This window comes from Flavobacterium sp., assembly GCF_027483985.1.
Classification (GTDB): Bacteria; Bacteroidota; Bacteroidia; order Flavobacteriales; family Flavobacteriaceae; genus Flavobacterium.
Map to the genome: position 1 here is coordinate 115,343 of NZ_JAIXTJ010000024.1, position 115,343 is coordinate 230,685.

At 32.0% G+C, this 115,343-nt stretch carries 122 protein-coding genes and 7 tRNA genes (2 of these 129 running past the window's edge); 46 read left to right on the forward strand and 83 right to left on the reverse strand.

The window, feature by feature from the left end:
• Together Q0050_RS06220 and Q0050_RS06225 are read right to left on the reverse strand one after the other, a co-directional pair.
• Window positions 1-146: the 5' end (the start) of a 3-hydroxyacyl-CoA dehydrogenase/enoyl-CoA hydratase family protein gene (locus tag Q0050_RS06220; RefSeq protein ID WP_298393386.1), read on the reverse strand. 2,245 nt of this gene lie to the left of the window's left edge; 146 of the gene's 2,391 nt are visible here — the first part of the coding sequence; it begins with the start codon at window positions 144-146; its stop codon lies beyond the left edge, outside the window.
• Between the two features lie 152 nt (window positions 147-298).
• Window positions 299-730 carry a MarR family transcriptional regulator gene (locus tag Q0050_RS06225; RefSeq protein ID WP_298393755.1) on the reverse strand — a complete coding sequence of 144 codons (432 nt, stop codon included), beginning with the start codon at window positions 728-730 and terminating at the stop codon, window positions 299-301.
• Window positions 731-936: 206 nt separating this feature from the next.
• Here Q0050_RS06225 and Q0050_RS06230 point away from each other — a divergent pair, with 206 nt between their 5' ends.
• From Q0050_RS06230 to Q0050_RS06240, 3 genes are read left to right on the forward strand one after another with little or no spacing between them, the layout of a single operon-like run.
• On the forward strand, window positions 937-2,688 hold the full coding sequence (locus tag Q0050_RS06230; RefSeq protein ID WP_298393388.1) for an HSP90 family protein: 1,752 nt from the start codon (window positions 937-939) through the stop codon (window positions 2,686-2,688).
• Window positions 2,689-2,690: 2 nt separating this feature from the next.
• Window positions 2,691-3,782, forward strand: a complete 1,092-nt coding sequence (locus Q0050_RS06235) for a hypothetical protein (RefSeq protein WP_298393389.1) — start codon at window positions 2,691-2,693, stop codon at window positions 3,780-3,782.
• A gap of 12 nt (window positions 3,783-3,794) precedes the next feature.
• Entirely contained in the window at window positions 3,795-4,607 is an 813-nt protein-coding gene (locus Q0050_RS06240; RefSeq protein WP_298393391.1) for a hypothetical protein, read from the forward strand.
• A gap of 205 nt (window positions 4,608-4,812) precedes the next feature.
• Here the strand turns inward: Q0050_RS06240 and Q0050_RS06245 are convergent, their stop codons facing one another.
• From Q0050_RS06245 to Q0050_RS06420, 36 genes are all read right to left on the reverse strand, one after another.
• A complete protein-coding gene (locus Q0050_RS06245) occupies window positions 4,813-5,601 on the reverse strand; it encodes a PhzF family phenazine biosynthesis protein (protein WP_298393393.1) in 789 nt (262 codons plus the stop codon).
• Between the two features lie 156 nt (window positions 5,602-5,757).
• The gene (locus Q0050_RS06250) at window positions 5,758-6,363 is read right to left on the reverse strand and encodes a hypothetical protein (protein ID WP_298393396.1); all 606 of its coding nucleotides are present in this window, start codon (window positions 6,361-6,363) and stop codon (window positions 5,758-5,760) included.
• 189 nt (window positions 6,364-6,552) lie between these two features.
• Entirely contained in the window at window positions 6,553-7,071 is a 519-nt protein-coding gene (locus Q0050_RS06255) for a hypothetical protein (protein WP_298393397.1), read from the reverse strand.
• Between the two features lie 141 nt (window positions 7,072-7,212).
• Window positions 7,213-7,701, reverse strand: coding sequence for a hypothetical protein (locus Q0050_RS06260; RefSeq protein WP_298393399.1), 489 nt, complete (start codon window positions 7,699-7,701; stop codon window positions 7,213-7,215).
• Between the two features lie 181 nt (window positions 7,702-7,882).
• Window positions 7,883-8,458 carry a hypothetical protein gene (locus Q0050_RS06265; protein WP_298393401.1) on the reverse strand — a complete coding sequence of 192 codons (576 nt, stop codon included), beginning with the start codon at window positions 8,456-8,458 and terminating at the stop codon, window positions 7,883-7,885.
• A 272-nt stretch (window positions 8,459-8,730) separates the two neighbouring features.
• The gene (locus tag Q0050_RS06270; RefSeq protein ID WP_298393403.1) at window positions 8,731-9,252 is read right to left on the reverse strand and encodes a GNAT family N-acetyltransferase; all 522 of its coding nucleotides are present in this window, start codon (window positions 9,250-9,252) and stop codon (window positions 8,731-8,733) included.
• Window positions 9,253-9,324: 72 nt separating this feature from the next.
• Window positions 9,325-9,897 (reverse strand): DUF1349 domain-containing protein, encoded by a 573-nt coding sequence (locus Q0050_RS06275; protein ID WP_086455203.1) that lies wholly within the window; start codon window positions 9,895-9,897, stop codon window positions 9,325-9,327.
• 55 nt (window positions 9,898-9,952) lie between these two features.
• Complete coding sequence (locus tag Q0050_RS06280; protein WP_298393408.1) at window positions 9,953-10,741, reverse strand: PhzF family phenazine biosynthesis protein; 789 nt, start codon at window positions 10,739-10,741, stop codon at window positions 9,953-9,955.
• A gap of 77 nt (window positions 10,742-10,818) precedes the next feature.
• Window positions 10,819-11,427 (reverse strand): short chain dehydrogenase, encoded by a 609-nt coding sequence (locus Q0050_RS06285; RefSeq protein ID WP_298393410.1) that lies wholly within the window; start codon window positions 11,425-11,427, stop codon window positions 10,819-10,821.
• Window positions 11,428-11,503: 76 nt separating this feature from the next.
• Window positions 11,504-12,079: a Crp/Fnr family transcriptional regulator gene (locus Q0050_RS06290; protein WP_298393412.1), complete on the reverse strand. Its 576-nt coding sequence runs from the start codon at window positions 12,077-12,079 to the stop codon at window positions 11,504-11,506.
• Window positions 12,080-12,255: 176 nt separating this feature from the next.
• Window positions 12,256-12,906 (reverse strand): hypothetical protein, encoded by a 651-nt coding sequence (locus Q0050_RS06295; RefSeq protein WP_298393413.1) that lies wholly within the window; start codon window positions 12,904-12,906, stop codon window positions 12,256-12,258.
• A gap of 309 nt (window positions 12,907-13,215) precedes the next feature.
• On the reverse strand, window positions 13,216-14,103 hold the full coding sequence (locus Q0050_RS06300; protein ID WP_298393415.1) for a hypothetical protein: 888 nt from the start codon (window positions 14,101-14,103) through the stop codon (window positions 13,216-13,218).
• A 175-nt stretch (window positions 14,104-14,278) separates the two neighbouring features.
• On the reverse strand, window positions 14,279-14,848 hold the full coding sequence (locus tag Q0050_RS06305; protein WP_298393417.1) for a DUF1572 domain-containing protein: 570 nt from the start codon (window positions 14,846-14,848) through the stop codon (window positions 14,279-14,281).
• Window positions 14,849-15,082: 234 nt separating this feature from the next.
• Window positions 15,083-15,232, reverse strand: a complete 150-nt coding sequence (locus Q0050_RS06310) for a hypothetical protein (RefSeq protein WP_367277158.1) — start codon at window positions 15,230-15,232, stop codon at window positions 15,083-15,085.
• Window positions 15,233-15,408: 176 nt separating this feature from the next.
• Entirely contained in the window at window positions 15,409-16,176 is a 768-nt protein-coding gene (locus tag Q0050_RS06315) for an MBL fold metallo-hydrolase (RefSeq protein ID WP_298393419.1), read from the reverse strand.
• 74 nt (window positions 16,177-16,250) lie between these two features.
• Complete coding sequence (locus tag Q0050_RS06320) at window positions 16,251-16,823, reverse strand: Crp/Fnr family transcriptional regulator (protein WP_298393420.1); 573 nt, start codon at window positions 16,821-16,823, stop codon at window positions 16,251-16,253.
• A 178-nt stretch (window positions 16,824-17,001) separates the two neighbouring features.
• Window positions 17,002-18,234: a PD-(D/E)XK nuclease family protein gene (locus Q0050_RS06325; protein ID WP_298393421.1), complete on the reverse strand. Its 1,233-nt coding sequence runs from the start codon at window positions 18,232-18,234 to the stop codon at window positions 17,002-17,004.
• 165 nt (window positions 18,235-18,399) lie between these two features.
• Window positions 18,400-18,906 carry a CbrC family protein gene (locus Q0050_RS06330; RefSeq protein WP_298393422.1) on the reverse strand — a complete coding sequence of 169 codons (507 nt, stop codon included), beginning with the start codon at window positions 18,904-18,906 and terminating at the stop codon, window positions 18,400-18,402.
• Between the two features lie 36 nt (window positions 18,907-18,942).
• Window positions 18,943-19,980, reverse strand: coding sequence for a WG repeat-containing protein (locus Q0050_RS06335; protein WP_298393423.1), 1,038 nt, complete (start codon window positions 19,978-19,980; stop codon window positions 18,943-18,945).
• Window positions 19,981-20,031: 51 nt separating this feature from the next.
• On the reverse strand, window positions 20,032-21,099 hold the full coding sequence (locus Q0050_RS06340) for a tetratricopeptide repeat protein (protein WP_298393425.1): 1,068 nt from the start codon (window positions 21,097-21,099) through the stop codon (window positions 20,032-20,034).
• Between the two features lie 181 nt (window positions 21,100-21,280).
• Window positions 21,281-21,673 carry a hypothetical protein gene (locus Q0050_RS06345; RefSeq protein ID WP_298393427.1) on the reverse strand — a complete coding sequence of 131 codons (393 nt, stop codon included), beginning with the start codon at window positions 21,671-21,673 and terminating at the stop codon, window positions 21,281-21,283.
• A 219-nt stretch (window positions 21,674-21,892) separates the two neighbouring features.
• Window positions 21,893-22,462, reverse strand: a complete 570-nt coding sequence (locus tag Q0050_RS06350; RefSeq protein ID WP_298393429.1) for a hypothetical protein — start codon at window positions 22,460-22,462, stop codon at window positions 21,893-21,895.
• A gap of 182 nt (window positions 22,463-22,644) precedes the next feature.
• Window positions 22,645-23,367 (reverse strand): SMI1/KNR4 family protein, encoded by a 723-nt coding sequence (locus Q0050_RS06355; RefSeq protein WP_298393431.1) that lies wholly within the window; start codon window positions 23,365-23,367, stop codon window positions 22,645-22,647.
• Between the two features lie 204 nt (window positions 23,368-23,571).
• Complete coding sequence (locus Q0050_RS06360) at window positions 23,572-24,051, reverse strand: OmpA family protein (protein ID WP_298393433.1); 480 nt, start codon at window positions 24,049-24,051, stop codon at window positions 23,572-23,574.
• A gap of 116 nt (window positions 24,052-24,167) precedes the next feature.
• On the reverse strand, window positions 24,168-24,527 hold the full coding sequence (locus Q0050_RS06365; RefSeq protein ID WP_298393435.1) for a phytanoyl-CoA dioxygenase family protein: 360 nt from the start codon (window positions 24,525-24,527) through the stop codon (window positions 24,168-24,170).
• A gap of 184 nt (window positions 24,528-24,711) precedes the next feature.
• Window positions 24,712-25,134: a hypothetical protein gene (locus Q0050_RS06370; RefSeq protein ID WP_298393437.1), complete on the reverse strand. Its 423-nt coding sequence runs from the start codon at window positions 25,132-25,134 to the stop codon at window positions 24,712-24,714.
• Window positions 25,135-25,305: 171 nt separating this feature from the next.
• Window positions 25,306-26,649, reverse strand: a complete 1,344-nt coding sequence (locus tag Q0050_RS06375) for a hypothetical protein (RefSeq protein ID WP_298393439.1) — start codon at window positions 26,647-26,649, stop codon at window positions 25,306-25,308.
• Window positions 26,650-26,804: 155 nt separating this feature from the next.
• Window positions 26,805-27,353 carry a DUF4738 domain-containing protein gene (locus tag Q0050_RS06380; RefSeq protein ID WP_298393441.1) on the reverse strand — a complete coding sequence of 183 codons (549 nt, stop codon included), beginning with the start codon at window positions 27,351-27,353 and terminating at the stop codon, window positions 26,805-26,807.
• A 187-nt stretch (window positions 27,354-27,540) separates the two neighbouring features.
• Window positions 27,541-28,221 carry a hypothetical protein gene (locus Q0050_RS06385; RefSeq protein WP_298393443.1) on the reverse strand — a complete coding sequence of 227 codons (681 nt, stop codon included), beginning with the start codon at window positions 28,219-28,221 and terminating at the stop codon, window positions 27,541-27,543.
• Window positions 28,222-28,479: 258 nt separating this feature from the next.
• Window positions 28,480-28,854 (reverse strand): hypothetical protein, encoded by a 375-nt coding sequence (locus Q0050_RS06390; protein ID WP_298393444.1) that lies wholly within the window; start codon window positions 28,852-28,854, stop codon window positions 28,480-28,482.
• A 157-nt stretch (window positions 28,855-29,011) separates the two neighbouring features.
• Window positions 29,012-29,827 (reverse strand): hypothetical protein, encoded by an 816-nt coding sequence (locus Q0050_RS06395; RefSeq protein ID WP_298393447.1) that lies wholly within the window; start codon window positions 29,825-29,827, stop codon window positions 29,012-29,014.
• Window positions 29,828-30,024: 197 nt separating this feature from the next.
• Window positions 30,025-30,426 carry a hypothetical protein gene (locus Q0050_RS06400; RefSeq protein WP_298393448.1) on the reverse strand — a complete coding sequence of 134 codons (402 nt, stop codon included), beginning with the start codon at window positions 30,424-30,426 and terminating at the stop codon, window positions 30,025-30,027.
• A 131-nt stretch (window positions 30,427-30,557) separates the two neighbouring features.
• Window positions 30,558-30,995: a hypothetical protein gene (locus Q0050_RS06405; protein WP_298393450.1), complete on the reverse strand. Its 438-nt coding sequence runs from the start codon at window positions 30,993-30,995 to the stop codon at window positions 30,558-30,560.
• Between the two features lie 86 nt (window positions 30,996-31,081).
• A complete protein-coding gene (locus tag Q0050_RS06410) occupies window positions 31,082-32,095 on the reverse strand; it encodes a WYL domain-containing protein (RefSeq protein WP_298393452.1) in 1,014 nt (337 codons plus the stop codon).
• A gap of 76 nt (window positions 32,096-32,171) precedes the next feature.
• Window positions 32,172-32,693: a GNAT family N-acetyltransferase gene (locus Q0050_RS06415; protein WP_298393454.1), complete on the reverse strand. Its 522-nt coding sequence runs from the start codon at window positions 32,691-32,693 to the stop codon at window positions 32,172-32,174.
• Between the two features lie 26 nt (window positions 32,694-32,719).
• Window positions 32,720-33,331: a hypothetical protein gene (locus Q0050_RS06420; RefSeq protein ID WP_298393456.1), complete on the reverse strand. Its 612-nt coding sequence runs from the start codon at window positions 33,329-33,331 to the stop codon at window positions 32,720-32,722.
• Window positions 33,332-33,724: 393 nt separating this feature from the next.
• Between Q0050_RS06420 and Q0050_RS06425 the strand changes: the two genes are divergently transcribed.
• From Q0050_RS06425 to Q0050_RS06435, 3 genes are all read left to right on the forward strand, one after another.
• Entirely contained in the window at window positions 33,725-35,146 is a 1,422-nt protein-coding gene (locus tag Q0050_RS06425; protein ID WP_298393458.1) for an RtcB family protein, read from the forward strand.
• A 291-nt stretch (window positions 35,147-35,437) separates the two neighbouring features.
• Window positions 35,438-36,238 (forward strand): TatD family hydrolase, encoded by an 801-nt coding sequence (locus Q0050_RS06430; protein WP_298393460.1) that lies wholly within the window; start codon window positions 35,438-35,440, stop codon window positions 36,236-36,238.
• A gap of 269 nt (window positions 36,239-36,507) precedes the next feature.
• Window positions 36,508-38,013 (forward strand): phage tail sheath C-terminal domain-containing protein, encoded by a 1,506-nt coding sequence (locus Q0050_RS06435; RefSeq protein WP_298393462.1) that lies wholly within the window; start codon window positions 36,508-36,510, stop codon window positions 38,011-38,013.
• 72 nt (window positions 38,014-38,085) lie between these two features.
• Here Q0050_RS06435 and Q0050_RS06440 read toward each other — a convergent pair whose 3' ends face one another.
• Together Q0050_RS06440 and Q0050_RS06445 are read right to left on the reverse strand one after the other, a co-directional pair.
• A complete protein-coding gene (locus tag Q0050_RS06440; RefSeq protein ID WP_298393464.1) occupies window positions 38,086-38,853 on the reverse strand; it encodes an SDR family oxidoreductase in 768 nt (255 codons plus the stop codon).
• Between the two features lie 92 nt (window positions 38,854-38,945).
• Window positions 38,946-39,944 carry an AraC family transcriptional regulator gene (locus Q0050_RS06445; RefSeq protein ID WP_298393466.1) on the reverse strand — a complete coding sequence of 333 codons (999 nt, stop codon included), beginning with the start codon at window positions 39,942-39,944 and terminating at the stop codon, window positions 38,946-38,948.
• An 890-nt stretch (window positions 39,945-40,834) separates the two neighbouring features.
• Here Q0050_RS06445 and Q0050_RS06450 point away from each other — a divergent pair.
• The 10 genes from Q0050_RS06450 (at window position 40,835) to Q0050_RS06495 (ending at window position 45,370) form a co-directional block, all read left to right on the forward strand.
• Entirely contained in the window at window positions 40,835-40,981 is a 147-nt protein-coding gene (locus Q0050_RS06450) for a hypothetical protein (protein ID WP_298393468.1), read from the forward strand.
• Window positions 40,982-41,047: 66 nt separating this feature from the next.
• Window positions 41,048-41,119: transfer RNA gene (locus Q0050_RS06455), tRNA-Asn, on the forward strand.
• Between the two features lie 24 nt (window positions 41,120-41,143).
• A tRNA-Asp gene (locus Q0050_RS06460) sits at window positions 41,144-41,214 on the forward strand.
• Between the two features lie 195 nt (window positions 41,215-41,409).
• Window positions 41,410-41,480 (forward strand) — tRNA-His (locus Q0050_RS06465).
• Between the two features lie 10 nt (window positions 41,481-41,490).
• Window positions 41,491-41,562 (forward strand) — tRNA-Pro (locus Q0050_RS06470).
• A gap of 6 nt (window positions 41,563-41,568) precedes the next feature.
• Window positions 41,569-41,641, forward strand: a tRNA-Leu gene (locus Q0050_RS06475).
• A 133-nt stretch (window positions 41,642-41,774) separates the two neighbouring features.
• A complete protein-coding gene (locus tag Q0050_RS06480) occupies window positions 41,775-42,785 on the forward strand; it encodes an RNA ligase, Rnl2 family (RefSeq protein ID WP_298393470.1) in 1,011 nt (336 codons plus the stop codon).
• Window positions 42,786-43,084: 299 nt separating this feature from the next.
• Window positions 43,085-43,150: transfer RNA gene (locus Q0050_RS06485), tRNA-OTHER, on the forward strand.
• A gap of 516 nt (window positions 43,151-43,666) precedes the next feature.
• Window positions 43,667-44,764, forward strand: coding sequence for a slipin family protein (locus Q0050_RS06490; RefSeq protein ID WP_298393472.1), 1,098 nt, complete (start codon window positions 43,667-43,669; stop codon window positions 44,762-44,764).
• A 60-nt stretch (window positions 44,765-44,824) separates the two neighbouring features.
• Window positions 44,825-45,370: a 3'-5' exonuclease gene (locus Q0050_RS06495; protein ID WP_298393474.1), complete on the forward strand. Its 546-nt coding sequence runs from the start codon at window positions 44,825-44,827 to the stop codon at window positions 45,368-45,370.
• A 405-nt stretch (window positions 45,371-45,775) separates the two neighbouring features.
• Here the strand turns inward: Q0050_RS06495 and Q0050_RS06500 are convergent, their stop codons facing one another.
• The 18 genes from Q0050_RS06500 to Q0050_RS06585 all read right to left on the reverse strand — a co-directional run bounded on the left by Q0050_RS06500 (window position 45,776) and on the right by Q0050_RS06585 (window position 62,485).
• Window positions 45,776-46,576, reverse strand: coding sequence for a DUF1963 domain-containing protein (locus Q0050_RS06500; protein ID WP_298393476.1), 801 nt, complete (start codon window positions 46,574-46,576; stop codon window positions 45,776-45,778).
• Window positions 46,577-46,707: 131 nt separating this feature from the next.
• On the reverse strand, window positions 46,708-47,067 hold the full coding sequence (locus tag Q0050_RS06505; RefSeq protein WP_298393478.1) for a hypothetical protein: 360 nt from the start codon (window positions 47,065-47,067) through the stop codon (window positions 46,708-46,710).
• 146 nt (window positions 47,068-47,213) lie between these two features.
• Window positions 47,214-49,379: an erythromycin esterase family protein gene (locus tag Q0050_RS06510; RefSeq protein WP_298393480.1), complete on the reverse strand. Its 2,166-nt coding sequence runs from the start codon at window positions 49,377-49,379 to the stop codon at window positions 47,214-47,216.
• 189 nt (window positions 49,380-49,568) lie between these two features.
• A complete protein-coding gene (locus Q0050_RS06515; protein WP_298393482.1) occupies window positions 49,569-50,123 on the reverse strand; it encodes a hypothetical protein in 555 nt (184 codons plus the stop codon).
• Window positions 50,124-50,324: 201 nt separating this feature from the next.
• Complete coding sequence (locus Q0050_RS06520) at window positions 50,325-51,464, reverse strand: endonuclease (protein ID WP_298393484.1); 1,140 nt, start codon at window positions 51,462-51,464, stop codon at window positions 50,325-50,327.
• Between the two features lie 1,093 nt (window positions 51,465-52,557).
• The gene (locus Q0050_RS06525) at window positions 52,558-53,625 is read right to left on the reverse strand and encodes a serine hydrolase (protein WP_298393485.1); all 1,068 of its coding nucleotides are present in this window, start codon (window positions 53,623-53,625) and stop codon (window positions 52,558-52,560) included.
• 298 nt (window positions 53,626-53,923) lie between these two features.
• Window positions 53,924-54,598 (reverse strand): hypothetical protein, encoded by a 675-nt coding sequence (locus tag Q0050_RS06530; RefSeq protein ID WP_298393487.1) that lies wholly within the window; start codon window positions 54,596-54,598, stop codon window positions 53,924-53,926.
• A gap of 21 nt (window positions 54,599-54,619) precedes the next feature.
• Window positions 54,620-55,144: a hypothetical protein gene (locus Q0050_RS06535; protein WP_298393489.1), complete on the reverse strand. Its 525-nt coding sequence runs from the start codon at window positions 55,142-55,144 to the stop codon at window positions 54,620-54,622.
• Window positions 55,145-55,311: 167 nt separating this feature from the next.
• Complete coding sequence (locus Q0050_RS06540; RefSeq protein WP_298393491.1) at window positions 55,312-55,872, reverse strand: hypothetical protein; 561 nt, start codon at window positions 55,870-55,872, stop codon at window positions 55,312-55,314.
• 184 nt (window positions 55,873-56,056) lie between these two features.
• Complete coding sequence (locus Q0050_RS06545; protein WP_298393493.1) at window positions 56,057-56,584, reverse strand: hypothetical protein; 528 nt, start codon at window positions 56,582-56,584, stop codon at window positions 56,057-56,059.
• Between the two features lie 353 nt (window positions 56,585-56,937).
• Complete coding sequence (locus Q0050_RS06550) at window positions 56,938-57,390, reverse strand: hypothetical protein (protein WP_298393495.1); 453 nt, start codon at window positions 57,388-57,390, stop codon at window positions 56,938-56,940.
• A gap of 112 nt (window positions 57,391-57,502) precedes the next feature.
• Complete coding sequence (locus tag Q0050_RS06555; RefSeq protein WP_298393497.1) at window positions 57,503-58,342, reverse strand: alpha/beta hydrolase fold domain-containing protein; 840 nt, start codon at window positions 58,340-58,342, stop codon at window positions 57,503-57,505.
• Between the two features lie 354 nt (window positions 58,343-58,696).
• Window positions 58,697-58,855 (reverse strand): hypothetical protein, encoded by a 159-nt coding sequence (locus Q0050_RS06560; protein ID WP_298393499.1) that lies wholly within the window; start codon window positions 58,853-58,855, stop codon window positions 58,697-58,699.
• Between the two features lie 91 nt (window positions 58,856-58,946).
• Window positions 58,947-59,783, reverse strand: a complete 837-nt coding sequence (locus tag Q0050_RS06565) for a hypothetical protein (RefSeq protein ID WP_298393501.1) — start codon at window positions 59,781-59,783, stop codon at window positions 58,947-58,949.
• Window positions 59,784-59,901: 118 nt separating this feature from the next.
• Entirely contained in the window at window positions 59,902-60,528 is a 627-nt protein-coding gene (locus Q0050_RS06570) for a hypothetical protein (RefSeq protein WP_298393504.1), read from the reverse strand.
• Window positions 60,529-60,601: 73 nt separating this feature from the next.
• A complete protein-coding gene (locus Q0050_RS06575) occupies window positions 60,602-61,051 on the reverse strand; it encodes a protease complex subunit PrcB family protein (RefSeq protein WP_298393506.1) in 450 nt (149 codons plus the stop codon).
• A gap of 124 nt (window positions 61,052-61,175) precedes the next feature.
• The gene (locus Q0050_RS06580) at window positions 61,176-61,841 is read right to left on the reverse strand and encodes a hypothetical protein (RefSeq protein WP_298393508.1); all 666 of its coding nucleotides are present in this window, start codon (window positions 61,839-61,841) and stop codon (window positions 61,176-61,178) included.
• Between the two features lie 134 nt (window positions 61,842-61,975).
• On the reverse strand, window positions 61,976-62,485 hold the full coding sequence (locus Q0050_RS06585) for a DUF6438 domain-containing protein (RefSeq protein ID WP_298393510.1): 510 nt from the start codon (window positions 62,483-62,485) through the stop codon (window positions 61,976-61,978).
• Window positions 62,486-62,956: 471 nt separating this feature from the next.
• Between Q0050_RS06585 and Q0050_RS06590 the strand changes: the two genes are divergently transcribed.
• A complete protein-coding gene (locus Q0050_RS06590) occupies window positions 62,957-64,249 on the forward strand; it encodes a hypothetical protein (RefSeq protein ID WP_298393512.1) in 1,293 nt (430 codons plus the stop codon).
• 76 nt (window positions 64,250-64,325) lie between these two features.
• Here the strand turns inward: Q0050_RS06590 and Q0050_RS06595 are convergent, their stop codons facing one another.
• From Q0050_RS06595 to Q0050_RS06630, 8 genes are all read right to left on the reverse strand, one after another.
• Window positions 64,326-65,042, reverse strand: a complete 717-nt coding sequence (locus tag Q0050_RS06595) for a hypothetical protein (protein WP_298393514.1) — start codon at window positions 65,040-65,042, stop codon at window positions 64,326-64,328.
• Between the two features lie 5 nt (window positions 65,043-65,047).
• Entirely contained in the window at window positions 65,048-65,893 is an 846-nt protein-coding gene (locus tag Q0050_RS06600; RefSeq protein ID WP_298393516.1) for a DUF5829 family protein, read from the reverse strand.
• Window positions 65,894-65,925: 32 nt separating this feature from the next.
• The gene (locus Q0050_RS06605; protein WP_298393517.1) at window positions 65,926-66,408 is read right to left on the reverse strand and encodes a hypothetical protein; all 483 of its coding nucleotides are present in this window, start codon (window positions 66,406-66,408) and stop codon (window positions 65,926-65,928) included.
• A gap of 21 nt (window positions 66,409-66,429) precedes the next feature.
• Window positions 66,430-67,107 (reverse strand): hypothetical protein, encoded by a 678-nt coding sequence (locus Q0050_RS06610; RefSeq protein ID WP_298393518.1) that lies wholly within the window; start codon window positions 67,105-67,107, stop codon window positions 66,430-66,432.
• Between the two features lie 4 nt (window positions 67,108-67,111).
• Complete coding sequence (locus tag Q0050_RS06615) at window positions 67,112-68,260, reverse strand: hypothetical protein (protein ID WP_298393520.1); 1,149 nt, start codon at window positions 68,258-68,260, stop codon at window positions 67,112-67,114.
• Window positions 68,261-68,287: 27 nt separating this feature from the next.
• Window positions 68,288-68,872, reverse strand: a complete 585-nt coding sequence (locus Q0050_RS06620) for a DUF4082 domain-containing protein (RefSeq protein WP_298393522.1) — start codon at window positions 68,870-68,872, stop codon at window positions 68,288-68,290.
• Between the two features lie 122 nt (window positions 68,873-68,994).
• Window positions 68,995-69,714, reverse strand: a complete 720-nt coding sequence (locus Q0050_RS06625; protein WP_298393524.1) for a phage tail protein — start codon at window positions 69,712-69,714, stop codon at window positions 68,995-68,997.
• A 7-nt stretch (window positions 69,715-69,721) separates the two neighbouring features.
• Window positions 69,722-70,186 (reverse strand): T9SS type A sorting domain-containing protein, encoded by a 465-nt coding sequence (locus Q0050_RS06630; protein ID WP_298393526.1) that lies wholly within the window; start codon window positions 70,184-70,186, stop codon window positions 69,722-69,724.
• A 135-nt stretch (window positions 70,187-70,321) separates the two neighbouring features.
• Here Q0050_RS06630 and Q0050_RS06635 point away from each other — a divergent pair, with 135 nt between their 5' ends.
• Window positions 70,322-71,020, forward strand: a complete 699-nt coding sequence (locus Q0050_RS06635; protein WP_298393527.1) for a LytTR family DNA-binding domain-containing protein — start codon at window positions 70,322-70,324, stop codon at window positions 71,018-71,020.
• On the forward strand, window positions 71,017-72,903 hold the full coding sequence (locus tag Q0050_RS06640; RefSeq protein WP_298393529.1) for a HAMP domain-containing sensor histidine kinase: 1,887 nt from the start codon (window positions 71,017-71,019) through the stop codon (window positions 72,901-72,903). The genes Q0050_RS06635 and Q0050_RS06640 overlap by 4 nt, the downstream gene beginning before the upstream one ends.
• Window positions 72,904-73,112: 209 nt before the next feature.
• Here Q0050_RS06640 and Q0050_RS06645 read toward each other — a convergent pair whose 3' ends face one another.
• Window positions 73,113-74,891 carry a long-chain fatty acid--CoA ligase gene (locus Q0050_RS06645; protein WP_298393531.1) on the reverse strand — a complete coding sequence of 593 codons (1,779 nt, stop codon included), beginning with the start codon at window positions 74,889-74,891 and terminating at the stop codon, window positions 73,113-73,115.
• 107 nt (window positions 74,892-74,998) lie between these two features.
• On the opposite strand from Q0050_RS06645, the gene Q0050_RS06650 reads away from it, so the two are divergent.
• From Q0050_RS06650 to Q0050_RS06715, 14 genes are all read left to right on the forward strand, one after another.
• Window positions 74,999-76,918, forward strand: a complete 1,920-nt coding sequence (locus Q0050_RS06650) for an LTA synthase family protein (protein ID WP_298393533.1) — start codon at window positions 74,999-75,001, stop codon at window positions 76,916-76,918.
• 1 nt (window position 76,919) lies between these two features.
• A complete protein-coding gene (locus Q0050_RS06655; protein ID WP_298393535.1) occupies window positions 76,920-77,507 on the forward strand; it encodes a dual specificity protein phosphatase family protein in 588 nt (195 codons plus the stop codon).
• Between the two features lie 277 nt (window positions 77,508-77,784).
• The gene (locus tag Q0050_RS06660; protein ID WP_298393537.1) at window positions 77,785-78,141 is read left to right on the forward strand and encodes a cupin domain-containing protein; all 357 of its coding nucleotides are present in this window, start codon (window positions 77,785-77,787) and stop codon (window positions 78,139-78,141) included.
• Between the two features lie 48 nt (window positions 78,142-78,189).
• Window positions 78,190-78,762, forward strand: coding sequence for an AraC family transcriptional regulator (locus Q0050_RS06665; protein ID WP_298393539.1), 573 nt, complete (start codon window positions 78,190-78,192; stop codon window positions 78,760-78,762).
• Window positions 78,763-78,938: 176 nt separating this feature from the next.
• Complete coding sequence (locus tag Q0050_RS06670; protein WP_298393541.1) at window positions 78,939-79,163, forward strand: hypothetical protein; 225 nt, start codon at window positions 78,939-78,941, stop codon at window positions 79,161-79,163.
• 117 nt (window positions 79,164-79,280) lie between these two features.
• Window positions 79,281-80,315 carry a pesticidal protein Cry7Aa gene (locus Q0050_RS06675; RefSeq protein WP_298393542.1) on the forward strand — a complete coding sequence of 345 codons (1,035 nt, stop codon included), beginning with the start codon at window positions 79,281-79,283 and terminating at the stop codon, window positions 80,313-80,315.
• Window positions 80,305-82,689 (forward strand): glycosyltransferase, encoded by a 2,385-nt coding sequence (locus Q0050_RS06680; RefSeq protein ID WP_298393544.1) that lies wholly within the window; start codon window positions 80,305-80,307, stop codon window positions 82,687-82,689. The genes Q0050_RS06675 and Q0050_RS06680 overlap by 11 nt, the downstream gene beginning before the upstream one ends.
• Before the next feature lie 107 nt (window positions 82,690-82,796).
• Window positions 82,797-83,456 (forward strand): BON domain-containing protein, encoded by a 660-nt coding sequence (locus Q0050_RS06685; RefSeq protein ID WP_298393546.1) that lies wholly within the window; start codon window positions 82,797-82,799, stop codon window positions 83,454-83,456.
• A 7-nt stretch (window positions 83,457-83,463) separates the two neighbouring features.
• Window positions 83,464-83,946, forward strand: coding sequence for a universal stress protein (locus Q0050_RS06690; RefSeq protein ID WP_298393548.1), 483 nt, complete (start codon window positions 83,464-83,466; stop codon window positions 83,944-83,946).
• 111 nt (window positions 83,947-84,057) lie between these two features.
• Window positions 84,058-84,210, forward strand: coding sequence for a lmo0937 family membrane protein (locus Q0050_RS06695; protein ID WP_298393550.1), 153 nt, complete (start codon window positions 84,058-84,060; stop codon window positions 84,208-84,210).
• A 41-nt stretch (window positions 84,211-84,251) separates the two neighbouring features.
• Entirely contained in the window at window positions 84,252-84,887 is a 636-nt protein-coding gene (locus Q0050_RS06700; RefSeq protein WP_298393552.1) for a porin family protein, read from the forward strand.
• A gap of 26 nt (window positions 84,888-84,913) precedes the next feature.
• On the forward strand, window positions 84,914-85,252 hold the full coding sequence (locus Q0050_RS06705; RefSeq protein ID WP_298393554.1) for a YtxH domain-containing protein: 339 nt from the start codon (window positions 84,914-84,916) through the stop codon (window positions 85,250-85,252).
• A 68-nt stretch (window positions 85,253-85,320) separates the two neighbouring features.
• Window positions 85,321-85,776, forward strand: coding sequence for a hypothetical protein (locus tag Q0050_RS06710; protein ID WP_298393556.1), 456 nt, complete (start codon window positions 85,321-85,323; stop codon window positions 85,774-85,776).
• A gap of 5 nt (window positions 85,777-85,781) precedes the next feature.
• A complete protein-coding gene (locus Q0050_RS06715) occupies window positions 85,782-86,210 on the forward strand; it encodes a hypothetical protein (RefSeq protein ID WP_298393558.1) in 429 nt (142 codons plus the stop codon).
• Between the two features lie 57 nt (window positions 86,211-86,267).
• On the opposite strand, the gene Q0050_RS06720 is transcribed toward Q0050_RS06715, so the two are convergent.
• From Q0050_RS06720 to purL, 10 genes are all read right to left on the reverse strand, one after another.
• On the reverse strand, window positions 86,268-87,041 hold the full coding sequence (locus Q0050_RS06720) for a DUF3667 domain-containing protein (protein WP_298393559.1): 774 nt from the start codon (window positions 87,039-87,041) through the stop codon (window positions 86,268-86,270).
• A gap of 136 nt (window positions 87,042-87,177) precedes the next feature.
• Window positions 87,178-88,134, reverse strand: coding sequence for a hypothetical protein (locus Q0050_RS06725; protein WP_298393560.1), 957 nt, complete (start codon window positions 88,132-88,134; stop codon window positions 87,178-87,180).
• A gap of 98 nt (window positions 88,135-88,232) precedes the next feature.
• Window positions 88,233-88,691, reverse strand: a complete 459-nt coding sequence (locus tag Q0050_RS06730) for a hypothetical protein (RefSeq protein WP_298393561.1) — start codon at window positions 88,689-88,691, stop codon at window positions 88,233-88,235.
• Window positions 88,692-88,979: 288 nt separating this feature from the next.
• Window positions 88,980-89,204 carry a hypothetical protein gene (locus Q0050_RS06735; RefSeq protein WP_298393562.1) on the reverse strand — a complete coding sequence of 75 codons (225 nt, stop codon included), beginning with the start codon at window positions 89,202-89,204 and terminating at the stop codon, window positions 88,980-88,982.
• A gap of 278 nt (window positions 89,205-89,482) precedes the next feature.
• Window positions 89,483-90,256: a hypothetical protein gene (locus Q0050_RS06740; RefSeq protein WP_298393563.1), complete on the reverse strand. Its 774-nt coding sequence runs from the start codon at window positions 90,254-90,256 to the stop codon at window positions 89,483-89,485.
• Between the two features lie 217 nt (window positions 90,257-90,473).
• Window positions 90,474-91,130 carry a hypothetical protein gene (locus Q0050_RS06745; protein ID WP_298393565.1) on the reverse strand — a complete coding sequence of 219 codons (657 nt, stop codon included), beginning with the start codon at window positions 91,128-91,130 and terminating at the stop codon, window positions 90,474-90,476.
• A 144-nt stretch (window positions 91,131-91,274) separates the two neighbouring features.
• On the reverse strand, window positions 91,275-91,922 hold the full coding sequence (locus tag Q0050_RS06750) for a hypothetical protein (protein WP_298393567.1): 648 nt from the start codon (window positions 91,920-91,922) through the stop codon (window positions 91,275-91,277).
• Between the two features lie 136 nt (window positions 91,923-92,058).
• Window positions 92,059-92,679 (reverse strand): hypothetical protein, encoded by a 621-nt coding sequence (locus Q0050_RS06755; protein WP_298393569.1) that lies wholly within the window; start codon window positions 92,677-92,679, stop codon window positions 92,059-92,061.
• 169 nt (window positions 92,680-92,848) lie between these two features.
• On the reverse strand, window positions 92,849-93,178 hold the full coding sequence (locus Q0050_RS06760; RefSeq protein WP_298393571.1) for a hypothetical protein: 330 nt from the start codon (window positions 93,176-93,178) through the stop codon (window positions 92,849-92,851).
• A gap of 255 nt (window positions 93,179-93,433) precedes the next feature.
• Complete coding sequence (gene purL / locus Q0050_RS06765) at window positions 93,434-97,141, reverse strand: phosphoribosylformylglycinamidine synthase (RefSeq protein WP_298393572.1); 3,708 nt, start codon at window positions 97,139-97,141, stop codon at window positions 93,434-93,436.
• A 187-nt stretch (window positions 97,142-97,328) separates the two neighbouring features.
• Between purL and Q0050_RS06770 the strand changes: the two genes are divergently transcribed.
• The gene (locus Q0050_RS06770) at window positions 97,329-99,839 is read left to right on the forward strand and encodes a T9SS type A sorting domain-containing protein (RefSeq protein WP_298393573.1); all 2,511 of its coding nucleotides are present in this window, start codon (window positions 97,329-97,331) and stop codon (window positions 99,837-99,839) included.
• A 6-nt stretch (window positions 99,840-99,845) separates the two neighbouring features.
• Here Q0050_RS06770 and Q0050_RS06775 read toward each other — a convergent pair whose 3' ends face one another.
• Entirely contained in the window at window positions 99,846-101,432 is a 1,587-nt protein-coding gene (locus Q0050_RS06775; RefSeq protein WP_298393574.1) for a hypothetical protein, read from the reverse strand.
• Between the two features lie 145 nt (window positions 101,433-101,577).
• Between Q0050_RS06775 and Q0050_RS06780 the strand changes: the two genes are divergently transcribed.
• From Q0050_RS06780 to Q0050_RS06795, 4 genes are all read left to right on the forward strand, one after another.
• A complete protein-coding gene (locus tag Q0050_RS06780; RefSeq protein ID WP_298393575.1) occupies window positions 101,578-102,006 on the forward strand; it encodes a hotdog fold thioesterase in 429 nt (142 codons plus the stop codon).
• On the forward strand, window positions 102,003-103,061 hold the full coding sequence (locus Q0050_RS06785; protein WP_298393577.1) for an isochorismate synthase: 1,059 nt from the start codon (window positions 102,003-102,005) through the stop codon (window positions 103,059-103,061). The genes Q0050_RS06780 and Q0050_RS06785 overlap by 4 nt, the downstream gene beginning before the upstream one ends.
• A gap of 48 nt (window positions 103,062-103,109) precedes the next feature.
• Complete coding sequence (gene bshB1 / locus Q0050_RS06790) at window positions 103,110-103,826, forward strand: bacillithiol biosynthesis deacetylase BshB1 (RefSeq protein ID WP_298393579.1); 717 nt, start codon at window positions 103,110-103,112, stop codon at window positions 103,824-103,826.
• Between the two features lie 60 nt (window positions 103,827-103,886).
• A tRNA-His gene (locus tag Q0050_RS06795) sits at window positions 103,887-103,960 on the forward strand.
• A 183-nt stretch (window positions 103,961-104,143) separates the two neighbouring features.
• Here Q0050_RS06795 and lpxD read toward each other — a convergent pair.
• Window positions 104,144-105,133, reverse strand: coding sequence for a UDP-3-O-(3-hydroxymyristoyl)glucosamine N-acyltransferase (gene lpxD / locus Q0050_RS06800; protein WP_298393580.1), 990 nt, complete (start codon window positions 105,131-105,133; stop codon window positions 104,144-104,146).
• A 119-nt stretch (window positions 105,134-105,252) separates the two neighbouring features.
• Here lpxD and Q0050_RS06805 point away from each other — a divergent pair, with 119 nt between their 5' ends.
• Entirely contained in the window at window positions 105,253-105,714 is a 462-nt protein-coding gene (locus Q0050_RS06805) for a hypothetical protein (protein ID WP_298393581.1), read from the forward strand.
• Between the two features lie 39 nt (window positions 105,715-105,753).
• Here the strand turns inward: Q0050_RS06805 and Q0050_RS06810 are convergent, their stop codons facing one another.
• Both Q0050_RS06810 and Q0050_RS06815 read right to left on the reverse strand, forming a co-directional pair.
• Entirely contained in the window at window positions 105,754-106,785 is a 1,032-nt protein-coding gene (locus Q0050_RS06810; RefSeq protein WP_298393582.1) for a M28 family metallopeptidase, read from the reverse strand.
• A gap of 2 nt (window positions 106,786-106,787) precedes the next feature.
• On the reverse strand, window positions 106,788-107,912 hold the full coding sequence (locus Q0050_RS06815) for a DUF3667 domain-containing protein (protein ID WP_298393584.1): 1,125 nt from the start codon (window positions 107,910-107,912) through the stop codon (window positions 106,788-106,790).
• Between the two features lie 108 nt (window positions 107,913-108,020).
• On the opposite strand from Q0050_RS06815, the gene Q0050_RS06820 reads away from it, so the two are divergent.
• From Q0050_RS06820 to Q0050_RS06845, 6 genes are all read left to right on the forward strand, one after another.
• The gene (locus tag Q0050_RS06820) at window positions 108,021-108,479 is read left to right on the forward strand and encodes a DUF1801 domain-containing protein (RefSeq protein WP_298393586.1); all 459 of its coding nucleotides are present in this window, start codon (window positions 108,021-108,023) and stop codon (window positions 108,477-108,479) included.
• Complete coding sequence (locus Q0050_RS06825; protein ID WP_298393588.1) at window positions 108,479-109,111, forward strand: Crp/Fnr family transcriptional regulator; 633 nt, start codon at window positions 108,479-108,481, stop codon at window positions 109,109-109,111. Before Q0050_RS06820 ends, Q0050_RS06825 begins: the two co-directional genes overlap by 1 nt.
• Before the next feature lie 61 nt (window positions 109,112-109,172).
• Entirely contained in the window at window positions 109,173-109,976 is an 804-nt protein-coding gene (locus Q0050_RS06830) for a sulfite exporter TauE/SafE family protein (protein ID WP_298393589.1), read from the forward strand.
• Window positions 109,977-110,068: 92 nt separating this feature from the next.
• Window positions 110,069-111,493, forward strand: a complete 1,425-nt coding sequence (locus Q0050_RS06835) for a rhodanese-like domain-containing protein (RefSeq protein WP_298393591.1) — start codon at window positions 110,069-110,071, stop codon at window positions 111,491-111,493.
• Window positions 111,494-111,611: 118 nt separating this feature from the next.
• The gene (locus Q0050_RS06840) at window positions 111,612-111,797 is read left to right on the forward strand and encodes a hypothetical protein (protein WP_298393593.1); all 186 of its coding nucleotides are present in this window, start codon (window positions 111,612-111,614) and stop codon (window positions 111,795-111,797) included.
• A gap of 472 nt (window positions 111,798-112,269) precedes the next feature.
• Complete coding sequence (locus Q0050_RS06845; RefSeq protein ID WP_298393759.1) at window positions 112,270-113,715, forward strand: amino acid permease; 1,446 nt, start codon at window positions 112,270-112,272, stop codon at window positions 113,713-113,715.
• A gap of 143 nt (window positions 113,716-113,858) precedes the next feature.
• On the opposite strand, the gene Q0050_RS06850 is transcribed toward Q0050_RS06845, so the two are convergent.
• The gene (locus Q0050_RS06850) at window positions 113,859-114,470 is read right to left on the reverse strand and encodes an RDD family protein (RefSeq protein WP_298393595.1); all 612 of its coding nucleotides are present in this window, start codon (window positions 114,468-114,470) and stop codon (window positions 113,859-113,861) included.
• A gap of 117 nt (window positions 114,471-114,587) precedes the next feature.
• On the opposite strand from Q0050_RS06850, the gene Q0050_RS06855 reads away from it, so the two are divergent.
• Window positions 114,588-115,016 (forward strand): hypothetical protein, encoded by a 429-nt coding sequence (locus Q0050_RS06855; protein ID WP_298393597.1) that lies wholly within the window; start codon window positions 114,588-114,590, stop codon window positions 115,014-115,016.
• 41 nt (window positions 115,017-115,057) lie between these two features.
• Here Q0050_RS06855 and Q0050_RS06860 read toward each other — a convergent pair whose 3' ends face one another.
• On the reverse strand, window positions 115,058-115,343 hold the 3' portion of the coding sequence (locus Q0050_RS06860) for a hypothetical protein (RefSeq protein WP_298393599.1). 269 nt of this gene lie beyond the right edge of the window; the window shows 286 of its 555 coding nt (coding positions 270-555); its start codon lies off the right edge, out of view — the gene reads right to left on this strand; it ends in the stop codon at window positions 115,058-115,060.

Below are 115,343 nucleotides of genomic sequence, written 5' to 3' on the forward strand. Positions count from 1 at the left end.
CCTTTTTTTTCTTCGATTTCAGTTAATGCATTCGGCACGATGTCTAAAAGCAGTACTTCTAATCCGATGTTAGCAAAATGACAAGCAATACCGGAACCCATAATTCCAGAACCTACTACGGCCACTTTTTTGATTGTTCGTTTCATTTTTTATTAGATGAAAGAAGAAAGACCGCTGCGCTGCAAGAGGCAAGACTAACTTTCTTCAAGTTATTATTATTTTATTGTTTTTTTGAAGCAAGAGCCAAGACTCTTTTATGCAAATGGTTTTCTTTATTCTTGTTTCTTTTCTCTATTTTCTAAAAAATCTTCTTCTCTGTTATCAAATCATTTATCACATCGGCTACTTCCATAAAATGGTTTAGTTTCTCTTGTGTGATGTTTTGTTTTACTACTTCATTGAATTTTAGTACGGTAGCTTTTGATTGTTCCCGCATTTGTTTTCCTAAATCGGTTAAGTATATTAAAACACCTCTGCCATCATCTGGATTTTTTTTTCTTATGATTAAGCCTTTTTCTTCTAATGTTTTTAAGGTTCTGGTAAGCGATGTAGCTTCCATTCCCATTCGGTTGCTTATGTATGTTGATGGTGTTCCTTCTTCTTTGTCGATGCTTAATAAAGCAAACCCTATTGCCATTGATCCATCAAACTTTGATGCTTCTTCGTTATACATTCTTGAAACCGCTTGCCAAGTAGCTCTTAGCACATAATCTATAGTTTTTTCTTTCATCATTTTTTACTATATCGTTTTAGTTTCGGTTTCAAATATACAAATTATTTATTATGCACGCATAGTATTTGTGTTAAATTTTATGCACGCATAGTATTTTTCTAAACGTTTATTCTATTAAATCACTTATTTTTCTTGGTGGTAAAACATATTTTATTATTTTTAACACTTGTTGTTTTTCTTCGCACCAATACAATTAATATTATATGGATAAATCAATTTTTCAAGTTAATCTTACAGGAATTCTTAAAATATTATCAGATAGTTTGTACAGCAGTAAAGATGTTTTCATCAGAGAGCTGATTCAAAATTCGGTTGATGCGATTAAGTTTCGAACACTGAAAGAAAATTTTACACCTAGTATTACTGTTTCTTTTTATGAAGATGTTTCTGGTCGTGGTTTAGTTTTTTCAGATAATGGTATCGGTTTGACTTTTGACGAGGTTAATGAGTTTTTGTCAAAGATTGGTTCCAGTTCGAAAGCTAATTTGTTAGAAAACAGAAATGATTTTATAGGTCAGTTTGGCATTGGACTTTTGTCGTGTTTTATGGTTAGCGATGAAATTGTGGTCATTTCCAAATCATTAAAAGCAGATGAAACCGTGAAATGGACTGGTTATATTGACGGTACCTATAAAACAGAAGTTACAGATAATCAAAGTGAAGTTGGAACGAAAGTAATTCTTAAAATTAAAGACAGTATCGACTTTGATTATGAAAAGCTAACCGATTTATTGACTACTTATGGTGCTTTTGTTGGTTATCCTATTGAGGTTGAATGTAATGGCAAAAAGCAACAAAGTATTTCGAAGACCTTTCCTTGGGTATTAAATAATAACGATAGTATCCTTCATTATGGTAAGGAATTTTTTGATGAAGCGTTTACCAATTATTTTTTAATTGAAACAAGCGACAAGAAGAATAAAGGTATCGCTTATATTATTCCGCATTCGTTGCATCACGGTACAACTCAGAGCAATCGTATTTATATAAAGAATATGTTTATTACGGACAAGGCCGATGCTTTGGTTCCAGAATGGGCCTTTTTTGTGCGAGTTGTGCTGAATTCAGAAAGTTTAGCTCCAACAGCTTCACGCGAAGAAATTTATGACAATGACGAATTGCAACGCGTTAAAGAAGCTTTAGGTAAAGGAATCAAAAACTATTTGATTTCCTTGAGTACGAATAATCCAGCAGCTCTGCAGACTATCATAAGGCATCACAATGTGGCTTTGAAATCGTTGTGTTTGAATGATAAAAGTTTTCTTAAGTTTATTTATAAATGGTTTAAATTTGAAACCAATCAAGGTGATTTGAGTTTGGATGAAATACGCAATCAAAGTCACGAAATCCTTTATATAAGTTCGATTGATGGTTACCGACAATTGTTGCCTATAGCTACTTCTAGTAATGTGATGTTAGTGAATTCGGGTTATATTTATGACGTTGAAGTTTTGAATAGCATTGCTAAATTTGATAAAGAGCGCGTTTATCAAGAAATTACGGTAGAGTATTTTGGGAATATCTTAAAAGATTTAGAACTCGACGAATACCAACAATTTGAAGACAAAATCGATGGTTTGCAGTTTTTATTAAAAGAGTATAAATGTCGGGTAGAAGTAAAGCGTTTTCAACCCAATACCATTCCGGCATTGTTTTATATGGATAAAGACCAAGTTTCTGGAAAGGACATTGAAAATATCAAAGAAGCGAGTGATGACTTTTGGTCGTCTTTATCAGAAAGCGTTTTTGACACCCAAGAGTTTGAATCTAAATTGTATTTGAATATTGAAAATCAAGTCGTGCAAAAATTACTTGCTGGTGTTGATGCTTCTTCTGAAAAAATCATTTTGGAAATGCTTTATGGCAATTCTTTGATGATGGGACATTATCCTATTTCGAGTAAAGAATTGCAAATGATGAATCAAAATATTATTACTATTATCAATAAATTATAACTATGACGGTAGAAGATCAAGTATATGAAGTGTATGATGTGTTAGAAAAGTTAGATTCTAAATACACCTTAAAGAATAAAGATATTGCTTTTGAGTGCATTCAAAAAGCGATTAGTTTGAAGAATAAAGAATTGGAATTTGATGCGCGTCACGAATATTTATCGCAATTGGTCTTTATGAACTTTCACGATGAAGCTATTGCCTTGTATCCTTGGTTTTTGAATTATAAAAAGAATAACTACATTGATTTTTACCGCTATCATAGTTTGGTTTGGAGTTTTAAATGGGTTGTGGGTAGAATTGGTTCTTATGGTAAGATTTCTCGTAAGCAAATTGATACCTTATTTGAGCAATTCGAACAAGAGGTTTTGGAATTTGGTGCCGGAAAGAAAATCATTTCTTATTTCAAGTTGACGTTGCATACTTATATGGGTAATCTTGAGGAAGCCGAAGTACACTATAAAGCCTACAAACGTTCTAGAGCTGTTTCGAGTATTGACGATTGTTATGCTTGTCAGATTAATAATGTGATTGATTTTAGTTTGCAAAAGCGTGATTACAAAAAAGTTATTCGCGATAGTAAAGACTTGGTTTATAAAAAATACAGCTGTGATAGCGTTCCGAAAACTACTTATCCTAAGATTTGTATGGCTTATATGATGTTGGGCAATTCGCTTAAAGCAGAAGAATTTTATCAATTATCGGTTAAAGATCTTCGAATGACGCAACCACAAATTCCAAATGTGGGTTATTTGATGTATTATTTGGCTAAGAATAAAATGTATGTTCAAGCTAAAAAATTATTGGATAAGCAATTGAAATACAGTTTTGAAACCAATGCTGATTTGTATAAGTTGCGTTTTTGCATTGGCTGTTATTTCTTATTTAAAAATGCTGCGGCTGATGGTATTGAATTCTTTAAATTGAATGTAGATGAATCTTTTGGATTGGAAGCCACTAAAAAAGGTTATCAAGTCATTGAATTAAGAGATTGGTATAAAGTTCAAGTTGAAGCGTACATCAAATTATTGGATACTCGAAACGAAAACCGCTTTTATCAAGAGTATTTTGATTATTTAGCGGAAGCGTTGTAATTTGTCTTAAGTATGAAATTTATTCGCAATCGTTCTATTATTATTAAATCGGTTTTGGCTGCTTCGGTGGTTTTGGTGGTTAAGAATTTTGTTTTTAAAAGCCTTTCTATTTATGGACAAGATTTTCACGATTTGATTGAACTGTCTGATATTACTATAGTTTTTACAGGAGCTTTTTTTGTTTTCGGATTGTTGTTGGCCGCAACGATGTCTGATTTTAAGGAAAGCGAAAAGATTCCCGGTGAAGTTGCCTCCAATTTAGAAGCTATAAAAGATTGGATTTATTTGGCATTCAAAGCACCACGAACCGGAAGTGCTGAATTGTGTAGCGAACCTTTGAATCAAACTTTTTTAAGAAACGAACTGCTTTCTATCACTGATGGAATTGTGGCTTGGATTTATTCAAAAGAGAAAGATTCGAATGTGATTTTTCCTTTGATTCGTCATTCTAATGAAATAGCCTATTATTTTGCTGAGCGTGGTGTTGACAAAGAAGCTATAAAAGGTATTCAAGAAAATACTAATGCTATGCGTAAGCAGTTGACGCGTGCGTATTCGATTTCTCGTAACAATTTTATTAAACCTGCTTATACCTTGTTGCAAAGTATCTTATTTATTGTGATGGCGCTTTTGTTGATTACTAAATTCAAGTCGCCTGCTGCTGATTATTTTGTGACCTTTTCGATTACGTTTTTGTTTTGCTATCTGTATTTGTTGATAGTAGGATTGGACGATCCGTTTGATGTTGCTGCAGGCGAAATAGATGTTGATTTAAAACCTATTGATCGTTTTAGACAGCGCTTGGTATCTGATTTTTTGGTTTAGTGCTGTTAGAAAACATTTAGCTTAGGGTACCACAACCATACCGTTGCTATGGAGTATCTATGGAGTATCTATACAGTATCTATATAGTATCTGTACTTATTGACCCGTCCTAAAATAACAATACAGATTAATAAATATATCCTATTATAGTTATACAAATATAATTCTTAATCCTAAAGTTCCTTTTCTTTAGTTTTTTTGGTTTTTACTCTAGCCATAGGTTTCCGATGGAGTAGGTTTTGGCTTGACCGCTTATTATAACTCGATTTTCTTTGTTGGTACATTTAAGAGTTCCGGTGCGTTCTGAAATTTGCATTGCGTTTAGTTCGTTTTTGTTAAGGCGATTTGCCCAGAATGGGATTAAAGAGCAATGTGCAGAACCTGTGACTGGATCTTCTAAAATAGAGGCTTGTGGCGTAAAGAACCTTGAAACAAAATCGCAGTTGTTGCCTCTTGCCGTGACGATCACGCCACCAGTATTGAGGTTGATTTCGTCAAAGAATTGGCGGTTGATTGTGATGTTTTTGATATCTTCTTCTGAATCATATAATAAGACATAGTCTCTTGATTTTAGTACTTCTTTGGGTTGGATGTTTAGTGCTTTGGCGATATTGTGAGGTAAGGTGCTTTCGAGTGGCATTCTTGACGGGAAGTCTAAGTTGTAGTAATCATTTTCTATCGTTACAATTAGTTCGCCGCTTAGGGTTTCAAAAATTATGGTGTCTTTTTGATAGTTTAGGATTGTTTTTAGGCAGTGCGCTGTGGCCAGTGTTGCGTGTCCGCATAAGTCCATTTCGGTTTCTGGTGTGAACCATCTTAGGTGAATTTTATCTCCTTTATCTACGAAAAAGGCTGTTTCTGCCACGGCATTTTCTTGGGTTATTTTTAGCAAAATATCGTCTGGTAGCCATTGGTTTAGTGGCACAATGCAAGCTGGATTTCCTCCGAAAATTTTGTTTGTAAAAGCGTCAATTTGGTATAATTCTAGTTTCATTTTGGTATTGCGGTTTTAAGGAACTTAGTGGCTGTTTTGGATTTTGGTTCTAAGTTTGCACGAATGTAGGTAAATTGTAATTTATAACTAATGGGTTTGAAATAGTAATGATACTGCTAATGGTGACGAATTGTTGTTGGCAGTCGTACTTCTTTTCTACCTTATAATTACAATTTTGTCAATTATTTTTTTTCGTTTTGTTTTATTAATAAAATTGATAAATGGAACCATAAATAAGATGCTAAATATCAATATCACGTATTTTGAGCCAAGAAAGGAAATTTGTAACACTAAACTTAAAATTATATTTGCCTTCTCCGGTATTACATCATAATTACCCTTTTCAATTTCTAATGCAAAATAGAGGGATAATAAAAACAAGGCAAACAAGACCGACATAGCGATTAAAGGTCTTTTTCCAGTTTTTAATTTTGAAGGTTCTTCAATTATATGTTTGGAGTTTTTGATGTTTATTTTAAGGAAATCAAAAATTTCATTTTTACTATTTTCATCTTTTATTCTTATGGTTTCCGTTGAATTTTTTCCAAACAAGATTTCAATATCATCTTTATTTTTTTCTAAAATTATTTCTTTTATGTACGCTAATGGAATACCAATTAAATTTGAGATTTGTGCTTTTCCATTTTTCAATTCAAAAATTACGGTATTAATATCTTCTTCTTTTGGATTTCCTCTATATATCGTATTATTGACAAATGCTATAATTCGGTCATTTCCTTTAATTTTATTTTCCCAAATCATTTAGTTAATTTCTAGTGCTGCTTTTTTTATAATTACTACTGACTCTTAGCGGTTTGATATTGTTGGTGATGTGCAAAACTTTTGATTATAAATATAAACAAAATTTAGTTTCAAAAATCACAACTTCTGATAAAAACCAAACCCTGCAATTTCTTATACGGCTGTTAGCAGCTGTGTCAACAGACATTTTTAATATTGACTAATTCTTAATTCCATATCATTTACTTTAACATACATTAAAAAATTAATTAAGTCAGAAATGCAATCTATATCACCATCAAGTAAATTGTCTGCTATGTTTTCATTCTTTAACTTAAGTATATTAAGTTTAGAAATTAACCAATCAATTTCATCATTAGTAATTAAATCAAAGTCATCATCATCATCCCATCCTTTGCCTTCATTGTAATTTTTTATAAATTGCGGTAAAGAATTATAATCATAATTATTTATAAATTCGTTACTAATTGAAGAATAGTATCCTTTCCACAAACTGAAAAAATAAATTTCTCTTTCACCTTGAAAAGTTTCAATGATTGTTTTGCCGTTTTCTGTTTTATCAATATTAAGGTAAAATTTAACATTTTTGTCATTTGTATAAAATCTAAAACCAAGTTCATACAAAAGTTCGAACTCTGAATAGTGATCAAGATTTAAATCAAGTATTTTCATAAATTTAATGTCGATTAGTGAGGCTTCTGAAGGCATATCTGCTCACGTGTTACCGCTTCTCGTCGGTTGCGAACTTCGGAACCGATTATTTTCTGTTAAAGATGAAAATTCTTGTGAAACTTAAACGTGAACTTACCACAAAGTCGCAATTGCGCCAAATATCTGTTGGCAGTAGGTTTATTTTAAAAATGTTTCCAATATCTCTAAATCTCTTTTCCTTAAATAATTATAAAGGACATAATCGCTATCTCCAAGCTTTAAGTTTTCTCTTCTATGATGATAACTCGTGATTGTTGCTACTTGTCTTTCATTATGGAAGTCTTGTAAAAATGTTACTGTAATATAAACATTCTGTTTTCCACTTTTAGGAACACTCGCTACTGTCGGAGGATCATCACTTCCTGCCACTTTTACAACACTTTTGTCTGTTATAAAGTCATTTACACTTTTTGTAAAAGACTTGAGATTAACTTTTTTTCCAGTATTTTCATTTAAAAAAAACACATTTCCTGTTGAGTCAATTTTCATAAACTGTTTCAATTCACCATCTTCATTTTTTGACCATTTAAAAATTGTTACAGTATAAATTTTCTTCTGATTCTGTGAATGGACTATAGCTGATGTAAGCAATAAAAATAGGAGAAATGAGTAATGTTTGAGTTTCATATATGATTTTTTAAGTGAACGTCCGTTAAAATTGCTGCCAACGTTTTTCGACATCAAGAAGTGTCGATGAACCAAGACCAAGCCTTCACAAATATAAACAAAACTTTAAATTTAAAACCTTTCTAATTTATCATAAATCCTTTGCTTCGTAATTACTTGATATGGCTGTTGACAGCAGTAATTATTGAATTGCATCGGAAAATTTTGGTCTTCTTTCTTTTTTCAAAATCACATTTTCTATTTTCTGTTGGATGTTTTTGTTTATTTTATCTTCTGGGTTTATCAACATCGCTTTTTCAATAATTTCTTTGGCTTCTTCATCAAATTCTGCAACAAGTAAATTCATTGCGTGATTTCCAAGTAAAGCAAAATTTTCAGGGCTAATTTCAACTGATAATTTTGAATATTCAATAGCTTTTTCTAATTGATTTAAATGCATACAAACTAATGAAGCTTCTTGTGGAAGTATATGATTGTGATTTTCATATTTCATTGACATTTCTATAAATTCTAAAGATTTTTCATAATTTCTTAATCTCTGATAAATTTTTCCAATAAAAAATAAAGATTGCCAACTTTCGGGATAAATCTCTAAGGCTTTTTCAAAATTATAAACTGCTTTTTTCGCCCTTAATTTTTCGAAAAAACCTAGGCTTTTTGGTCTGTAACCATCAAGTAAAATTAATCCTTTTTGTAAGGAACATCCCTTGTTATAGTAATTATTAAATTCTGAAATTTGGTTTTCTGTTAAGTTCATTTTTCTTATTATTACTGCCAATGTTCCCGCGCTACAAGCAGTTTGGGACTAAATTAAGCCCATTATTCAGATTAGCCAAATCTTCCAAATACAAAACCAATTTCAAATTATGCCTGAAACCCAAATTGCTTGTAGCGTGTGTTGGTGGCAGTTTTTATTTTTGTATTCCTGTCTTTTTGTATTGGGAAATGTAGTAAAACTGTTTTCAACATTTTCAATTGTCAAGAATGGATTAAATAAAACTGTAAACAAATAAATGAGAAGTTATTTTCTTATTTATAGTTTACGTCAATTTGAAATAAGCTTACTGTTGCGTTGTCATAATGTGCTGGAAGTCCTTCAGTGGTTTTAAGTTTCAGTAAACCTAAAAACTCAAAGCCACATTTTGTGTAGTGATTAATTAATCCTGAATTATCGCCAACTGTATCCATTCTTATGAATTGTTTTTGATTTTCTTTGGCATAATTCTTTGCCCATTCTACAATTTTACCGACTAAATTTTGTCCGCGAAAATCAGGATTTGTTGCAATGCGATGAATATAAACTGATGGGTCTTCATTTTTCTCTTCCCAAATTTGTGGATCATTAAATGTTGTCGCCCACACACAAGCAATTTTACCTTCTGAAACAATTTTCCATTGTCTGTTTTCTGAAATTTCGGTTTCAACAAGTTGTCTATCAAATTCTGGCCAATGGTTGATAAATCTCGTCTTTTGAAAATCGGTCGCGATTTTGTATAAACGAAAAATTTCGTCTGTGTCGTTACTGTTACTATTTTGTATTTGAAAGTTCATTTTTGATTTTGAATTATTAGGGCAAATAACCTAATTTAATAGATGATTGCCTATGTTTACTTTGTGACTGTTTTAATTACCATCTCTAAAGTTTTTAACACTTTCGTTGGATATGGTAATAAAATCCAATTTTCCTTCGCATTTATCTCCTAAAGGTGCTTGTATTCCAAATCCAACTTTTACAGTGGAAGAAAGGTCTAATCCAAAACAACGAACAAATCGCCATTGTTGACCATTGACTGAATAATGAAGTCCCCAAAAATCACCTTTACGAGTTATACGCAACCAACATTTATTGGATGGGAGTAATTCACCATTGGCGTCATCCGACCAATTATCTGTGATTACAGAAACCACATTGTACATTGTGTCAACGCCTAGTTCAACTGCTAATTTTATCCATCGGGTTTCCGTTTCTCTCACCATCAAGAAAGCTGCGTCGTAGCTAAAGTTTCCTTTTGTTTCAACTTCCGCTTTGATGGTAAAATCACCAGTTTTTTCGGTATAAAAAAAAGAAGCATCATCAATTATAGCTTCTTTGTATTTGCAAATGAAATCAGTTTTAGCATTTGCTACAAGACGAAATCCGGAGTCAGTATCACTTATCTTGCAAGCATTCAAACTGTTGTTAAAAGTATTTTTCATATATTTTATTTGATTTTTTTTCTTTGATGGTTATATCTTTTTGCAATAATTTTTATTATTCTATCCAAAAATTCCCAACGGAATAGGTTTTTGCTGTTCCGCTAATAATAACTCGGTCACCTTTGTCTTCACAATATAGTTTTCCCATTCGTTCCGAAACTTGTTGCCCATAGAGTACTTTTTTATCAAGTCTTTTTGACCAAAATGGCACTAAAGAACAATGAGCAGAACCTGTTACAGGATCTTCTAAAATGGAGGCTTGTGGTGTGAAAAAACGAGAAACAAAATCACAGTCATCTCCAATTGCGGTTACAATTACTCCGCCTGGATCAAGGTTGATTTGGTCAAACAATTGTCGGTCAATTTTAATATTTCTAATTGCTGTTTCGTTTTCATATACCAAAACATAGTCTCTTGATTTTAAAATTTCCCTAGGTTGGATATTTAAAGATTTTGAAATTGTCTCGGGTAAAGTATCTGCAATAGGCATTCTTGATGGGAAGTCCATTTTGTATAGTCCATCTTCAACTTTAACAATTAAGTCGCCACTTAATGTTTCGAAAACAATTTCATCTTTTTTGTAGTCTAAAATTAACTTTAAGCAGTGAGCTGTTGCAAGTGTGGCGTGACCGCACAAATCCATTTCAATTTCTGGCGTAAACCATCGTAAATGGATTTTTTCTCCTTTATCTACAAAAAAAGCGGTTTCTGCAACGGCATTTTCTTTAGTTATTTTCAACAAAATGTCGTCTGATAACCAATTGTCAAGAGGCACCACACAAGCAGGATTTCCACCAAAAATGGTATCTGTAAATGCGTCAATTTGGTAAAGTTTTAATTCCATTTTTCTTTTTATTTTATAATAAACAGCATATAGTCAATTTCTTTTTTGAAAAGACTATATGCTGTAATTTTTGTTAATTATGCATCAACAAGTATCACTTGACCAGTAATAAATCCATCAACCGAGCGCTCAAAAGCTTTACCAACCAATGCACTTGGTACAGGTTGAAATCCTCGCATCATATCGCCATAAACATCCCAAGCTTCTGCTAAAACTGTTGGATTTACTGAATTTACACGAATACCTCTTGGCATTTCGAAGGCTACACATTTTACAAAGGTATCAATGGCACCACTTGTAGTTGCATCTGCAATAGCAAAAGGAATAGGTTTTAAGTTTAGAATACCTGTAATAAGCGTAAAGGAACCTTTATCAGCAATATATTCCTGACCAATTCTAACAATATTGATTTGCCCCATCATTTTACTCATTACTGTAGTCATCCATTGCGTTTCAGTCATTTCCTCGAAGGTTGCATATTCACATACGCCAACTGTATTCACAACTGCATCAAAGTGACCAACTTCCTTGAATAATTTTCTCAAAGATTCTTCACTGGTAATGTCAACTTGGTAGTCGTAACCGTCATTTGAACGACCAGCTGTAATCACTTTGTGTTTTCCTAAACCTGTAAGTGCTGCTTTTCCCATTTTCCCATTAGCACCTATTAAAATTACTGTTTTCATCTATTTAATTATTTTTAATTTGAAGTGCAAAATTACACTCCTGCCGTACTAAGCACGTAGGACATTTGTCTAAAAATTAAATCGATGCTCTTATTCTACTTAAATGTCTTTGAGTAATTCCAAGATAGGAAGCTACGTAGTGAAGTGGAATTTGTTGCACAAATTGTGGATGGTTGTGTATCAAATCTACATATCGTTTTTGGGCGTTGGATTTTTGATGATTAAATATCCATTTTTCGAGTTCAACATATTCTTTTTCAGCAATTATTTTTAAAAAATTCAACCATTTATTGTTTGATTCCGCAAGGTTTTCTAATTCTTTTTTTGAAATTGAAATTATTTCAGAATCGGTTAAAGCTTGTAAATTTTCTTCTGATTTATTCTGTGTAATAAATGAAGAATAAGCCACTAATAACGAATTAGGAAAGGTAAAGCAATAGGTTATTTCTTCATCATTATTAGAATAATAGAACGAACGGAAAATGCCAAAATTCACGAATGAAAGCTTAGTACAGATTTCATCTTGTTTAATGAAAAAATCTCCTTTTTTTATCGTAGAAATAGTCGCTAAACTTATAAATTCACTTATTTCACTATCTGTGAATAAATTGTATTGTTTTAAGTAGTCAACTATTGATTTTTTTTCGAACATTTATTTTAATCGTCGTTTTTGTTAAAATTGTCACCAACGTTTTGCGGCTTCAAGAAGTGGCGATGAACCAAAACCAAGTCTTTACAAATATAAACAAAGCTTTAAATTAATAACCTTTTCCATTTCTGATAAATCCCGTGCCTCGCCATTTCTTGAAACCGCTGTTACCAGCAGGTTTAATTTATTTTTGCTACTTTTAAAGTTGAAGGAATATAGGTTTTCAAATCTTTAGTTTCATAGCTTATTTCGATAGTTCCGCCGCCTGATTCTCCATCTTCATCTGTTAATCCTCTAAAAGCTATTAAATAATTTCCATTTTTATTTATGCTAATTTCTGTTTCGTTTCTACCTGAAATATGTGAGAAATTTTTAATTTTAGCTTTAATTTCGGCATCTAATTTTTTAGTTTCAGTTTCAGTTAGTTTTTCAAAACCATTTCCTAAATCAATTATTTTATTATCTTTTATTTGTAATTTTTGATGTTCAACACAACCACCTGTTCCGCAAGTTTCCCAATACAATGAAATAATGTTATTTTCAAAGCTAGTAATTTCTTTAAGATATTCTATTTCACCTCCATCGTCCGTAGTTAAAGAATAAGTCATATTTTCAGAAATTTTATTTATTATTTCGTCAGAATATTTGGCAAATTCTTTTGAGTACTCACTTTTTTTCAAAGTGTCAGTAATTTGTACAATAGTTAATTTTTCTTCTACAATTGAATCTTTTTTAGTTTCTGTTGCAATTTCAGTTTTTTTCTCGTTTTCAGTATTTTTACAAGACACAATTGACATTGCTAATAAGCTACAAATAATAATTTTTTTCATTTTAAATTAAGTTTTCTGGTTTATATTTTGGTTTCTATTTCTACGATTTTTTCAAAACCTACTGCCAACTTATATATAGGCGCGTCAAACAAATATTTACAATTATTTGTAAGCGTTTGTAATTAATTGTAAATATATTGAAAAACTTATAGTTCAAATTACGGTTTTCCTCATTTTATAAAAAAAAGCTAAAAATTAGTTTTAAGTTTTAGCTTTTTGATGGTTTTTATGGGATTTTGTAGGTTAATTTTTTTGTACCACGCGATGGGATTCGGGTGGCAGTGTAGGAATGCGTGGTCGCAAACGTTTTTATTTTGACTTCTCAAATAGTATTTGTAAATCCTCTTTTACGTTTGAAAATTTAAAATATTTTGGTTCGTGAAGTATCGAGTTAAGGTAAATTTCTTGTGAGTCAGATTTGCTTTTTAATTGTGAAGTTGCGTTAAATTGAGCGATAACAATTAAATATAAATTTCCAATATTTACATCGCTATATGATTTTTTTTCTTCATAGCCAATCCAATCAAAATCTTCAAAGTCAAGGTCTGTATAATAAAAATATTTTTTTCCATTAAAAGTCGGAAGCTTATCTGAATACTCTAAAATCTTATCATTTTTTTTTAACATCTGAAGAACTTTAAAACGTCCACCAATTAGAGCATCCATCATATTAAAATAAAAGATTGACTTTTCTGTTCGATTTTTAAATCCGAGTTTTTCAACATCAATATCAATTTTACTTAAATCAGTGTCATTGAATAGAAATGCTATTCCTCTATGAATTCGATAGTAATAATTATCCAATAACCATCTCTCGTCAATATTTTGAGCTAATATCTCGTTTGCTACTTCTAGATTTGGTCTTTTCGTTTTTGTTTTGCTTACCAAATTATAATGAATTTCTCGGATAACGAACCATAAATACAATTCTTCATTATCAGGTCGTTTGAGGTATTTATTTGTCAAAATAGTTTTTTCACCTTTTCCAACTTCTATTAATGCATCAGATATATGATTTAGTATGGGAGTCCTTAAAGAATCTATTGATTTTGCAAATTCTGGACCTTTAGCATTTGTATTTTTGGAATATAATTCACTAATCAAAATTAAATTTTTTAAATCCTTCGGATCAAGTTTTACTTGTGCAAAGTTGATTAGTGTTGAGAGTGTAATAAATGATGTTATTAATACTTTCATAGTTCGTTTTTTATTTCGTCTCTTTATTTCCAATTTTTCTGCTGACGGTTTTCGGCTTGGCGATGTGGCGGATTTTTAGCACAAATGTTCAATAGAATTACTGATGTTGAACCTTGCGCAAATGTTTCATAGAAGCACTTCAGCCGCCATAATGCCAAACCGATGTTGGTTGCAGTTATTTTTTTTCGTTTATATATTCGTCTGTAAAATGTTGTTTATGTTTCGGTTTTGCAAATTTGTCTGCGTTATATTCTTTCGAGTTTCCTTTTGGGATAGAAAGAGAAGTCCAATTTTCGTTACACAATAGTTTTCCGATAAACACAATTTGTCCAACGTGATATGGATAATGTGCCAATTGTCTATTTATAGCTTCTGTTATCGTGTGTCCTTGATTTCGTATAAATATTTCCTTTGTCAAATCGTTTTCTGTCAACGGATTTATTGCGTTAAATAAACACGTCCAACCTTCATTCCATTTTTCTAAAAGTTCAGTTCTGTCCGCAATATCGTTGTCAAATTCGGCATCTCTTTGTCGCCATTCTTTTTCGCCGTCTGTTGTCAAAAAATCTGTCCAACGAGAAAGCATATTTCCCCATAAATGTTTTACGATTGTCGCAATACTATTACTTTCTTCATTTAGTTGTCTAAAAAGTTGTTCGTCTGAAAGTTGCAAAAATGTTTTTTCTCCGAGTATTTTGTAATACTCAAATTGTTTTTTTGCACTGTCTAAAAAATCATTTTTCATATCAATTTTATGTCGTTAGTTCTCTTTGCGTTTCGGTTCTGTATAATTGCCACCAATTTATATAAAGGCACGTCAAACAAATATTTACAATTATTTGTAAGCGTTTGTAATTAATTGTAAATATATTGAAAAACTTATAGTCCAAATTACGGTTTTCCTCATTTTATAAAAAAAAGCTAAAAATTAGTTCTAACTTTTAGCTTTTTATCGGGTTTTTTTATGGGATTTTGTAGATTAATTTATTTTTTTACCACGCGATGGGATTCGGTTGGCAGCTGTGAATTTTATCGCCTTTATCAAAAAAATTGCTGTTTCTGCAACGGCATTTTCTTTAGTTATTTTCAACAAAATGTCGTCTGATAACCAATTGTCAAGAGGCACCACACAAGCAGGATTTCCACCAAAAATGGTATCTGTAAATGCGTCTATTTGGTAAAGTTATTATTCCATTTTCTTTTATTTTTTTCTTTTGTATTCAAATTTTCAACTCAATATTTATAGATTAAAGTTGTTTATAAAAATAACTAAAAATGGATATGATTAGATGGTATTAGTCTGTATCAATACACCATACTTTCTCCATCATTCGGAATATCAACCTTATCAGAAAGTCCTATTTTTGAAACTTCTGCTTCTAATTGTTTTCTTGTTGTTGGACAGTGATTTACGGCTTCTAAATGATTTGCGATTACTTTATTTGGTGCATTTTTTACGAATTTTAAAATGTCGTCCATTCGCATTAATAAAGGTTGAAAAATATCTAATTGCGCCGTTCCACTAGCTACTACAGCTATTTCAGGTTTTAATTGTGTCAAAACTTTGTGAACATCATCAGTATAAATGGTATCGGCACTTAAATAAATTGATTTTTCATTCGGTAATTCTATATAAAAGCCCATTACATTTCCCATTGGCTTAGCAACAAATCCGTACCCGTGAACTGCTGGGATGCCTTGAATTTTTCCACCTAAAAAAAGTGTGGTTACCCAATAGTCTACAGTTTGGGAAACGTTTAACCCTTTTTTTCTTAATGTTGCTTCGTCTTTTATACTACAAATTACAGGAATTTGTTTGGTTCGAAGAAAATGCTCCGCTTCTTTATCCAAATGGTCTGGATGTAAATGCGTAATTAAACAATGTGTAGTTTTTTCAACTATATCCATTGCATTGCTTGGTAAATCTACAATAGGATTTCGTTGTGGCTTGAAACGGAAAAGGGTAAAAGTTGGTCCGGCTGTTCCTTTTTTTCCGAGCATTGGATCAACTAATATAAAATTAGCTCCAGTTTCTATAACTAAAGTGGCGTTTCTTAAATGATGTACTTTCATTATTTACTAGTTTTAAATTGAAAGTACAAAGTTGCTCTATACAAAAATAGATTCCATTGATTGAAATCAATAAATTAAATTCTTTTTCTAATTCTGCTTAATGTTTCTGGTGTAATTCCCAAATAGGAAGCAATATGGTATTGTGGGATTTCAAGTAACCAATCGGGCTTGTTTTTCATAATATCGAGATACAATTCTTCTGCAGTATTGACAAAATGGTTAAATTCTTCTGTTTCTTTATTAACCACAATTCTTTGGAAAATAGTTTCAATAAATAGTTTGCCGCATTGATATTGGTCGGTAAAAGTCAGGAATTTTTCTTTAGATAAAACCCTCAAATCTACATCGGTCAAACATTCTTGATGTTTTTTTGTTGCTGTAGAATGTGTAAATGAGGAAAAATCGGTTATAAAGCTTGAATTGGTATAAAAATTAATATTCTTTTCCTTGTCGTTAGTAGCATAATATTCCCGAATAATGCCTTGGTCTAAAAAACGAAGTTCATTTTCTACAGTTCCGTTTTCTAAAATAACTTCTCCTTTTTTATATGATTTAGTTACAAAAGTATTTACAAATTCTTCTAAACCTTCTTTATTAAAAGGAAATTCATTGCTAAAAAATAAAGATAATTTGTCTGCTTCTGTCATTATTAATTTTATAGTTGTTTCTGCGGTTCGGCAAAATTGTCAGCAACGTTTCGGCGCTACTAGCAGTTTGAAACTAAATTAAGCTCTATTTTCGGAATTGCCAAATCTTCCAAACACAAAACTAGCTTCAAATTACGCCTAAAACCCAAATTGCTTGTTACGTTTGTTGGAAGTAGGCTTACTTTGAAGCACTAATTTTCTCTTTAACAATTCGTATTAAATTTTCTAATTCTAAATATCCATCGTTAAATGAAGTATATTTCCAGCCATACCACCAAGGTTCTTCAACTTTTAAATTCTCACTTTCAATTATAGATTCTAGAAATTCTTTTATTTCTGGTTCAAATTTTTCACTCGCAAAATGTCTACCAAATCCAAAATATATTGCTCTATAATTATGTTCTATCAATATTGAAAAAACTTTGCCTTCGAATTCTAAAGTAACGCCAGTTTTGATAAAAGAATCTTTTGATTGATTGAATTTTACGTACTCGGTAAATTCAAAATGTTCGTCCAAATTCTTTTTCCAATCTTCAAATAGTTTCTTCTTTGTAACTTTTGCTAATTCTTCAAGTTGTTCTTTTAAGTTACTGATTTCGCTTATTTTTCGTTCAACAACTTCTATGTTTTCTGCATTATCTGCATTTAAATTTAATTCTGTTGTTAAAAATTTTTGTAGTTCTGCGTTCATTTTTGAATATATTTCTTTTTTATTAAAAAAATGTTTTAAATGATCTATATATTGTATAACTGCACTTTTAATTAATTCTTCTTTTGGAGATAATGTTCCTAAATAACTTTCTAACCAAGGAAGAATTTTTGATTTATAGGATAATTTTGAATAACGCTTATTAAAGTTTACTAATGAATATTCATTTCCCCAGGTTTGTTCTGAATGATTGTCTCTTTCCGTTCTTGTTAAATAAATAACAAAAATTTGTTCAACGCTAAAACCTATTGATTTACATTTATTAATATATCGACCAATTTGATGTTCTTGTTCAACTGCATTATGTATTTTGTTTTCAATAATAATTGCATATTTATTATTTTCTTTAATAAGACCATCAATTCTCAATTTTTCATATGTAAGTATTGGTTTTTTTATAATACTTACGTCAAATGTGAAGTTGTTACTTTCATCATTATTTATGAAATTTATAAAATTTATTAAAGCTGGTTGATGCTGTAATAATCTGATTAAAAACTTACTATGTGCATTTTCGTTAGTTGATAAGTCGTCAAGTAAATTAAGTCGGTAAGGTAATTTATTAATTTCACTATCATAAACAAAAGAAAATTTATCTAACAAATTTATTGAATGTGAGAACTTTGTTTTCACATTCATTTTTTTCCAATTCTGATATGAATTGTTTAATTTTAATAACTCAATAATATTATTTTCAATCATTTACGTTCGATTTTTCCAAAGTTTGCAAACAACGTTTCCACGCTTGGCGTCAGTTGCGGACTTCGGAACCGATTATTTTCTATCAAAGATAAAATTTCTTGCGAGAAATAAACTAGCATTTACTACAAAGTTCGTAATCTTTGGAAAGGGTTGTTAGCGGTAGTGCTAATCATCAAAATAAATTCTGTGTTTGTCACAATGTAAACATTGAAATACATAACCATCCAGCTCTTCTTTTTTGAGGCTATTTACAACTTCATCAACATCGAATCCATTGTCTTCAATGTCTTCGATTAAGTCATCTATAATTGGTTTAACTAATTCAGGTTTTGCATAGCCAATAAATGCGCACAAGTCATTGCAATGTGCTAACCAATTTTCTTGTTGAATTGCATAAAATCCTGGAGTTCGTTGTGAAACCTCAGTAATTGCAGATTCGTTTTCGACATCATCTACGCTCGAAGAATCTTGAAATTCTCCGTCAAATTTTTCAGATGCTTTTCCATTTTTGATGCACCAAGGACAAATATCTTCGATTTCTTCTTCAGCATAAAATGGACCATCATAACGATATTCGCGTTTCTCTCCACAACATTCACAAATTATATTTTCATTAACTATAATATCCAGTTTGTAGGCATTTGGACTATACTTAAATTCTGGCAATTCCATATTTTATTGAAATTTTGTTATTAATATTCTGTTTTTTTATTCCATTTCTTTTATTTTTCCTTTTTTATCAATTAGAAATCTTGTGCTTTCGAAATCTTCATTTTCAATTTCGGCGAAAGCTGTTCCGTAACTAAAATCTTCTACGTAATCAAATTCAAATGGTATGATTAGGTCTCCTTTTTTATTGATAAATCCCCATTTTTCGTTGCATTTCACGGCACATAATCCGTCCTTGAAATTTCTTGTTTCATCATAAATCGCTTCGATTTTAAAATCTCCTTTTTTGTCAATAAATCCCCATTTTTCCTCACCTTTATTTAAAATTTTTACGCTTGCTAGTTTTTCAGAAAATTCATTTGCGTATATAAATTGTGGTTTTATTGCTAATTCTCCTTTCAAGTTTATATAGCCGTACTTTTTAATAATTTGAACCGCTGCAAGACCTTCAGAAAAATCTCCAGCATCTTTAAATCTCGGTTCAAATATAATTTTTCCAGTTGTTAAATCTTTAAAACCAATATTTGTAAATTTGACTAAGTCTCCTTCATGTTTGATAGCTGCAACATTATCTTTTAACTTAAGCGAATGAAATCTATCAATTTCATCGTGAAATCTATTAAAACCAGTCTCCATTCCAGATTTAAATAGTATTTTCCACAAACCGTTCGTTTTAATCATCTCGACACAACCTTGACTCACTATCCATTTATCATATAGTTTTATAGGATAATCGTAGTGAACTTTTGATATGAAAGTAGCATTTTCAATGTTTGAAATTTTGATTCCTTTTATGATTTTATTAAACTCTTGTTCGCCAACTTCTACTTTTGCAATTTCTAATATTGAAATTGTAAATTCTTTACTGCTTAATTTAGTTAATTGGTCAAGTGAATCAAGATTAAACTTTTTTAAAAATAGATCGGTTTCACCAAACTCATCCATTTTTTTTGCAATTTCTATAACTTTTTGATAAAATATTTCAATATCTTCTTCATACAAAAGGCTGTATACTTTTTCAAAATTTTTTGAATAAAAGGCTTTTAAATATTCAATAAATACTGTTTCTATTTCCATATTTTTTTAAAATTGTGGCCAACGTTCCGCCTTTGTTTTGAAGAAGAATTTTTACTTGTTGTTTGTCCATTTATATTCTTTAGACCAATTATAAAATTTGTCTAATTCAGTTTTATCATTTTTAATCCAGTTTTTTATGTATTCATCATCGGACGAAGCAAAAACAATATATGCAAATGGTTCTAGTAAATTATTTTTTTTCAATTCTACAAAATAGGGTGCAAAATTTTCCCAATAGAATCCATAATTTGTTTTTTTAGTTTCAGATAAAGAAGCACAAATTGTTTCCATTTTTCGGATAAAATTTTCTACTTCTGTTTTATCTTTATTTTTATCGTCAAAATCTAAAGCAGCAGACATTGACAAAATCATATTTGTTGCATTAAAATTATTTTCCTTTATTTTTTCATTTTTGTCATCACCATCTAAGTCTTTTGGATCGATATTTACACTTATTGCATTTTCACCGGTTTTTTTGACACCTTGCATTAATAATTCTTTTAAACTTGCAAGATTTTCTTTAGACCGATTTGTTTGGGGTTCGATAATCAAAAATCTGCAAAAGGCTAGAATTGCTGGTATTCTGTTTCCTTTAGCTTTTTCAAGTCTACCAAGTCCGTTGTTGGAGCTTGCATGTTTAGGGTTTTTTAAAAGTGCATTTTGGAAACATTTAATTGCTTCGTCATTCTTTTTTACGCTTGCGTAAGTAACTCCTTTATTATAGTATAACTGATAATAATCGGGAAATTTACTAATACCTTCCGAATAGATTTCAAGTGATTTATCAGTTTTATTTTGCCCATCAAGTGCATTTCCGTAGGTAACATAGATTGTTTTGAGTATGTTATCATTGGGATTTGATTCGATAAGTGATTTACATATCGTTATTGTCTTATCATATTCTTTCAAGGACAACAGTGAAAAAGCTTTTTCTGATAATGCGAAAACATTATTTTTATCTAGTTCTAAGGCTTTGTCATATTTATTTATTGCACCTTCAAAGTCTCCTTTATCGTGATATGGAATTCCTTCTTCAACTAATTTTTCTGCCTCCTCTTTATTTTGAGCGAAACAAAATGGAACGCACCATAGTAGTGCCATTAAGATCACTTTCTTCATTGGTTTATTTTTTTTAGTTTAATAATTTTTGTTACTAATTCTGACAACGTTCTGGTTCTTGGCGAGGTTGCGAGTTTCATTATTTATTTGTTTGTAGCTAAGATATAATTTCTTGCGAAATGTTATTGTTTTCTTGCCACAAAATTTGTAATTGAGAGAAACGGCTTTTATTGGATGGTCGTTACCGCTTTATTAAAATTCCTTCACTTTCGGTTTTCTGTAAATCTTTTGTATATGTTTTTCTGTATAATAAATTTGCATCTTTTGAAGTTATTTCAAAAACTGTTGCGCCTAAATTTTTATAACCATTAAAAAATTTATCGACAATTGAATCACCAGCTTTGTCTTGTTCGTTACTAAAATCATCAGTTCTTTTCAAAATCTTATCATTACAAACTAACAAAGTCTTTTCTGAACTTAAAGTTAGAATCTCGAATTTTCCTTTAGCGAAACTTCCGCTTGGCAATCTTTTAGTATATTGTTTGTTCTTAAAATTGAAAATATATTCAGTACCGTCTGCCGAATTTGTCAGATATTCGCCAATGAGTTTGGAGTTTGATTTACAACTTATCACAAAAAAAACTAATAAGTACGAGCGTTAAATTTTTCATAGTTGGTATTTTAGAAATTTTGAGATTGCTTTTAGCTAACGTGTCACGGTTTTATAAAGTAGCGATTAATCTTGACCAAGGCTTTCACAAATATAACTAAAACTTTATATGCAGAATTTTTTCATTTTTTAATAAATGCCGTGTTTTACCATTTCTTGAACTTTATGTTAGTCTTTTCGGCTTTATAATTTCACTTTTATTTTCTTGAAATCTCCGTTTTCAACTTCCTTCCACTTATCTTCTCCAATTAAATAATATTTTCCTTTTTCTTTACTAATCCGATTATCAAAATCTTTGTCTTCAGATATGAAAGCACTTGTTTGTCCAATTTCGTTCCAATTACCATTATTAAAAGACCAAACGGAAATATTATTCCACCAACCTTGATTAGTTCGCGAAAAAACTATTATTTCATTTGCCTTATCATTATTTAAATCAATAGTTTTAGCAACAACAATTCCTAAACTGTGATCAAAACTTATTTTTGGAATATTTTTTTGGAATTCAATATTTATTTTGCAATTATTTTTTTCGCATTCAATTTCATTTGTATCATTATTCCATTTATAATTCACAAATGCGGTGTCATAAACTTTGTCATTATTATAATCTCCAACAAAATACTTTTTATTCTCCCTTTCAATTTTGTTTTGAACAAGTTTTTCTATTGCTGAGTTTTTCGAAATACTTTTTTTTGTTTTAGTTTCACAACCAAAAGCTACTAAAAGCAAAATTAAAAATAGGACTTTCATATTTATGTATTTCGTTTCTTTAACGTTCTGCTATTCTGACGACTAGCGTTCCGCTAGTAGGCGACGAACGGGCTAAGTAAAAAACAAATTTTCGGATAATCACTATTTTTCCAAGTACAAAACCATTTTTTCATTAATCCTAATTCCCGACTATTGCTTATTAGCTGTTAGGCACTAGCTATTTACTTCTTTCCACCGAATAATCTTGATAGAAAACCTTGTTTCACTCGTTTCTCAACTATCCAAATTGGTTCATCACTCGGTCTTATGATTTTTGTGTGCGGTCCTGATTTACCCCATGGAAATCCTGTTTTAATAGGTTGATTATTCAAGTCCGCCACTAAAAACATTTCTGGCAGTTCAACTTGTCCGTTTTCAAAGTCATAATCCTTTTCGTTTTTTTCCATTATTCCGACTTTTTCACTCCAAATATCCATTACGGTTTTTTCGTGAATAATATCCAAGTTGGATTGATTTCCTTTTTGTCCGAACTCGTCAACGTGACTTATGAACTCCGTTATATTTTCAGAGTGTTTTACGACGACTGATGGGTCGTGACAGACATAATAAACTGAATTCCAATTTCCCTTAGAGTCAATATCTAAAATCCAAAAATTCCCAAACCCATCTCCTGCAAGTTGTATTGATTTGGGAAACATTTCTTCAAATCCAAAATGACCAAATGCATCAAAACGTACTTCTTCAAGTCCATAAAACTCAAAACCTTTACTGAATCTTAATAATTCTTCGATTTCATTCGGTAAGTTTTTTTTTGGAAGCTGATTTTTCAGGTTTTCTATTTCACTGTCGGTCATTCCGTCCAGCAATTCAACCTTATACAAATCTCCGTCTTCCGATTCGTATTGGTTAGAAAGGATTGATTCTAATTGTCGTTTCGGTGTCATTTCTGTTCGTGTTGGTTTTTAGCTTATGCCTAACTTGAATATAAGCGCTACTAATTTAGCTTAACTTAGTTTATTTACTTTTTATTGTGCTACTACTCTTAATTATTTCTATCAAAGATAAAATTTCTTGTGCTATTTAATGTTGATTTATAGTAAAATGGTTGAAGTGGTTTATCTTTTTCTTTTGTTTTTGGTACGATGTAACTACCGTTTTTCGATTTTGATAGTTACTCTTCTGTTGGCGTAGCGGATATCTTGTAGTTTGTTGGAGCTTGCTATTTTTCGCGTTTCTGGTTTTGATTCTCCGAAGAAGTTTATTTTTATTTGCTCTGGTTTGAAACCGTTTTTTATTAAAAAGTCTGCTACTGCTTGAACTCTTTTTTGTGATAGTTGGGTATTGTAATAGGAAGTACCGACATCATCAGTATGTCCTTCGAGCTGGACTACTAGATTTGGTGCGTCGGTTCTTTGAAGTTCTTGAAGAACATAAGTTGCTAAAAAGTCACTATTTTCTGTTGTTAGTTCCCATTGGTCGGTTGGATAATATAGGGTATAGCTTGGTGCGTATGGTTCGGGTTGCGTTTTTTTCTCTTCTTGAGCTTGGGTAAATGTACTATTAACTACTAGTAGGAGTAAGGTTAGGTGAGCGATTATTTTATTCGGAAGTTGGTTGTTTTTATTCATTGGACAGTATCGTTAAATTCTAAATATCAGTATATAATAAAAGAAAGTTTTAAAAAAATCACTGTAAAGTTAGCAACGCCTTGCTATTTTCAAGGAGTATGCAAAACTGAATCATTTCAGTTTAGGTTAACTTTTGTTTTTTCGCTCCATTCTAAATTGTTTGGCAAGTTTTGATTGCTAAATTCGATATGTATCACGCGTCGTCTTTCGTTATTTGTTGTTTTATTTGAGGCGTGAAAAAGTAAAGGCTTCATTATCATAATACCACCTTTTTCGACTTCGCATATCGTTTCTGTTTCGTTATTACTTGCGTATTGTTCGGTTCTGATTATTCCTTTTTTATGTGAATTATTTAGCACTTTTAGCGCTCCGTTTTCTTTCGTCGTGTGGTCAATATGGATTCTAATGGTAAAATTTTGTTCTAAAATTTCGATTGGTGATTGCAAGCGTAAACTTGTTTTTGATGGCGATTTCATAGTAACTATAATTAGTAGTTGTGGACTTATTTTTGTAGTGTTGGACTATAATTTGAAAGTTTGTTGAGGTTGTGGGTTTTTAATGGTAGCCATTCACAAATATATCCAATTTAACTTAAGAGGTATGCTTTTTAAAATAAACTAAACCGCAAGTGCGTTGCAAGGCGTTTAGTGCTGGTTAAAATTAAAAAATCCCTTGCCGATAATTTATTACTTCATTAATAGAATTTAGTTCCATAATCATATGTGTATTATTGCAAATACTTAAAAAACGTAGTTTATAAATCCCATTTTTTTCTTCAAATCCGTAAAGAACAAGTTTCGGTTGACAATCAGGTATAAATTTATTGGGGTTAATTTTAATTGAAGACTTTTTAACTATTATTTGCTTGTTACAATTTGTTTTTTCTTGAATTTCATTCTTGAACCTTCTTAGATTATTGTAAATAAAAATTGTGTCATTATTTTCATGACAAATTTGAAACCATTTTATAAATTCTTTATTTTTCAAACAAGCGATTAATTTCTCAGTTCTCACCAACTTAGTTTGAGCAATTGAGCTACTAAAAGTAAAAATGAGAATCAATAGTAAGTTTATTTTCTTCATATATATAAGATTACCGAGTTGTACTGGATTATAGCTTTCCACTGCTTTATAAATTGACGGTTAACCAAGCCCAAACCTATACAAATATAGAAAATTTTAAGTAGTGCACTTTTTGGTGTTCAAAAATTTTGGCTGCAACTATTTTTTGGAATTGTTACTTGTGTGTTCGTTTTAAAGTTCTGCGGTTCTATAATATTCTATTTCTTCGTTTGGGAAGTAGTTGTTTTTGAAATTATTAAACTTGCTTTTGTTTTCAAAAACATCTATTCTCATTGGTACATCCAGCAATGCATCTGGTTTAAGAAATAATAAAATTAAACGGCAGTTTCCTTTGTTGTTGTAATGACATTCAAAAACTAATTTATTATTCTTGTCATAGTATCTTTTTATTGCTAGTGATTTATCTAATTTAGTAAGGTCTTTTTTTGAATAATATTCTATACCAATTAGTAAGTCCTCTTGGTTTTTTATTTTCCTAATTTTATCTGTTAAAGTACCATTTTCGTATAGGTAATAAGTTTGCTTTAAATAGTTCTTATTACTTTGTTCGCTTACGACTAAAGTATAATTTTGATACTTCTGTTTTAAATTTTTTGAAACGATTTCAATATCCTCGTTTTTATCCAAATAATATTCGATACTTACCTTTTTGTTATCAAAAAATTCGATTTCCTTGATTTGATTTTTAGCATATTTTAATCTAGTATATTTGGCTACTTTTTGGATATTGTTTTCACTTATTTCAGTACCTATTTCAGTTAAATATGCTGCCTTTTTAGTGCTATCGGTTGCAGTATATTTTGTTATGAAATCATTTGTCGGTATCAATTCAGCGTTCTCGTAATAGCTGATATCTTGATTGATAAAATATTTTTCTTTTAGTTTGTTGAATTCATTAAAATTAAACGTTTCAATGGGCTGTCGCTCCAAGTCTATATAATCATCATCTTTAAAGACTGAATATGTTTTCCTTAAAAAATCACACACAAGAATACTGATACCTTTTTTATTGTAAAGAATTTTGTAACGTTCTTTTTCGACTTTGTTATTAATGAAGCCCTCAAAAGCAATAATTTGGTTTTTGTTATTAAAAACCGTTCGCTCGCTAGTGTTTTTATTTAGTGAATTTGGAACTGGACCGTTTTTTATTACAAAATTTTCATAGGTTTCTGTAGTTACAATTTTAAAAGAATCTACCTTTTTAACCATTTTAAAAATAAAGGAACATTCGGGATATTTCTTTTTTGTGAGTTCTTTATCTTCGTTGTCCTCAAGGTAATATTCTAGTATACTAACTAAGGAAGTAGCTGCACGATTTATTCTATATTCAATTTTTTTTATTTCATCATTTATAAAAAATATTTTTTTGTGTAAGGCTATTAAAGTGTCGGCTTGCGTTTTATGGAGCGTAGCATTGGCTAAAGTCAAATACTCTATTTTTTCCTTATTTTGTCCGTTTGATGGAACGAAAGTAAATAAAACGACCGCTAAGAATAAAAATTTAAACTGTTTCATTAGGTATTGTTCTTTTTGGTTTGTACCAACACGAATTTGTTATTAGCTAACCGCAAGCATTCACAAATATAAACAATACTTTAAATTAAAATCCTTCCAATTTCTGATAAATCCTTTGTCACGTTATTTTTTGTAACGGCTGTTGTGGGCTGCTTTTATTCTTCGCTTTCTTTCGGTATACTAAACTCTAATGATTTAGTTTTGAAATTAAAATAATTATTAAAATCAAAAGAATTGTCTGTTTCTGGTTCAGTAAGTACACCTAAAAATTCGATTCCATTTTCATCAATCTTATTAAACCAATAATTGTGAAATATTGCAATGTCTAAAAATTCTTTTCCAAACGATTTTGTAAATTGTTCTTTTCTGAATATAGTATCGATTATGATATTTTCATTTTGCTTTATTGTTAAAATAATTTCGGCATTTCGATATTTTTCTATAAACATCTTGTCTGAACTCCAAGATTTGTGGACTACATAACTATCTAAATCTTTACGTTTAATAGATATATTAATTTGTTTATTAACTATTAACGTATCAAATATTTCGGTCCCTTTTTTAATTGGATAAAGTTTTTCAGTACCAATTTCTGCAACTTTATGTAATGAATTGATCTGTTTTATTGTTTCCGAATTCTTTTCAGTTTTTGAATTACAGGATATAAAAAGTAATGTAATTACGAAGATTTGTAGTTTTTTCATTAAGTTCGGTCTAAAGTTGCCTAAAACGTTTTGATGCTTCTGACAGTTGCTTAATTTGGTCAATGACAACATCAAATATAACGAATAATTGAAAACTAAAGTTGTTTTGCAAGAATAAAGATTTTCACAGAAGTTTTATAAATAAATCGCAAACCAAGCTATTTATATAAAGCAATATTAGCGATAGTTATCTAAGCTTAAGTTTTTTCTTTAACGTTTCATATCCACCCCAAAAAATTGATGGTTCAAAATAAAAATATTTTTCTGAATTGAATGTAATTTCATTTACCGCATTCAGCGTGCTTATAAAATTTTTCTCTTTTAAATGTTTTAACTCATTTTCGTATTCAACAATATAATTAATCTCAAATGGTTTTAGCTTTCTTTTACGTTTCTTATGTATTAGCGAGTACTTGTTTTTTTCCTTCCGTATAACAATTGAATCATTATTATTTCCAAAACAACCAGCATATTTAAATCTAATCTTAATATTTTCACCAGTTTTCATAGATTCAAAGACCAGTTTTTTTTTGATAGTATCTTGCAGTTTATCTACACAAAGATTCAATTGAAAGTCGCGGTATTTATCACCTTTATCGATAATGAATTCTCTTCTAATCTCTTCATCAAACAAGTTTTTATAAACTACAGAATATTTAGCTGGCTCGAGAATTTCAAAATACCCAATCTCGTCAATGACATCAGTTTTATATAAACTATCATTTTTAAAAATTTTATAATATTCGAATATCAAACTGACCGGTCTGTCTTCATTTTTACAGCTTACAAAGTTTATTCCAACATATTTTTGGCCAAAGATATGTTGGGAGATAATGAAAAGGTATGATATGAATATAATTTTCTTCATAATTATAGATAACGTTCCGCGGCTTCATGAAGTGGCGATGAACCAAAACCAAGCCTTTACAAATATAAACAATACTTTAAATTAAAATCCTTCCAATTTCTGATAAATCCCGTGCCTTGCCATTTCTTGAAACCGCTTTTAACTGCTGGTTTTTTTATGAGGTTTTTTATTTTATTAATTTAAAACTTGCATTCTTTCCTCTTTTTTGTTTTCTGTTCAACTTGAGTAAAATTTGCCTAATCAGTAATTATATTTTTTTTAATCGCCAAACCATTCTGTTATTTTTGATAAAAATAGGATAACACAAAAAATAAATAAACAAAGGGTTAATATGATAGGTTTCAAATCTAAATTTTCTTTATTTGTTTTTGAGTAGTAAATTGATATTAAAATCCACGCTAAAAATGAAAATACAGAACCAGTAAAAGAAAATAATATTGGATATGCATAATATTCATAAAAGGTAAAGTTCTTTGGATCATTTACACTTGAAATCGGTAAATGTCCTAAAACTATTCCAGCGTGAAAATAGAATCCCAATAATGAGACAATAAAAGATAATGGAAATATTCCAAGAAAATAAATTAAATTTTTTAGAATTTTATTTGAATTCAAAATTTCTAATGTAGTCATTTTAGTCAGTTTTTTTGGGGTAAACTTTCAGTTAACGTTTCGCAGCTACAAGAAGTTGCGTACTTCATTCACTGTCAATTACAAATATAACCAAAACTTTGATTCGCCAAAATGTTTTCTGATAAAGACCAAGCCTAGCAATTTCTTGTAACTGCTGTTAGTAGCCGTTATTTTTAATTTTATTGTAGTTTTCTATTTTCAAATAGATCATTTTAGTTTTACTTTTTGGATATTGATTTAAAGCAAATTTGTAATGCCAATTTTTATTGATACTGATGTATTTTTCAAACATTTTCAAAAAAGCATCATCATTAAAATATGCAATTCCAATAAAGGAATCTTGTCCAAAACTTTTAATTAATTCAACATCATTTTTGTTTTTAAATGAACTTAAAGCTCGTAATAATTTTTTGGATTTATTTTTTACTATATTTTCTCTAATGATTTTATAATATTCTTCAGAATTTGGTAGCCACAAATACAGTTCATCTACTAAATCCACATTTAGATTTTCTTGATTAAATAATATTTTAAAAAATTTTTCTTTATTATTTTCTTTCTGTTCTTTTAGGCTCTGTTTGTGTGAAAAAATTGTAGAGTTAAAAATATAACTTGGTAATAAAATACTTTCTCTTAAACATTCTGTTCTAAACACAATACTATCATTTGAGTTTATATGTTTTTCAAATAATTCAAATGCAATTTCTTCGTTTTTGTTAATTAGTATATCAATAGCAATTGCTTTAACGTAAGGATTTTTATAATTTTCAATTAGTAACTCAAGTTCATTAATTGTTGCTTTGTTTTCCAACTTTTTAGAAATTACTCCAGGTAATGTATCAAATGTATAAAAACGAGTGTAATCTTTTAAAGGTTCTACAATTTTAATAATATTAGGAGAAATTTCATTTTTGCAACTTATTGTCAAAAATGAAATTAAAATTATTGAGTATATTTTAATAAAGTACCTCATTAAGTTCTTTTTTTAAGCGTCTTGGGATAATGGCTACTAACTAGTATATAGCCGCTATGGAATAAAGTTAACAAATTAGCCAATATCGTTTAATTGCTACTTATATTTTATCAAAGATAAAATTTCTTGCCAGAACTAATTGTGTGTTTATTAAAAATTTGATATCCTGCTCAACGTTTTTTAGCTGTTTGTTTTTTTCAATAAATTGGTGGTCGAAATTTTTTTATTTCAAATATTGGATTTCCATTTTCAATTTCGATTCGTAAGCTTCTATTTTTGTATTCAATTTCTAGAAATTTGCCTCTAATGCCAATACTCTTCATTTTAGATTTTGTTGCGTGTCTTTTTCCTAGAATATTTTTTGCATCTACTTTCCATATAATTTTATCGTTTTGCAATGCCAAAACGGTTTGGGTTTCATTATCTAAATAAAAAGTAATTTGTCCAACATATTCTAAACCTTCAACCACTGTAAAGTTTTTAGGCATAGAAACACTATCCTGACTAAAGGCTATCTGAGAAATGAGTAAGAAAATAAAAACTAACTTTGAAAAATTCTTAGGTAAAGCCATAGGTTTGATTGCCGATAAACACTTCATTTTTTTGCTTTTAAAAAATCGCCAATAAAGACTAGCAGCAAATTATAATTATAGCTACTGTAAGTCATTTGATTCGTTTGGCTGTTAAAGATAGAAAAATATCTTCCTTGAAATGAAATTAACATCAGGTTTTAAACTTGACAAATCTTCTTCCAAACTTCTTTTTTCTTTTTTAGACTTTCTGGCGTTGCATACAACTCGTCTTTTTCAATTCTAATTTCGAGTCCGTTAATTGTTACAATCTCTATTGCTCCAATGTTTCTGATCGAACAACAAGCTTCTTCGGTCCAATCGTCTTCCCAAATTTTCGATAGTATGAAATGCGCTGCAATGCCTTGGCTTTGGCTATCAAGAATGGCTATTAATTCTGGTGCAGCTATTTTTCCGATTTCAATTATTCTGCTTGCCGTGGTTCCTTTTAGCCTTGGTGACGTTGTTTTGGTCAAAACTATGTAAGCGTCTTTGTTGTCGAGTTTTTGAATCAAAGTCTCTACTTCTTTATTTTGAGCATAACTCATACTACTTGCAATCAAGAACAAGATTAAGACTATTTTTAAAAAGTTTTTCATTTTTTAGCGTTTTTTTAGGTTGATGTTTTATGTACTGTGGTGCTCTTTTTCAATTCACTATAAAAGAGTGCAGCGGTTTCTGTTTTTTAAGGTTCGTATCGTTTTAGACTTTTTTCGATAATGTTTTTCATTCGATTGCGAAGACCTTCGGGTTTCAGAACTTCTAGACCGTTTCCAAAACCTAAGAACAGTCGTTCTGCCTCGTAGTTTAGCATCAAAAAAAGGTGAATGATAATGCTTCCGTCGTCGTTGGTTTTGATGAGGCGTTGGGTTTGATGCATGGGTTTTGTTAGTACATAAGGTGCGTTAGTTGGGTCGATCCAAAGTTCGATTTTTTTGGGTTGTAAACCTGTATTTACCGTAACTCCAACCACATTTTTATAAAATTTTTCGGCTTCAAAATGTTCGTCAATAAATGGTGTTTGAAAATCGTAGTCAATGGAACTAATGCGGTCTAATGCCAAGTTAGAAATCGGCGCTTTCGGTCTTTTTTTGCCCACTAAAAACCAGCGATTATTGAATTCTTTTAAAATAAAAGCGTGAAACAAAAACGTATTTTCATCACGAGAAGTGAAGGATTTATAGGTGATTTTTAAAACCACTTTTTTGATGATGGCTTGGTACAGTTCGTCTAAGAAATGCAATCCTTTGAGGTTTTCGTTTTTGTCTAAATGAATCACTGGTTGTGTATGCGATTTCTCTGCATAAATTTTGTCTTCTAACCTCTGTAAAATATCCGATACATCGTTGAATAGGGAAAAATCTTTGAACTGTTTGAGCATCGATACCGTTTCAGACAACACATTAATATCGGTTTCTGTTAGCGGAATATCCGTAATTGTGAATTCCTCATCTTCATATTTATAATACTTTTTATCATAGACCACAATAGGTGCGTTGTAGCCCAATTTCTCACTTCGCATCAACTGAATGTCTAATTGAATGGTACGCTTACTTACCGGATTTTCTTTGCCTTCATATTCAAATAAAGCCTCGCTCACGGCATCGATTAAATCGTCCAGCGTCCAAGTTCGGTAACGGTTTTGTAGGCATTTATCAATGGTTTTGTAGCGGATTAGGGCGTTTTTGTTTTGGGCCATTTTGTTCTGTTTTCAGTTTTCAGTTTTCAGTTGTTTGTTGTTTATGGTTTATTGTTTGTTGTTTATTGTTTTTGGTTTATTTTAGAGTTAGTTTCATCATTAGGTCGGTTTGTTCTTCTGATCCTAATTTGAATAGGTGTTTGTTGAATACTTCGAAACCATTTTTTTTGTAAAAACTTAATGCTCTGTGGTTTTCTTCCCAAACGCCAAGCCAGATGTAGGCTACCTTTTTTGATTTGGCTATTTCATGTGCTTTTTCAAACAATAGTTGTCCGATATTTTGTCCGTGGTATTCTTTTAAGACATAAATGCGTTCTATTTCTAAACTGGAATCGTCTTGTAATTCGGTTTGCGCTGGTCCGAAATTGATTTTCAAGTAGCCAATTGGATTATTTTCTTTAATCGCAAAATAGAATTCGGCATTTGGATTATTTAATTCGGATGTCAATTTTTCAACAGAAAATCCTTCCTCGAGATAGATTTGCAAATTTTCTTCGGTATTATTTTCTGCAAAGGTTTCTGCAAAGGTTTGTTTTGCTATTTTTTGTAATCGGATGATGTCGTTTATTGAAATTTTTTGAATGCGACCTTCTTTCATAATGGTTTTCTGTTTGTGTCGTTTGCTTAAAGCAAATTAAGTTCAGCTTGGATATTTGCTCTTGCTATGGCTTCGTATTGGTTTCTAAAAACTTCTGTTTGATATATTGACGGATTTTCTATGAAGTGTTGTAATGCTTTTTTTCTGCCAGGATTGTATAAAAGGTTTGGATAGATTTTGTATTCTTTTCTAATCTGTTGGCAATAAGTCTTGTAGTTTTCCCAATCTTTTGAGAGTATTTTTAAATCGAAATCAATGAGCCAATTGATGTCTTCGATTGCATTGTGTTGGTGGTGTTGCGTTGCCACAATCATGTTAAAAACCAATTGTTTGTTCAACGTAGTATCCAAGGGCAAAATCTCTACTGCGTGCACTGCGCTTTTGAGTTCGTTGTCTTTTCGAGTGACTTTATAAACATAATCGTGGTAAAAAATGCTGTACAAAACTTCGTTGGGAAATTGCAACTGTGCACAATGGCTATCGAATAAAGAAATCATTTCTTCTAAATGCGTTAAGTTGTGGTAGTATCTTGATTTTGCTGAGTACACCTTTTCTAAATCAGTCCATAAGTAGTCGATTTTGGAGGTTTCAAATCCAATATTTAGCAGTACTTTTTTGAATCTTTCTTGTAATTTCATAATCAAATGTAAAGTTTATTTTTGACTACGCAAAATAATTGCGCAGTAGTTTTGAAATCTTTGTAGAAGAAAAGTGAGGTTGTTGTTTTGAAGCTTCTCGATACATTTTTTGGCTAACACTTTTGTAGTAAAAAAGAAGAATGTACAAAGCCAAAAAACACTCGAAGTGACGGTAAGTGGTAAAAGCTTCTCGATACATTTTTTGACTAACACGTTTGTATTAAATAAGAAGAACATGGAAAGCCAAAAAACACTCGAAGTGACGGTAAGTGGTAAAAGCTTCTCGATACATTTTTTGGCTAACACGTTTGTAGTAAATAAGAAGAATATTGATAGCCAAAAAACACTCGAAGTGACGGTTAAAATAAATTAATAAATTAAAGAATTAAAAAAATGAAAACACCAATCAACGGATTCGACTTGCAGGAATTAGGATTACCACAAGGACAAATTATTGGCATTGCTTTGAAGATTAACAGCAAACGCCACGGATTTACTCGTGAACAAATGTTGGCTTCTTTTAAATTGGTTCTTGAAGCTCCAGAAAAGTATATGGATGATGCTATTTTTAGCAAATTGGCGGTTGCATTAATTGAAAAAGCCAATGAAAAACCAGAAGATTTTATACAATTGAATCCTAATCCGAATGCCTTTGCTGCTTATGGTTTGGATAATATTGAAGACGGCGCAAGAAAACAGATGGAAGTTGCTATGCAATTGCCAGTAACGGTTGCTGGAGCTTTAATGCCCGACGCACATCAAGGATATGGTTTGCCCATCGGTGGTGTTTTAGCTACTAAAAATGCCATTATTCCGTATGGTGTAGGCGTTGATATTGGTTGTAGAATGGCTTTGTCGGTTTACGATATTCCTGAGGCGTTTTATTATGAAAACGAAACAAAGTTCAAACGTGAGTTGATTGCCCATACCAAATTTGGCGCCGGTCACGGTTTTCAAGGTCAGCACAAATCCGATCATTCGGTTTTAGAAAGTCCATTGTTTGCCGAACATTCTTTCATCAAAAACTTGAAAGACAAAGCTTGGTCGCAATTGGGTTCGTCTGGTGGCGGAAATCACTTTGTGGAATTTGGAATTATGGAATTTGCAAAAGCAGATGAAATCTTAAACATTCCCAAAGGAAAGTATTTGGCTTTATTGACGCACTCGGGTTCGAGAGGTTTTGGTGCGACCGTTGCTGGACATTACACTAAAATTGCCAAGGACGTTTGCAAATTACCCGAAGTAGCAAGAAACTTGGCTTATTTGGATATGAACACCGATTTAGGTCAGGAATATTGGATTGCGATGAACTTGGCTGGCGATTATGCTTCAGCGTGTCACGAGATTATTCACACCAAAATGCAACGTGCGTTGGGTGCGACTGTTTTAGCCAAAGTCGAAAACCACCACAACTTTGCTTGGAAAGAAATCTGGAATAACGAAGAAGTGATTGTTCACAGAAAAGGAGCTACTCCAGCTGGAAAAGGCGTTATGGGAATCATTCCTGGAAGTATGACTGCACCTGGATTTTTGGTTAGGGGAAAAGGTGAGGAGCACGCGATTAATTCGGCTTCACATGGTGCAGGACGCCAAATGAGCCGAACGCAAGCCGAAAAAACAATTACGAAAACCGCAATGCAAGACATCTTGAAAGACCACGGTGTAACTTTGATAGGAGCAGGTTTAGACGAAGCACCAATGGCTTACAAAGACATACATCAAGTGATGGCTGCGCAACAAGAATTGGTGGATGTGGTTGCGACTTTTACTCCAAAGTTGGTTCGAATGGCGGATGATGGGAGTAGAGAGGATTAGGGTTTAGTGTTCAGTATTCAGTGTTCAGTGTTCAGTGTTTAGTGTTCAGTGTTCAGTATTCAGTGTTCAGTGTTCAGTGTTCAGTGTTTAGTGTTCAGTGTTCAGTATTCAGTATTCAGTGTTCAATATTCAGTATGCAGTGTTCATTGTTCAGTGTTCAGTGTTCAGTTTTCGGTGATTTTTCTTTAGTAATTCAATAGATGCAGGTTCGAATCCTCCTGCGCAACCCAGTAAGTCGCATAGTTTAAATTGGATAAAACGATTGGATTTTATAATAAATTAAAAAATAATATGAATAAATATATAGATATTGGAATTAACCTTACGAATAAGCAGTTCCACAATGATGCAGATGACATCATACAAAATGCGTTAGATGCCGATGTAATACAAATGATTTTAACAGGTACGAGTGTAAAAAACAGTGAAGAATCGGCTAGGATTGCTGCTGCTTATCCTGGAGTTTTATATGCGACAGCTGGCATTCATCCGCACGATGCTAAAAGTTTTGATGGACAAAGTATTCCCAAACTCAAGGCATTGTTGCAAAAGAAGCAAGTGGTTTCGGTAGGCGAGTGCGGACTCGATTTTGACCGAGACTTTTCGCCTCGAGACAAGCAAGAACAATGTTATAAAGCCCAATTGGAATTGGCCATTGCAGTACAAAAGCCTCTTTTTCTTCACGAAAGAGCGGCTTTCAGTCGTTTTGTCGCCATCACGAAGGATTATTTACCGCACTTGCCCAAAGCTGTAGTGCATTGCTTTACTGGTTCGATACAAGAAGCCAAAACCTATTTGGATCAAGGATTTTATTTGGGATTTACTGGTGCGATAAGTGATACGAATCGTTTTGCGCATTTGAAAGAAGTCGTGCAGTTTGTGCCACTCGATCGGTTGTTGATTGAAACCGATGCGCCTTTTATGTTACCCAAAAAAGTACCTAGAACGTTGTTGACTAAGTACCACGAACGCCGCAACGAGCCTGCTTTTTTACCTTACGTTGCCGGAACGATTGCTCAATATAAAGGAGTTGGTTTAGACGTTATCGCCAAACACAGCACTGAAAATGCGGAGGCTTTTTTTGGGCTATAAATCACGTAGTTTTACGTGTTTTTTGTAGTATTTTTTTGTTAAATTTGGGAGATAGAATAAGAGAAATACAAACTGTAAAGTTTAATCAGGAGGATGCTGTATTTTAAAATAAAAATATCAATGACCATCCAAAACCTAAAATCCCAAAACTTAATTCTCTTCGAAGTAATTTCGGGCAGTAAGTCGTTTGGGTTAGACGCGCCAAAACTACACATTAAAAATAAATAAAAAATTGAAGTGATAAAGAATAATAATCCAAATAGAAAACCATGCCACCATCAATAAAATCTCCAGGCGTTTACATAAATGAACAAAATGCTTTTCCAAATTCTGTTATTGAAGTAGCGTCTTCAGTTGTAGCGTTTATAGGTTACACCGACAAAGCAGAATTTAATGGAAAATCATGTAAAGGAAAGCCAGCAAGGGTAACATCACTTTTAGAATATGAAACATTTTTTGGACGCGGTTTCCCTGCTAAATTTACGATAAAGCCTGCTGATGCTGCTCAAAACAATACTTCGTTTGCTGTAGACGGTGCAGAAATGACTGTGGTAATCAACGAAAACAATACCGCTTATCTTTATAACAGTATTCGCTTATTTTATACCAACGGTGGCGGTGTCTGCTACATTGTTTCAGTGGATACGTATGGCGATAAAGATTCCTTTGCTATGTCAATAAGCGATTTTACAGGTTCCGATACAAAAGCGGATCCGTTTGAAGCACTTAAACGCGAGTACGAACCGGCACTGATTGCCGTTCCTGATGCCATTGCGCTTGGAACTGACTGCTATGACCTACTATACACTAAAATGCTTTTGCATTGTGCCGATATGAAGAGCCGCTTCGCAATATTAGATTTGGAGCGACAGCCAAAAATTACAGATACTGAGGCTGCCATAGGTTTATTCCGAAAAAGTGTACAAAGTGAATTTCTAAAGTATGGTGCGGCCTATTATCCGTGGCTTAACACTACCGTTGTTACTAAAGATGAGGTTACTTTTGAAAATATCGATGCATCGGTAGAATTAGCCTCAATGCTTCCGGCAAGTGAAACCGAAGCAATTGAAACAGTACTAGCTTACAGACAAAAAGAAAATCCTTCCGACTTGCTGAAACGCAGGTACCATCTGGATATGTTAGAATTAAGTCCGACTTATGCCGCAATTATTACAGCAATACGTGAACATTTAAATCAATTACCTCCAAGTGGTGCTATGGCAGGAATTTATTCCTTAATCGATGGATCAGGAGGTGTATGGAAAGCTCCGGCAAATGTTGCTTTACAAGGAATTGAAAGTCCGTCTGTAGTAATTTCTTCCGAAGAACAGGAAGGTATGAATGTAGATGCAGTAGGAGGAAAGTCCATCAATACCATTAGAGAATTTACAGGAGAAGGTACAATGGTATGGGGTGCAAGAACACTTGATGGCAATAGTCAAGATTGGCGTTATATAAATGTGAGACGTACAGCCATTATGGTGGAACAGAGTATCCAAGAAGCGTTAAAAGCGTATGTATTTGAACCGAATGTTTCCAATACTTGGCTGACAGTAAAATGTATGATAACTAATTTCCTTACAGGTATATGGAAGCGAGGCGGACTTGCCGGAGCTACACCCGAAGATGCTTTTGTGGTTTTTGTTGGTCTTGGTGAAACAATGACACCTGATGATATTCTGGAGGGAATTTTGAGGGTTACCGTATTGATAGCACTTTCATGTCCGGCTGAATTTATTGAAATCACGTTTCAACAGCAAATGATGAAAACATAGAAGCCTCATCATAACATCGTTTTATAAAAAAGCCGGAACATGACATTCCGGCTTTTCTCATTGTATATTTTGTTAAATCTTAAACCCACCAGAAACTTCGATGCGCTGCGCATTAATCCATTTCGAATCATCGGAACATAAGAACGCAACGGCAGTACCAATATCATCAGGCAAGCCAACTCTACCTAAAGCGGTCTGAGAAGAAATCATAGTATTCATATCGTTGTTGTCACGTACAAATCCACCACCAAAATCAGTTTCTATGGCACCTGGAGCGATAGAGTTCACTCTGATTTTTCGGGTTCCCAATTCTAACGCCTGGTATCTTGTTAACGAATCGACTGCTGCTTTCATTGCACCATAGGCCGAATATCCAACAAAAGAAAAACGTGCCAATCCTGATGAGGTGTTTACAATACTGCTTCCGTCATTTAAAAGCGGTAGTAATTTTTGAGTTAAAAAATACGGACCTTTAAAGTGAATGTTTGTCATAGTATCCAGCATTTCCTCAGTTGTCTGTTCGAATGGCGTATTGATTCCAATTCCGGCATTATTTACTAAGGCGTCTAATTTTCTGTCTTCAAAATTATTTTCTAAAATGTTAGCTACCTGATTTTTGAATGCTTCAAATCCGACTGTAGAAGCAATATCCAATTGAACTGCAAAGGCTTTCTGTCCTAATGCGTTAATTTCAGATACTACGTTTTCGGCATCTTCTTTTTTCGACTGATAGGTAATTACGACATCAAATCCTCTTTTTGCTAATTGCAGTGCGGTATTTTTTCCAAGTCCACGACTTGCGCCAGTTACTAAGGCTATTTTGTTTATTGTATTTGTCATTTTATTTAGTATTTAATTACGTTACAAAATTCAGCATATACCATCAATTTACTATTGCAAGAATCAAAGTGTTATTTGCAAAAATCAAACAATTAGTTTTCTCTAAAATGCAACGGTGAAGTAGTAGTTTGCTTTTTAAAGAAATTAGAGAAATGTGCAACTTCCTCAAATCCGAGGGAATTGGCAATTTCAGAAATATTCCAATCGGTTTGTTTCAAAAGAATTTTGGCTTCTTGGGTAATACGACTTGCGATAATTTCGGTAGTGGTTTTTCCTGTAACTTCTTTCAAAACTTTATTCAGATGATTTACATGAATACTAAGACATTCGGCATATTCTTTAGCTGTACGAAGTTGCAATTCTTGATTAATAGATTCAATAGGAAACTGACGTTCTAGTAATTCTATAAAAAGCGACGAAATGCGTGACGTAGCATTGTGGTTTTCTTTAGTGCCTTCAATAGGTTTGAGTTTTTGTCCAGTGTGAATCAATTCGGTAACATAATTTCTTAACAAGTCGTATTTGAAAGCATAATCCGATTGGATTTCGCTATTCATTTTCAGGAAGATGCGTTCGATGTCATTGTATTGTTCGTCTGTTATTTGAAAAACAAAATCACTTTTGCTACTAAAGATAGGTAGGGTATCAAGGTTTAAAGCAGTTTTGGATTTGTGCATAAAATCGGCAGTAAAAACACAAAAGTATCCCGATTGATTTTCATTCTGTGGTGAATATCGATATGGAATTCGTGGAGAAGCAAAAAGAATTCCTTTGTCTTTAATTTCAATTTGCTGGTCGGCATAATCGACTAAATTGTGACCATTGATTAAACTGATTTTGTAATAGGTTCTACGATTGTAAGGCATCACCAATTTCCCTTTGCAAGCACTATTCATTTCGGCAATGTTGAAAATATTAAAGTGACCAATATCTTCATTGCTTTGCTCATTGAAGAAAAGTTCCGTTAGCGGACCTTTGTCCTTAAATATTTCTTTGTAAAACTCGTTGATAGAAATTGTCGTCATCTTGTAAAATTCAAATAGTTTACAAAAATAGTGGTTTTGACTGAATTGATTAGATTCTGAATTCATTTTTACTTTATAAATTATTGAATTGTAAGAAACTGTTGTGTCTTACCAATTATTTTTTACATTTGCACTCAAATAATTACAAAATGAGAACGCTGCAAATACATACTTTAGACCGCACATCAGGAAGATATCCTGTTGGATGTAGTGGACGTTGTAGGTGTTTTTATGAAATTGAGAGTTAATTTTAGAAGATATACCAAAATATATACAAAACGTCCTATGAAAATGGGACGTTTTTTTTTGTTTAAAAGTGAGTGAAGAGTGAAGAGTGAATAGTGAATAGTGAAAAGTGAAAAGTGAATAGTGAAAAGTGAATAGTGAATAGTGAAGAGTGAAGAGTGAAGGGTGAAGAGTGAATAGTTAAGAATAAAGACTATTTCCATTTAGATTAACCTTATAGAAATGATACTTAATGGATTTTTTATTCTTGACAATTTAAAAAAGTAATGAAAAAAGAGAGAAATGATTAAAAATGAGATGCTGAAACAAGTTCAGTATAAAAAAAATGAAAAAAAATGTTTAATGAATTATAATTATAGCGCCATATAACCTTGAAAAGTAACCAAATGAGAGACAGTCATTTGACGCTAATAAGGCATCTACTAGAATAGTGGACAGGATTTTCTATGTTTAAAATCTAACATAACTAATTGAAAATCAATAAAATAAATTAAAAATAAATTTGGAAGTTAGTTTTTTTTGACTTTATCTTTGCAGCGGAAAATTAGTAATCAGTGTTCAGTTGTCAGTTGTCAGTTGTCGCTTTACAGAAAATAGAGAATAGAGAATAGCGAATAGAAAATAGAAAATAGAAAATATAGTTTACAGCAATACATTATACAACAATACAATATACAACAATACAATAATACATTATACAATAAAAAAAAATGAGATCACGATATATTTTACAAGTACAGGAAATAAAAGCTTTAGCAATGAAAGATTGTTTACTACATAATAAACTGAATGGCGCTCCGAGTTTTGACTTTGGGCTTGAGAACATATTGGTGCATCAATGCAGACCAATGGAATAGAAGTATTCTGTTGTAATGATACGAAGCACCTTTTACGAGGTGTTTTTTTTGTGCCTTATTGTAACTGATTTTGTAGCTCAACGGTAGAGCGGTGGCTTGTTAAGCCAATGGTTGAAGGTTCGAATCCTTCCAGAATCGCAAGGTTTTTTTAGAAAGGAACTGGGCTTATTGGGGTAATGGTAACCTTCTCGACTGTCTCTCGAGAACTACGAGTTCGATTCTCGTATAAGCCGCAAATTTTTTAGTGATCAGTGTTCAGTTTTTAGTGTTCAGTATAAGTCTATCGTCACTTCCAGTGTATCGAGAACTACTGAAAACAAAAGCTTCTCGATACAATTTTAGCAAAACAGCTAATCGCAGTTTTTCTAAAATCACTCGAAGTGACGAGGTACTAAGATTGTTATTAACATATTGGAAAAAATAAAATGGTGTTTTTAGTTTAATTGGTAAAATATCAAACTGTGGATTTGAAGAACAGGGTTCGATTCCCGAAAACACCCAAAATATAACTGAGAAGATAACGGTGGTTGTTTACTCGCCTTGGACGCGAGAGGTCGCAGGTTCGAATCCTGCTTCTCAGACAAAATGCAGGAATGGCGGAATGGTATACGCGTCAGATTTAGGATCTGAATTTTGAAGGTTCGAGTCCTTCTTCCTGTACAAAAAGGAACAGTGGTGTATGTGGTATGCACGTTAGTCTGAAGAACTAAAGGTATTCGTTCAACTCGAATCTGTTTCACAAATTATTAATAATTGATTTGAAAGAGTAATTAATTTAAAAAAGAAAAAGACAATGGAATTTAAAAAATACAATTCGATAGAAAATGCTTACCAAAAAGAAGTTTTGGGACACATTATCATGCACGGTTTTGATAAAGAAACCTATGTGGTACAAGAGAAAGTTCACGGTGCTAACTTTTCTTTCCTTACGGATGGAAAGGAAGTGAAGATAGCTAAACGAACCGATTTTATTTACGAAAATGAAATCTTTTACAACGCTCAAAAGGTGGCTGAAAAGTACCACGATAAAGTGTTGCAATTATTTGAAAAAGTAAAAGAAAGCTTTCCCGATATGATGACGGTGGTCGTTTATGGCGAATTGTTTGGTGGCCATTATAATCATAATGATGTGGCGCCAATAAAAGAGGCTATTAAAGTTCAAAAAGGTATTGATTATAGTCCTGATAATGATTTTTATGCTTTCGATATTAAGTTGGATGGTAGCCATTATTTAGATGTAGCCACTGCAACTACTTTCTTTGAAGCGATGGATTTTTTTTATGCAAAAACGTTGTTTGAAGGTACTTTGGAGGAAGCTTTGAAATTTCCAAATGAGTTCAACTCTAAAATTCCAGAATGGTTGGGTTTGCCAAAATTGGAAAACAACATCACTGAAGGAACGATTATCAGACCTAAAACAACCAAGTTTTTTCGAAATGGTTCTCGTGTGATTTTGAAACACAAAAACGACAAATGGTCAGAGAAAACCAAAGTCAAAAGAGACAAAACGACTACTGAAGAAGTTGTTTTTACAGAGAATGCAAAAGCTATTTGGGAAGTATTACAAACTTTTATTACGACCAATAGGTTGTACAATGTATTGAGTAAAGAAGGTGAATTCACACCCAAATTGATGGGAAAAATTATTGGTTTGTTTGCACAAGACGTTTTAACTGATTTTATGAAAGAGCATTCAGAAATCTTTGTTTCATTAGAAAAGGAAGATCAAAAAGTCCTTACCAAGCATTTAAATAAGGTAAGTATCCAATTGATTAAAGAGGAGTTTATGACTCTAAAAATGTAATTTATTTTCACTGCGCAGAATAATTGCGCAGTGGTTTTGAAATCTTTGTTCAAGAAAAAAATACGTTCATTGATTTACTAAAATTATGAGATTCCTCCTTTGTCGGAATGACAAATATTATAAGGAATAAAATATCAAACAAGTCTTGTTGGGTGTTTCTGTATAGCACTATTGTAGTACACTTTTCGCAGTAGCGGATGATGTTATACTGTTCAACTTGATTTGGAGGTTTCGGGTGATTTTTCCAAAAAACCATCTACCACTATGGGTCGTGGGTTCGAATCCCACTCTCGTTTGCGAATGAGGTAGTTCAGTTTGGTTAGAACAATAGTAATTTGGATACGCAGGTTCGAATCCTGCTCGCAATTCGATGCGATAGCTCAAGCGGTCTAGAGCACTACACTTTTAATGTAGCTTGTCCCTTTTTAGACTCAAAATCTAAAAATCAGAGTAACATAGCTCTTAAAATTAATGTACCAAAAAAAGAAACAGGTTTGTCTTTGTCGGCAAAAGTGAAAAATAGTGTTCAAATGATGCACTCAAGATACGACCTGAAAATGAAAGGAATTGAAAGGAATTTATGTTGCTTTAAGATTTGATTGCAAATAAAGATGGCGTACCATTTGGAATTTGTAAAATAGAATGGCAAACCAAGGTAAAGGAACTACAACCACTTTGTTTTCCGTTGGCATCTGAGGATGAAGACAAACAGGTTTTTTTACAAATAGTAAATAGTGAATAGTAAAGAGTAAAGAGTAAAGAGTAAGGAGTGAATAGGATAGATAAAAGATTGGGTCTTTATGCTTTTTATATTAAGAATTACCTAAAGAAAATAATATCCTTTGTGGCTTAGTGTCTTTGTGGTTAAACAAGTAGAAATTATGATTAGAAAAATTAAAGTGAATGCTTACCAAGTGGGTTTGGTGTTCAAAAATGGAAAGTTAGTTGAAGTATTACAAGAAGGTTCATTTTGGATTTTTGGTGACAAAAATGTAATGCTTTATGAAATGAAGAATGCCTTTGTTGCTCAGGTGGAATTAACTATTTTGATGCAAAATGAGCAGTTGGCTTCGATGTTGGAAGTAGTTGAGGTTGCGGATAATGAGATTGCTTTGTACTTTGTAAATGGTATTTTCAAAGAAGTATTGACCACTGGAAGGTATGCTTTTTGGAAGGGTTATGCAGAAAACAAATTTGTAAAAGCCGATTTGTCTAAAGTAAATATCACTGAGCAAATTCCAGTTACTTTATTAGAACATTTGAAAGTTAGACCTTTCACGAGAAAATTTCAAGTGTTTAACTATGAAAAAGCCTTGTTGTTTGTCAACGGTTCGTTTGTAAAAGAATTGACTGCTGGAACTTACTACTTTTGGAACAATGCGATTTCAGTAGAAGTTAAAGGTATTGATATCAGACAACAACAAATGGAAATCTCTGGTCAAGAGTTGTTGACTAAAGATAAAGCGGCATTGCGAATCAATTTCTTTGTAAACTACCAAGTGGTTGATATTGTTAAAGCTTTGATTAACAACAAAGAGTACGATAAGCAGTTGTATGTGGCTATGCAATTGGCGTTGCGAGCTTTTGTAGGTGGTTTTACTTTAGATGAATTGTTGCAAAGAAAAGATACTATATCTAAAGAAATTTTGGAACAAGTTACCGAGAAAATCAGCAGTTTGGGTTTGACTGTTTTCAACGCTGGTATTAGAGATGTCATTTTGCCTGGCGATATGAAAGAGATTATGAATCAGGTATTGGTTGCGGAAAAGAAAGCGCAGGCCAACAGCATTATGAGGCGAGAAGAAACTGCAGCCATGCGAAGTATGTTGAACACCGCCAAATTAATGGAAGAAAACGAAATGTTGTGGAAATTGAAAGAGATGGAATACGTTGAAAAGATTGCGGATAAAATTGGTGAGATCACCATTTCGGGTTCTGGAAACGTCATTGGTCAATTGAAAGAGATTTTCGTTAAATAAGGAAAACCACGAATGGGAAACTGTTCGTGGTTTTATGTAAAATATTTTAAAATTAAAAAAATGAAAACTACAGATAAAATTATAATTATTGACCTGGAAGCCACGTGTTGGCAAGGTCCAGTTCCGCAGGGACAAGAAAATGAAATCATAGAAATAGGATTAGCGGTTTTGGATACACAAACTGGCACAATTTCCAAAAACAGAGGTATTTTAGTTAAACCCCAACGTTCCAAAGTGAGTTCGTTTTGTACCGAGTTGACAACGATTACACCCGAATTGCTTGACAAAGAAGGCGTTTCTTTTCAAGAAGCTATCGATAGATTGGTCGATGAGTATGCTCCTGATTTATACACTTGGGCGAGTTATGGACAATACGATTTGAACATGCTTAAAAAGCAGTGTCAATCTTTTGGAGTTCCTTATCCAATGGGTGAGGAGCATATTAACGTCAAAGTTTTGTTTGCCGATGTTTATGGCTTGCAAAAGCCTACCGGAATGAATGGAGCGTTGCACATGCTGAACCTTCCACTTGAAGGAACGCATCATCGAGGTGTGGACGATGCAAAGAATATTGCGAAGATTTTGCATTGGTGTTTGGGACAATGATAAAGAAACTACGAGTAATTGCTCGTGGTTTTTTTTTTATGAATCTATTGTTGATGGATTTTGAAGGGAGTATTTTTTGGAGTTTCTCTGGTGAGTTTCTTTGGTGAGTTTCTAGTGGGATTCTTCGTTCCTCAGAATGACAAAGTGGGGTGGAGTTTCGTTGGTGAGTTTCTAGTGGGATTCTTCGTTCCTCAGAATGACAAAAAAAGTGGAGTTTCTTTGGTTAGTTTCTGGTGGGATTCTTCGTTCCTCAGAATGAAAAAGTTGGGGTTATTATTGGGGTTTTAGTTTCGTTGGTTGGTTTCTTTGGTTAGTTTCTAGTGGGATTCTTCGTTCCTCAGAATGACAAATTTGGGATGGTTTGCCATTCTTTAGGAACTTCAATTTTATTGTTGTTTGTTTTGCTTAGGAGCAAGCCCAGCCGAAGCCGAGTTCTTTGTCGTTATCTGGGCTTTGGGTTATATGGCCGATTCCTAAGTCACCGAACATGTAGGGTATGATTTCACTTTCACCTATTTGGTAAACTAATTCCATTAGGCTTTCTGTTTTGCGATCGTAGGGATATTCTTCGGATTGAATCCAATAAGGCCAACCAAATAATTTGTCTGATGAGATGGTAAGTCCGCGATTTCGTTCTTCCATTAATTCGTAAAGGTCATCGATGTCGATATCCACATCAATGTTGCGTAAATCATATTCTTCAGGATGTGGATAATCGTCTTTGGCTTCCCAATCTACGATTCGTTTTTCGTCGAAAATTTCGATGGCGTTGGGCTTGATTTCAGCAGATGGATTTTGAATTTCAATCTTTCTGCAAGCCGACGCTTTTGAAAAGGGTAAGTAGGCTTCTAGTTCGCCTTCGCAATCTTCTTCATGGTTAGTGCAATAAAAAAGTTGAATCAATCCATTATCTTTTTTTGTAGGCAATTCGTTGAGGTTTAATTGCAAAAACAACGGCATGTGTTTTTTACAATTTTCGCACACAGGCCAATCCTTTTCGTTTCTTAAGTATGGATAACCACCATATTTGGAGTCTGTTGAAAATGTTTTAGCAGTGTCTTTTAGAACTGGTAAATAGGCGGTCCTTTTGTATTTTTCTAATTCGGTTATTACTTTTTGGTATTTAGTTTCTACATCCAATTCGCTTGGAGCCGCCTTTGGAGCAGTAGTTTCTTTTTTGCTTGAAAACCAGTTGAAAAATCCCATATCCTTTTAGTTTTGGTTAGTTTGGCTAATGTATTAAAATAATAAAATGGTTTCTATATGTTTTCTATTCTTTTTGAAAAAGTCAAATAATCCCATTTTTTGTTGATGGTGATTTAATAAAAGTATTTTGTTTAATTTTTTGCTTTAACTAACTTATAACTATGAAGTAGGCTTGCGATTAAGAAACCGATTCCTGCAAGAAGTGTTATGTAGGGTAAAAATCTTTTTCCTTCAATAAAGTAGACATACGATGTTAGGAACAGCGCGGTACTTTCAAAGAGATGTACTGCAATAGTAACATAATGATTGCTTGTTTTTTTTATCTTTTGGTAAATGAAATAGCCTAAAACTACAATTCCCATCGATAAAATAATCCAGCCGATTAAGTTGTAATGATGTTGGATTTTGTCGTATCCTTTTGGGATTAATATTAAAGCAACAACCAAATGTTGCATTGCTATTAAATTAGTTTTTAGTTTGCTATTCATCATACAAATAATTCTAGGGTTGTCAATTTTCTTTACTTGGTTTCTGTAAATTTATAAAAATTAACGGAAGTTAAAACTATACATTATTGTTTTATAGTATTTTACTACTATACACCCGAACGAGTTTCTAAAAAAAAATATTTTTGACTCTACTTTGTTATTTGATAATTTTCCCAAAAAGTAGCGTTGTATTTTACTTTATCAAATAATTCTATTTCCTCTTTGTAAGCAATTTTTATTGGATTTTCTATTTGGAAATTATCCCATGATGAATCTATATATATTTTAAATTGGTAAGACTTTTTCTCTTGATCAAATAATTTTCCAGTAATTTCAATTTCAGAGTTTGTTAAAAAATAATGATTGTTTATTTTTTCAAAATTCGTTTCTATAGTTTCTGAATTTATTTCTTTAGTAATGAATTTTTCATTCCATCCATAAAGATCGTATTTTGAAGTTTCGGGATTTTCCATAAACTCCCAATTCTCGATAATTTTTACGATAGCAAAATCATCTTTATTAATGTACATTGTTCCAGAATAATTTCCAGTAATTTGTCGTGAAGTGTACGTGTAGTGATTTCGTGGTATTGAAAAATTGATAACATAGATTGTTTTATTATTGTATTTTATTACCTCGGTTATTTTATAGACAAATTTTTTGGATTTTCTACTATTAAAACAACTACTGTACATTATCGGATTGTTGTAAGTTAGACTTCTAAACTGACGAATATTTGTGGGTTTGTACTCCTTTTGACTGTTCCATTTTATTGCTACAAGTTGTTTCGAATTTCTATCAGATTGATTGTATCCACGGTCAAATTGATTGTTGATAAAATCTAAATTGGTAATCGATTGATTCTGTAATTTAATATCGATATTGGTATGTTGTTGCGAACTAAACGATTGGTTTGGATAGTTTTTGCTACTGTTTTCTATGGCTTTGCGGACAATGGAATAAGTGAATTTTTTGGTATAATTGATTATTACAATTTCGTCTAAAACAGTTGCTGCTGGTTTAATTTTTTGCTTTTGAATGTCAATAAATCTTGCTGTTGCATTTGTTGATTTGATAGATGCTATTTGGCTATTTTCTTCACTTTCAACAACTGTTGATTGCTTTACTTGGTTAAAGAAAAGATAGCCATCATGTAGTAGATCTAATCTAGCTTCGACAAAATCTATTGGACTAAAGAATCGGTTAAGTTGTGTTGTTTTCATATCCTCTTGGTTGGACGATACAAATAAATGTGCTTTGTTTTTATCTTTTAGAAATTGCTCAAAAGAGTTTTTGTGTAATGGTGTTTTACTCCAAACATTATTTAAATAGATAGAGTCAGCTGCTGTTACTGCTGCTAAACTATATATTTTGTTATTTAATTCTTTTTTTAAATAAGAACCCATCGGAATGTGGTCTTTTAGAATTACTGTTTTTATGGAAGAGACATCGTTTACAAAATGTGCATTGGCACCCCAACAAATTATCTTTTCATTAGGATGCGTTTTTATATAAGCTAATAAATTGTCAGCCATCTGTTTATCTCGATTATTGTCATCGGATGTTGTGTAAAATGTGCTTACAATAGGTTCGCTTGTAGCATAGCTAGCTTCGCCAATTGCCAATAGATTTTTAATGATTTGTTTCCAAACTAAATGAATTTCTTCTGTTGGTTTTTTATCAATATTGGTTAGTAAGTTGTTTAAAGCAGTTCTATATTTTTCATAAGTGATATCACCTTCGTCAAATACGCCCGAATTATTTATAGATTCAATTACTAATTCAAGGTCCTCTTTATTTAATTTGAAAGCGAGCTGATTTTGATTACAATAATCATATAAATCTTTGATAAGTTCTCTTTCACCATAGTCACCGGTGATTTGACTGTCAAAACCAATTACTTTTAATTTCGATTTGTTTTTGTCGAAGAACTCTATGAAACTTTGAAATTCTTTTGTTCTACTCCAAATAGGAAACAATGATTTTTCAAAAGCTGTTTTAGTATTTTCACCACTAAGTATATATTTTTGTGCTTTCCAGATATCATAAACACCCGATTCAAAAGCGATGGTAGTAAAACCTAATTCTTGGTGTAGGTATTTTATAATTTCTGTTTTTACTTCAAACACATTTCCATCAAAGTGAGTATTTTCGCCAAGCATTACGACTTGAACATTTTTTAATTCCTCTTTTAAAAATGAAAAATCTTGTGCCGTTAGATTTTCTGCAAGGGCACTAGTCTTCGGATTAAATATTTGAGCATTTACATTTAAAAAAAGTAAATTTATGATGATGTAAACTATCTTTTTGCTCATTTATTTATTCTTTTTGAGTTTTTTTTGGACGTTATGCAAAAGTTTCTCAATCTCAAAACTTTGAATTAAGTTACATAAAATAAAAGTACAAAAGAAACTTTAAATGCAGCACTAAAAACGGTATTATCTTACATAATTTATACTATCACCTTGGCATTCTACTTTTGTTTAAAAAAACTGATTGTTTAGTTAGCAACCATTTTTGTTTGGTTTACGCTTAAAAATCACTTTGCCGTCAAGTTCTACATAATCTCCTGAAATGATTGGATAAGCGTACTTTGGTGCGTGGGATGCGCTGTTGCTTTTTATGGTTAGTATTTGATTTACTTTTAAGTTTTTTACTTGTGCATATTCTTTGGAGGCATTTTCTGTATTTTCAAATGGAAAGGTTAGGATATAATCGTCGCCGTCAATTGCAATCATTATTCCGTAGCCTAAATTGGATTCTGGTGGCAGTGTAAGTGAGGTTATAACGGCTTTCATTTGGTTAAAATTCCTGATGGATTTAGAAATCTTGTTGGTACTTGCCATAACTTTTTGTCCGGCTGGCGATGCTTTCCATTGTAAATACATTTTGCCATCAGGCGAGGCTTCCCATTTTTCTAATTCTGATTTTGCGTTGGTGGCAGCTAGTGGCTTTTTGTCGGATTTTTTAGCGTTGTCATTTTTAACTTCGCAACCCGTAAAAAGTAGTGCGCTTATTACGACCAATGATAGTACTAATGATGTGATGATTTTTTTCATTTTGTTGTATTTTAAATTACTATTTTGTTGCAACCTTTCTTGAAGATTGTGAAGCAAAAATATCTTACAATGCACCATCATTGGTTATAAAAATTGTAAATTAAACTGTAACTATTGTAAAAAAACACCTTTACAATGTTGGTTTGGTGCCAAAAACCTTAGTTAACCTTTACTTGTGTGCTATTTTGTTTTTAAACTGCGTTACTTGATAATTAGTTTTTTAGTTATTGTTTTGGAATCATTTATAAAATTTACAAAATAAAAACCTTTGGTTAAATTCGTTATTTGAAGTTCGTTGGCAAAATTTGGATTTACTATCGTTTGTGTTAGTTGACCGTTTATGGTATAGATTTTTACTTCCTGCCATTCCACGGTTGACGCAATAGTTACCTTTTCGCTAGTTGTTGGATTGGGATAGATTGTAACTGCATTTTCATAGTCAAAAGCGTCTGTTCCTAAATAAACAGTTGGCCATCGGTTTTGTGCAGCTTGTCCGCCCCAAATGCGTGTTGCTAAATAAGGATTGTCGATAAACGGATTTCTATTTCCTTGTCCGTATGTATTAGATAATGTACTTAAGTACGTATTTCGGTTGTCTTCGTATTGAGATACTGGATCTTCGGCATTCCATTGTAGGAATAATTGCATCATGTCAGGATCGCTTGCTACGACGCTACCTGTTCCGACTGTTGATGGTTTGCATTGCGTTGGATAGCGCAAGTACATGTACATCATCATTCGGGCTACATCGCCTTTCCATTCGTCACCAGGATACCAATTGGCACCTATAACGGCAGAATTACCTAAACCTGCTGCAAATTTTTTATTTCCTCTAAGCGCGTTTCTGTCTACATCGGCGGTTCTAAGGTGATGGGCGTCAGTGCCTGCACTTGGTGTGCTGGTGTCAAGGTTTGGATTTCCTAAACTTACTGGAAAAACGTGTTCTCTGTTCCAAACGCATTCGGTTAACGGCGGATTTGGAGCCGTTGTTGGTGGTTGGTCGGCACTTTTATGTCTTTTTCGGTGTTCGTTCCAGTTGGTTGCTGTACCGTAATTGGATTCATTGGTGTAGGTGCAGATTGCACTACTGAAACCGTAGATTAAAAATACATTTTGCGTATCTGTTGGATCGGCGTCTACTATTCGTAAAGCGTTTTCGGCTTGGGAATAGGTTAGTGGGTTGGTGTGCGTATCGGTTATTTTGGTTGCCAAAGCATTTTTTAAGGTGTTTCCAGACAGTGACCAATCAAAACCGTTGTAGTAGGGATTTGCTGGTGCGCCGTTTTGCGAAAAGGCGGTTAACTGTGTGCTTAATAATAAAAGAGTAATGATTTTTTTCATTTTTTAGAGTTGCTTTCTGTTTGATTAAAGTTATTGAATGGCGGTGTAAGTGACCAACGTTTTGTGGCTTTGAGAAGTTTAGTATTTGGTTGTAGTAAACTTTTTATATCTTACTTAGGTTCAAAAGTACGAAAAGCTTTTTTAAGTTGAGTTTTAAAATTTTGATTTGTTGGAAGTGGTTTTTGCTTGGGCTTTTGGTTGTTTTTGTTTTGAGAGGTTCGATTTCTTTTGGTGTTTGTATTTCTTTACTGTGGAGGTTGTTGTAATTATTTGTTTGGTAGGATGTTATAAAATTGCGTACGCGAGAATTTAAACCGCGCACGCAAGAATTTAAACCGCGTATGCAAGAAATTAAACAGCGCACGAAAGAAATTAAACAGCGCACGCAAAAAATTAAACCGCTTATGCAAGAATCTAAACCGCTTATGCAAGAATCTAAACCGCGCACGAAAGAAATTAAACCGCGCTCTCATTGATTTAAAATCTGCACGAGATAAATCTAAAAGTAATTGTGTGGTGTGAATTTATCTCGGTTTTATCATAGGTTTTCTCTAGAGTTATTAGCCAAAATTTGAAATAAAAAAAACGCAAAGTCAGGAGACATTTGCGTAGCTTTATTCAGGAACTCTTTGTGGAGTTACTTTTTTTGAGCTTTTATCACAAAATTAACTTCGTAATAAGTTTATTCTGTTTTTTACGAAACTGAAAAGATTGGTAATTGAAAAAGAAATAATAAAAATTATTCCAATCATTGCAAAAAATTCTACAAATCTCATTGTTGTACTAGGTTCTTTTGCATCTCCGTCCATTAAAAAGCTGAAAATTGTAATTCCGATAGATACTATTAGAATGTTTAGATTTCTTTTACTCAAAATTTTAATTTTTTATAGTTATTTAATTTAAACATTACTATAGTTTGATTATTATTTTTTTTGCACGAATTTTTCCACGGTTTCTAACGTTTCGCGGCTTCTCGTCAGTTGCGAACTTCGGAACTGATTATTTTCTGTTAAAGATAAAATTTCTTGCGAGAAATAAACGTGAATTTACTACAAAATTCGCAATCTTGCCAAACGCCTGTTAGCAAATGTTATTATTTTTTCTTTTTAATTACTAAATTGTAAATTGCCTCTGATATTTCGTAAACATTATTCGTATTCTGATTAGTCAAGATTATTATAGTAATATTTTCCAAATTAAACCTTCTTGCAATACATTTAAAATTTCCAAAACTTCCATCGTGAGTATGTTCTGTAACTGAAATTTCTCTTGATGTTATTTGTTTTGTAGTATATAGTTTTCCAAAAGGACTTTGCATGGATTTATCGGATAAAATATTTGCAGTTTTACCGAGAAATAATTTTGATTTTTCACTTATTAAAGAATTTTCATCAATTCTCTTAAACCAATCGTACAAACCATAAGAATTACTAACAAACAAAAATGGAATTTCTAATTTAAAATTGTCAGGAACAAATTCATTATTAAATGATACTGCTAAATTGTCCTTTTCTATATATGGATATTGTGTTTTTATGTTAATATTTTCGGAGTTAAAAAGGAAAATTTTCGAGTATTCATTAAATGTTTTGCCACTTACATTTTCTACAATTTTCATTAGTAAAAGGGGACTATAATTGGTGTACAAATAATCAGTTCCAGGTTTATAAATTAAGTTTGGAATATTTAAAAGATCATTAAAAATATCTTTAGTGGTGATAATTTTATCTTGTGGATATTTTTTGATTTGAATATCTGGTAGCCCAGCTGAATATTGCAGTAAATATTTTATTGATATATCTTTAGACCACGAAGGCAATCCAGGAATATATTTGTCGATATTGTCTTCTACGTTGATTAACCCTTTTTCGCTTAATTGCATTATTGCTACAGCTGGAAACTCTTTGTAAATTGAACCGATTAAAAATTTAGATTCTTTATTCAATTTTATTTTTCGATTTGGTTCCGCAAAACCAAATGATTTTTCATATAAAACTTCACTATTTTGAATAACTAATACATTACCATTTATGGTGTTATTTTGGTTATTATTCGTTAATAACGAATCAATTTGCCTAAGTAATTCTTGATTCGTTTGGCTTATTCCTTTTGCGCCCAAAAGTAAAGTAATTATGATTGCGATTTTAGATATTATTTTCATTTGTAAAGTTTCTTGGTAATATAATATTTGCTAACTTACAAATAGTCGCTACAAACAATTATTTACAACTATTTGTAAGCGCTTGTAATTATTTGTAAATATATAAAAATCCTTACAAGAAAAAATTACGGTTTTCCTCATTCCATAAAAAAAAGCTAAAAATTAGTATTAATTTTTAGCTTTTTGATGATTTTGATGGTTTTGTGGGTAGTTTTATTTTTGTAACGCGCTAAGTGATTTATTTGGTAGCTTTTGGGTATAAAACACATTTTGTAAAACCTTTTTTGGTAACAATATTTTAATTTTCAGTGGTTGAAAGGTAAATTTGATGTTTGTATTTTGGTGAAATTATTATTATTTCCTTACTACTTCTGTTATCAATTGTAATTTTTATGTCTTTGTAATAAAACGTTTCGTTTTCTTTTTTATAGACTACTTGTTTTTCTTCATTTTCACAACTTTCATATTCTTTAGTAATGTTTATTTTGCCCGTTGATAAATTGAAATGGACGTCTGTAAAGTATTCGCAGAGTTTGCCAAAATTGCTAGAATATCCTATTAAATAAAATGTTCCGTCTTGATAACGGTATTTATCGGTGTGTCCCCATTTCCAGCTGCTACCACCATTTTGACTGATGAGCAAAATACCTTTATTAATTTCGATTCCTTCAAACGGGTCACCCATCATTCCTCCGTCTTTACTACCATAAAGTGCGTCTTTGGAAGTGATCCAAACGTTCCAGTCCTTATTTTCTTTTTTGTAAATGATTAGTTCTCTAGGAACACTTTCAAAATGATCATCCTTTTCTTTTTCGGTATTGTAAGCTACGACTAACTCGTCTATACCGTCGTTATTTAAGTCTCCTGTTACCGACTCGATGATGGTATAATTTTTGGGTACGGGTATGTTTTGCCCTAAAATAGTTTGGCAACCTACTATTCCGATTAAAATGTATTTGATAATTTTTGGCATAGTGTTGTGGTGGATGGCTTTTTAATGGCTTGCTAAACTGTCTAAAAGTTTATGTAGTTCTTTGTATTTTATTTGAGCGTTACTAAACTGATTTTTCTCTATTATTATATGATTTTTATAACAAGATAAACAGATTTTTGCAAAAGCATTAACTTTTCCGTCTTCTTTAAAAATTAAAATATCTCTATATACTGGAGCGCAAATTTTAACAGTAGCAAAATTAGCTGTATTAATTGGAAATCCTGCTTCATTAAAAATTGCTGTTAGTTTAATTGTTGATTTTTTATCAAGCGCCACTTTTTTATAATATTTTTCAATTTCCTTAATTTCATTTTCTGTTGGAAGATTTGTAGGAACCGATGTAAATAGTAATTCTTCAAAAAATTTTGGCACTTCAACTGAATCTTGCGCAAACAAATTTTCACTATTTTCTCTTACTCTGTAAAAAGTAATTTCATTATTATCTTTAAAAACAAATGTCGGTTCTTCTACACTTTTGCAGGAAAACAGTAGTATACTCGTTACTATTAAAATAAGATATTTCATTTTTTTAGTTTTTTTGATGGTGTACTGTGTTTGTTGTAGTTTGCTACTTCGCGTCAGTTGTGAACTTATGAACCGATTATTTTTTGTTAAAGGTAAAATTTCTGGCGAAATGTAAATGTGAATTTACTGCAAAATTCGTAATCTAGCAAAATGGCTATTGTAGGTTGTTATTTTATCGTTTTTTCCTCAGACCATAATACTGTTTGTTCTTTTTCATTCCTGCTTTGAATGTCTGCTAAAGTAATTTTATCTAGGGCAAGCGATTTGTCAACCGAATAAAAGTCAAATCCTAATTTAATTATTGTTTCTTTACTACTACATCTGAAATGAGCTTGAAATTTGTGTTGTGCCTTTGGAGCAATTTTTATAATTCGTGGATAATCAGCGCGACAATTTAAAAACGGTGTCAATATAAATTTCGCTGTATCGAATTGCAATGAATATTGTTCTCCGTCACACGTAGAAGATAGAAAATAAACTGTTTCTGCGTTGTCGTTGTATAGTGTTGCCTCAATTTCAATTGTTTCTTTATAAGTGTTTATTCGTCTTGCTGTAAAGTCAAAAAGAACATTTTCTTTGACTTTCTTTTGCGTTTCTAGAGCACTTATAGAACTTAGTTGAGTATCTTGAGTCATTGCTACGCTTTGTTCAGTTTGGCTTTCTTGTCTAGCCGAATTACAAGAAAGTGTTAAAATCACAATTATTAAAAGTTGAAGGTGTCTGGTCACTTGTTTTGTCGTTTTAGAATTATAGATAACGTTCCCAGGCTTTATGTCTGTTGCTGATTTTTGTCACAGACCAAAGCAAATATACCGAAAACTTTTGAAAATATAATTTGATTAAAAAGAAAAAAGATAAGAGCCCAAGCGTCCAAAAGAGCCCAAGCGCAGCAATAGCATAAAACCTGTGTTATCACTCGTTTCCTTTCGTCAAATAATACGTATCTTGTCCTAATGCTTTTCCAGTTTGAATTAATTCCCAATAAGTATATTTTTTAAATGGATTTTCTTTGTCAAAAATATTCCAGTATTTATCTATTTTCACAATATCCCAAATTTTATATTCAAATTGAGGTGAGTCAGTTGTATATATTTCAATGTTTGCGTTATCTTTTATTTCAAAAGTGTGTACAACTGCAATTTCTTTATTTTCTCTTCTTTTAAATTGGTAACCGTTAACAAGAGAGAATAGATTTTCGGTAACTTTATTTGATAATTTATAACTTTTTGTAAAACGTTTGCTATTTTCTCCTTCTACCGCAAAATAAACTTTACCAGATAGTTTATTTCCATTTCTGATTATTTCAATGCAACTATTTCCAGCCCAAGATCTAAAAATATATTCATCGTTTAGTAATTCCAATTCTGGAACATTATAAAATTTATTTCTGTCTAGGTTTTCTTGAGTATAAGTTAAAGTATCAATTTCTCGATTGCACATAAACAATACTTTATCATTCTGACCAAATGTCCGAGAAGATAATGAGAGTAATATTATAAAAATTAGTCTATTTAAGCGCATAGTTGAGAAATGAGTGATAACTTACATAAAGTCGCTACAAACAAATATTTACAACTATTTGTAAGCGATTGTAATTATCTGTAAATATAAAAAAAATCTTTACAAGAATAAATTACGGTTTTCCTCATTGCTCAAAAAAAGCTAAAAATTAGTATTAACTTTTAGCTTGTTGATGGTTTTGTTGGGTTTTGTGGGTTACTTTTTTATTGTATCACGCAAAGGTTTTGTTTGGTAGCGAGGAATTTAGTTTTAAACGGATGTTAGGCAACGTTTTAATCATCGTATCTGAAATAGAGTAAGTATTTTTCATTTGAGGAATGAAGGAAGTAGTATTCATAACCTATTCCTAACTCATAAAATGTTTCATTCCACTTATCAAATTCTATTATGGTGATTTTTTGTATTTCAATTGCCGAATATAAGTTTTTTATAAAACAATCTACCTCAATATTTTTTCTTCTTTCATTCAAGTTAATTGTAGATAATTCGCCATTATTAAAAAACCAAGTATAAATTCCTTTTCTGAATTTTTCTTTGCTAATTTCTTTGATTGCCATTTTACATTTTGCTGGCAGTTTAAAGAGGTCCGTTACTATTTCTGTTTCTGTTTCAATTTTACTAACTTTTACTATTTCATACTCGTATTGTAAAGTTGAATTAGGCATGTTTAAACTAGAATAGGTATGTAAAATTCCTTCGAGATAATCAAGACTTGTTTTTTCCATAGTAGTTGTGTAACAGTACTTATATCTTCTTTACTGTTTTAATTTATTGTTAGCACATAAAGAAATTTGTGTGGTAGCTTTGGTATAATATAGGACTAGTAGTTAGTAATTATTAGTGACTATTGATAAAGTTATTAAATTCAGTCTTGGCAATTGGACTGTCAAACAGAGCGCCGTGTTCACCTCCGACAATTTCAACAAACTGCTTGTTTTGACAATTGGTACAGTTTAAAACCTCTTGTTTAAAAGTAGGCCAAGAATACATTTGAATAGGAGAGTCGTTTAGTCCTTGAACAAATAAAATATCGGACTTAAAGCCATTTGAGAAGTTAAGTAGTGATCTTTGAAAATAGGCATTTGGATTAGTAGTTGTTGTGCCATAAGTGTTTTTAAGTTTAGTGCACACAGCACCTGATTGCACTTGTCCGTTTTCTTCTAATTGACATCTATAAACAAGGTTTAAAGGTCCGGGAGCATTAGCAATTACGCCATTGGTTGGATGCATTGTATTAAGTCGTGTTACCATATAACCGCCTTGGGAGTGACCGCCTAGGAATACTTTTTTTACCGTAATTCCTAATTCCTGATTTGCTTTATTTTTTAACCAAAGCAATGCCGCTTCACCTTGCACAATATTATCACCTAATAAGACATTTTCTTGAGGATAAGCTACACTTACAATCATCATATCCGTTCTATTTAATATGCCTTTGAATTTGTCAAGAGTATTATTTGCAGCTGTCAACAGGTTGCTATCATCGATTACCGTACCGTGGAACACCAATAAAACATCGACTTCATTTATTGCTGGTTTGTCTATCACAACAGTAACATTGACGTTGTTATAAGCTATAGACTTTGTAATTCTATACGCTGTAGGAGTAAGCTGCTCTGTAGTGTTTTCTTTGTTGCACGAAATAAAAAGCAACGATAATAAAATCAATAATCGCATATAGCTATATTTTTAGTTATTTGTTTAGACTTTTGTAATTTAAATTGGTTTAATTTTTGGCACTACTGTTATCGTTCTTTGCCTCTAGGTTTTTTCAACTTAGTTAGAAAAGCATTTTTTTTATTTAAAATTAATAGAATTAGAAACTTGATTTTTTTCGTCAGACTATGAAATTAGAAATAATCACAACCAATTAAAACTACTTGCTTTCAAAGATATAAAAAGATTATAGGATAATTTTATGGGAAACCGTAAAGTAGGATGATTATTTGGATTTTGACTATATTCTATAAATGACAGATTTCTATTAATCTTATCTTTTCCGAAGTAGATTAAAAACTGAGTCTAAAGTTTTCATTTACATTTTTTAAATAGCAATGCAGTAAAAATTAAGGCAGAAATTCCTGCTGTTACTGTCATCCAATCAATTGCTGGTAATCTTTTGATTGTAATTGCGATTGAAAGGATACTTGCTAACATTAAAACGATAACTTCTAAATTTATTTTTTTCATAGGTTTATTAAATTCAGGATTACTAGAGGCAAACTTTTTGTTAATGTAATTGTGGTGTTTGTGAAAGTGCAAAATATATCTCTACCACTAGCTATTTTAAATTAGAAATCATTTGTTCCACATAAGGTTGGAATGTTTTATCAGTTTTTAGATTTGATTCGGTTAACCATCTTTGAAAATTTGCTTTATCTTTTTTTAAGAAATAGCCTTGCAATATATTATAAGCATTTTCCGACTTATAGGTTTTGTCTTCTATTTTGGTTAAATAACTATTAAATGTACTTTCTGCTTCTTGTAAATTGCCGCTTTTAGCTTGTGCATATATTAGTTCTTTTATTAGGTATGAAGTCGCGGTTTCCTCTTTTAAAGCTTGCATTAAAATTTCAATGGATTTGCTATACTTTTCTAGGCAATTATAAGAATAGGCTAATTCTACCTTTAAACCTTTGAATTTAGGATTTTGTTTATAGGCTTGATTTAAAAACTCCAACGCTTTTTCACATTCTCCCCAACCATTATATCGATATCCCCATCGATATTGACGTTCTATTGTATTTTCATCACTTTTATAAAATCGCAACCAATCAGGAACTTTTTTGATTCCTAGTTCTGCGAATTTATTTTCAGGAATAAAAGCTACCAATACATCATTAGGTTCTAAACGATATTTCATGGCTCCTTCTATTTCTTTTTTCTTAAAATTGAATTTACCTTTTTCATCTATTTTAAAAGAACCTTCATAATCAAATGTTAATCCCGCTTGCGAATCTATATAAATGAATCCTAAGTTGTATGAACCAGTAGAATCAGCAGGGAAGGCGACCCAATTGTCTTCACTTTGTACAAATTTCTTATTAAAAACTAGGTTCGATTGTGCAAAACTGAAAATAGAAATAAAATAGATAATAATTATTAAATGTTTTTTCATAATAAGTTGATGTTAAATGGTTGTAAAAGTTTTTCTATGTTTTTAGCTGAAGTTTTCCTCATTGTTTTACCTTGCTGCAAGGAAAGTTTGCGGTGCAGGGTTATTTGTGTTTTATGACCTATTTTCCGCAATTATTTTCAAAAAGATCGACTAAATGTGCCACTCCATTTTTCTTTAAATCTTCTTTAGTTAAAGCCTCTGAAAATTGAGGACATATTTCTTCAAAGTACATTTTTAGCATTTTTTTTAAATTCGTAAAGCAGTTCACGCAGACACTAAGTCCGTTACCTCCAAATTCATCTAAGTATAAAGCGTAATCTTCGTTTGGTCTTTTTATGTAATAAATACCGCCGCCGCCAGTTTTATTTCCCGGATCGTAGGCATAATAACCTGCATATAAAGAAATTTTACCTTCTTTAATTATTCTAGCCCAGATTTTTTTTTCTCCTGGTTTAATTTTTTTGAGATTAAAAGAGTTTTGTTCTGCTAATTTTAAAGTTATGTACTTAACAATATCATTTTTATCGTTGGTAATTTCAAAGTTACTTACTTCTTCAATAGTATATTTTTCTGTTTTCCCTTTTTCATCTGCTTTAAATTTTATTTTTGAATCATCAGGATAGTCAGGTAACTCGATGTAACCATTTTTAGTCGTTCCATCATTAAAAGTAATTTTTGCTTTATAAAATTTTGCTGACACCATAACTGGTACCAACAGTAACAATAATAACACTATTTTTTTCATATTTTAATTATTTATTAGTTTAGTTTGATTTATTGACAGCGACTCGATTACATTCTATAAAAGCTATTTTGTTTTATTGAAAAACTACTGGTTTTGTTGATTTTGGTATTTTTACAAAATGGTATGGCCTTGTTGGCATTTGTGTTGCATCTCCATTTCCAGAGTAAGCAACTTGAACCATTATATTTAGATTATTTTCAGAAATAGAATTTATTACGGCATCATAACCACCAGTCGTTCTTGGACTATCAAAAACTAGTAGTATCATTTGGGTGTTGAAATTTATATTATTTGCTTCAGCTACTGTGATGCCATCAACCCAATAGTTATTTCTAAAATTATCCCAATCTGATTGATTTACAATAACTTCTCCGTGTTGTGTGCCATTGTAGTTGGCATTAAAAATCAATCCTTTGTCAATTAATACTGGTGTAATTGTTAAAGATGCTGCAGGAATTGGAAGCGAATCATCACTACAACTTAGTGACAAAATTGCAAAAAATACTACTACTAATTTTTTCATAATTTTAATTGAATTAATTACAACTGAATTGAATACTTGAGATGTAAATATCGTTAATAAATATCACATTTCACTTGTTTCTAATTAAGATACAATTTAGATAATGGGGTTGCTTGATATTTTTTTAGAATTTCGTTTTCAAAGCCGTTATTGCGGAATTAATTGCGTCTTGAATTGAATTTTTTAGATTTTCAAAATCTTCGCCTTCTTTCCAATTACCATTCATTTTAGCAGCTGTTTGAAAATTTTCTTGTTGCAAAAGCGAATTGTCACTCAAATCAATAATTTCGCTTCCAATATTTACATAGCCTTGTTTTTCTAATTCGATCACTCCGTAGTAACTTACCAGAATTCCGTATTTTACTTTTACTAACAGTATTTCATCAACATTGTTTGCGTTTTGTAGGTTTCTGAAATCTTTTTTACTGTATTTTTTGTCTGAATTTGGTTTATTAAATTTCTTTAGATTTTCATAATCTATTGCTTCATCAATAAATTGGAATTGTTTATTTTTTGAATTTAAAATATTTGAAATTTCAGATTTCAATGTTTCCTTTAAATTAAATTTTGGTTCTACTTTTTTCAAAGGTGCTGTAAATCTGTTTCCAGGAGTTAAAGCCATATCTAATAATCCTTGTCCTCCAGCTTTTGCCATTCCAATGCTATCTACTTGCAGAATTATGCCCACTTTTTTAGTGTTGTAAAATTGTTGATTTAGCGGTAAGGTTGTTACACAACTAGTAACTGTTAATAATAATAAGATTCCACAAGTAAATTTTAAAAATTTCATAATAGTTTGATTTATATTTAAGTTTAGTTTTTTTTAATCACGGTTGCTATTTTTGACACAATTCTTTAAAAGTAAGTAACCTTTTTTGAGTTTAGTAGCAAAACTTGAAATTGGATTAGCTGATTGTAACTGGTTTAATTAAAAGCTTCAATGTTTAGTTTTTCTGTAGTTTTGATAAGCTTATCATCAGCAGCTACTTCATATACAAATTTCATTAGTTTTCGCCAATGACCGGCAGGATAAATGTAAATTATTGGTTTTCTTTTCTTGTTGTTGTATAGTAGTACGGACAATTGCGTGCCTTCATTATTTGTTATTGTATTTGGTTCTTGTTTAGGTTCAATAATTCCTGATTTTTGTAAATCAATTGTTTTAATAAGGTTTGTTAATTCATCATAAGTTTCGTTGCCGAGTTTTCCTTTATAATATCCAATTTTTGAAGTGTCAAGGGTTCGTTTTATATAAGCTTTTTCTATAAAAAGTTTAATTTCCTTATTGTCATTGATTTCTAAATGGTATTCAGGACAAGTCCCAAAACATTTTGAAGTGTGAAATATCACTTTATCAAATTGCGGTTCCTTTTTTTTTGAGGCACAGCCAATGATTAATAAAGCTACAGTTGCTATACCGCAAATTTTATTCATAAATTCAATTTTGGCTTATTGTTTTTGTCTCTCTTTATACTACTAGCTGCAATGTCGTCGCTAAACTACTAAAATAATAATAACGACAACCACGTAAAACTACCTGTTTTCAAAGATATAAAAAGACACTAGTATAATTTTACGGGAAACCGTAAAGTAGGAATATTTTTTTATTTTAGTATTGTTTAGTAAAAAAGTGCTTTTTTCGAAACGCATAGTAACATCAACTTATTATACTTACAATTAAATACTATCGAAAGCTGCTACTTATAACTTCGAAATTAGGATTACTATTGACGTACCGTTTCTGTAGAAGTTTTCTTTAAAAGTTTGCGCTTTGTATGTAATTAGATTTAATTTGTATCTTTCGAACAACGCCGTCATATATAGTAGTACATGAGTTTTATTCACTGTTATCAGTATTTAAAAAAGATCGATTCCAAGTCGTTTTCGCATTTGGATGCGGCTACTATGGTCAAATTTATAAAGTTATTGAAGAGTGAAGTGCGTGTTGATGGCACGAAATTCAACACGAATGATGTAGAACGTTTTCTGGAAGCGTTGCGAAATGATAGTGTTTTATTAAAATTTTTGAATGAAAACGAAGAGTTTTACACCTTACTTTTTGAACGTTTTAATTTCTTGAAAGATTATGGTATTCCTAATTTTGACTCTTATGATTTTTATGCTTTAAAACAACAACTTTCGGATACTTTATTAAGCGAGTTGCAGCAGTTTGTCGTCACTCGTTTGGAGCAATCCGATTATATGGCTTTGAAGGTACTGCTCAAATACAGAGCACTTTTACCTGACGAAGTACTGGATTTATTGACGCATAGATTAGAGTTTAAATTAGATGGCTACCTTGCTTCTCTAACTAAAAAAGGTATTTTAAACGACCAAAATGAATTTAAAAAAGTTTCTGAATTAATTCAATTACATCCTTCAACCAATTTATTAAAAAAGGAAAAGAAGGTAAAAGAGTTACTTGCCCAAGAATTATATGATGCCTTAGGTTCGATTAACAAACCCGGAATTGTATTTTTCTTTGAAGTGATGACTCAGGGTTTTTATTATTTATTTCACGTGCCAACCGATGCACGAGAGCTAAAGATTCGACGTCGTGTTTTGGCTGATTTTAAATTTATGTCAGGTATATTGGGCGTTGTCATTTTGATTCTTGCGGTCGGCATTTTGTTTTTAAAGAAAGACGAACCCATAAAACAAACCGATTTGGAAACAAAAGGATTCTACGAAAGTTTTGTGAAACCAGCTCAAAATAACGTTTTTTTGATAGGCAATTATTCGGATACTTTGAAGACTGGTTTTGATTTTGTTACTTCAAGTTATCAAGTTAAAAAATCAGATGAAACCGTAACAATAAATAATAGTACCGATTATGATTTAATAGTGTTTACGGATTTTGATATTGTAAAAGACTTTTCAAAAATCTATGGAAACACCAAGTATAAGGGTAATTTTATTTACATCAAAAGCAAAGAATCTTTAACTATGGATAGCGCTTTTTATCCGATGCATTTTTACTTTGGACAAACCTTATTTAGCACGAACGCACCATATCAAGAACCAGCTAATTTACCGAGATTCTTTCACATGCATAAAAATACCACCAATTTAATCAAGAAAACATTTGAATTGAAAGCTGCTAAAATTACATTTGAAGGTGATAAAAACGCTATCACCTTACGCGCAAATAAAAAAATATTTATGAACAGTGTTCCAGTAAGTAGGATTACTTTTTAATGTACTTGGATTATGTTTAACATAAAAAAACCACATAGATAAAGTGGTTTTTAAAGTATCAGAGTTTTATTTGATATTAATTCTTTTGTTCCAACGCTTTTTTCTTTTTTAGTTCCTTTTTTATGAAGGTATCAAAATCGGGTAGGTTAGTGGCTTCGTAAATATCAATAAACTGTTTGAATTGTAAATAGCCATAAACGAAAGGATCTTGTGTTGCTTCTTCGTAATTTTTAGAGAAATAGTCCTTTATGGTGGTGCCGTTGGGAACTGGATTTGGTAATTGCGACCACATTTTTTTAGCGTATTCATAACATAGTTTTAGTTCTTTGTCGCGCTTTTGTTTTTTCCACCACAAAAAGCCGATGGTATTAGCTAAATATTCACTTTCGTAAGAACCTGGAATTTGTCCGTAGATAGTAAACTCAAAAGCGTGTCCTAACTCGTGTGGCAGATAAAAACCATTGAAAAACAAACCAAATATTTTTTTGCCTTCTGTTTCGTTTCCGCCCAGTTGGTAAAAGAATTGCTTTTGTTCAGGAATAACTTGTTCCCATAACGGAATATTGGCAGCGTCTTTGTAAAAAAATATTAAGTAAGGTGTTGTATTAAGTTTGGCTTTAATATTAAATTGTATTGTAGGTTCGATTTTTTTAAGGTCTTTAGTAAACTTTTTGGTAATACTAGTAGCATCTTTTACCAATGCTACGGAATCTTGGTAAGTTAAAAACCACTTTTTTTGTGCGTTAGACATCGTGGTAATTAGTAAAATAAATGCGAGAGCTGTTTTTTTCATCTTGGTTATTGGTTAAAAATGAAACGTCCGGTTGTTCCAGCGATTTCAAGGGTTAAACTATCAGTGAGTTGTATACTTTCATTAGATTGTGGTTCCAAAAATTCTATAGCAATTTCTCTTAATCTTGTTTTAACATCTGATAATTGGTATACTATTTTGAACTCTTTATTTTGAAATGAATTTTTACTTTTTGTCATTTGATTAAGTAAACAGAATTTCTTTAAAGATTTTAATTCTTTTGAATTCAATTCGATAGTTACTGATAAAATTTTATTGAACTGTCTGGGATATTTTTGACCACCAGAACGATGTGCATTGTATGCTTCATAAGTCATTTCTTGCGTAATTTGTTCTGGCGAAAATCCTAAATAATTCAAATATTCGGATTGGTATTCTAATAAACTTAATTCAAAATTGTTTTCTTTAAATGCCAGTTCTTTGTACCAAGGCACAATCGTATCTGCAGTAATTAATTTGTTTGTGATAGTATCTGCTTCAAAACTGTGCTTCTTCGATTGCTTTAAAATCGTTGTCAAGTTACCCAATTGTCTAGTTTTGAATTCGATGCCAAAATCTCCAATGTGATCTCCAATAGTGCTGCCTTTTTGAGGTTGAAGAAATTCTATTGTAGCGGACTTTCCGATGAGGTAGTTTGCTTCATAGGCGTCGGTGTCTGTTTTTGTGGCGTTGGCTCTGCAAACAAAGAGTTTGTTTTTAATTAATGAATTTGAAACAATCGCATTGTAAGCTGTACTGTCAATACATAGATAAATGGTATTGCAGTCGGTTTTGACTTTTTGTTGCGCCAATGTCATCGTGAAACAGCAACATAAAACTACTATTAGCTTCATAAGAAATTAATTTTCAATAGGCTAAGATACTATTATTCTGCAAAACTTCCGGAAATCGGACCACTTGATTTTGCGTCTGGTCTTCCTTTTCCTTTTTTTATTTCATAAAGTTCTCCAGCAAAAGTGCCTGCTACTTTTTTTCCTGTAACAACAAGTTTTACCGTACCAACAAATTGATAATATTTTCCACTGATTACCACTACAGAACCGTTTTTGTTTCCTGCTACAATTGCATAGGTGCCAGTTTTCTTTTTATCAACGATTAAATTAATTTGAGTGGTCATAATTTTTTCGCTTAACAAACTCGTGCCGATCGAAAATGTTTTTTTGTCTGTGTCTAAAAAAGAAGCTTTGTCTTTGTATGTTTTTTTATTAAAGGTAAACGATATAGAGGATTTGCTGTTTTGTTGTTGCTGTATTTGTTTGATTAACTCATCAGCTTTTGCATTGCCCGATGTTTGAGAAAATCCGAGTATTGTGAAGAACAGCGTCGTTATTAAAAGTATTTTTTTCATAATGATTATTTTTATGTTAGTTTAATTATTGGTTATCCAAAAGGCGACCGTATCTGTTTTTTTTGGAAGTGAGCAAATACTGTTTGAACCCGAAAAACCTCTGATGGCAAAACCTCTTGTGCCTGCATTGGGTTGGAATACAAATTCGCTCCAACGGTTCATTGGTATTTGAAAATCACATAGCGTTTGGGTCGAAATATTCCAAGTTCCTGATTTTACACTTTGTAGAAATTTACTTTCAACAAACACGGAAATTAGTGCTGTTTTGGGTGCTAAATTTGGATAGCTAACTGTGGCTTGAAGTAGGTAATATTCCGGATTATTGTCGGTTAATAAGATATAATTTTGCGCTAAAACGCTTATAGGATTAGTACTTGTACTTCGTATCCAACAATCGGATAGACTTTTGTTTTTTAGCACGCTTTCGTTACAATCTTTTTTTTGAATAATACTTTGTGCACTAATTTCAAATAAGTGATTGTTTGCATTTAACAGACTAATAATCTGACTTTGTGAAAATAAACTTTTTGGAAGGTGTACAAGAACAGTTACACTTTCCTTTAGTTTGCTATCAGAAAAGCTATTAGTACTAATTATTTTTTCTTTTGGTGGTACATTTTCAATAGCCTTGATTTGTGACCAGCTTTTTGGAGCAAGTGCTAAAAAAATTACTAGTATTCCAATTTGTATATTTTTCATAAGATTATTTTTTAGCTTCAAATGCACCTAAAGCTTTAGTATAGAAAATGGTTCCTCTTTCAAAATTTTGGTAAATTGTTCCATCAGATGCCGTTGCTTCGTCAGCAATTGGCAAACCTAATGAGCCTGTTTCCCAGCCTTTTTTGGCATAATAATCGAAAATCGGACCTTTTCTTATAACAAATGCACTATTTACATTTGGATTTTCATAGATAAATCCTTTTAAAAATTCGGCAAAATGATATTTAAACAGTTTCGGATAATTTTTATTGCCAAGTACCAAATATCCAATGTTGGCATCCAATCCGCCAATATCTTTCCACTTTGTATAAAGTCCGTAGTTGGCTCTAAAAGAATTAAAAATCACTTGATATTTACTAGCATTTGATGAGATAATGGCGCCAAATTCGAACATTTGAACCGAATTGTTATTTTTTATTATTTCATCACTAATTGGATAACCTAATTTGCCTTTTTCCCAACCTTCTTTTTTCCAAGTTTCAATCACCATATTTGGAAGAGCAAAAGTTCCTAAATTGGGATGGAAATAAATAGCACCACCTTCAAAAAAATTGAATCTACCATAGCCGTCAGGAGTTGTCATTTCGTTGGTTTTAGGAAATCCAAGAAAAGAATTTTCCCATCCTAATGCTTTCCACTTGTCTCTAATTGCGCCGTGTACTTCGTGTGCTCCTGTAGCTGGACTCCAATAAATACTTCCTCCTTCAAAATGTTGACCTGCACCATTTTTTTTAGGTGTTTTAAATTCGTCTGTAATAGGAGCGCCTAAGAAAAATTTTTGGTTGACTAAACCTGTGCCTCTTGCCGTTTTTGCTGGTTCACCTAAGAGTAAAGCATTGTATTCTTTGTAAATGTCGCCCCAAACGGCATAAGCTTTATCAGTAGTTGACTTGCAATAAATTGCTGCTGTACCGTTAGTAAAGCTAATGTAGTAAGCAAAATTTCCGTTCACTTCATTAGAAAGTTCTTGGTAGTTTATTTCATAACTTGGTGTTGTTGGTCTTAAATTTAACTGATTGGCTTTTTCGATGATGATGTTTCTGATGTCTTGTACTTTCGACTTCGATTTTCCGCTTTGCGCATGCAGTAGAACACTGCCAGTTAAGGTTAATGCTAATAAGATATTTTTCATAATTTGAATATCGTTTGAGTTAAAAAATTACTCTGATTGTTTAAAAATGAAGCTGTAATCTCCTGTAAAAGAATTTGATATTGCTAAATTTGGTAATTGATTTGCATTTCCATCCAAAGAACCTGTTATTGCTATATTACCTGATTCTACTGGATAAACTTGATTTGCAGCATTTTGTTTTTCGTAGATATAATAGAATTGTGTTTTTACAGAAATTATGTATTCTTTATTTTTTTGCAGGCTTACAGGTGAAATGTTAGTTACCAATTCTACACCAGGATTTACAATATTTACAAAGTTTGTAGCAATTGCCAAGCCTGTAACTTTATCCCAAATAGTAACTTTTAAATTTGAATTTGGAACGTGTGTTTTATTAACAAGTGCGTTGATGGTACCGTTTACTTTTGGAATAAAACTAAATCCCATTTCAGCTTCTCCGCCTATATTTGATGCAATATTTTTATAAAAGTTAAAGCCCGAAGATTGTAAGAATCCTGTCAACGGATTTTCCTCTTGAAAAGTTACAGGTGTTGTGTCATCGTCTTTTGAACACGATGATAATGTTAAAGCAATTAAAGCGATAAAAAGTACAAGTTTTTTAGTTGTTTTCATGTGGTTTGTTTTTTAAAGATTATGTTCAAAAGTATATTATAATGTAAAGGCAAAAAACCATTAATAGACGAACGGCTGTTTGAATAGACAGATAACAGTTTGTTTTTTAGAAAATTAAAAAATTAATATCCTTTTAAAACTTTACCGTTTAGATTGGGAAGATTAAAGTTTGTAATTCCGTTGCCTCCATAAGTTGTTCCTATAATGGTAAATAGTGCTTGATTATTAGCAATACTCATTGATCTACCATCGCAGGGCAAAAATCCGGCATTAGCATTTGGAAAATTACCAACATGTGCTACGATTGCTCCAACAGTATCAGCGCCAATTACATTATTACTTGGATAAATTCCATTTACTAAGATGTAATATTTTATACCAACACCATCAACATTTTCAGCAAAACTGGCAGTACTTGCTTTATTGGATTGTAGCGCATAAGGCACGCTAAGCATTTGTTCGTTAGATATTATAGTATAATTTGTGCCGCCTGTAGGATCAATTTCGCATTTTATTTTTTTGCTACTTGCATTAGAACTCATAGCTGTAGTGAATTCGCCTGAAACTAAAGTACCATCGCCAACTTTTAACGATAATAGTCCGTTAGCGTTAGTTAGGATGGTGTGCGTTTCTACATATTCTGTATTTTCAGTGCCCATAACTACCGATAATAACGAAATTCTAACGCCTACTTGTTGGTTGACGATAAGTTGATTGCTTGTATTTCTAACTACAGCTTGAAAACTAAATTTATTTGGAGCTTGTGCATTGGCGCTCAGTAAAAAGCAGAAGGTAACTAGAGAAAATAATTTTGTGATAACGTTTTGTGTTTTTGTTTTCATGATCTTATTATTTTTTAATGATTTTAAAAGTTTTGGTTAAATTGCTTTTGGTTTGAATCACTAGTATGTAATTTCCTTTTTCTAGCGAAGTCAAGTTAATTTCATTTGATTGCTTTTTATTGGTGGAAGTAGCTATCAGTTTTCCTGTTACATCAATTAATTGGTAGTTGATTATAACATCATCATTATCATTTTTTATGAATACTATATCGGTTGTCGGATTTGGATAAATACGCCATTCCAAAGAAATTTCTGGAAGCTGATTTACATCAAGAACAAAAAATTCAAACGGTTGTTGAACGCCTTGCGAAACCTTACCATTGGTTCCGGTAACAGCAACGTAATCGGTTTGACCCAAAGAGCAACTAAAACTTCCGCCTATACCAATTCCGTTTCCGCCCGAAGAGTTAATAGATTGTTGACCAATGAGATAATTACAACTAAAAAGTAAAAAGAAGATCATTTTTTTCATAGTAGAAGATTTTTATTTGTGCAAATATTCTCCATATTTTGGTGTTGCAAAACCACAAATAGACCAACAACATTTTAAATAGACAGACAACATTTGTATTAAAATATTTATATATTTGATAAACTTTTGATCGAAATGATTCCTTTTAATTGTATAATTATCGATGACGACGAGATTGACCGATTGACGGTTGTTTCTTATGCCAAAAGGTTTTCGAACTTAAAGATTGTTGGTATTTTTGAAAATGCAGAGGATGCCTTTCCTTTGTTAGAAAAAGAGAAAATTGATGTTCTTTTTTTAGACATCGATATGCCATCGTTAAACGGATTGGATTTTCGAAAAAAAGCAATGGAAGTTCCGGTTTGTATTTATATCACGGCACATCCAGAACACGCCGTTGAAAGTTTTGAATTGGATACGTTAGATTTTATAGTAAAACCCATTAAAATGGATCGATTTACTCACACGATGGGTAAGATCGAAGATTATATGGAGTTGAAGCACAAGGCGCAATTATTTGAATCAACTATTGGTGGCGATGTGATTTATATCAAAGAAGGCCATACCGAAACCAAAGTAAAATTACACGATATTTTATATCTCGAAGCGTTGAAAGATTATACTAAAATTGTTACTTCTACTAAAAGACATTGCGTCTTGACTAGTATTGGAAATCTTTTGAAAGAATCTCATTTTCAATCGTTTATTCGAATACACAGAAGCTTTGCCGTTCAAAAACAATACATCGAAAAGAAAATGACAAACGAACTTTTACTTCATAACGGAACGCTTATTCCTATTGGTAGAAGTTATAAAGAGAATTTGAGTTTATGAGAAAATTGATTTTTTTATTTCTTATTTCTATACATTTTTTAGGCTATTCACAAATGGAATCTGATAAAAAGTTGGATTCTTTGATGCAAAAATTCTCTGTTCAAAAAGATAGTGAAAAAGCCGCCACTGCAAAGAAAATCGGATCTTACTATAAAAATAATAGTCAATATTATAAGGCTATAGAATACCAACAAATTGCTCGTGATTTATTTGACAGTGATTCAAATTTATCAATAAAAGAAAAAGAAAAAAATAAAGCCTTGTGTGATATAAATATTGGTGCAGAATACTTCTTTATTGGTGATCATAAAAAAGCAATGGATTATTACATTAAAGCTTATAAAGTATTACCACAAAACATCGATTTATTACTTAATATGGAAGGTGTTTTTTCGAGTCAAAATAATTATGAAAAAGCTTTTTTTTATGCTGAAAAGGCAATGGAAGTAGCTCATAAAACCAAAGATAATTCGGATTTAGATAGAATTTGGTCAATAAAAAGTGATATTTATTTTAGTAAAAAAGATAGTATAAAAGCTTTTGACGCACTTGAAAAGAGTATTGAATTTTCAAAAAAAGAAAAAGATTTTGAACAGTTGGCAATAACTTATACCAATTATGGCGATTTGTTGAAAGATTCCAACAGAAAAATGGACTATTATTTAAAATCCAAAGCCTTATGGGATCAATATCAACCTAATAGTTTGCTAGCTATATCAAACAGTATTTCGATAGCAAATTTTTATAGAGCAATTGCCGATGATGAGAAGTTGCAGAAAGAAAATCAAATTTCAAAAGACGAAGCGTTAAATAAAGCTGAAAAATTACTTTTAGAACAAGTAAATAATTGCAAAAAAATTAAGCATCGAGGAAAAAACTTGCAGTACTCTTTAGAGTGCTTAAGCTATGTTTATGAATCGAAAAAAGAGTATAAAAATGCTAATGATTATTTTAAAGAATGTGTGATTTTATATGATTCTTTAAATTCAATTGATACTAAAAATAAGATTTTGAATGTAGAATCATCTTTTAAAATTGGAGAGAAGGATAAAGAGATTCAGCTTAACCAAAGAATAATTGAGCAAGAAAAAAAACAAAAATGGTTTTACCTTTTCGGAATTGGGTTATTAGCCATTATTGGAGGTTTACTGTTTTATCAAAGTCGTAATCGTAAAAAAACAAACGAAAAATTGCAACTTTTGAATGCCGAACTCGACCAAGCTAACAAAACTAAAACGCGTTTTTTTAGTATTTTAAATCACGATTTAAGAAGTCCGGTTGCTAACCTAATTCATTTTCTTCATTTGCAAAAAGACAGTCCGGAGTTGTTGGATGAAGAAACTAAAAACCGAATGCAAAACAAAACTATTTCGGGCGCAGAAGATTTGCTTTCCTCGATGGAAGATATTTTGTTGTGGAGTAAAGGACAGATGGAGAATTTTAAACCACAACCCCAAGAAGTTTTTATAAATCAGCTATTTGAAGATACCAAAAAAGTATTTTCAGGATATCAAAAGATTGCTTTTGAATATGAAAACTACAACAACATAAGTGTTTTTACCGATGAAAATTATTTGAAAACTATTGTACGAAATTTGACTAGTAATGCTATAAATGTTTTTACTAACACTGAAAATCCGAAAATCATTTGGAAAGCGTGGCAAGAAAACGGAAATTCCTTCATGTCAATCACCGATAATGGTCCTGGCGCAAGCAAAGAACAGTTTAAAGCCTTGTATGATGATAAAGAAGTAGTCGGAATCAAAACTGGCTTGGGTTTGCATTTAATTCGTGATTTAGCAAAGGCAATTGATTGTGAAATAAAAGTCACTAGTGTTGTGAATCAAGGAACTACATTTGAACTTTTTTTACCCAAAAAATAAACTGTTATCGCCTTTTTTTCCTATGATTTTAGAGAAATTTTTCTTTGCAACTACTGTTTGTTTTAAGTAAAGATTTGAATTATTTTTTTTTCACAAATTTTATATTTTTCCCATTACTTCTTGCGGTTTGATATCACTTACTATTTTTTTTAAGGGAAATAGCTATTGGTTTTAATAAAAAAAACACCTCGTTAAAGGTGTTTTGATTGTTATTCATTTTTGTATATCTTATCGTAAAGATCTTTGTATTTTTCTCTTACTATTTTACGTTTAAGTTTTAAAGTTGGTGTTAGTTCGCCGCCATCAATGCTCCAAATATTTGGTGTTAATTCAAAGCGTTTTATCATTTCCCAATTTCCAAATTTTTTGTTGATTTCGTTTACTTCCTCTTGAATTCGGGCAATTACTTTTGGGTGTGACGCAATTTCTTCGTTTAGGTCACCAATATCTACGTGGTGGCGTTTTGCCCATTCTCTAACAAAATCAAAACTTGGTTGAATGAAGGCTGCTGGCATTTTTTCGCCATCTCCAATTACCATTATTTGTTCGATAAAGAGCGATTGTTTCATCGCATTTTCAATTAATTGAGGAGCAATGTATTTTCCTCCCGAAGTTTTGAACATTTCCTTTTTTCTATCGGTGATTTTCAAGAAGCCTTGTGCATCGATTTCGCCAATGTCTCCAGTATGAAAGAAGCCGTCTTTAATTACTTCATCGGTCAATTGTTGGTCTTTGTAGTAACCCATCATTACGTTTGGTCCTTTGCAAAGGATTTCGCCATCCTCTGCAATTTTTACTTCTACTTTATTGATGACTTTTCCAACGCATCCTACCTTAAATCCGCCATTTCTCATATCGTTTACCGAAATCACAGGTGAAGTTTCGGTTAAACCGTAACCTTCCATAACGGGCATTCCTGCTGCTGCAAAAATTCTTGTCAATCTTGGTTGTAAGGCAGCACTTCCTGAAACCATTACGGTCAAATTACCGCCCAAACCTTCTTGCCATTTGCTAAAAATAAGTTTTCTCGCGATTTTGAGTTGGGTTTCATACCAAAATCCGTTTGCGCCATAAGGTTCGTATTTTAGTCCTAAATCAATTGCCCAAAAGAATAATTTCTTTTTAATTCCGGTTAATTCTGTTCCTTTGGCATAAATTTTATCGTATACTTTTTCTAATAATCTTGGCACTACAGAGAATACAGTAGGTTTAACTTCTTTAATGTTATCAGAAAGTTTATCGATCGATTCAGCGAAATAAATTGCTACCGAGTAGTATTGATAAATGTATAAGATAACTCGTTCAAAAATATGACAAATAGGTAAGAAGCTTAGTGCGCGACTTGTTCCTTCTTCAAATGGAATTCGAGGCGAACTGTCTAAAACATTAGAAACAATATTATTGTGCGAAAGCATTACACCTTTAGGTTTTCCTGTGGTTCCAGAAGTGTAAATTATGGTCGCCATATCTGCAGGTGAGACATTGTTTTTTCTATCTTCAACTACATCTTGATTGGATTGATCTTCACCTAAAGCCAAAACTTCCGTCCAATTTTTGCAATTATTGATGTCATCAAAAGAGTAAATTTCTTTTAAAAGCGGAAGGTTTTTTTGAATGGTTTTCAATTTTTCTAAAACCACAAAATCCGAAACAAAGCAATAAGTAGCTTCCGAATGGTTTAAAATATATTCATAATCTTCTGCTGATATTGTTGGATAAATTGGCACGGTTTGCGCACCTGTTTGCAGTACGCCGATATCCATAATATTCCATTCTGTTCGATTTGCAGAAGAAATAATGGCCACTTTATCGTTTTTTTCAATACCCATTCGCAGTAAAGCACGAGAAATTGCATTAGCCTTATCAACATACTCTTGGGTAGAGGTTTTTACCCAAACGCCATTGTATTTTGTAACAAGGCAATCAGGAACATTATTTTTTTCTAATTGATAGTATGGAAAATCAAAAAGACGCGTAATTGGTATCATTGGAGTTAAATTTGATGCAAATTAATTAATAAATTACACATTAACAATTTATTTTTAAATATCCTTTTCCAATTTAGTAATTTTGCCAAAATTCTACTTTTCTCTTCATGAATAGATTTCCTAGATTAAACGAATATAAAGTGCTGTTTTACAGAATAGGTTTGGCTTATTTGTTTTATACCATTGCACGAGTTTTATTCTTTTTTTACAATAAAAATTTAATAAAAATTGATTCCTTTTTTGATTTTATAAAATTGAGTTATCACGCTTTAGCCTTTGATACTACCACTATTATTTATGCCAATTCGCTTTTTATACTATTATCGATTTTGCCTTTGGTTATCAATACTAGAACGACTTTTCAAAAGGTGCTATTCTACCTTTATTTTACTATCAATTTGATTTTTTATGCGGCTAATTTTATAGATTTTATTTACTATAAATATACCTTCAATAGAAGTACACGAGCGTCTTTAGATACTTTACAAAACGAAAGTAATAAAGCTTCCTTGTTGTTCAATTTTGTTATTAATTATTGGCACGTTTTTGTTCTGTTTTTTGGTTTAGCCTATTTATGGGTTTATTTGTACAAAAAAGTAGCATTTAAACCACAAGAAACTACTTTTTCAGTAAAATATTTTTTAGCCTCAGTTGTCAGTTTTCTGCTTATCGCTACTTTGTGTATTGGCGGTATTAGAGGTGATTTCAAAAAAAGTACGCGACCAATTAATTTGCTTGACGCTAGCAGGTTTGTTACCGATGCTTCTCAAGCCGATTTTGTTTTAAATACGCCGTTTGCCATCATTAGAACGTGGAATACCAATACGTTTAAGAAAGTAAATTTGGTAGACCAAGCCACTATTGATTCCTTAATCGTACCAGTAAAACAGTATAAAAACAATCCGAAAACCAAGCCTAATGTGGTAATATTGATTTTAGAAAGTTATGCCAAAGAATACATTAGCGCATTCAATAAAGAGATGAATATCCCGAATTACAAAGGGTATTCTCCGTTTGTAGATTCATTGGCACAACACAGTATGATTTATACTAATGGTTATGCAAATGGTTATAAATCTATTCACGGAATGTCATCTGTAATTGCAGGAATACCTTCTTTTAAAGATGCTTTTACATCGTCACCTTATCCGAAGCAGAAAATAGAATCTTTAGTATCTGTTTTGAAAGGAGAAGGTTATGATACTTCGTTTTTTCACGGCGCACCAAACGGTTCGATGGGATTTTTAGGATTTGGAAATATTTTAGGATATGACCATTATTATGGTAAGAACGAATATAACAACGATGCCGATTTTGATGGCGTTTGGGGCATTTGGGACGAACCTTTTATGCAGTACTTTAACAAAACCATTTCCAAGAAGCAACAACCTTTTATGGCTACTTTATTTTCGGTTTCTTCACACGAACCTTATATCGTTCCAGATAAATATAAAGGGAAATTTCCGAAAGGCGATAATCCCATTCACCAATGTATTGGCTATACTGATTATGCTTTAAAGCAATTTTTTAATGCCGCTAAAAAAGAAAAATGGTATGAAAACACTATTTTTGTTTTGGTTGCCGACCACGATAATTTGATTTATTATGAAGACTACTTAAAAGATCAAAATTTTCATACGGTTCCTATCTTGTTCTTTTCACCAAATAAAAAATATGTGGGCGTAAATAATGATTGGGCGCAACAAATTGACATTTATCCGACATTGCTAGATATGATGGGTTACGACAAGCCTTTTAGAAGTTGGGGTAGAAGTTTGATAAGCGAGAAAAAGGTGCCACCTTTCGTGATGCGTTATTCTTCTGATCATTATCAAATGATGAGTGGTAATTATATTTGTACCTTTGATGGCGAAAAAGCGGTTGGTTTTTACAATAAAAACGATAAAGATTTAAAATACAACTTGATTAAGAAGCGCAATGCTGAGATGAATTTATTAGAAGCGCGATGCAAAGCTTTCTTGCAAGATTACATGCAGCGCATTATAGATAAAAAATTAGATAAATAAGATGAGTACTAAAAAAAAGATAGTTATTGCCTTGGTTTTTGTGGTTTTGATTGCCAGCGGAAAGTATGTTTACGACCGACATATCAACCATAATTTTATGGAAATTACTGAAGGTAAAGTCTATAAAAGTGGCGTTATTCCTCCAGATGAAATTGCTGATTATGTAAAAAAATACAAAATCAAATCTATTGTAGACTTGCGCTTTCCCGGTACAGGAGATGATGTGAACAATCCTGAAGTTCCGGAAGAATTGCGAGCAGAAAAAGTAGCCGTTGAAAAAATTCCAGGTGTAAATTATTTTAATAACGGATCGGATCAAGTTCCGAAACAAGAGAATTTAGATTCTTTTTTCAAAATAATGGACAATCAAGACAATTATCCTGTTTTAATTCATTGCTACCACGGAATTGGTCGTGCGCAAATGTATTCTGCCATTTACAGAATCGAGTATGAAGGTTTCACTAACGAAGAGGCAAGGAGTAAAGCTGCTTTTCCAGTACTCTTTAGTTCTTTTGATGATGGAAAACCCAAAGGAGAGTTTCTAAAAGCCTACAAGAGCCGAAAACAAAAGGCTGACGAAAATAAATAAAGTAAAAAGCGATTCGAAAGAGTCGCTTTTTTTTGTTTATAAATTTATATTTTGTTTAATCTTGTAAACATCGTTTCTTTTCCTTTTATTTAAACTACCTTTAGATAAATTATTGATTAAGTGATTTTTATGTAAAAATATTGTTTTACAAAATTATGTAGTGTGATTTTTACAATTCAACACTTTTAAAATGTAACGTTTTTAATTACAAATAACGTCAACTTTGCTTAGGATAATAATTTTATAAAAGAACAACAAAATAATTATTCAGAAGAAAATGATGAAAAAAATCAATGAGACTTTAGAACTAGAAAAAGGCAAAACTCATATTGTAGTAGAAATTATTGAGTACATGCCTAATGCTATTGTAAGTAAAACTATTATCAAGAAAACCACAGGTAACGTAACCGTCTCTTCCTTTGATGCAGGTGAGGAATTGGATGAAAAAATTTCTCCCTTTGACTCTTACATCCAAATTATTGATGGCGTTGCCGAATTAACGCTTAACGATAAAAAAATTAAATTAAAATTAGGCGATGGAATAATAATTCCGGCGCATTCTAAGCATCATTTTAATGCTAATGTGCAGTTTAAAATGATTTCGACAGTAATAAAAAGTGGTTATGAAGATTAAATAAATTTTTAGCAAAACTTAATTTGTTGGTAAAAAAATCAAAAAGTTATGATTCTATATATTAAATATATGGTTAGTCTTCGATGTAAAATGATGGTTAAAGAAGAATTGAAGAAATTAGGTTTGCATTATGTTATTGTAGATTTGGGAATGGTAGAAATATTAGAAGATACAACACCAGAACAATTCGAGCAGTTGAAACAGAATTTAGCTAAATCGGGATTAGAATTATTAGATGATAAAAAAGCGATTTTGATTGAACGAATTAAGAATGTGATTATAGAATTGGTTCACTACACCGATGAACTTCCTAAAGTAAATTATTCCGATTATATCAGTGAAAAATTAAATCACGATTATACTTATTTATCTAATATTTTTTCGGAGGTTAAAGGAATCACCATTCAACAATATATTATCAATCACAAGATTGAACGTGCCAAAGAGTTGCTTTTGTATGATGAAATGAATTTAACTGAAATTGCTTATATCTTAAATTATAGCAGTGTAGCGCATTTATCCAATCAGTTTAAAAAAATAACAGGACTTTCACCTTCTTTTTTCAAAAATTTAAAAAAACGAAAACAATCCAAATTAAGAGAAAACTTAGAAAACATTTAACCTACAAAATTCGCACACAACTAAACATCCGTAACTGGGTGTTTTTTTTGTTTTATTTTTTAAATCATTGTAAACAAGTGATTTGTGTAATTTTAATTAAGGATTGTGTAAGCTATTTTGTACAGAAGTGTTGCACCTTTGGTATATCAAAATGGAACTATCAAATTAAAATTATTATGGAAGCAAAAAGCAACAAAAGTACAGAAGCCCTAAAAATTTCGGGTGATTGGAGTCAACAAGCAGATGATTTAAAAGACAAATTTCCGCAACTTACTGATGCCGATTTAAAGTTCGAACGTGGTAAAGAAGAAGATTTGATAAAACGATTAGAATTACGCCTTCATAAAAAACGTGAAGAGGTCATTAATATCATCAAAAAAGTACAACCTACAACAGTATAAACTGACTTGATTATGTGGGCAACGTAGAGTTTACGAGATACTACGAATACATGTAAGAGTCATTAATAAGCGCAGTTTTAAAATGCTGCGCTTTTTTTATCCTTAAACAAGAAGGTTATGATAAAAGTATATAAACACGGAATTGTATTAGAAAAGACCGATTTATCATTTGAAAATGATAGTGTGTTAAATCCGGCAGTGATGCAAGAAGGAACCACTTTGCACATGTTGTATCGTGCCGTTAGAAATGGAAATTATTCTACCGTTGGTTATTGCAAATTAGACGGACCATTAACAGTGGTGGAGCGAAACGATACACCTTTGCTAATTCCGCTTACTGATGATGCTTCTAAAGGTGTTGAAGATCCAAGAATTGTAAAAATTGATGGCGTTTACTACATAACCTACACGGCTTATAACGGAATAAATGCGCTTGGCGCTTTGGTGACTTCAACCGATTTGAAAACATTTGAACGACAAGGAATTATTGTTCCGAAGTATACTTTTGACCAGTTTAAACGTTTGGCCGAATGTAATAACTTGGTGAATGTTAAATATTTCAGACACGTTCGGCATTTTGAACCCAACGAGCAAATTTATTTATGGGATAAAGATGTCATGTTCTTTCCGAGAAAAATCGATGGCAAGCTTGCTTTTTTGCATAGAATTCGTCCCGGAATTCAGTTGGTGATGGTTACCGATTTAAAAGAGTTAACCAAAGAATATTGGGATCATTATTTTTTACATTTTAACGAACATATTATTCTTGATCCTGTTGGTGTAAACCACGAGTCAGGTTATATCGGTGCTGGTGCGCCACCTATAGAAACGGAGTTGGGTTGGTTGCTAATTTACCACGGAGTTTATGATACTTCCGATGGCTATATTTATTCGGCAGCTGCCGCTTTGTTAGATATCGATAACCCTACTAAAGTTATTGCCCGATTGATTGACCCTTTATTTGTCCCAGAGTTTGATTATGAAATTAATGGTGTTGTAAATAATGTAGTTTTTCCTACAGGAACTGCATTATTTGATGACGAATTATACATTTATTATGGTGCGGCTGATAAATGCATTGCTTGTGCATCGGTAAGTTTGAAAGCATTACTAGAAGAATTATTATTAAATAAAATTGATTATGAGAGCTAATATTTTTCCTATTTCCAAAAATAGTTTGATAGTTTATAACGAGGCATTAAATAATGTTAGAGGTATCAATTTTTTCAAAATGCCAAAAACAGGCACTTCTAACTTGGTAGCCGTTGACAAAAGCAGTTTGCCTGAAATTTTATTTATAACCACTTATCCACCAAGAGAATGTGGTATTGCAACTTATTCTCAAGATTTAAGAAATGCTATTCAAGAAAAATTCGGACATAGTTTTTCGTTAAAAGTGTGTGCCATCAATGTAGCTTCATCAAATTTTAATTATCCCGACGAGGTAAAATATACCTTAGTTTCTAGTGACAAAGAGGCATTTTCAGCATTAGCAGCTAAAATCAATGCCGATAAAAACATTGCGATGATTTTCTTGCAACACGAGTTTGGATTGTTTAGCGGAGAACACGGAGACTTTTTGTTAAAATTATTAAAACATTTAAAACGACCCATAACCACAACGTTTCACACCGTTTTGCCCAATCCTAATCCGAAACTTAAAAAAGTTGTTCGGAAGATTGTAGATTGTTCCGATGCAGTTATCGTGATGACCACAGCTTCATCTTTGATATTAAGAACCGATTATGGAATAGCTGTACAAAAGATTGCTGTTATTCCGCACGGAACGCATTTAGTTTCCTCAGGAACTGTGGCAAATACTTCTTCTAAAATTCATTTGGCTGATAGAATCGTACTTTCCACATTTGGATTATTGAGTGAAGGAAAAAGTATTGAAACCGCTATCGAAGCTTTACCCAAAATAATAGAAAGCTTTCCGAATGTTATCTATTTGATTATCGGAAAAACACATCCAGAAGTTTTTAAGCGTGAAGGCGAAAAATATAGAGAATCACTTTATGAAAAGGTCATTTCATTGGGTTTACAAAATAATGTTCGTTTTATAAACCGTTATTTATCCTTACCAGAGTTGATGGATTATTTGCAAAGAACAAAAATTTATTTGTTCACTTCCAAAGATCCTAATCAAGCCGTTAGCGGAACTTTAGCTTATGCTTTAGCTTGCGGTTGTCCGGTGATTTCTACACCAATTCCACACGCCAAAGAATTGCTTGATGGCGCTGGAATGAGTTTTGATTTTCAAAATTCAGAGCAGTTATCAGAAGCTACAGTAAAATTGCTTTTTGATCCTGAATTACTAAAACAAATGCGTCTTAATGCTTTACACAAAATAAGTCCGACTTCTTGGCAAAATGCAGCTATTGCTCACATTGAATTGGCAAAAACTAGTTTGGCAAAAAGAAAAGTTATCTTAAAATATGAGTTACCTAAAATTTCGTTAGATCATATAAAAAAGATGACTACTACTGACGGTATCATTCAGTTTTCACAAATTGATGAACCCGATTTAGCCTCAGGATATACTTTAGATGATAATGCTCGTGCGTTAATTGCAGTATCAAAACATTACGCACTTACCAATGACGTTCAAGATTTAGAACTCATTACCATTTATCTTGATTTCATTATTTTTTGTCAACAAGAAGATGGAAGTTTTTTAAACTACGTTGATAGTAAAGGTAATTTCTTTCTTAAAAATAGAGATGAAAATCTTGAAGATTCTAACGGTAGAGCCATTTGGGCATTGGGTGAATTTAGTTCTTATCAACCGCTGTTTAATGAAAAATTGATTGAAGCTGCAAAAATTGCTCTAGAGAAAGCCTTGCGGAATGTCTCCAGTTTTCATTCTCCAAGAGCTATTGCCTTTGCTATAAAAGGGCTTTATTTTTATAATGTTGAAAAAGAAAATCCGATTATTAAAGTTATTATCACGCAATTGGCTGATAATTTGGTTTCTAAATTTAGAGGCGTTTCTGACCAGCAATGGCGATGGTTTGAAAATTATTTGACTTATGCTAACAGTCTTTTACCCGAAGCGATGCTCTATGCTTCAATAAGTTCAGGTAATATTTTATATAGAAAAATAGCCAAAACCACATTTGATTTTCTATTGTCAATAATTTTTAGAGACAATCAAATTAAGGTCATATCTAATCAAGGTTGGCACCATCGCGATAAGAAGGTGAACAATTTTGGAGAGCAACCCATTGATGTTACCTATACGATTATTGCTTTGAATACATTCTATAAAGCGTTCGATGATGCGACTTATTTAGAAAAAATGGAAACCGCGTTCAATTGGTTTTTAGGAAAAAATCATTTGCATCAAATAGTTTATAATCCGACGACTGGCGGTTGTTATGACGGATTGGAAGAACATCATGTTAATCTTAATCAAGGTGCCGAATCTACCGTTAGTTATTTAATGGCTCGATTGATTTTTGAAGAAATCGAAAATGCAAAAATCGAAGTCCAACTTTATGATGAAGTCTATCAAAATGGTTAATAACTGCCTTCAAATATGGTATTTATATAACTAATAACCAGTTTTTTGTAAGTGTTTTTTCTGCTTTAAGAGGTAATTTTATAGAACAATAATAAGTAGAATTCAAAATGAAAACAAACACCGATATACAAAATAGAGTTCAAAAGGCACTTCAATGGGAACCTTTATTGAGCGGCGAAGAAATAGGCGTACAGGTTGACGATGGCATTGTTACACTAACCGGTTATACCGATAGTTTTGCTAAAAAGTTTAAGGCCGAGAAAACAGCAAAGAACGTCTTAGGAGTGAAAGCTGTGGTTGAAAAAATGGAAGTTCAATTTGGAGTCAAAAATGCGGTTTCCGATTTGCGGATTGCACACGAAATTGTCAATGCGTTTCAATGGAATTGGGAACTTCCAAACGATGCTATTGGCGTAGTGGTCGAAAATGGTTGGGTGACACTCGAAGGTACTTTAGAATGGAATTATCAACGAGAAACTGCTATGGCTATTGTCGGTAATTTATTGGGAGTTCGCGGTATAACCAATAATATCGGTATTAAAACGGAATTAAAAGATGCTATAGAAAAGAAAGCTATTGAGCAAGCAATTTCCGCTAATTGGGAAATTAATAACAACGAAATCACCATTACTGTTTTAGATAAAAAGGTCACAATCTCTGGAAGAGTTGGTACATTATATCAAAAGCATCAAACAGAAAAAATTGTTTGGCGCACGCCAGGTGTTTGGTTTGTAGAAAATAATCTTGAAGTAGGATTTGAAAATTAAAGAAAAAATGGATACAACAAAAAAAGTTTTAATGGCATTAGATTACAATCCGACTGCAACAAAAATTGCTGAGATTGGATTTTCATTTGCTAAAGCGATGCACGCCGAGGTTACTTTACTACACGTTGTTGAAAATGAAGTGTATTATACTTCCTTTTTAACGTCACCAATTACGGGTATTGGAGATTTTGATAGCGCAACGTTTTATCAATACATGAATGCTGAAGGTTTAAGTGATGCGGCCAATTATTATTTAGAGAAAATTAAAAAACATCTTGGTGATTCTAAAATCAAAATCTTGATAGAAAATGGTGAGTTTGCCGATGTCATTCTAAAAACAGCCAAACACTTAAAAGTCGATTTGATTGTGATGGGTTCGCACAGCCAAAAGTGGTTGGAACAAATTCTTATAGGCAGCACAACTGAAAACGTGTTGAATCAAACTTCCATTCCGTTGCTTATTATTCCTAGTAAGAAAAAGCATCAGTAATGTGGTATATGTGTAATAGGAAGTAGTGCTTGTGTAACACCTTTCGTTGCTTAGCCAAGTAACTTTGTACTCTACTAATTCAAGTGCAACTTGATAAAAAAAATAACGATTATGAATAATTTACTTTATCTAATAGCAGTGGTTTTAATCCTCTCTTGGATCTTCGGTTTTTTTGTTTACAACACAGGAGGTTTGATTCATATTCTTTTAGTTTTAGCCATTTTAGCTATTCTATTACGAATCATTAATGGCAGAAAAATATAATACTTCAATAAATAATACGCATATAATTTAAATAACAAAAAATGAAAAAAGCAATCCTAATGATCGTACTAGTTGCCTTTGCAACAACAAGTTTACAAGCACAAACAACAACTGACAACCGTGGTAAATTCACGTTTGGTCTAAAAGCGGGAAGTAATTTCTCTAATGTTTACGATTCGGAAGGAGAAGATTTTGTAGCCGACGGAAAATTCGGATTGGCTGCCGGTGCCTTTGTAGTAATTCCGCTAGGTAAAGTATTTGGAATTCAGCCTGAAGTTTTATATTCTCAAAAAGGTTTTAAATCAACTGGTACGTTTTTAGGTCAACGCTACGAAATGACTAGAACAACCGATTATATTGATGTGCCCATTTTACTATCTATTAAACCCGTTGAATATGTTTCGATATTGTTTGGACCACAATTCTCTTATCTGTTAAAACAAACTGATGATTTTACTGGAGGTACTTTAACGGCAACACAACAAGACGAATTCGATAACAGCAATTTGCGTAAAAATATTTTAGCACTTACTGGTGGAGCCGATTTTAATATCAATCATTTTGTAATTGGTGTAAGAGCAGGTTGGGATGTAAAAGATAATGATGGCGACGGAAATGCTACAACGCCACGTTACAAAAATATGTGGTATCAGGGAACACTAGGTTATAAGTTTTAATCAATAACATTTAAAATAATTTAAAAATGGACAATTCAAATAATACAGGAAAAATAGTTGGTTCTTTGGTAGTTGGCGCTTTAGTTGGTGCAACACTAGGTGTTTTATTTGCACCTCATAAAGGAACAAGAACCCGAAGTATGATTTCTGATGGAGCAGAAGATATGGCCAAAGATCTTAAGAAAAAGATGAGCCGTGAAGCTAAAGATTTTAAAAAGATGGTATCAAAAGATGCTAAGATGCTAAAGAATAAAGCTGCCGAATTAGAAGAATTAGTAGAAGGAAAATTTGAAAGTGTTTCTTCAAGTTTGAAAGATAAGGCTACTGCTTTGTTGAACATGAATGCTGATCACGTAGCGAAATAATATTTTTTGCGATGACCTTTAGAGTTTGGTTAGGATAAAGGTCATTGCTTAATTTTAAAACTAAACAAATGAAAAATTATATCTATAAATTAATGGTTTTTACGAGTATTGCAGCGTTACTTTTTGTAGGATGCAATAACTCTCCAAAAGACAAAGAAGTTGACTTAGAAAACGCCAAAGAGGATGTTACCGATGCTGAAGCTGCTTTGCAACAATCTAAATTAGATTCGGTTGCTGATTATAACTCTTTTAAAGAAAGCATTGCGTTGAAGCTGGATGAAAATCAACGTCAAATTGATGAGATGAAAGTGACAATCAATGCCTCTAAAGATTCTAATAAAGCTATGTATGAAAAAGAATTAGCTAAGTTGGAAGAGAAAAATGCGACGCTTAAAGCAAAAATTCAAAATTATGAACAAGGTCCAGCGGAAGAATGGGAATTGTTTAAACAAGAATTCAACAACGATATGGATGATTTAGGAAAATCGATTTCGACTATGGCGCAACGTAATATGAAAAAATAAGCGATATGAAAACTATTAAATTTTCAATTATTTGGAAGCAGCTGCTGTTGGTTTTTTCGATTGGACTATTGATTTTTAGTAGTACTTCGTGTGCTAAAAAAACCGTTTTCAATACGTCACCAATACTTCCTGCTGCTCGAGGTGAAATTACTATTAAAAAAGATCGAAACAGCAACTATAATATCGAACTACAAATTTCGTATTTAGCGGAACCCAACCGATTGAATCCGCCAAAATTGACTTATGTGGTTTGGATGTTATCGGAAGATAGTAATCCTATTAATTTGGGTCAAATTATTAGTACCACTAAGTTGCATGTTAAATTTGAAACAGTCTCTTCTTCTAAACCAAAAATGATTTTTATTACAGGTGAAGATGATCCAAGTGTTTTATATCCTAGCAACGTTAGAGTGTTAGAAACCAATAAGTTTTAGTTTACTTTTTTTATATAGTTGGTTACTAAAAACTGCTTTCGGGCAGTTTTTTTTGTTTTACATACTTATATAAAAATTACCACTACCATTGGTTAATTTATTAATAATTAGGCCTAATATTATTATGATTTGAACAAATAGCAAAATATAAAGCAACAAGATTCTCCAAATTTTACCTAAAGCCGTATATCTTTTTTGCATAACATTTAGGTAAGTCCACATTGGAAATAGCGGAACTAAAAAGAAAGAAATAACCTCTAGTAATCCGAAAATATAAGGGTCGAACGACTCGCTCAAAAAATTAAAAAAACGGTGTACAATAAAGAGCTGCAGTATTCCAAGTAAACACATTCCACCAATTATAAAATGTTCGGCTAAATTAAGTTTTAATCGTCTGAAAATTAGGAATGCATTGATTCCTAAAAGCGGAACAAAGGTAAAAAGAAGGATTTTTACATTCTCATTGAAAAATTTAGTAACATTAGGAGTGTCATTTTTGCCAATCTCTGTTGAGTTTGATACATTAAAATACTCATAAAAATGATTTAATAAAATCGTAAAACCAATCAGCAAAAGCGATAGGTAAAAGACGTTGTAATATTTTATTCTTTTTCCTTGAATGTAATCTATGGATGCTTGACCTGGACGGATGATAGCCTCTTTCAAAGTAAAGAATATACCTCTTTCAAAATGCCAAATTCCGTGTAGAATATCATGTAAAATAAAATGTTTTAGTGTAATTCGATGCGTATCTGTTTTTTGGCCACAATTAGGACAGAATTTTTTAGAAATTGGCTCTTCACAATTTAAGCAACTATTAGAATGACTCATATGGAATTATTTGTATCACAATAATACAAAAAAAAGCACTTAATAATTAAGTACTTTTTGATTTTTAATCTGCTTTACTTGATAAATACTGATCTTTACTATAAAGTTTTTTACGATTCTTCGCCATTTTTATTTGTTAGGGAAGCGTGTCGATGATTATACAATTGCTACCAACGGCGTTTTGATCTAAGGCAACGAATTTTTGTTCATTAGTAACCGTATTCACTTTTAAAATTCCAAAGCCATTTGTTGCATTGAAAACATAATTAATGTATTCACCATTTTTAACAAGCGTTCCTCCGGTGATGTTTCCTACGGCAAAAATAGCTCCTTGTGATTTATCGGTAAGTGTGTTATTACTCAAATCATATTCATAAGGTTGGACACCATTAATTACTTGAGGAACTCCTAATTTCATTAAACTGAGTTTTGTTGTGCCGTTTTTTGCTAATCTAGTAGCGTTTATTCTTGCGCCATTTGCCTGCAACTCGGTAACTGTTTTTTGGGTTAAATCTATTTTCAACAATCCTTCTGTACGTGTTGCAATGTAAAGTTTATCATTAATCAACTCGGTTGAAGTTAAGGTTCGTTGGAAGAAATCAATGTTTAAATCGGTCGTTTGATAATTTACAGGATTTATCGATATGATTTTATTGGGACGCATATTATTGGGCATATTTTCACTCACCACTGCAATAAATTCTGAGCCATTGTATTCCAGATTTGTAATAAACGGATCAGTCATTGTTGCAGCAATTGATGGAGGCAAAATAAGTTGTTGTGTCGTAGTTGTTTTAGTTGCTTTGTCATAAACAGTCAAAATATTTGGACTAGGAACGTAAGATGCTTCTAAACAATATATTTTAGAACCCACATTGCAAATGGTTGCGAGCTGAATAAGGTTGGATTGGTTGGTAATTTGGCCGATGTTTACCGTTGCTCCAGTATTGTTTCCAATTTCTAAAATTTTGCCGCTAGTTGTTACTGATAGTAGTTTGTAATCATCTACAACTGGGGTAGGTTGGTCACTATCGCCACAAGATGAAAACCCTGTCGCCGCAAGTATTAGGATAAGAAAAGACCATTTTTTCATAGATTTATATTTTTTTTAAAGATAAAATTTCTTGCGATATGTAAAGGTGTTTTTATTACATAATGCGCAATTTTCAGAAACGTTTGTTAGCAGAGGCTTTAATTAGGTTTGTTTTTTGACCAATATAAACCATACCCAACCATCAGAGCATCAAGACTTGTTTCACTTTTCGTAGTTGTCAATTTTATGGGAATATTTTTTTCATCGATTAGAAATATTTCAAATTCATTATCCTTTTTTAAGCAATGTATTATTCTGACATACGATTCGTCTTTTAACTTTCTGTATAAATCTCCTCCTTCCTGAGATTTGCTTAAAATCATTATTACATCATCAATGCCGTTTGTCGAAATCTTTATAAATCCTCCATTTTTTTTACCAATTGAAAAACTATAAAATTCAGTTTTCTTTGTTTCGAAAACTTTGTTTGTCGAACCTTTAAGTTCATATTTTATGTTATCTGGAAGTTTTCCAAGTTTTAAAGGCATTTCTTGAGCAAATGAAGTCAAATTTAGTAGCGATACTAACATTGCTGTGAAAAATAATTTTAATGTCATAATTATTAATTATTGTTGATTAAAAATCTTTGCTAACATTTCGGCGCTTGGCTAAGTTTCGAACTTTGTAACCGATTAATTTCCTCTAAGATAAAAATTATAGCGAAAGAAAGTCGTTCGTCTGGTTTGCAAAAGATTCTCAATTTTACAAAACGATGGTTGTGCGCTGTTTTATTTTTTCATTCAGCTTTTTAGCATAAGTAGTACTTTTATTTCTTTCAATCCATTAATAAAAAACGATATTCCTTTGTCGAATAGCAGTTTCAGTCCAAAATAAACTTAACTTAACTATTCAGAATTTCGCTTGTTTAATTCAGATTCAGAAATAAAATTGCCTCCTTCAATATCTTTTTCGCTCATTGACAACATTTCAATTTGCTCAGAAGAAAGAGCAATTATTTCGTCTGCTTGAGTTGAAGCAAAAATTTTGTCTATAGCTTCTAATAATTTTTCGTTTTTAGTTGCTAAAATTCTGTCAATTAGACTATTTTTTATGATCTCCAAAGCTGTCATAATATTTCTTTTTCGTAAAGGTCATATTTTTTATTCGATTTTCCAAAAATAGCGTCACAACATTTATATACGCAACAAACAAAAGTTTACTATAATTTACATACAATTTTTACTAATTGTAAATATATAAAAATCCTTACAAGAAAAATTACGGTTTTCCACATTCCATAAAAAAAAGCTAAAAATTAGTATTGACTTTTAGCTTTTTAAGTGGTTTTGGTTGATTTACTTATTTATTTACCACGCGATGGGATTTGTTTGAAAGGTTTGGATTTGATTTAGTTATACTCGAATGTTGCCTCAGAAACTAATGTGTTACTAGTGGTATATTTCTTTACTGAGATGGGTAAATTTTGAGCGTTATAAAGTATTTGGTGTGTGAAATCTAAAATCGGTGTTGTTGACGAAGCACTAGAGTATTTATAGGTATTGGTTTTGTTATTTACCGTTTTTAACTCAATTGATTCCATACCAAGTAACGTTCTTACTTCAGGATTCATATAATGCATCGGATTTAATTTTGTGTCATAGTCGTGCGTGTTTTTGTAAGGTGCATTGTTCTGAAAAATTCTAATTTCTTGGGTAATATTTCCGTTTGCAAAAATATAATTTTGTGTATCACCTGTTTGCCAAGTACCACCAATTAAACTTTGATTTTTTTCGGAAGCTAAAATGCCATTATTGTACTCGTACAACGTTCGTTCAAAATTGTTTTTCGTATTCAATATGGTTTCTAATAATCCACCATTATAATTGAAGGCATAACTGTTTTGCAGCACTTCGTTTTTATAATATATCGTGCTTGAAATTTTGTTATTAGTATAGGTAATTTCAATTCGATTGTTAGGATCAGAAATACTTTTTAGGATACCATTTTCATAATTAAAATTGGCCGAATAATTTTCGACACTTCCTCCAATATAAGTTGTTTCTGTTACTTTTTTTAAAGAGTTAGCTGGTGGCGGAATATTTGAAGCAGTATCTTCATCACCTGAACAAGAAAGTAGCGTTGCTGTAATTAGTAGAACTAGTAATTTGGAAATTTTTGACATATAATTATTTTTAAGTTATTGTTTTTAATTCAAAGTTTGGTATTCACAAACGCTGCAATCTGTTGCGAAACGTCCTGTTTATTATTGGTTTTTAGTCTTGCTTAGTTTCGTATTTTGAAATTTTTCTATTTGCTAAAGATAAAATTTCTGGTTAAACGTGAATAGGTATTTACTGTAAAATTTGTGATTTCGAGAAATGTTTCTTAGCAGCAGTTTTTTATTCCACTTTTTTGCCGAATTTGTATTTTATATTTTCAATTAGATTACCATTTATATCCCATTTTTTGCAATCTCCATCAATGATTTTATCTTCGCCAGGGAATTCTATGTTTCCAAGCTCAGTATAAAATATTCCGTAACTTTCTTTTATTTTTGTGACGTCTTGCTCAAAATAAACTTCAACTTTAACTATAATGCCATCTTTGTAATAATATTTAGTGTTCTCAATTGCAATGACTCCATTAAACTTTGTTTTTTCTCTGGTTTTAGGATTCTGTTTATAACTAAGTATGACATTTTTGTGCTCTAAATTTATGGTATCAGCAAACTTTTCATTAACTAAAAACTCAGTTTTATGCATTGAGATTTTTGTTGTATCAGCATCAATGCCATTTTTTATCAAGCGGACGAGTTCATTATTTTCATTATATATTTCAGCTAAAGCCTCTAAGCCATTAACTATTTTTATTTTAGCTATTAATTTTAGCTCACTATCTTTTGACAAAAGACTTCCGGTAAAAGGTTTCCAATTGTTTTTATAAAAATATCCTATATTTTGTGTTACAACCGTAGGTCCAACATACTCATTGTTTAAGTTTTGAGAAATTGCAGACAAACTGGTAAGAAAATAAAATAGTAGAAGTAAATATTTCATATTATTTGAGTGTAATAATACTGGTTAACGTTGTGATGCTGTCTGCTTTTGCGACTTGGGATCTATTTTCTTATCAAAGATAAAATTTCTTGCGAGAAATAAACGTGAATACACCACAAAATTCGCAATCTTGCCAAACGCCTGTTACAAGCCGTTATTTATTTCTTTGATGTCAATACTTCTCTTTTCGTTTGTTGATGTGATAATCAGTTTGTTCTTACTCAATATGATTTTGTCATAAAATGGGTAAACTCCATTTTGTTCATTTATAGTTAGTTCTAAAGATTTAGATTTTCTCGTCAATAAGTTTTCTACTTTGAAAACAATCTTGTTAAGGTCTTGATGCACGCTGTCTATGTAAACAATATTGTTATTTGCACTGTCGGTTTCTTCTATGTCCTTGTCAAGATAGATTAACTCATTTGTTCTTTTTGTTGGAATGAAAATATGTCTAGATTGCGCCTGTGACCACCAAGTCATCATACAGGCAAATTCATTGTTCACCCATTTAATTTCATTTGGAGTTTTAGTCGGAATATTTAGTTTTGTAAGGTCATATTCCTTTTTTTGATTTTCAATTGTTAACTCTATAAAGAAGTTGAAATTGTTATTCTTTACGTTTATTGTCAAGCTGTCGGATTTGTATAAATTATCGGAAAACAATTCTGTTGATAACGAGTCAGTTTCTCCAATTTTTAAGGTATCAAAATTATTGGAATTGTTTATTTTTTTCTTGTTCTCACAACCGAAACTCAAAAAAATTAATGTCAATATGTAAAGTTTTCTTCTCATTATAATGGCTTGTAACGTTCCCACGCTTGGCGTCAGTTGCGAACTTCGGAACTGATTATTTTCTATCAAAGATAAAATTTCTTGCGAGAAATAAACGTGAATACACCACAAAATTCGCAATTGCAAAGAATAGCTTTCAACCTAAGCGCATACGTTCTTTTTCAATTTCAACTTTAAGTTCTGCAACTTCATTTCGGCTTTTTTCTCCCAGAACATCGGCTATTTCTTCAAAATCTATTTTTCTAAGAAGATAATAGTTAATCAATTCTTGTCTTACTTTTTGAAAATCATCTTCGTTAATCATCTCAAATTGGTATCTTTTTGATTCACCTGATTCAAAAAAGATTATTACAAAATTTCTAGTCCCATTTGAAAGTGCTGGACCAAGATTACCTTTTGAAATATTCACTAATTTTCCACTGTAATCATTATTTGAGATTTTAATTGTTCTAATTTTTTCAATCGGATAAATTTCTTCACAAACAATAATCTTCTCTTTTTCAAATATTAAATAACCTTCAAATTTTCCGCGAATAGGTTCATATCTACCAATATTATAGAATTTTAAAATTAAACCAAACATAATTGCACTAATAACCAACCACATGCATACTTTATCAATTAAATTTTGATCAATATTGAGAACATTTTGTTTAAAAAACATTACTCCACAACAAAAGAATATAAATGTATATGTTATCTTTTGTGCACTCCAGTAAAATTTATTGGGATTTGTGTAAATTGAAAATTTTTGCATACGTTCTTCCTCTGATTTTGAGCATTACCGCTAACGTGTTGCCGATTCAATAAGTTGCGAACCTCAAAACCAAGTATTTTCTATCAAAGATAATATTTCTTGCGAAACGTAAACGTGAATTTATTTTAAAATTCGTGATTTCGAGAAACGGCTATCGGTAGTAGTTTTTTTATTTATTAAGTTTATTAACAAACTCTTCGATTTCATTTAAATTCGAATACATGCTTTTGTAAATAATTAAACTTTTTTTATCAAAAAATTCAATTTTAATTGTTGCCACTTCCGATTTAGCCCAGTAATAAAAATGATCTTTTGAATTAATATTTATACTAGTGATATCATTCCATTTATAAGTTTCTTTTTTTACTTTCAATAATTTTTCATCAAAATATATTGCAGGAACTTTTTTAAAAAAAGCTATTACTGAATAACACCCAATTCCAAAAAACAAAACTAAAGGAATTATAAGTATAATATTTCCTTTGTTTAAACCTTCCATGCGTTCTTCATAAAGTTTGTTTAGAAACACAGAACTTGCAAATAGACAAAAAAAGCAAATAAATACCAATGAAATATAAAATGTAAAGCTTCTTTTCAATAGCATAATTTTCTGTTTATGTGATTAAAATTACTGCCAACTTGGACATAGGCGCTACAAACAAATACTAATAATCGTCTGTATTATCCGTAAATATAAAAAAAATCCTTAATTGCTCTGATACAATTAAGGATTTTCAGTATTTCAGAGAAAGAGTTATTGCTTTTCAATCCAAAGTCTTGCGTTTACAAAAGCTTCGATCCAAGGCGAAACTTCGTCTTTTTTATCGGTTGGATAATGTGCCCAATTCCACGGAAAAGTGGAGCGTTCAATGTGTGGCATCATTACCAAATGTCTTCCGGTTTTATCACACATCATTGCCGTGTTGAAATCAGAACCATTAGGATTTGCAGGATAACCTTCATAAGCATATTTGGCAACTATATTGTATTGTTCTTCAGCATAAGGCAATTTGAATTTACCTTCGCCGTGTGAAATCCATACACCAAGTGTTGTTCCAGCTAAAGTACCCAACATCACAGAATGATTTTCTTGAACCGTTACCGAAGTAAAACCGCTTTCGTGTTTGTGTGACTCGTTATGATGCATTTTTCCGTGTACTTCGTGTTCCGGATTGATTAATTCTAGTTCCATAAACAACTGACAACCGTTGCAAATTCCAACCGAAAGTGTGTCTTCACGTTCGAAGTATTTTTTAAGTGCGTTGTTTGCTTTTTCGTTGTATTTGAAAGCGCCAGCCCAACCTTTAGCCGAACCCAAAACATCGGAATTCGAGAAACCACCAACAGCACCAATAAACTGAATGTCTTCCAACGTTTCTCTTCCCGAAATCAAATCGGTCATGTGTACGTCTTTTACATCAAATCCTGCCAAGTACATTGCATTAGCCATTTCACGCTCAGAATTACTTCCTTTTTCACGAATAATAGCTGCTTTCGGACGAGGTTTTGCTGCATCAATCAAAGGTTTCAATCCTGTAAAATGACTTGGGAATTTATATGCTAAAGCTTGCTTACCTAAATTCTCAAAACGCTCTGCGGCTTTGTTGTTTTTGGTTTGTTTTTGATCGAGTAGGAAAGAGGTTTCGAACCACAATTTTCGGTAATTTTCAATATCAAAATTTGTTACGCTGAGCGCAGTTGAAGTGCCAAATTCTAAACTTCCAGAATCAGTTACATTTCCTAATTTGTAAAATTCTAAATCTTCGAATGCTTTTTCAAAAATGGTATCGTCATTTGCTTGAAGTACAATTCCGATATTTTCAGCAAATAGAATTTTTACTAAATCTTTTTCTGCGAAAGCATCGAAGGATATTTTAGCACCTAAATTTACATCGGCAAAACACATTTCTAATAAAGTAGTGATTAATCCACCGCTTCCAATATCGTGTCCGGCAACGATTTGTCTATCTTTAATTAATTCTTGTATGGTATTAAATGCTTTCTTGAAAAATGCAGCATCTTTAATCGTTGGCGTTTCTGCACCAATTTTATTTAAGGTTTGAGCAAACGAACTTCCGCCCAATTTAAATTCATCTTGCGATAAATTGATGTAATAAATCGAACCTTTATTTCTTTGTAAAACAGGTTCAACCACTTTAGTAATATTCGAACAATTTCCAGCAGCCGAAATAATCACGGTTCCAGGAGCAATCACTTCATCATTTGGATATTTTTGTTTCATAGAAAGCGAATCTTTACCGGTCGGAATATTGATTCCCAATTCGATAGCAAATTCTGAACAAGCTTCAACAGCTTCATACAATCTTGCATCTTCACCTTCATTTTTGCAAGCCCACATCCAGTTGGCAGAAAGTGAAACCGATTTTAAATTGTCTTTTAAAGGCGCAAAAACGATGTTTGATAACGCTTCAGCAATAGCATTTCTACTTCCTGCTTTCGGATCAATTAATGCCGAAATAGGAGCGTGACCAATTGAAGTTGCAATTCCTTCTTTTCCGTTATAATCCAAAGCCATTACGCCAACGTTATTCAAGGGCAATTGCAATGGTCCAACACATTGTTGTTTGGCAACTTTTCCACCAACACAACGGTCAACTTTATTGGTCAACCAATCTTTACAAGCAACGGCTTCTAGCTTTAAAACGTCTGCTAAATAATTTGGTATATTATCTACAGAATAGTCTAAATCACTATAATTTCGAACAATGGTTTTGTCAGTCATTATGGTTTTAGGAGAACTTCCGAAAAAGTCTTCTAGCGCATAATCCATTGGTTTTTCGCCAGTAGTTTTCGATTCAAATGTAAATCTATGGTCGTTAGTAACTTCACCAACTTGATACATCGGCGAACGTTCTCTATCAGCAATTTTTTGAAGGATTTCGATGTCTTTTTCACCAATAACCAATCCCATACGTTCTTGCGATTCGTTACCAATAATTTCTTTGGCAGAAAGCGTTGGATCACCAACAGGCAATTTATCTAAATCAATCAATCCACCAGTTTCTTCTACTAATTCAGATAAACAATTCAAATGTCCACCAGCACCGTGATCGTGAATAGAAACAATAGGATTGTTATCACTTTCTACCAAACCGCGAATGGCATTGGCAGCACGTTTCTGCATTTCAGGATTCGAACGTTGGATGGCATTTAATTCAATTCCAGAACCAAAAGCTCCAGTATCAGCAGAGGAAACAGCAGCGCCACCCATTCCGATTCTATAATTTTCACCACCAAGAATTACAATTTTATCGCCTTCTTGTGGTTTCTTTTTGATGGCTTGATCTAATTTTCCGTAACCAATTCCACCAGCTTGCATAATTACTTTGTCGTAACCCAGTTTCCTTGCTTGCACTGAACTTGTCGAAGTGTCGGAGGCTGAGGCACTCGAAGCCTCATCGTGTTCAAATGTCAAAACCGAACCAGTAATCAGCGGTTGTCCAAATTTATTTCCAAAATCAGAAGCTCCGTTGGAGGCTTTTATCAAAATATCCATTGGAGTTTGGTACAACCAAGGACGTTCCTTCATACCTTCTTCGTAGTTTCGATTATTAGTCAATCTTGAATAAGAAGTCATATAAACAGCAGTTCCAGCTAAAGGAAGTGAACCTTGTCCGCCAGCCAATCTATCTCTAATTTCTCCACCAGAACCTGTTGCAGCACCATTGAAAGGCTCGACAGTTGTTGGAAAATTGTGTGTTTCTGCTTTTAAAGAAAGTACTGAATCAAATTCTTTTTCTTGGTAAAAATCTGGTTTGTCAGCACTTTTTGGAGCAAACTGAGTCACTTTCGGACCTTTTACAAAAGCCACGTTATCTTTGTAAGCCGAAACAATATCGTTCGGATTTTCAGAAGATGTTTTTTTGATTAATTTGAAAAGAGAAGTTTCTTTTTCAACACCATCAATGATAAAAGTTCCGTTGAAAATTTTATGGCGGCAATGTTCAGAATTCGCTTGTGAAAATGCAAAAATTTCTGAATCGGTAAGTTTTCTGTTTAGTTTTTTAGCTAAATTATTTAAATAAGTTACTTCTTCATCGCTCAATGCCAAACCTTCTTGTTTGTTGTAAGCTGCAATATCTTCTATCTCTAAAATCGCTTCTGGTTGAATATTGATGGTAAAAATATCTTGATTTAATTCGGAATATTTTTGCGAAAGCATCGGGTCAAAATCCGAAAAATCATTTGAAACTTTTTCGAATTCTTCAATTCTGATGATGCCTTCAATTCCCATATTTTGGGTGATTTCAACAGCATTCGTACTCCAAGGTGTAATCATTGTGGCACGTGGACCAACAAAAAAATCCGCAAGTACGGATTTATCTATTTTATGAGCGTTGCCAAAAAGCCAATTTAATTTTGAGGTAGTTTCTGCTGACAATTCGTTTTGCGTTTGAACAGCAAATACAGTAGCGGTTTCGTTTCCGAAAAAGTGAATCATTGTGTTGTTGTTTAATTTGAACTTTTTTCAAATGTTGATTTGAATGCAGTTCAATTTTAGTTGTTGTGCAAATTTAAGTCAAATAGTGTGGAGTGCCAAAAAAGAAGTAAATAGTTTTTAACGAGTTTTTGACAATGCATTCTTAAAATTTATAAATCATTATATTTGTACTAAATTATTTATAGATATGAAAAAAATATATTTTCTATTCCTGCTTGTTGTTTTTCAAGTTAATAGCCAAATTGTTAATATTCCTGATGCTAATTTTAAAGCTAAATTATTGTCAGCTAATTCAAATCCGGTAGCAATTGGTACTAATGGAAATTGGATTACTATAGACACTAATTCTAATAATCAAATAGAAGTAAGTGAGGCTTTAAATGTCGAATATTTATCTGTTTACATCTCTAATATTCAAGATTTAACAGGAATACAAAGTTTTGCCAATTTAAAGTCACTAAGATGTTATGGTAATCAACTAACAACACTTAATTTGACCGGATTATCAAATCTTAATTATTTGGATTGTAGTAATAATCAAATGGCCAATTTATCCATTTCGGGATTATCAAATCTTACAGAATTACATTGTGGTAACAATCTTTTAAACACATTTATTTTTTCTGGTTTGACTGGATTGGAAAAAATCGTTTTGGAAAATAATCAAATAACTTCTTTAAATCTAACACCATATCCAAATCTAAAATATGTGAATTGCAATCATAATTTAATTTCCAATTTTAATGTAAGCGGAATGAATAACCTTCAGTTTTTGTATTGTGAATATAATGCAATGACTGCCATAAGTTTAAGTAATTTGCCAAATGTAATAGAATTCAGTTGTAGTTATAATAATTTAACTTCTTTAGATGTAACAAGCTTGCCATTGCTAAGGGAATTTTATTGTATTTACAATCAATTGACTAGTTTAAACATAAGCGGTTTGCATAAATTGAGATCGATTTATTGTAACAATAATCAATTAACATCATTAAATATTGATGCTTATGACGATGTGTCTTATGTTCGTTGTAGTTATAATAACCTAACCTCATTAACAGTTAATGGCTTGAGTAATTATGGCTCAAGTATTGACTGTGATTCAAATCAATTAACCACAATTGACGTTTCGGGAATAAAATATTTAACGTCATTGAGTTGCAATTACAATATGCTTCAATCGTTATTTTTGAAAAATGGGTTAAATATTAATTTATATATTTATGATAATCCAAACATTCAATATATCTGTGCTGATGAAAGTCAGTTCAGTTATTATCAAAATATTTTAAATTATTATGGTGTAACAAATTGTAATATTAATTCATATTGTTCTTTCGTTCCAGGAGGAATATTCTATACAGTTCAAGGAAATTCTAAATTAGATATCGATTCTAATGGTTGTAGCTCTAATGATTCGTCATTTTCTAATGTTAAATTTAATATTTCAAACGGTACTACTACAAATGCGATACTATCAAATACCTCCGGAAATTATTCTATTCCTCTTCAACAGGGAACGTATTCTGTAACCCCAATTATTGAAAATCCCTCTTATTTTACAATCTCACCTGCTAGTTTTCAAGTGAATTTCCCTGCTCAAACTAGCCCTTTTAATCAAAACTTTTGTATTACACCCAATGGAGTTCATAATGATTTGGAAGTAGTAATTATACCACTACTTCCAGCAAGACCAGGTTTTGATGCAACTTATAAAATACTATATAAAAATAAAGGAAATACTACTTTGTCTGGTTCCGTTGTATTAGATTTTGAAGACAATAAAATGGATTTTGTTTCCTCAACGCCATCCTATACAACGATATCTACTGGTGAGTTAATTTATAATTATTTTGATTTAGCACCATTTGAAATAAGAGAAATTATAATTACAATGAATATTAATTCACCAACAGAAACTCCAGCAGTAAATATTGGTGATAAATTGAGTTTTATAGTCAATATCAATCCTCTTTCTGGTGATGCGTATATACTAGACAATAGAATAAATTTTAAACAAACTGTTGTTGGTTCCTATGATCCTAATGACAAAACTTGTATTGAAGGTGATGTTGTTGGAGCTGAAGTGATAGGTAATTATATTCACTATGTAATTCGATTTGAAAATACTGGAACTTTTCCTGCAGAGAACATAGTTGTAAAAGACATTATTGACGCTACTAAGTTTAATATTAATACTTTAACTCCAACATGCTCAAGCCATCCATTCGTTACTAAAATATCAAATGGTACTATTGTTGAATTTATTTTTGAAAATATACAATTGCCTTTTGATGATGCAAATAATGATGGTTATGTAGCATTTAAAATCAAGACATTGCCAAGTTTATCAATTGGAGATACATTTAGTAATAATGCTAACATTTATTTTGATTATAATTTTCCTATTGAAACAAACACCACTTTAACAACAATTCAAAATTTAAATAAAACTGATTTTGAATTTACAGATTACGTAACATTATATCCAAATCCAGCAAATAGTAAATTGAATTTTAAAATAAAAAAAGATATTGATGTTTCTTCAATTAATATTTATAATTCTTTAGGCCAATTAGTCTTGGTAGTTACAAATCCACATGAGTTTATTGATGTTTCTGTGTTAAAAACAGGTAATTACTTTGTGAAAATTATTTCAAATTTAGGTTTTTCAAATTGTCAATTTCTAAAAGAGTAAATAAATTTAAGGAACAAACTGATAAGCACCCAAAGCAACATTAGAACTTCGTGAATTTCCAACAATATCATTGAAAGAGCTAAATACAGAATCATTGGTCATTACTGTATTCCAAGCTTCGTTCAACCAAAGTTTATTTTTAGAAACATTTTTAAACTTAGGGTTAAATGTTGAAGAATTGGTTGCAATATAACAAGAAGTAAAGTCAGTTGTATTAGTTGGTGGATAAAAAATATTGTTTGAAAATTGGTTATTGATGTTATTTAATTTTATCAAACAGTGATTGAATCTATATGAAAAGGTATTGGTACTCTCTTTTTCGATACGAAGCTCAATTTGATTCGAGCCATAAACAACACAATTATTAAAATTGAAAATATTTACAGGATTATTAATATACAATGTTGTAGCGTCTTTATAATAATCATTCAACAAAACGGCAACTTGTTTAGAACTGTTCCAATTGTTATTAAAAGTACAGTGGTTAAAATTATACGTTCCGCCATAAGTGCAAGCTAAGCTGGCTTCACCACAAAAATTTATCACATTGTTTCTACCTGTAATGGTTGATCTTCTTCCAAGAATTCCAACATTACTGCAATTGTAAATCTGTGAATTATTAATGGTTAACTGCGGAATATCAGTAGCATCATCAACATCAGATGGAGTTGAGAGAATACCAACTGTTGCATTTTTAAGAGTTAAATGGTTGATTACGTTATCATTTCTATTTGAAAAATTAATAATCGCCAGCCATTGTCCAGGAACTTCTGAAAAGCCAGGTTCTAAACGATCGCCTTCAAAAATGACTTCATTGGTAACGTCTTCTTTATCATTTAACGGTGGATCTTGACCATTTACAGTTAGTTTACCATTTTTAGCAATTATCAATCCTGAATTGGCGTGAAAGTGTACTCTCGCGCCAGCATCAACAATCAATTCTTCATTATTGGGTACGAGTGCGTAACCATAAACAACGTAGGGTTTGGTGTTTTTCCAATGGTATTCATCATCATTTTCGGTATGACTTAAAGTACTTCCGATAATATCTTCAAATGTTCCGTTACCGTCAATATCAAGTTTTTCATACGTAAAGGTATTATCCGGATTAAGTGTTCGATTTGGATAAATAAAATAAGCATCTTGTATTAAAGTCACCAATTCTACAGTTTGTGGCGCGCCAGTTACGTTAGTGAATTGTATTTGGTCGGTGTAAAGAAAATCTGCTGGATTTGCGCTTGCTGCATCACTTGTAACTTCAATAAAGATGAACAAACTGTCTTTAGCCAATAATTCAACATTGCTGAATATTTTGCCTTGCGCACCAGCATCGCCAGTCATTCCATCAATCATCAAACGGTATTTTGAATTTACGCCTTTTCCTAATTGAATTTTAGGTATCGCAATATCTTTATCACTTTTGTTAAAGACTTTTAGTCGGTACGTACTCGAACCGATATTGCTGAAAACAGTATCAAGGTAAACGGTATCTTTAGAGAATTCTAATCCGCCGGTATTAGGTTCAAATTCAAAGTCTTTCCTACAAGAACTTAAAGCAATAGTTATAAAAAATAAAAAAAGTAATTTACGCATGGATCGCTGAATTTTTGTAAATGTATGTAATTATTTGAAATTTCAAAAATGAGTTTGTAAAAATGATAACGAATAAATGTGCTTATTAGTCTGTAAAGTGGTTAAGTAATTTAAAATTGATTAATTTTGTATCAAAACTATTGCTATGTCCTTTGATAAAGAAAAAATGCTTGAGCTTTGCAACGAATGGTCCAAAAACACCTTGATGCAAACCCTAGAAATAAAATATGTAGACGCTGGAGAAGACTTTCTTGTAGCTACAATGCCAGTAAATCCAAGAGTGCATCAACCAATGGGATTGTTGCATGGTGGCGCCTCAGTTGCTTTAGCAGAAAGTGTCGGCAGTGCAGCTTCGATTATGTTTGTAAATCCTGCAAAACAGGAAGTAAGAGGTATTGAAATTTCAGCAAATCACGTAAGAAGTAAACGCGAAGGAATGGTTACTGCAACGGCGAAAATTCTTCATAAAGGAGCGAGTATTCACCTTTGGGAAATCAGAATTGTGGATGAAAACGAAAAGTTAATTTCGCTTTGCAAACTGACTAATATGATTTTACCAAGCAAAGGAAGATGAGTTTGATATTTCAAAAAGTTAGAGAACAACTTCACCATAGATTACCTTTTGTTTGTTACAACAAACCTAATTCTGATAAGATAGTGGCTCATTTTCAAAAAGGCGCTACATTATTTGACTTAGATTACAATCAATGCGGCTTTGCATTTGTGTCTTTTGACAATCAGAAAAGGTATTTATTTCCCGAGACGCATTCGGATCTTTATTTTGAAACCATTTCAGAATCGGATTTTATTTTTGAAAACACGTCAACAACTAATTGGAGCGAAGCTGATAAAGCTGATTTTGAAAAATTAGTTCAAAATGGAGTAGATGCCATTCATCAAAGGCAATTTGAAAAAGTGGTGTTATCGAGAAAGGAAACTTTTGATGTGGGCACTTTTGATGTTGAGATGGTTTTCAAAAAATTAATTTTCAACTATAAAACTGCGTTTAATTATTGTATTTATCATCCTCAAATTGGTTTTTGGATGGGTGCAACACCAGAACAATTTTTAAAAATAGAAGAAGATTTCATAAAAACTGTTGCTTTAGCTGGAACACAATTAAATACTGGTTCAGAACAAGTTAAATGGAATAATAAAGAAATTGAAGAACAACAAATTGTAACTGATTTTATAGTGGACAATTTAAGTTTGATTTCAAAAAAGGTTACAAAATCAAATCCATATAATATCCAAGCTGGTTCGTTGATTCACATTAAAACTGATATTGAAGCAAAAATCGAAAATCATTCAGATGCAGAAAAAATCATAAATTTATTGCATCCAACTCCGGCTTTGTGCGGTTTTCCAAAACTAGAATCGATGCAGTTTATTTTGGAAAATGAAGGCTATGATCGGGAGTTTTACGGTGGTTTTTTAGGTGAATGGAATAAAGATTATCTAACATTTGCAGAAAATAAATCAGATTTGTTCGTAAATTTACGATGTATGAAGGTTGAGAATAAGCAAATCAGTTTGTATACAGGTTGCGGAGTAACGAAAGACAGTAATCCCGAAAAGGAGTTTTTTGAAACAGTAAATAAAGCCCAAACCATAAAAAAAGTTTTGTAAAATAAATAATAACTTCCAATTTTTGGAAGTCAAAATAAAAAGAAACATATGAAATTAGATATACTAGCCTTTGGTGCGCATCCTGATGATGTGGAATTGGGTTGTAGTGGCACGATTGCTAAAGAGATTTCACTTGGTAAAAAAGTGGGTATAGTTGATTTAACACGAGGCGAATTAGGAACACGAGGTTCAGTGGAAATTCGTAATGCCGAATCGGCGAAAGCTGCCCAGATTTTAGGTATTGCAGCTAGAGAAAACTTAGACATGCGAGATGGATTTTTTATAAATGATGAAGCGCATCAAATGAAAATTATACAAATGCTTCGTAAATACCAGCCCGAAATCGTGCTTTGCAATGCGGTTAATGACCGACATATAGACCACGGAAAAGGTAGCAAATTAGTATCAGATGCTTGTTTTTTATCAGGTTTGCGAAGGATTGAAACGGAGTTAGAAGGCGAAAAACAAACCGCTTGGCGTCCGAAATTAGTGTATCATTATCTGCAATGGAACAACAGTCAACCTGATTTTGTGGTTGATATTTCTGATTTTATCGACATCAAAATGGAGTCAATTTTAGCCTATGGTTCGCAATTTTATGATCCAAATTCTACAGAACCAGAGTCGCCAATTAGCTCAAAAAACTTTTTGGATAGTGTGAAATATAGAGCTCAAGACCTTGGAAGAATCGTAGGAACGGCATATGCTGAAGGATTTACTGTAGAAAGATATTTGGCAGTCAATAGTTTAGGAAATTTGATGTAATTTTTTCAAATTTTCTTTGTGAGAATAAAACTTTTGCAATATATTTGCACTCGTAAAATGGTGGTTGTAGCTCAGCTGGTTAGAGCGCTGGTTTGTGGTGCCGGAAGTCGCCGGTTCGAACCCGGTCATCCACCCTTAATTAAAAAGCCTTGAAGAAATTCAAGGCTTTTTTTGTATCCAATAGTGTATTCATTTTCGGTTTGATTATTGAAAATAAAAACCATTAAGAAAGTAGATTCATTAACTGTATAACTACCTAATTAGCCTAAATTCTTAATGGTTTCAATAAAATTATTATAATAGAACAGTTTAAATATTTATTCTGTTGCCATTCGTTTAAGGATAGCCCACTGTTTTAGAGCAGTTCTAGCTTCAACCGCTGGATAACCTAGCATCGTTTTTCCAGCAGGAACATCAGCTGCTACTCCTGAACCAGCACCAATCATTACGCCGTCTCCAAGTGTTAAATGGTCTTTTATTGAAGCGCTTCCTCCAATAATAACGCCATTTCCTAACGTAACCGAACCAGCTAGACCACTATTTCCGGCCATAATACAAAATTGACCAAGTTTACTATTGTGTCCGATTTGAACTAAATTATCAATCTTACAGCCGTCACCTAAAATGGTAGAACTAAATTTACCTCTGTCAACAGATGAATTTGCTCCAATTTCTACATTGTTTCCGATAATAACATTTCCAATTTGAGGTATTTTAGCCAATCCTCTTTCCGGACAAGGTCTAAATCCAAAGCCATCAGCGCCAATAGTACAATTGGGATGTAAAATACAATAAGCTCCGATGTGGCAACGCTCGCGAACAACCGCACCAGACCAAATCACAGTATTTTTTCCAATGGTACATTCGTCAAGAATGGTAACATTTGGATATAAAATTACATTTTCGCCTAAAACTACGTTCGGACCAACGTAACAACCAGCACCAATCTTTGTGCCAGCACCAATTTTTGCAGTACTATCAATAGTTGCTGTTGGGTGAATTTCGTGAGCAAATTGTGGTGGAGCAGGAGCAAAGAGTTCCAACACCTGTGACATTGCCAAATCAGCATTTTTTACTTTTATAAACGCTCTATTGTCTCCAGGTTCAATGGCGATATCTTGATTAACGATAGCAGCACAAGCCTTTGATGTAGACCAAAATTTTTCATATTTTCTATTTCCAATGAAAGAAATTTCATTTTCATTTGCAAGTTCTAATTGCTCAGGAGCATTTATTTCGTTGTTTGTGTTGCCAACGAGTTCTCCATTTAGTAGTGCATTAATTTCTTGGATGGTAAATTTTTTCATTTGTATTGGTTTGGTTTAGCTTTCAAAATAAGTGAATTGTTTTGATATTCGCTAATAATTAGTTAAAAGCCTCCTTATTTTTCTAAAATATTTTACTTTTGTTATTCAAATTTGATAAAATGAAGTACCTTTTATTATTGTTTTTAGTTCCAGTTTTAACTTTCGGACAAATAGAAAAAGCTATCAAACTCAAGGTGGCAGTCATCCAAAATTTTGTAGGCAAAGGTGCTGAAGGTGAAACCATGTTTTGGCAAACCAAGGGAAGAATTACCTTTGGAATTGTGAATTATACCGACGAACAAAATCCCATTTTTAAGGAGTTGTTTATTAATCAATATAAAGAAATAGTTGCGATTTATAATAAAATGATTGTTTCAGAAGACGAAACAGATACCTCACTCTTTATAAAGACATTGATTAGACAAGAGCAAGATTATAGAAACCTTTTGACAAATGAGCAGTTGCAATTGTATTTAAAACAATTAGCTGATTTTGAGTTATACAATCCGCAGGCGCACGATTCTTATTCTTCTTTGTTTTTTTCAGAAAAACTTTTAAAAGAATTTATTTCAAAATTTTAGATATAAAAAAAGCTCCAATTTCTCGGAGCTTTTTTATTTTTATTTACCATCTTTATCTACAACAATTCGGGCTTCTCTGTTGGCTAGTTCCCAAGCAATTGCAAAAGCAAGTTGGGTTCTTTTTTCTAAGGCATCAAACTCAATTTTATCTACTTCATCAGAGGCTTTGTGGTAATCAGCATGCGTTCCGTTGAATAAAAATACCGACGGAATGCCATTTTTAGCAAAGTTATAATGATCAGAACGGTAGTAAAAACGGTTTTTGTCGTTTCTGTCGTTGTATTTGTAATCTAAATTTAGTTTTGTGTATTTGCTGTTAGCCGCTTCACAAATGTTGTATAAATCAGTAGAAAGATAATCGGAACCAATTACATAAACATAATTATTTGAATCGGCATGTGCTGCATCACGACGTCCAATCATATCAATATTTACATCGGCAACTGTATTAGCTAAAGGAAATAATGGATTTTCAGAATAGAATCGTGAACCGTGCAATCCGTGTTCTTCTCCAGTTACGTGAAGAATTAAAATCGAACGTTTTGGTCCGTGACCTTCTTTTTTTGCTTTTTGAAAAGCTTGCGCAATTTCAATTAAACCTACTGTTCCCGAACCATCATCGTCGGCTCCATTATAAACTTCGCCATTTTTCATTCCAACATGATCGTAGTGAGCTGATACTACAATGATTTCTTCTGGTTTTTCTGAACCTTCTATAAAGGCCCAAATATTTTCCGAATCAGGTAATTTCGGACTAAATCCTTTTTTCATGTATTCCGAAGGAACTTTTTGGTAGTAACTATCAGCACCTTTTGGGAACGGAACTCCGATTTTTTTATATTGTTCGATAATATAGTTTCCGGCTTTTTTCTGACCTTCACTTCCGGTATTTCTACCTTCCATTTCATCCGATGCTACAACGGTTAGATTGGTTCGGAGTTCATCGGCGGTAATCGAATTAACGTAGCTTTGAACGTCAAGTGGTTTAGAAGTTTTGGTTGCCGAACTGGTTTTGGTTCCAGAACAGGATAAAAGCATTAGGCCTAGACCTGTGATGATGATTTTTTTCATGTTTAGTGTATTGTTATAAAAGAATAGATGATGAAAATTAATAAAACAAAAAATAGTAAAATAGAATTAATGAATAGTAACAAACTACTTTTTAGAAACGAAACAACTTTGCTTTCTTGATAAAAAACTTTGTTTGCCTTATAAAAATAATAGATAAACCATAAAGGAACAATGATATTTATTATCAAATCGATACCTTCGGTAAAACTATTTTCTCCAAAGAGATACAATAATTTTATTGTTAAGGTTGCTATCAATATTATTAATAGTAAAAAAGAGAAAAAGTGGAGCGTAAAAATGCCGTGGTCAAAATAATACCATCTTTTTTTGTTATGAAACAGCCATAATACGAAGGCGAATAGTGGCATATAAAAGAATAAGGCTTTCGGAATATTGTGTTTGAAAGATTCGATAAAGGCAGGAATTATTTCGTCTTTTTCTTTTTTGGAAGTAATTTTCATTAATTTTCGGGCAAACCAAAAACTTACTGGATTTAACTTATCTTTTCCGAACTTTTGCAAGGAATCCATTTGTTTCAAAGATTTATAAGTTTTACCACCATACGCAAAATCAACATTCTGCTTGTCTTCCGATTCCTTGGTATAAGTTAGAAGTGTATCTAATTCCTTTTGAGTTAGTTTTCCTTCTTTAAATAAGGATCTTAATTTTAATCCTTGAGGTGATAATTCTAGAGTATCGGTACTAATAGTATTGGAATTATCTGTAATTTTAACCAATCCACCAGCAGTTGTAGTTGTGTTTTTTTCTTTGGTTTTAGCTTCATCAGCTTTTATTTCATCCTCAATTCCATCAGGTAGTACTGAAATGGTAAAAAACGTGACAAAACTTATAAAAATATACAATCGAATTGGCGCTAGATAGGACAATCTTTTTCCCGATAAATATTCTTTAGTCAACGATGCCGGACGCAGAAGCAAATTCTTTATGGTTTTCCAAAAAGCATTTTCATAATGGGTTAAATCTTCAAAAAAATGAACAAACAGATGATGAAATGTTTTACGCGAGCTTGTATTCTCTTGTCCGCAATTAGGACAAAAACGTGTTGGAACTACGTGATTGCAATTCAAGCAAGTTTTATCTTCTCTGATAGGACTTTGGTGCGACATAAAGAAAGTAATATTTTAAGTTGTAAATCTATTAAAAAAAATTAGTTTTACTTTTAATACCATTAATTAGTTATAAAATTTTATTTTTGTTACAAATCATTATCAATTATGCAATCTAAAGCGATCACACCTGAACAATATATTGCTGAACTTCCTGAGGATAGAAGGGAAGCAATGACTAAACTACGTCAAATTACCTTAGCTAGTCTTCCTGAAGGCTTTGAGGAGCAAATGAGTTATGGTATGTTAGGATATGTTGTGCCACATTCGTTATATCCAAATGGTTATCATTGCACACCCGAATTGCCTTTGCCATTTTTTGCCATTGCTTCTCAAAAGAATTCTATCAATATTTACCATATGATGGTTTATAGTGATCAAAGTTTGCACGATTGGTTTTCATCAGAATATCCCAAACATTGTAAATCAAAGTTGGATATGGGAAAAAGTTGCATTCGTTTTAAGAAAGTGAACGATATTCCTTTTGATCTTATTGCTGAATTACTTACCAAAATTTCGGTTCAACAATGGATTGAAAATTATGAAACGAATTTGAAGAAAACTTAATGTTAGCTATACTACAAGAGCACTATGCTTCTATTTTCGAACCAAAATTGATGGATGAAATTGTGCATTGTTCACAACTTCGTAACTTTAACGAAGGTGATGTACTAATTGATTTTGGCGCTCAAATTAAGAAAATGCCTTTGCTATTTTCTGGAGCCATTAAGATTTTAAGAGAAGATTTTGATGAAGGCGAATTATTACTTTATTTTATCGAAAAAGGAGATACTTGTGCGATGTCGATGGCTTGTTGCATGGGTGATGCTAAAAGTGAAATTAGAGCCGTTGCCGAAACTAACGGACAAGTTATTATGATTCCAGTTTCCAATATGGAAGAATGGTTGGGCAAATATAAATCGTGGCGCAATTATGTTTTTAACAGTTATAATAATCGTTTGAAAGAAATGCTCACAGCAATTGATAGTTTGGCATTTATGAACATGAACGAACGCCTACTCAATTATCTTTTTGAAAAAGCAAAAATCAATAAGTCTAATGAAGTGCATACCACGCACCAACAAATTGCGGACGATTTACATACTTCAAGAGTAGTGGTTTCAAGATTGTTGAAAGCACTTGAAAACGAAAAAAGAATACGATTGCATCGTGCTTTTGTAGAAATTGTTGTAGCTTAGTAACATTTGTTGCACACTAAGATCAAGAATATAGCGACCTTTGACCCGTTAAATAATACAAATGGATATTTCTTCAATAATTGGATACTTACTGGCCGTTTTAGTCGGAATTACTCTTGGGTTAATTGGTAGTGGCGGATCCATTTTATCGGTACCAATTTTGGTTTATGTTCTTTCGGTCGAACCGGTATTGGCAACAGCTTATTCATTATTTGTTGTTGGAACAACCGCTTTAGTTGGTGGCGTTCAAAAAGCGCGTCAACAATTGGTAGATTTCAAGAAAGTCCTACTATTTGGATTCCCAACAATTTTAGCGGTTTTTTTGACAAGAAAATTTATCGTTCCTGCTATTCCTGATGTGATTACTTTAACCGATTTTTTAGTAGTTTCAAAATCTGATTTAACTATGGTTGTTTTTGCCATTGTTATGATTTTTGCTTCCATTAGAATGATAAGACCAAGTAAGGAGCAAAACGTTCAAAGTGATTTTAAATTAAACTATTTAGCCATTTTTATGCAAGGCTTATTTATTGGTTTAGTTGCTGGTTTTGTTGGTGCAGGTGGCGGATTTTTAATCATTCCAGCGTTGTTATTTATGGCAAAAACACCTATGAAAATGGCTGTTGGAACTTCACTTTTTATAGTCGCTGCACAATCATTAATTGGTTTTATTGGAGATATTCGTCCAGGTCAAAATTTAGATTGGAATTTGCTGTTAATTTTTACAACATCTTCTGTAATAGGAATATTTATAGGAAGTTATTTGTCAAAAAAAATCGCTGGAGAACGGCTTAAAACAGGTTTCGGATGGATGGTTCTAGCTATGGGAATCTATATCATTGTCAAAGAGTTGGTTGTGAAGTAGCTGTTTTTTTATCAAATAATGTTAAATTGTAACAAAAGTTACGCTCCAATTCAATCAATCAATTTAATTTTACAAAAGAAAAATTTAGAAATATGAAAATAGAACAAATATATACCGGATGTTTAGCCCAAGGTGCTTATTACATTGAAAGCAATGGTGAAGTAGCGATTATTGATCCATTAAGAGAAGTGCAGCAATATGTTGACAAAGCAACTGCTGATGGTGCTGTTATTAAGTATATTTTTGAAACGCATTTCCACGCCGATTTTGTTAGTGGTCACGTAACGTTAGCTCAAAAAACTGGAGCGCCAATTGTTTATGGTCCAAATGCTAATCCATCTTTTGAGGCACATATTGCTAAAGATGGTGAAGTTTTTCAATTAGGTGCCATTACCTTAACTTGTCTTCACACGCCCGGACATACTATGGAAAGTTCGTGCTATTTATTGAAAGATGAAAACGGAAAAGACCACGCACTTTTTAGTGGTGACACTTTATTTTTAGGTGATGTAGGTCGACCAGATTTAGCACAGAAAGCAGTTGATATGACACAAGAACAATTAGCAGGTATCTTGTTTGATAGTTTGAGATCCAAAGTTATGACATTGGCAGATGATGTAATTGTTTATCCAGCGCATGGTGCAGGAAGTGCTTGTGGTAAAAACTTGAGTAAAGAAACCGTGGGAAGTATTGGCGATCAAAAAGCAACTAATTATGCGCTTCGTGCCGATATGACTCGCGATGAATTTATTTCAGAAGTTACAGATGGTTTATTGCCACCGCCAGCTTATTTTCCGATGAATGTTAAGCTGAATAAGGAAGGTTATGGTAATGTTGAAGATATTATTAGAGAAGCAAAAGCATTTGATACTAAAACATTTGAACTTGTTGCTAACGAAACAGAGGCTTTAATTTTAGATGTTCGTCACCAAGATGAGTTTGAAAAAGGACATATTCCAAAATCAATTTTTATTGGAATTGACGGACAATTTGCTCCGTGGGTTGGCGCTTTGATTTTAGATAGTAAACAAGAAATTTTGTTAGTTACACCCGAAGGTAGAGAAGAGGAAACCATTAAAAGATTGGCCAGAGTAGGATATGATAATACGTTAGGTTATCTAAAAGGTGGATTTGAAAGTTGGAAAAATGCGGGATTAGAGTACGATACCATTACTTCTGTTTCTGTAGAAAAGTTAGAAGAGGTTTTAAATCACGCTTCAAATAACAATGAAAGCATGAAGGTTTTTGATGTTAGAAAACCAGGTGAATATACTGCTGAACATGTTTTGGACGTACCTTCAACACCATTAGATTTTTTAAACGAGTATTTAGCAACTTTTCCAAAGGAAGAAGATTTTTATTTGCATTGTGCTGGCGGTTATCGTTCGATGATTGCTGCGTCGATATTGAAAGCTCGTAGTTATCATAACGTAATCAATGTTTTAGGAGGTTTTGCCGCTATAAAAAAGAGTGGTATCAAAACAACGAGTTATGTTTGCCCTTCAACCCTAAAATAATAAATAAGATAAAAATAAATAAAAGTTAATTTATTTTTATGTAAAGAATAAATTGATATATTTGAATTACTATTTGATATAAATAAGTATAAAACCATAATTATAAAAATATAAAAAAATGAAAAAAGTAGCATCAATGTTAGCTGTAGTAGCGTTTTTATTTTCAATGAACGTAAATGCTCAAGAGCCAAAAAAAAAAAAAAAAAAAGCAAAAACTGAAAAAGCAGCAACATCTGAAGAGAAGAAATCTTGCAGTGAAGGTGAGAAGAAAGCAGGATGTTGTGCTTCTAAAAAAGCAGCTTAATTTTTTAGTTTCAATACTATAAAATTTAATAGCTCCAAAAGTATTTAGCTTTTGGAGCTTTTTTATTTCATAATTCGAATAATGAATTACTGTAATTATTCTCAATCTTAATGCACTAAAATTACCAAAGTGATGTAAATGTTTGTAATTAATTTCATTTCTAATAAAAATAAAATATTATTTGGAAAGATGAAGTTTATGCTACTATCTTTGCCACAGATTATGAGAAACCATTGCCAAAATACTGTAAATAAGATGTGTCACACAATGTGCTGCAAAACTTATTTATGGAATGAACTGGCGTAAAAATAGCATCAATTTTACAATATAAGAGCCGTTCATTTAGTTGAATGGCTCTTTTTTTTAATCCACAATGCAAATTAGAATTAAAAAATCAAGTTAAAATTGGAGGTTTTTATTTGGTCTTAAAATGAATTTCAAACTTTTAGAAATATATAACTCAGTACTAATTATGTTAAAAAAATCGATTGAAGCTTTAAAATTAGAAGCGGAGAACACAGGAAAAAATTCCTTAAAAAGGAGTTTGGGCGCTATTAATTTAGTCGCCATTGGAGTAGGAGTGATTATTGGAGCAGGTCTTTTCTCGTTAACCGGAATTGCTGCAGCTAACAATTCAGGTCCGGCGGTAATATTGTCTTTTGTAATTGCAGCTGTTGGTTGTGCGTTTAGCGCGTTGTGCTATGCCGAATTTGCCTCTATGGTTCCGGTTTCGGGTAGTGCTTATACTTATGCGTATGCCACTTTGGGCGAACTATTTGCTTGGATCATTGGTTGGGATTTAGTGTTAGAATATTCGGTTGGCGCTGCTACTGTTGGAATAAGTTGGTCGCAATATCTAGTTAAATTTCTTGAAAAATTTGATATTTTTATTCCTCCGCAATTGGTATTATCGCCATTTGAAACAGCCACTTTAGCCGACGGAAGTATTGTGCACGGAATAGTGAATTTACCTTCTATTTTAATTATCGGTTTGATAACTTCTATTATTATTAAAGGCACAAAAAGTTCAGCGTTGTTTAATGCTATTGTTGTTGCTTTAAAAGTTGGTGTGGTGATTATTTTTATTGCTTTAGGTTGGCAATACATTGATCCTGCAAATTATCATCCTTTTATACCGGAGAATACAGGAACCTTTGGAGAATTTGGATGGTCTGGTGTTTTACGTGGTGCTGGTGTAGTTTTCTTTGTTTTTATTGGTTTTGATATTGTAGCTACAATGGCTCAAGAAACCAAAAATCCGCAACGAAATATGCCAATCGGAATTCTAGGTAGTTTGCTGGTTTGTACGGTTCTTTTTATTCTTTTTGGATATGTAATGACAGGTTTGGCCAATTATACTGAATTTAAAGATAGCGCTGCGCCTGTTGCAATAGCTATTGCAAATACACCTTATGAATGGTTGGGAGTAGCCGTAATTTTAGCCATATTAATTGGTTATACTTCGGTAATTTTAGTAGATTTATTGGGACAATCACGCGTATTTTACTCGATGAGTAAAGATGGATTGTTACCAAAAGTATTTTCTGAATTGCATCCAAAGTTTAATACACCTTATAAATCAAATATCGTACTTTGTATTTTTATCAGCCTTTTTGCCGGATTGGTACCAATTAGTGTTGTGGGTGAAATGACCAGTATCGGAACGTTATTGGCTTTCGTGATGGTTTGTTTGGGAATATTAATTCTGCGCAAAAAACAGCCCGATTTAGAGCGACCTTTTAAAACACCATTTGTGCCGCTAGTGCCAATTTTAGGAATTATTACGTGTGTGGTGATGATGGTTTCATTACCGTTTGACACTTGGTTGCGACTTTTTGTGTGGTTGGCTATTGGCTTTGTTATTTATTTCGCTTACGGTAAAAAACGAAGCAAACTAAGAAACGAAACCAAAGAGTAATTAAATAGTATTTAGATAAAAATGCCCCAAATGTTTAAAACACGTTGGGGCATTTTTTTATGGAGTTGCTCCTTAACTATAATTATAAGTCAAATTTGATTTAGTTAGAATACAATTCCATTGAATAACTTGAAAATTTTGCTTTAGCTTTTCTTCATTATTTCTTGAATTTTTGTCAAATAGATTTTCTTTACTACTGCAGTATCGCCACTTAAATCGGATAAGCTGCGTTTTCTTTCGTTAAACATAAAAATAATAAAACTCGTAAAAAGCACCGCATAAATCGATACCATTTGAATGTAAAACATATTTGAATTCAAATCTTGTAAGTATTGCGATTGTTTAATCCAATTTAAGGTATTATAGGTTTTTTCATCTGCTTTAGCTACTGCAAAAAGGGTGTTAATGATGGCAATTAAAGCAATAAGTAAGTTGGGTAAATATCTTTTAAATGCATCATTTAAAGTTAAGGCATCGCCATTCATTTTAAGAATTCGCAAACCCATAATGAGTTTTCCAGGTGTACCGCCAAATTTAGCAGGCAAGTAAATTTGATAGGTTAGGGCAATGATGTTACTACAAATAATACTTATATAAATATTATGTAAACTCATAGTATTAAAAACAAGTGCCGCAATTGAAATGGGAGCCAAAATTAGTCCGTCAAGTAATAAAGCCGCAAAACGATAGCCAAAGTTACCATAAATAGATTCATAGCTTCCTTCTAAGTAAACAGGTAATTGCTTGTCTTCCATAAGATTGTTTGTAAAGGTGAACTTGTTGATGCCAAAATATTTTTCATTCAAACCTATTCATTTTTTTTGAATATCGCAATAATAGTTTTTTGTATATTTATACATAAAAAATGGACAATGACTAGTTTTATTTCTGTTATAAATCTAAGGGCTACAAGTGTTATGCCATTGAATAATGTGTTAAATACTACAAATAAATTTACGCTTTTAAGGTTAGAAACCATTGAAGGAAAGTTACATCCAAATTGCATAAAAATTAGCATTACAGACGAAGATCATAGCGAAGAATTCCTCATAGACCTTAATTACAATGCAACTTTAAAAGCATACGATTTCCATCAAATAAACAAGACATATTATCCTAAATATCAATCCATAACAGTTGAAGTTTTAGTAGATGAAAACAATTTAGACAAAGACCTTAAATACAGTTTTACGATAATCATCAAAGAAGAAAATGACGACGACGATGGTTATTTTATCAAAAGACCAAAATCTTCATTAGGGAAAATTGTAAGTTCAAAAAACCTAGAAAAAGTAAAATAAAAAAGCCCCAAACAATACATTTGGGACTTTCCAACAAAAAACTAACCTGAAAAGTCTTCTAAGTTTATTTCTTCAGCTATTAATCTCACGGCATCCATTTGAGGAATTAGTGTAAGAATTTTTGCGGTACTTGGTCTTAATTGTTCATGGGTTGAAAAGACAGTCCATATTTGATTTACAAATCCCTGAAAATCGGTATTATTGAATTTTAAAGAACCTGATTGGCTTAAAATCTGTAATAATTGTGACACAATTTCTCGTGCTTCATATATCTTTATTTCATAAGGATTTACAATTGCTAACACGGTACTTTGTATATCATATAGG

Coding starts and splice junctions, on each gene's coding strand:
- Q0050_RS06225 (WP_298393755.1), bottom strand. CDS start 730: ATGAAAGAAAAAACTATAGATTATGTGCTAAGAGCTACTTGGCAAGCG.
- Q0050_RS06230 (WP_298393388.1), top strand. CDS start 937: ATGGATAAATCAATTTTTCAAGTTAATCTTACAGGAATTCTTAAAATA.
- Q0050_RS06235 (WP_298393389.1), top strand. CDS start 2,691: ATGACGGTAGAAGATCAAGTATATGAAGTGTATGATGTGTTAGAAAAG.
- Q0050_RS06240 (WP_298393391.1), top strand. CDS start 3,795: ATGAAATTTATTCGCAATCGTTCTATTATTATTAAATCGGTTTTGGCT.
- Q0050_RS06245 (WP_298393393.1), bottom strand. CDS start 5,601: ATGAAACTAGAATTATACCAAATTGACGCTTTTACAAACAAAATTTTC.
- Q0050_RS06250 (WP_298393396.1), bottom strand. CDS start 6,363: ATGATTTGGGAAAATAAAATTAAAGGAAATGACCGAATTATAGCATTT.
- Q0050_RS06255 (WP_298393397.1), bottom strand. CDS start 7,071: ATGCCTTCAGAAGCCTCACTAATCGACATTAAATTTATGAAAATACTT.
- Q0050_RS06260 (WP_298393399.1), bottom strand. CDS start 7,701: ATGAAACTCAAACATTACTCATTTCTCCTATTTTTATTGCTTACATCA.
- Q0050_RS06265 (WP_298393401.1), bottom strand. CDS start 8,458: ATGAACTTAACAGAAAACCAAATTTCAGAATTTAATAATTACTATAAC.
- Q0050_RS06270 (WP_298393403.1), bottom strand. CDS start 9,252: ATGAACTTTCAAATACAAAATAGTAACAGTAACGACACAGACGAAATT.
- Q0050_RS06275 (WP_086455203.1), bottom strand. CDS start 9,897: ATGAAAAATACTTTTAACAACAGTTTGAATGCTTGCAAGATAAGTGAT.
- Q0050_RS06280 (WP_298393408.1), bottom strand. CDS start 10,741: ATGGAATTAAAACTTTACCAAATTGACGCATTTACAGATACCATTTTT.
- Q0050_RS06285 (WP_298393410.1), bottom strand. CDS start 11,427: ATGAAAACAGTAATTTTAATAGGTGCTAATGGGAAAATGGGAAAAGCA.
- Q0050_RS06290 (WP_298393412.1), bottom strand. CDS start 12,079: ATGTTCGAAAAAAAATCAATAGTTGACTACTTAAAACAATACAATTTA.
- Q0050_RS06295 (WP_298393413.1), bottom strand. CDS start 12,906: ATGAAAAAAATTATTATTTGTAGCTTATTAGCAATGTCAATTGTGTCT.
- Q0050_RS06300 (WP_298393415.1), bottom strand. CDS start 14,103: ATGAAAGTATTAATAACATCATTTATTACACTCTCAACACTAATCAAC.
- Q0050_RS06305 (WP_298393417.1), bottom strand. CDS start 14,848: ATGAAAAATGATTTTTTAGACAGTGCAAAAAAACAATTTGAGTATTAC.
- Q0050_RS06315 (WP_298393419.1), bottom strand. CDS start 16,176: ATGAAAGTACATCATTTAAGAAACGCCACTTTAGTTATAGAAACTGGA.
- Q0050_RS06320 (WP_298393420.1), bottom strand. CDS start 16,823: ATGACAGAAGCAGACAAATTATCTTTATTTTTTAGCAATGAATTTCCT.
- Q0050_RS06325 (WP_298393421.1), bottom strand. CDS start 18,234: ATGATTGAAAATAATATTATTGAGTTATTAAAATTAAACAATTCATAT.
- Q0050_RS06330 (WP_298393422.1), bottom strand. CDS start 18,906: ATGGAATTGCCAGAATTTAAGTATAGTCCAAATGCCTACAAACTGGAT.
- Q0050_RS06335 (WP_298393423.1), bottom strand. CDS start 19,980: ATGGAAATAGAAACAGTATTTATTGAATATTTAAAAGCCTTTTATTCA.
- Q0050_RS06340 (WP_298393425.1), bottom strand. CDS start 21,099: ATGAAGAAAGTGATCTTAATGGCACTACTATGGTGCGTTCCATTTTGT.
- Q0050_RS06350 (WP_298393429.1), bottom strand. CDS start 22,462: ATGAAAGTCCTATTTTTAATTTTGCTTTTAGTAGCTTTTGGTTGTGAA.
- Q0050_RS06355 (WP_298393431.1), bottom strand. CDS start 23,367: ATGACACCGAAACGACAATTAGAATCAATCCTTTCTAACCAATACGAA.
- Q0050_RS06360 (WP_298393433.1), bottom strand. CDS start 24,051: ATGAATAAAAACAACCAACTTCCGAATAAAATAATCGCTCACCTAACC.
- Q0050_RS06365 (WP_298393435.1), bottom strand. CDS start 24,527: ATGAAATCGCCATCAAAAACAAGTTTACGCTTGCAATCACCAATCGAA.
- Q0050_RS06370 (WP_298393437.1), bottom strand. CDS start 25,134: ATGAAGAAAATAAACTTACTATTGATTCTCATTTTTACTTTTAGTAGC.
- Q0050_RS06375 (WP_298393439.1), bottom strand. CDS start 26,649: ATGAAACAGTTTAAATTTTTATTCTTAGCGGTCGTTTTATTTACTTTC.
- Q0050_RS06380 (WP_298393441.1), bottom strand. CDS start 27,353: ATGAAAAAACTACAAATCTTCGTAATTACATTACTTTTTATATCCTGT.
- Q0050_RS06385 (WP_298393443.1), bottom strand. CDS start 28,221: ATGAAGAAAATTATATTCATATCATACCTTTTCATTATCTCCCAACAT.
- Q0050_RS06390 (WP_298393444.1), bottom strand. CDS start 28,854: ATGACTACATTAGAAATTTTGAATTCAAATAAAATTCTAAAAAATTTA.
- Q0050_RS06395 (WP_298393447.1), bottom strand. CDS start 29,827: ATGAGGTACTTTATTAAAATATACTCAATAATTTTAATTTCATTTTTG.
- Q0050_RS06400 (WP_298393448.1), bottom strand. CDS start 30,426: ATGAAGTGTTTATCGGCAATCAAACCTATGGCTTTACCTAAGAATTTT.
- Q0050_RS06405 (WP_298393450.1), bottom strand. CDS start 30,995: ATGAAAAACTTTTTAAAAATAGTCTTAATCTTGTTCTTGATTGCAAGT.
- Q0050_RS06410 (WP_298393452.1), bottom strand. CDS start 32,095: ATGGCCCAAAACAAAAACGCCCTAATCCGCTACAAAACCATTGATAAA.
- Q0050_RS06415 (WP_298393454.1), bottom strand. CDS start 32,693: ATGAAAGAAGGTCGCATTCAAAAAATTTCAATAAACGACATCATCCGA.
- Q0050_RS06420 (WP_298393456.1), bottom strand. CDS start 33,331: ATGAAATTACAAGAAAGATTCAAAAAAGTACTGCTAAATATTGGATTT.
- Q0050_RS06425 (WP_298393458.1), top strand. CDS start 33,725: ATGAAAACACCAATCAACGGATTCGACTTGCAGGAATTAGGATTACCA.
- Q0050_RS06430 (WP_298393460.1), top strand. CDS start 35,438: ATGAATAAATATATAGATATTGGAATTAACCTTACGAATAAGCAGTTC.
- Q0050_RS06435 (WP_298393462.1), top strand. CDS start 36,508: ATGCCACCATCAATAAAATCTCCAGGCGTTTACATAAATGAACAAAAT.
- Q0050_RS06440 (WP_298393464.1), bottom strand. CDS start 38,853: ATGACAAATACAATAAACAAAATAGCCTTAGTAACTGGCGCAAGTCGT.
- Q0050_RS06445 (WP_298393466.1), bottom strand. CDS start 39,944: ATGAATTCAGAATCTAATCAATTCAGTCAAAACCACTATTTTTGTAAA.
- Q0050_RS06450 (WP_298393468.1), top strand. CDS start 40,835: ATGAGATCACGATATATTTTACAAGTACAGGAAATAAAAGCTTTAGCA.
- Q0050_RS06480 (WP_298393470.1), top strand. CDS start 41,775: ATGGAATTTAAAAAATACAATTCGATAGAAAATGCTTACCAAAAAGAA.
- Q0050_RS06490 (WP_298393472.1), top strand. CDS start 43,667: ATGATTAGAAAAATTAAAGTGAATGCTTACCAAGTGGGTTTGGTGTTC.
- Q0050_RS06495 (WP_298393474.1), top strand. CDS start 44,825: ATGAAAACTACAGATAAAATTATAATTATTGACCTGGAAGCCACGTGT.
- Q0050_RS06500 (WP_298393476.1), bottom strand. CDS start 46,576: ATGGGATTTTTCAACTGGTTTTCAAGCAAAAAAGAAACTACTGCTCCA.
- Q0050_RS06505 (WP_298393478.1), bottom strand. CDS start 47,067: ATGATGAATAGCAAACTAAAAACTAATTTAATAGCAATGCAACATTTG.
- Q0050_RS06510 (WP_298393480.1), bottom strand. CDS start 49,379: ATGAGCAAAAAGATAGTTTACATCATCATAAATTTACTTTTTTTAAAT.
- Q0050_RS06515 (WP_298393482.1), bottom strand. CDS start 50,123: ATGAAAAAAATCATCACATCATTAGTACTATCATTGGTCGTAATAAGC.
- Q0050_RS06520 (WP_298393484.1), bottom strand. CDS start 51,464: ATGAAAAAAATCATTACTCTTTTATTATTAAGCACACAGTTAACCGCC.
- Q0050_RS06525 (WP_298393485.1), bottom strand. CDS start 53,625: ATGAAAATAATATCTAAAATCGCAATCATAATTACTTTACTTTTGGGC.
- Q0050_RS06530 (WP_298393487.1), bottom strand. CDS start 54,598: ATGCCAAAAATTATCAAATACATTTTAATCGGAATAGTAGGTTGCCAA.
- Q0050_RS06535 (WP_298393489.1), bottom strand. CDS start 55,144: ATGAAATATCTTATTTTAATAGTAACGAGTATACTACTGTTTTCCTGC.
- Q0050_RS06545 (WP_298393493.1), bottom strand. CDS start 56,584: ATGTGCAATCGAGAAATTGATACTTTAACTTATACTCAAGAAAACCTA.
- Q0050_RS06550 (WP_298393495.1), bottom strand. CDS start 57,390: ATGGAAAAAACAAGTCTTGATTATCTCGAAGGAATTTTACATACCTAT.
- Q0050_RS06555 (WP_298393497.1), bottom strand. CDS start 58,342: ATGCGATTATTGATTTTATTATCGTTGCTTTTTATTTCGTGCAACAAA.
- Q0050_RS06560 (WP_298393499.1), bottom strand. CDS start 58,855: ATGAAAAAAATAAATTTAGAAGTTATCGTTTTAATGTTAGCAAGTATC.
- Q0050_RS06565 (WP_298393501.1), bottom strand. CDS start 59,783: ATGAAAAAACATTTAATAATTATTATCTATTTTATTTCTATTTTCAGT.
- Q0050_RS06570 (WP_298393504.1), bottom strand. CDS start 60,528: ATGAAAAAAATAGTGTTATTATTGTTACTGTTGGTACCAGTTATGGTG.
- Q0050_RS06575 (WP_298393506.1), bottom strand. CDS start 61,051: ATGAAAAAATTAGTAGTAGTATTTTTTGCAATTTTGTCACTAAGTTGT.
- Q0050_RS06580 (WP_298393508.1), bottom strand. CDS start 61,841: ATGAAATTTTTAAAATTTACTTGTGGAATCTTATTATTATTAACAGTT.
- Q0050_RS06585 (WP_298393510.1), bottom strand. CDS start 62,485: ATGAATAAAATTTGCGGTATAGCAACTGTAGCTTTATTAATCATTGGC.
- Q0050_RS06590 (WP_298393512.1), top strand. CDS start 62,957: ATGGTCAAATTTATAAAGTTATTGAAGAGTGAAGTGCGTGTTGATGGC.
- Q0050_RS06595 (WP_298393514.1), bottom strand. CDS start 65,042: ATGAAAAAAACAGCTCTCGCATTTATTTTACTAATTACCACGATGTCT.
- Q0050_RS06600 (WP_298393516.1), bottom strand. CDS start 65,893: ATGAAGCTAATAGTAGTTTTATGTTGCTGTTTCACGATGACATTGGCG.
- Q0050_RS06605 (WP_298393517.1), bottom strand. CDS start 66,408: ATGAAAAAAATACTTTTAATAACGACGCTGTTCTTCACAATACTCGGA.
- Q0050_RS06610 (WP_298393518.1), bottom strand. CDS start 67,107: ATGAAAAATATACAAATTGGAATACTAGTAATTTTTTTAGCACTTGCT.
- Q0050_RS06615 (WP_298393520.1), bottom strand. CDS start 68,260: ATGAAAAATATCTTATTAGCATTAACCTTAACTGGCAGTGTTCTACTG.
- Q0050_RS06620 (WP_298393522.1), bottom strand. CDS start 68,872: ATGAAAACAACTAAAAAACTTGTACTTTTTATCGCTTTAATTGCTTTA.
- Q0050_RS06625 (WP_298393524.1), bottom strand. CDS start 69,714: ATGAAAACAAAAACACAAAACGTTATCACAAAATTATTTTCTCTAGTT.
- Q0050_RS06630 (WP_298393526.1), bottom strand. CDS start 70,186: ATGAAAAAAATGATCTTCTTTTTACTTTTTAGTTGTAATTATCTCATT.
- Q0050_RS06635 (WP_298393527.1), top strand. CDS start 70,322: ATGATTCCTTTTAATTGTATAATTATCGATGACGACGAGATTGACCGA.
- Q0050_RS06640 (WP_298393529.1), top strand. CDS start 71,017: ATGAGAAAATTGATTTTTTTATTTCTTATTTCTATACATTTTTTAGGC.
- Q0050_RS06645 (WP_298393531.1), bottom strand. CDS start 74,891: ATGATACCAATTACGCGTCTTTTTGATTTTCCATACTATCAATTAGAA.
- Q0050_RS06650 (WP_298393533.1), top strand. CDS start 74,999: ATGAATAGATTTCCTAGATTAAACGAATATAAAGTGCTGTTTTACAGA.
- Q0050_RS06655 (WP_298393535.1), top strand. CDS start 76,920: ATGAGTACTAAAAAAAAGATAGTTATTGCCTTGGTTTTTGTGGTTTTG.
- Q0050_RS06660 (WP_298393537.1), top strand. CDS start 77,785: ATGATGAAAAAAATCAATGAGACTTTAGAACTAGAAAAAGGCAAAACT.
- Q0050_RS06665 (WP_298393539.1), top strand. CDS start 78,190: ATGATTCTATATATTAAATATATGGTTAGTCTTCGATGTAAAATGATG.
- Q0050_RS06670 (WP_298393541.1), top strand. CDS start 78,939: ATGGAAGCAAAAAGCAACAAAAGTACAGAAGCCCTAAAAATTTCGGGT.
- Q0050_RS06675 (WP_298393542.1), top strand. CDS start 79,281: ATGATAAAAGTATATAAACACGGAATTGTATTAGAAAAGACCGATTTA.
- Q0050_RS06680 (WP_298393544.1), top strand. CDS start 80,305: ATGAGAGCTAATATTTTTCCTATTTCCAAAAATAGTTTGATAGTTTAT.
- Q0050_RS06685 (WP_298393546.1), top strand. CDS start 82,797: ATGAAAACAAACACCGATATACAAAATAGAGTTCAAAAGGCACTTCAA.
- Q0050_RS06690 (WP_298393548.1), top strand. CDS start 83,464: ATGGATACAACAAAAAAAGTTTTAATGGCATTAGATTACAATCCGACT.
- Q0050_RS06695 (WP_298393550.1), top strand. CDS start 84,058: ATGAATAATTTACTTTATCTAATAGCAGTGGTTTTAATCCTCTCTTGG.
- Q0050_RS06700 (WP_298393552.1), top strand. CDS start 84,252: ATGAAAAAAGCAATCCTAATGATCGTACTAGTTGCCTTTGCAACAACA.
- Q0050_RS06705 (WP_298393554.1), top strand. CDS start 84,914: ATGGACAATTCAAATAATACAGGAAAAATAGTTGGTTCTTTGGTAGTT.
- Q0050_RS06710 (WP_298393556.1), top strand. CDS start 85,321: ATGAAAAATTATATCTATAAATTAATGGTTTTTACGAGTATTGCAGCG.
- Q0050_RS06715 (WP_298393558.1), top strand. CDS start 85,782: ATGAAAACTATTAAATTTTCAATTATTTGGAAGCAGCTGCTGTTGGTT.
- Q0050_RS06720 (WP_298393559.1), bottom strand. CDS start 87,041: ATGAGTCATTCTAATAGTTGCTTAAATTGTGAAGAGCCAATTTCTAAA.
- Q0050_RS06725 (WP_298393560.1), bottom strand. CDS start 88,134: ATGAAAAAATGGTCTTTTCTTATCCTAATACTTGCGGCGACAGGGTTT.
- Q0050_RS06730 (WP_298393561.1), bottom strand. CDS start 88,691: ATGACATTAAAATTATTTTTCACAGCAATGTTAGTATCGCTACTAAAT.
- Q0050_RS06735 (WP_298393562.1), bottom strand. CDS start 89,204: ATGACAGCTTTGGAGATCATAAAAAATAGTCTAATTGACAGAATTTTA.
- Q0050_RS06740 (WP_298393563.1), bottom strand. CDS start 90,256: ATGTCAAAAATTTCCAAATTACTAGTTCTACTAATTACAGCAACGCTA.
- Q0050_RS06745 (WP_298393565.1), bottom strand. CDS start 91,130: ATGAAATATTTACTTCTACTATTTTATTTTCTTACCAGTTTGTCTGCA.
- Q0050_RS06750 (WP_298393567.1), bottom strand. CDS start 91,922: ATGAGAAGAAAACTTTACATATTGACATTAATTTTTTTGAGTTTCGGT.
- Q0050_RS06755 (WP_298393569.1), bottom strand. CDS start 92,679: ATGCAAAAATTTTCAATTTACACAAATCCCAATAAATTTTACTGGAGT.
- Q0050_RS06760 (WP_298393571.1), bottom strand. CDS start 93,178: ATGGAAGGTTTAAACAAAGGAAATATTATACTTATAATTCCTTTAGTT.
- purL (WP_298393572.1), bottom strand. CDS start 97,141: ATGATTCACTTTTTCGGAAACGAAACCGCTACTGTATTTGCTGTTCAA.
- Q0050_RS06770 (WP_298393573.1), top strand. CDS start 97,329: ATGAAAAAAATATATTTTCTATTCCTGCTTGTTGTTTTTCAAGTTAAT.
- Q0050_RS06775 (WP_298393574.1), bottom strand. CDS start 101,432: ATGCGTAAATTACTTTTTTTATTTTTTATAACTATTGCTTTAAGTTCT.
- Q0050_RS06780 (WP_298393575.1), top strand. CDS start 101,578: ATGTCCTTTGATAAAGAAAAAATGCTTGAGCTTTGCAACGAATGGTCC.
- Q0050_RS06785 (WP_298393577.1), top strand. CDS start 102,003: ATGAGTTTGATATTTCAAAAAGTTAGAGAACAACTTCACCATAGATTA.
- bshB1 (WP_298393579.1), top strand. CDS start 103,110: ATGAAATTAGATATACTAGCCTTTGGTGCGCATCCTGATGATGTGGAA.
- lpxD (WP_298393580.1), bottom strand. CDS start 105,133: ATGAAAAAATTTACCATCCAAGAAATTAATGCACTACTAAATGGAGAA.
- Q0050_RS06805 (WP_298393581.1), top strand. CDS start 105,253: ATGAAGTACCTTTTATTATTGTTTTTAGTTCCAGTTTTAACTTTCGGA.
- Q0050_RS06810 (WP_298393582.1), bottom strand. CDS start 106,785: ATGAAAAAAATCATCATCACAGGTCTAGGCCTAATGCTTTTATCCTGT.
- Q0050_RS06815 (WP_298393584.1), bottom strand. CDS start 107,912: ATGTCGCACCAAAGTCCTATCAGAGAAGATAAAACTTGCTTGAATTGC.
- Q0050_RS06820 (WP_298393586.1), top strand. CDS start 108,021: ATGCAATCTAAAGCGATCACACCTGAACAATATATTGCTGAACTTCCT.
- Q0050_RS06825 (WP_298393588.1), top strand. CDS start 108,479: ATGTTAGCTATACTACAAGAGCACTATGCTTCTATTTTCGAACCAAAA.
- Q0050_RS06830 (WP_298393589.1), top strand. CDS start 109,173: ATGGATATTTCTTCAATAATTGGATACTTACTGGCCGTTTTAGTCGGA.
- Q0050_RS06835 (WP_298393591.1), top strand. CDS start 110,069: ATGAAAATAGAACAAATATATACCGGATGTTTAGCCCAAGGTGCTTAT.
- Q0050_RS06840 (WP_298393593.1), top strand. CDS start 111,612: ATGAAAAAAGTAGCATCAATGTTAGCTGTAGTAGCGTTTTTATTTTCA.
- Q0050_RS06845 (WP_298393759.1), top strand. CDS start 112,270: ATGTTAAAAAAATCGATTGAAGCTTTAAAATTAGAAGCGGAGAACACA.
- Q0050_RS06850 (WP_298393595.1), bottom strand. CDS start 114,470: ATGGAAGACAAGCAATTACCTGTTTACTTAGAAGGAAGCTATGAATCT.
- Q0050_RS06855 (WP_298393597.1), top strand. CDS start 114,588: ATGACTAGTTTTATTTCTGTTATAAATCTAAGGGCTACAAGTGTTATG.